86 protein-coding genes and 2 pseudogenes (1 of these 88 cut by a window edge) are annotated in these 115,343 nt (G+C 61.5%); 68 read left to right on the top strand and 20 right to left on the bottom strand.

Translation table 11 applies throughout. The annotated features are described in order from the left end of the window. The first annotated feature begins 14 nt into the window (after window positions 1–14). The 23 genes from ACVW1B_RS28435 (at window position 15) to ACVW1B_RS28325 (ending at window position 29,219) form a co-directional block, all read left to right on the top strand. Window positions 15–986 (top strand): AraC family transcriptional regulator, encoded by a 972-nt coding sequence (locus ACVW1B_RS28435; protein ID WP_456822559.1) that lies wholly within the window; start codon window positions 15–17, stop codon window positions 984–986. A 16-nt stretch (window positions 987–1,002) separates the two neighbouring features. After that, the gene (locus tag ACVW1B_RS28430; RefSeq protein ID WP_456822558.1) at window positions 1,003–6,909 is read left to right on the top strand and encodes an ATP-binding sensor histidine kinase; all 5,907 of its coding nucleotides are present in this window, start codon (window positions 1,003–1,005) and stop codon (window positions 6,907–6,909) included. Then, a complete protein-coding gene (locus tag ACVW1B_RS28425) occupies window positions 6,893–8,434 on the top strand; it encodes a PAS domain-containing sensor histidine kinase (RefSeq protein WP_456822557.1) in 1,542 nt (513 codons plus the stop codon). Before ACVW1B_RS28430 ends, ACVW1B_RS28425 begins: the two co-directional genes overlap by 17 nt. 1 nt (window position 8,435) lies before the next feature. Further along, window positions 8,436–9,074, top strand: a complete 639-nt coding sequence (locus tag ACVW1B_RS28420; protein ID WP_456822556.1) for a response regulator transcription factor — start codon at window positions 8,436–8,438, stop codon at window positions 9,072–9,074. A 52-nt stretch (window positions 9,075–9,126) separates the two neighbouring features. Then, complete coding sequence (locus tag ACVW1B_RS28415) at window positions 9,127–9,516, top strand: response regulator (protein WP_456822555.1); 390 nt, start codon at window positions 9,127–9,129, stop codon at window positions 9,514–9,516. Window positions 9,517–9,662: 146 nt separating this feature from the next. Further along, a complete protein-coding gene (locus ACVW1B_RS28410) occupies window positions 9,663–10,262 on the top strand; it encodes a helix-turn-helix domain-containing protein (RefSeq protein ID WP_456822554.1) in 600 nt (199 codons plus the stop codon). 131 nt (window positions 10,263–10,393) lie between these two features. Next, window positions 10,394–12,112 carry a thiamine pyrophosphate-dependent enzyme gene (locus ACVW1B_RS28405; RefSeq protein ID WP_456822553.1) on the top strand — a complete coding sequence of 573 codons (1,719 nt, stop codon included), beginning with the start codon at window positions 10,394–10,396 and terminating at the stop codon, window positions 12,110–12,112. Window positions 12,113–12,153: 41 nt separating this feature from the next. Next, the gene (locus ACVW1B_RS28400) at window positions 12,154–12,954 is read left to right on the top strand and encodes an acetoacetate decarboxylase family protein (protein WP_456822552.1); all 801 of its coding nucleotides are present in this window, start codon (window positions 12,154–12,156) and stop codon (window positions 12,952–12,954) included. A gap of 48 nt (window positions 12,955–13,002) precedes the next feature. Further along, window positions 13,003–13,377 carry a tautomerase family protein gene (locus ACVW1B_RS28395; protein WP_456822551.1) on the top strand — a complete coding sequence of 125 codons (375 nt, stop codon included), beginning with the start codon at window positions 13,003–13,005 and terminating at the stop codon, window positions 13,375–13,377. A 78-nt stretch (window positions 13,378–13,455) separates the two neighbouring features. Then, complete coding sequence (gene poxB, locus ACVW1B_RS28390) at window positions 13,456–15,177, top strand: ubiquinone-dependent pyruvate dehydrogenase (protein WP_456822550.1); 1,722 nt, start codon at window positions 13,456–13,458, stop codon at window positions 15,175–15,177. A gap of 27 nt (window positions 15,178–15,204) precedes the next feature. Continuing rightward, a complete protein-coding gene (locus tag ACVW1B_RS28385) occupies window positions 15,205–16,608 on the top strand; it encodes a cytochrome ubiquinol oxidase subunit I (RefSeq protein WP_456822549.1) in 1,404 nt (467 codons plus the stop codon). Next, window positions 16,605–17,588, top strand: coding sequence for a cytochrome d ubiquinol oxidase subunit II (cydB, locus tag ACVW1B_RS28380; protein ID WP_456822548.1), 984 nt, complete (start codon window positions 16,605–16,607; stop codon window positions 17,586–17,588). Before ACVW1B_RS28385 ends, cydB begins: the two co-directional genes overlap by 4 nt. Window positions 17,589–17,600: 12 nt before the next feature. Beyond that, window positions 17,601–19,562 carry an FUSC family protein gene (locus tag ACVW1B_RS28375; protein WP_456822547.1) on the top strand — a complete coding sequence of 654 codons (1,962 nt, stop codon included), beginning with the start codon at window positions 17,601–17,603 and terminating at the stop codon, window positions 19,560–19,562. After that, window positions 19,559–19,762 (top strand): DUF1656 domain-containing protein, encoded by a 204-nt coding sequence (locus ACVW1B_RS28370; RefSeq protein ID WP_456822546.1) that lies wholly within the window; start codon window positions 19,559–19,561, stop codon window positions 19,760–19,762. The genes ACVW1B_RS28375 and ACVW1B_RS28370 overlap by 4 nt, the downstream gene beginning before the upstream one ends. A 10-nt stretch (window positions 19,763–19,772) precedes the next feature. Beyond that, a complete protein-coding gene (locus ACVW1B_RS28365) occupies window positions 19,773–21,059 on the top strand; it encodes an efflux RND transporter periplasmic adaptor subunit (protein ID WP_456822545.1) in 1,287 nt (428 codons plus the stop codon). An 82-nt stretch (window positions 21,060–21,141) separates the two neighbouring features. After that, entirely contained in the window at window positions 21,142–21,591 is a 450-nt protein-coding gene (locus tag ACVW1B_RS28360) for a hypothetical protein (protein WP_456822544.1), read from the top strand. A gap of 230 nt (window positions 21,592–21,821) precedes the next feature. Next, window positions 21,822–23,702: an adenylate/guanylate cyclase domain-containing protein gene (locus ACVW1B_RS28355; RefSeq protein WP_456822543.1), complete on the top strand. Its 1,881-nt coding sequence runs from the start codon at window positions 21,822–21,824 to the stop codon at window positions 23,700–23,702. Window positions 23,703–23,711: 9 nt separating this feature from the next. After that, window positions 23,712–23,960 carry a hypothetical protein gene (locus ACVW1B_RS28350; RefSeq protein WP_456822542.1) on the top strand — a complete coding sequence of 83 codons (249 nt, stop codon included), beginning with the start codon at window positions 23,712–23,714 and terminating at the stop codon, window positions 23,958–23,960. Between the two features lie 359 nt (window positions 23,961–24,319). Next, entirely contained in the window at window positions 24,320–25,225 is a 906-nt protein-coding gene (locus tag ACVW1B_RS28345; protein ID WP_456822541.1) for a LysR family transcriptional regulator, read from the top strand. Window positions 25,226–25,357: 132 nt separating this feature from the next. Next, on the top strand, window positions 25,358–26,053 hold the full coding sequence (locus ACVW1B_RS28340; RefSeq protein WP_456823073.1) for a pirin family protein: 696 nt from the start codon (window positions 25,358–25,360) through the stop codon (window positions 26,051–26,053). Between the two features lie 25 nt (window positions 26,054–26,078). Next, entirely contained in the window at window positions 26,079–26,504 is a 426-nt protein-coding gene (locus tag ACVW1B_RS28335; protein WP_456822540.1) for a DoxX family protein, read from the top strand. Between the two features lie 163 nt (window positions 26,505–26,667). Continuing rightward, on the top strand, window positions 26,668–28,434 hold the full coding sequence (locus ACVW1B_RS28330) for a CocE/NonD family hydrolase (protein ID WP_456822539.1): 1,767 nt from the start codon (window positions 26,668–26,670) through the stop codon (window positions 28,432–28,434). Further along, the gene (locus ACVW1B_RS28325; protein WP_456822538.1) at window positions 28,431–29,219 is read left to right on the top strand and encodes an enoyl-CoA hydratase/isomerase family protein; all 789 of its coding nucleotides are present in this window, start codon (window positions 28,431–28,433) and stop codon (window positions 29,217–29,219) included. Before ACVW1B_RS28330 ends, ACVW1B_RS28325 begins: the two co-directional genes overlap by 4 nt. 49 nt (window positions 29,220–29,268) lie before the next feature. Here ACVW1B_RS28325 and ACVW1B_RS28320 read toward each other — a convergent pair whose 3' ends face one another. Then, window positions 29,269–30,168 (bottom strand): LysR family transcriptional regulator, encoded by a 900-nt coding sequence (locus tag ACVW1B_RS28320; protein WP_456822537.1) that lies wholly within the window; start codon window positions 30,166–30,168, stop codon window positions 29,269–29,271. Between the two features lie 81 nt (window positions 30,169–30,249). On the opposite strand from ACVW1B_RS28320, the gene ACVW1B_RS28315 reads away from it, so the two are divergent. The 3 genes from ACVW1B_RS28315 to ACVW1B_RS28305 are packed head-to-tail and all read left to right on the top strand — an operon-like array spanning window position 30,250 to window position 35,158. Next, on the top strand, window positions 30,250–30,846 hold the full coding sequence (locus ACVW1B_RS28315) for a hypothetical protein (RefSeq protein WP_456822536.1): 597 nt from the start codon (window positions 30,250–30,252) through the stop codon (window positions 30,844–30,846). Then, the gene (locus tag ACVW1B_RS28310; RefSeq protein ID WP_456822535.1) at window positions 30,843–32,042 is read left to right on the top strand and encodes an efflux RND transporter periplasmic adaptor subunit; all 1,200 of its coding nucleotides are present in this window, start codon (window positions 30,843–30,845) and stop codon (window positions 32,040–32,042) included. Before ACVW1B_RS28315 ends, ACVW1B_RS28310 begins: the two co-directional genes overlap by 4 nt. After that, on the top strand, window positions 32,039–35,158 hold the full coding sequence (locus ACVW1B_RS28305; protein ID WP_456822534.1) for an efflux RND transporter permease subunit: 3,120 nt from the start codon (window positions 32,039–32,041) through the stop codon (window positions 35,156–35,158). The genes ACVW1B_RS28310 and ACVW1B_RS28305 overlap by 4 nt, the downstream gene beginning before the upstream one ends. 712 nt (window positions 35,159–35,870) lie before the next feature. On the opposite strand, the gene ACVW1B_RS28300 is transcribed toward ACVW1B_RS28305, so the two are convergent. The 3 genes from ACVW1B_RS28300 to ACVW1B_RS28290 all read right to left on the bottom strand — a co-directional run bounded on the left by ACVW1B_RS28300 (window position 35,871) and on the right by ACVW1B_RS28290 (window position 37,362). Next, on the bottom strand, window positions 35,871–36,185 hold the full coding sequence (locus ACVW1B_RS28300) for a hypothetical protein (RefSeq protein WP_456822533.1): 315 nt from the start codon (window positions 36,183–36,185) through the stop codon (window positions 35,871–35,873). After that, a complete protein-coding gene (locus ACVW1B_RS28295; protein ID WP_310881066.1) occupies window positions 36,149–36,322 on the bottom strand; it encodes a hypothetical protein in 174 nt (57 codons plus the stop codon). Before ACVW1B_RS28295 ends, ACVW1B_RS28300 begins: the two co-directional genes overlap by 37 nt. A 194-nt stretch (window positions 36,323–36,516) precedes the next feature. Then, window positions 36,517–37,362 (bottom strand): hypothetical protein, encoded by an 846-nt coding sequence (locus tag ACVW1B_RS28290; RefSeq protein ID WP_456778954.1) that lies wholly within the window; start codon window positions 37,360–37,362, stop codon window positions 36,517–36,519. Between the two features lie 356 nt (window positions 37,363–37,718). Between ACVW1B_RS28290 and ACVW1B_RS28285 the strand changes: the two genes are divergently transcribed. From ACVW1B_RS28285 to ACVW1B_RS28265, 5 genes and pseudogenes are all read left to right on the top strand, one after another. After that, a complete protein-coding gene (locus tag ACVW1B_RS28285; protein ID WP_456778955.1) occupies window positions 37,719–38,054 on the top strand; it encodes a hypothetical protein in 336 nt (111 codons plus the stop codon). Between the two features lie 807 nt (window positions 38,055–38,861). After that, a pseudogene (locus ACVW1B_RS28280) lies at window positions 38,862–39,181 on the top strand (SOS response-associated peptidase family protein); the annotation flags it as partial. A 190-nt stretch (window positions 39,182–39,371) separates the two neighbouring features. After that, a pseudogene (locus ACVW1B_RS28275) lies at window positions 39,372–39,716 on the top strand (Y-family DNA polymerase); the annotation flags it as partial. A 1,386-nt stretch (window positions 39,717–41,102) separates the two neighbouring features. Next, complete coding sequence (locus ACVW1B_RS28270) at window positions 41,103–41,546, top strand: hypothetical protein (RefSeq protein ID WP_310881063.1); 444 nt, start codon at window positions 41,103–41,105, stop codon at window positions 41,544–41,546. Window positions 41,547–41,566: 20 nt separating this feature from the next. Further along, a complete protein-coding gene (locus ACVW1B_RS28265) occupies window positions 41,567–51,097 on the top strand; it encodes a calcium-binding protein (protein ID WP_456822532.1) in 9,531 nt (3,176 codons plus the stop codon). A gap of 153 nt (window positions 51,098–51,250) precedes the next feature. Here ACVW1B_RS28265 and ACVW1B_RS28260 read toward each other — a convergent pair whose 3' ends face one another. Further along, window positions 51,251–51,451 carry a hypothetical protein gene (locus ACVW1B_RS28260; RefSeq protein ID WP_310883511.1) on the bottom strand — a complete coding sequence of 67 codons (201 nt, stop codon included), beginning with the start codon at window positions 51,449–51,451 and terminating at the stop codon, window positions 51,251–51,253. Window positions 51,452–51,486: 35 nt separating this feature from the next. Here ACVW1B_RS28260 and ACVW1B_RS28255 point away from each other — a divergent pair, with 35 nt between their 5' ends. Next, complete coding sequence (locus tag ACVW1B_RS28255) at window positions 51,487–52,056, top strand: AAA family ATPase (RefSeq protein ID WP_456778957.1); 570 nt, start codon at window positions 51,487–51,489, stop codon at window positions 52,054–52,056. A 218-nt stretch (window positions 52,057–52,274) separates the two neighbouring features. Here the strand turns inward: ACVW1B_RS28255 and ACVW1B_RS28250 are convergent, their stop codons facing one another. Further along, entirely contained in the window at window positions 52,275–52,538 is a 264-nt protein-coding gene (locus ACVW1B_RS28250) for a conjugal transfer protein TraD (RefSeq protein WP_310883510.1), read from the bottom strand. A gap of 1 nt (window position 52,539) precedes the next feature. Beyond that, on the bottom strand, window positions 52,540–52,866 hold the full coding sequence (locus ACVW1B_RS28245) for a conjugal transfer protein TraD (protein WP_310883509.1): 327 nt from the start codon (window positions 52,864–52,866) through the stop codon (window positions 52,540–52,542). 171 nt (window positions 52,867–53,037) lie between these two features. Between ACVW1B_RS28245 and traA the strand changes: the two genes are divergently transcribed. The 3 genes from traA (at window position 53,038) to ACVW1B_RS28230 (ending at window position 56,616) form a co-directional block, all read left to right on the top strand. Next, complete coding sequence (traA, locus tag ACVW1B_RS28240; RefSeq protein ID WP_456778958.1) at window positions 53,038–56,049, top strand: Ti-type conjugative transfer relaxase TraA; 3,012 nt, start codon at window positions 53,038–53,040, stop codon at window positions 56,047–56,049. 116 nt (window positions 56,050–56,165) lie between these two features. Continuing rightward, entirely contained in the window at window positions 56,166–56,390 is a 225-nt protein-coding gene (locus ACVW1B_RS28235) for a helix-turn-helix transcriptional regulator (protein WP_310883506.1), read from the top strand. Window position 56,391: 1 nt separating this feature from the next. Then, window positions 56,392–56,616 carry a hypothetical protein gene (locus ACVW1B_RS28230; protein ID WP_456778959.1) on the top strand — a complete coding sequence of 75 codons (225 nt, stop codon included), beginning with the start codon at window positions 56,392–56,394 and terminating at the stop codon, window positions 56,614–56,616. Here the strand turns inward: ACVW1B_RS28230 and ACVW1B_RS28225 are convergent. Next, window positions 56,613–57,345 (bottom strand): IS5 family transposase gene (locus ACVW1B_RS28225; RefSeq protein ID WP_375166802.1). Its coding sequence is split into 2 segments (ribosomal slippage): window positions 56,613–57,065 and window positions 57,067–57,345, totalling 732 coding nucleotides; the frame shifts between segments, so codons are not numbered across the junction. The genes ACVW1B_RS28230 and ACVW1B_RS28225 overlap by 4 nt on opposite strands. Window positions 57,346–57,700: 355 nt before the next feature. Between ACVW1B_RS28225 and ACVW1B_RS28220 the strand changes: the two genes are divergently transcribed. From ACVW1B_RS28220 to ACVW1B_RS28190, 7 genes are all read left to right on the top strand, one after another. After that, the gene (locus tag ACVW1B_RS28220) at window positions 57,701–59,233 is read left to right on the top strand and encodes a DUF1254 domain-containing protein (protein WP_456778960.1); all 1,533 of its coding nucleotides are present in this window, start codon (window positions 57,701–57,703) and stop codon (window positions 59,231–59,233) included. Between the two features lie 117 nt (window positions 59,234–59,350). Then, complete coding sequence (locus ACVW1B_RS28215; protein WP_456778961.1) at window positions 59,351–61,042, top strand: hypothetical protein; 1,692 nt, start codon at window positions 59,351–59,353, stop codon at window positions 61,040–61,042. A gap of 68 nt (window positions 61,043–61,110) precedes the next feature. Beyond that, window positions 61,111–62,541: a DUF1254 domain-containing protein gene (locus tag ACVW1B_RS28210; RefSeq protein WP_456778962.1), complete on the top strand. Its 1,431-nt coding sequence runs from the start codon at window positions 61,111–61,113 to the stop codon at window positions 62,539–62,541. Between the two features lie 267 nt (window positions 62,542–62,808). Beyond that, window positions 62,809–63,354 carry a hypothetical protein gene (locus ACVW1B_RS28205; protein ID WP_456778963.1) on the top strand — a complete coding sequence of 182 codons (546 nt, stop codon included), beginning with the start codon at window positions 62,809–62,811 and terminating at the stop codon, window positions 63,352–63,354. Window positions 63,355–63,536: 182 nt separating this feature from the next. After that, window positions 63,537–63,797 carry a helix-turn-helix domain-containing protein gene (locus ACVW1B_RS28200; RefSeq protein ID WP_456778964.1) on the top strand — a complete coding sequence of 87 codons (261 nt, stop codon included), beginning with the start codon at window positions 63,537–63,539 and terminating at the stop codon, window positions 63,795–63,797. A 36-nt stretch (window positions 63,798–63,833) separates the two neighbouring features. Then, window positions 63,834–64,076, top strand: coding sequence for a hypothetical protein (locus ACVW1B_RS28195; RefSeq protein WP_456778965.1), 243 nt, complete (start codon window positions 63,834–63,836; stop codon window positions 64,074–64,076). Window positions 64,077–64,093: 17 nt separating this feature from the next. Then, window positions 64,094–65,863: a recombinase family protein gene (locus ACVW1B_RS28190; RefSeq protein WP_456822531.1), complete on the top strand. Its 1,770-nt coding sequence runs from the start codon at window positions 64,094–64,096 to the stop codon at window positions 65,861–65,863. A gap of 312 nt (window positions 65,864–66,175) precedes the next feature. On the opposite strand, the gene ACVW1B_RS28185 is transcribed toward ACVW1B_RS28190, so the two are convergent. Genes ACVW1B_RS28185 through ACVW1B_RS28175 form a run of 3 tightly spaced genes read right to left on the bottom strand, consistent with a single transcriptional unit; the run spans window position 66,176 to window position 75,341 of the window. Continuing rightward, window positions 66,176–69,235 (bottom strand): NAD(P)-binding protein, encoded by a 3,060-nt coding sequence (locus ACVW1B_RS28185; protein ID WP_253606934.1) that lies wholly within the window; start codon window positions 69,233–69,235, stop codon window positions 66,176–66,178. 11 nt (window positions 69,236–69,246) lie between these two features. Next, window positions 69,247–71,457: an NAD(P)-binding protein gene (locus ACVW1B_RS28180; RefSeq protein ID WP_456822530.1), complete on the bottom strand. Its 2,211-nt coding sequence runs from the start codon at window positions 71,455–71,457 to the stop codon at window positions 69,247–69,249. Continuing rightward, window positions 71,454–75,341 (bottom strand): AAA family ATPase, encoded by a 3,888-nt coding sequence (locus ACVW1B_RS28175; RefSeq protein WP_253606936.1) that lies wholly within the window; start codon window positions 75,339–75,341, stop codon window positions 71,454–71,456. Before ACVW1B_RS28175 ends, ACVW1B_RS28180 begins: the two co-directional genes overlap by 4 nt. Before the next feature lie 1,576 nt (window positions 75,342–76,917). Here ACVW1B_RS28175 and ACVW1B_RS28170 point away from each other — a divergent pair. The 5 genes from ACVW1B_RS28170 (at window position 76,918) to ACVW1B_RS28150 (ending at window position 82,684) form a co-directional block, all read left to right on the top strand. After that, the gene (locus tag ACVW1B_RS28170) at window positions 76,918–77,982 is read left to right on the top strand and encodes a transporter substrate-binding domain-containing protein (RefSeq protein WP_253606937.1); all 1,065 of its coding nucleotides are present in this window, start codon (window positions 76,918–76,920) and stop codon (window positions 77,980–77,982) included. Between the two features lie 787 nt (window positions 77,983–78,769). Next, on the top strand, window positions 78,770–79,708 hold the full coding sequence (locus tag ACVW1B_RS28165; protein ID WP_253606938.1) for a class I SAM-dependent methyltransferase: 939 nt from the start codon (window positions 78,770–78,772) through the stop codon (window positions 79,706–79,708). Between the two features lie 124 nt (window positions 79,709–79,832). Continuing rightward, window positions 79,833–80,660, top strand: coding sequence for an ATP-binding cassette domain-containing protein (locus ACVW1B_RS28160; protein ID WP_253606939.1), 828 nt, complete (start codon window positions 79,833–79,835; stop codon window positions 80,658–80,660). 40 nt (window positions 80,661–80,700) lie between these two features. Continuing rightward, window positions 80,701–82,245 (top strand): ABC transporter permease/substrate-binding protein, encoded by a 1,545-nt coding sequence (locus ACVW1B_RS28155; protein ID WP_253609885.1) that lies wholly within the window; start codon window positions 80,701–80,703, stop codon window positions 82,243–82,245. Window positions 82,246–82,369: 124 nt separating this feature from the next. Further along, window positions 82,370–82,684 (top strand): hypothetical protein, encoded by a 315-nt coding sequence (locus ACVW1B_RS28150; RefSeq protein WP_456822529.1) that lies wholly within the window; start codon window positions 82,370–82,372, stop codon window positions 82,682–82,684. Between the two features lie 505 nt (window positions 82,685–83,189). Here the strand turns inward: ACVW1B_RS28150 and ACVW1B_RS28145 are convergent. Then, window positions 83,190–83,453: a hypothetical protein gene (locus ACVW1B_RS28145; protein WP_225642640.1), complete on the bottom strand. Its 264-nt coding sequence runs from the start codon at window positions 83,451–83,453 to the stop codon at window positions 83,190–83,192. Between the two features lie 461 nt (window positions 83,454–83,914). Between ACVW1B_RS28145 and ACVW1B_RS28140 the strand changes: the two genes are divergently transcribed. Continuing rightward, window positions 83,915–84,127, top strand: a complete 213-nt coding sequence (locus ACVW1B_RS28140; RefSeq protein WP_253636018.1) for a hypothetical protein — start codon at window positions 83,915–83,917, stop codon at window positions 84,125–84,127. A 315-nt stretch (window positions 84,128–84,442) separates the two neighbouring features. On the opposite strand, the gene ACVW1B_RS28135 is transcribed toward ACVW1B_RS28140, so the two are convergent. The 5 genes from ACVW1B_RS28135 to dctP all read right to left on the bottom strand — a co-directional run bounded on the left by ACVW1B_RS28135 (window position 84,443) and on the right by dctP (window position 90,299). Further along, entirely contained in the window at window positions 84,443–85,111 is a 669-nt protein-coding gene (locus tag ACVW1B_RS28135; RefSeq protein WP_057017476.1) for an outer membrane protein, read from the bottom strand. Between the two features lie 702 nt (window positions 85,112–85,813). Beyond that, window positions 85,814–87,337, bottom strand: coding sequence for a class I adenylate-forming enzyme family protein (locus ACVW1B_RS28130; RefSeq protein WP_253606942.1), 1,524 nt, complete (start codon window positions 87,335–87,337; stop codon window positions 85,814–85,816). Window positions 87,338–87,369: 32 nt separating this feature from the next. Beyond that, window positions 87,370–88,653 carry a TRAP transporter large permease gene (locus tag ACVW1B_RS28125; RefSeq protein WP_253589162.1) on the bottom strand — a complete coding sequence of 428 codons (1,284 nt, stop codon included), beginning with the start codon at window positions 88,651–88,653 and terminating at the stop codon, window positions 87,370–87,372. A 110-nt stretch (window positions 88,654–88,763) separates the two neighbouring features. After that, window positions 88,764–89,267: a TRAP transporter small permease gene (locus ACVW1B_RS28120; protein WP_057017373.1), complete on the bottom strand. Its 504-nt coding sequence runs from the start codon at window positions 89,265–89,267 to the stop codon at window positions 88,764–88,766. A 9-nt stretch (window positions 89,268–89,276) separates the two neighbouring features. Next, a complete protein-coding gene (dctP, locus tag ACVW1B_RS28115) occupies window positions 89,277–90,299 on the bottom strand; it encodes a TRAP transporter substrate-binding protein DctP (RefSeq protein WP_253606943.1) in 1,023 nt (340 codons plus the stop codon). A 377-nt stretch (window positions 90,300–90,676) separates the two neighbouring features. Here dctP and ACVW1B_RS28110 point away from each other — a divergent pair, with 377 nt between their 5' ends. From ACVW1B_RS28110 to ACVW1B_RS28025, 18 genes are all read left to right on the top strand, one after another. Continuing rightward, window positions 90,677–91,864 (top strand): ABC transporter substrate-binding protein, encoded by a 1,188-nt coding sequence (locus ACVW1B_RS28110; RefSeq protein ID WP_253606944.1) that lies wholly within the window; start codon window positions 90,677–90,679, stop codon window positions 91,862–91,864. A gap of 10 nt (window positions 91,865–91,874) precedes the next feature. Continuing rightward, window positions 91,875–92,741 carry a branched-chain amino acid ABC transporter permease gene (locus ACVW1B_RS28105; protein ID WP_225642650.1) on the top strand — a complete coding sequence of 289 codons (867 nt, stop codon included), beginning with the start codon at window positions 91,875–91,877 and terminating at the stop codon, window positions 92,739–92,741. Between the two features lie 4 nt (window positions 92,742–92,745). Further along, on the top strand, window positions 92,746–93,783 hold the full coding sequence (locus tag ACVW1B_RS28100) for a branched-chain amino acid ABC transporter permease (RefSeq protein WP_253606945.1): 1,038 nt from the start codon (window positions 92,746–92,748) through the stop codon (window positions 93,781–93,783). Then, window positions 93,780–94,538: an ABC transporter ATP-binding protein gene (locus ACVW1B_RS28095; protein ID WP_253606946.1), complete on the top strand. Its 759-nt coding sequence runs from the start codon at window positions 93,780–93,782 to the stop codon at window positions 94,536–94,538. The genes ACVW1B_RS28100 and ACVW1B_RS28095 overlap by 4 nt, the downstream gene beginning before the upstream one ends. Then, window positions 94,538–95,230: an ABC transporter ATP-binding protein gene (locus ACVW1B_RS28090; RefSeq protein ID WP_050387518.1), complete on the top strand. Its 693-nt coding sequence runs from the start codon at window positions 94,538–94,540 to the stop codon at window positions 95,228–95,230. The genes ACVW1B_RS28095 and ACVW1B_RS28090 overlap by 1 nt, the downstream gene beginning before the upstream one ends. Next, window positions 95,230–96,624 (top strand): MmgE/PrpD family protein, encoded by a 1,395-nt coding sequence (locus ACVW1B_RS28085; protein ID WP_253606947.1) that lies wholly within the window; start codon window positions 95,230–95,232, stop codon window positions 96,622–96,624. The genes ACVW1B_RS28090 and ACVW1B_RS28085 overlap by 1 nt, the downstream gene beginning before the upstream one ends. Beyond that, window positions 96,621–97,430, top strand: coding sequence for an SDR family NAD(P)-dependent oxidoreductase (locus tag ACVW1B_RS28080; RefSeq protein ID WP_253606948.1), 810 nt, complete (start codon window positions 96,621–96,623; stop codon window positions 97,428–97,430). The genes ACVW1B_RS28085 and ACVW1B_RS28080 overlap by 4 nt, the downstream gene beginning before the upstream one ends. Before the next feature lie 79 nt (window positions 97,431–97,509). After that, window positions 97,510–98,673, top strand: coding sequence for a CaiB/BaiF CoA transferase family protein (locus ACVW1B_RS28075; RefSeq protein ID WP_253606949.1), 1,164 nt, complete (start codon window positions 97,510–97,512; stop codon window positions 98,671–98,673). Next, window positions 98,663–99,457: an enoyl-CoA hydratase/isomerase family protein gene (locus ACVW1B_RS28070; RefSeq protein ID WP_253606950.1), complete on the top strand. Its 795-nt coding sequence runs from the start codon at window positions 98,663–98,665 to the stop codon at window positions 99,455–99,457. Before ACVW1B_RS28075 ends, ACVW1B_RS28070 begins: the two co-directional genes overlap by 11 nt. 13 nt (window positions 99,458–99,470) lie before the next feature. Next, the gene (locus ACVW1B_RS28065) at window positions 99,471–100,406 is read left to right on the top strand and encodes a hydroxymethylglutaryl-CoA lyase (protein WP_253606951.1); all 936 of its coding nucleotides are present in this window, start codon (window positions 99,471–99,473) and stop codon (window positions 100,404–100,406) included. Between the two features lie 11 nt (window positions 100,407–100,417). Then, window positions 100,418–101,620 carry an acyl-CoA dehydrogenase family protein gene (locus ACVW1B_RS28060; protein ID WP_375167053.1) on the top strand — a complete coding sequence of 401 codons (1,203 nt, stop codon included), beginning with the start codon at window positions 100,418–100,420 and terminating at the stop codon, window positions 101,618–101,620. Window positions 101,621–101,631: 11 nt separating this feature from the next. Further along, window positions 101,632–103,005: an MmgE/PrpD family protein gene (locus ACVW1B_RS28055; protein ID WP_253606952.1), complete on the top strand. Its 1,374-nt coding sequence runs from the start codon at window positions 101,632–101,634 to the stop codon at window positions 103,003–103,005. A gap of 8 nt (window positions 103,006–103,013) precedes the next feature. Beyond that, entirely contained in the window at window positions 103,014–103,826 is an 813-nt protein-coding gene (locus ACVW1B_RS28050) for an aspartate/glutamate racemase family protein (RefSeq protein ID WP_225158767.1), read from the top strand. Then, window positions 103,823–104,710 carry an MBL fold metallo-hydrolase gene (locus tag ACVW1B_RS28045; protein ID WP_225158766.1) on the top strand — a complete coding sequence of 296 codons (888 nt, stop codon included), beginning with the start codon at window positions 103,823–103,825 and terminating at the stop codon, window positions 104,708–104,710. Before ACVW1B_RS28050 ends, ACVW1B_RS28045 begins: the two co-directional genes overlap by 4 nt. A gap of 220 nt (window positions 104,711–104,930) precedes the next feature. After that, window positions 104,931–105,938, top strand: coding sequence for a LacI family DNA-binding transcriptional regulator (locus ACVW1B_RS28040; RefSeq protein WP_456792910.1), 1,008 nt, complete (start codon window positions 104,931–104,933; stop codon window positions 105,936–105,938). A 55-nt stretch (window positions 105,939–105,993) separates the two neighbouring features. Continuing rightward, the gene (locus tag ACVW1B_RS28035; RefSeq protein ID WP_456822528.1) at window positions 105,994–107,190 is read left to right on the top strand and encodes an NADH:flavin oxidoreductase/NADH oxidase; all 1,197 of its coding nucleotides are present in this window, start codon (window positions 105,994–105,996) and stop codon (window positions 107,188–107,190) included. A gap of 422 nt (window positions 107,191–107,612) precedes the next feature. Continuing rightward, window positions 107,613–107,831 carry a hypothetical protein gene (locus ACVW1B_RS28030; protein WP_253606955.1) on the top strand — a complete coding sequence of 73 codons (219 nt, stop codon included), beginning with the start codon at window positions 107,613–107,615 and terminating at the stop codon, window positions 107,829–107,831. Further along, window positions 107,828–108,106: a hypothetical protein gene (locus ACVW1B_RS28025; RefSeq protein ID WP_253606956.1), complete on the top strand. Its 279-nt coding sequence runs from the start codon at window positions 107,828–107,830 to the stop codon at window positions 108,104–108,106. Before ACVW1B_RS28030 ends, ACVW1B_RS28025 begins: the two co-directional genes overlap by 4 nt. Window positions 108,107–108,119: 13 nt before the next feature. On the opposite strand, the gene asnB is transcribed toward ACVW1B_RS28025, so the two are convergent. Then, complete coding sequence (gene asnB, locus ACVW1B_RS28020) at window positions 108,120–110,060, bottom strand: asparagine synthase (glutamine-hydrolyzing) (RefSeq protein WP_253606957.1); 1,941 nt, start codon at window positions 110,058–110,060, stop codon at window positions 108,120–108,122. A gap of 270 nt (window positions 110,061–110,330) precedes the next feature. On the opposite strand from asnB, the gene ACVW1B_RS28015 reads away from it, so the two are divergent. Beyond that, entirely contained in the window at window positions 110,331–111,626 is a 1,296-nt protein-coding gene (locus ACVW1B_RS28015; protein WP_253606958.1) for a glycosyltransferase family 4 protein, read from the top strand. On the opposite strand, the gene ACVW1B_RS28010 is transcribed toward ACVW1B_RS28015, so the two are convergent. Both ACVW1B_RS28010 and ACVW1B_RS28005 read right to left on the bottom strand, forming a co-directional pair. Further along, the gene (locus tag ACVW1B_RS28010; protein WP_253606959.1) at window positions 111,562–112,839 is read right to left on the bottom strand and encodes an acyltransferase family protein; all 1,278 of its coding nucleotides are present in this window, start codon (window positions 112,837–112,839) and stop codon (window positions 111,562–111,564) included. The genes ACVW1B_RS28015 and ACVW1B_RS28010 overlap by 65 nt on opposite strands. After that, window positions 112,836–113,984, bottom strand: coding sequence for a polysaccharide biosynthesis/export family protein (locus tag ACVW1B_RS28005; protein WP_309145012.1), 1,149 nt, complete (start codon window positions 113,982–113,984; stop codon window positions 112,836–112,838). The genes ACVW1B_RS28010 and ACVW1B_RS28005 overlap by 4 nt, the downstream gene beginning before the upstream one ends. Window positions 113,985–114,584: 600 nt before the next feature. Here ACVW1B_RS28005 and ACVW1B_RS28000 point away from each other — a divergent pair. Then, window positions 114,585–115,343, top strand: the 5' portion of a protein-coding gene (locus ACVW1B_RS28000) for an O-antigen ligase family protein (protein ID WP_253606961.1). It continues 618 nt past the right edge of the window; 759 of the gene's 1,377 nt are visible here — the first part of the coding sequence; it begins with the start codon at window positions 114,585–114,587; its stop codon lies beyond the right edge, outside the window.

The raw sequence follows: 115,343 nt of genomic DNA, 5'->3' as shown, positions 1-115,343 counted from the left end.
GCGCGGTGTTCGACATGCTGCGCAGCCAGGGCGCCGCCGCCGATGCCATCTTGCGCGACACGAACATTGCGCTCGCCGATGTTCATTCGCCGCAGGCGCGGATCTCGCTGACGCAGCTGATGACGGTCTGTCAGAACGCTTTGCGATTGTCGACCGATCGTCACTTGCCTTATCGAATCGGCGGCTCGATCCATATTTCCACCTACGGCATGTACGGCTATGCGCTGCTCTGCTGTCCCGACTTCCGCAAGGCGATGGAATTCGCGATGCGTTACCACGCGCTCGCTGCGCCGCTGGTGGCGATCGAATTTCGCGAGGACAAGGCATCCGCCAGGTGGGCCATTGAGCCGAATCTGTATGCGCTCACCGATTCCGCGCTCTACCGATTTGTCACCGAGATGCAGATCGGCATCCACATATCGCTGATGCGCGACATCATGGGACCGGGTTTTGTACCCGCGGAGATCAGGCTCGCGTATTCGGAGGCATCCGATTTCGAACTTCCGTTCGATCAAGTTCGGTGCCCGGTCCGCTTCGATCAGCCGGTCAACGAGATCGTTTTCACCGCACAATGGCTGGATCGCAGCGCGGATCTTGGCAACAAGACCACATATCCGACCATCGTCGCTTTATGCGACGACCTGCTCGGGGATCTGAAGTTGCGCGTAGGCGTCGCCGGGAAGATTCGCGCGGTCCTGCTTCGTGATATTGCCAACCCGCCGAGTTTCGAGGCTATCGCAAAGCTGCTTGGCATGAACGACCGCTCACTGCGGCGCCAGCTTCGTCAGCAGGGTTTCTCCTTTCGTGGGTTGCGGGACGAGTTGCGCACCCAGATTGCCCTGAAATATCTCCGCAATACGACGCTGTCCAATGAGGACATCGCGCTGGCGCTCGGTTTCAGCGACGCGGCCAACTTCAGGCGCGCCTTCCATCGATGGACGAACAAGGCGCCGAGCGATATCCGCAGTGATTCCGAGGCTTTGTGAAGGTGGAGTGCGGCAGTTGAATTCTCCCACGGCACCCGGCTCTATCGATCATTCAAACCTCGAGGTCCTGTGGGAAGACGGTGAACGCATCTTCTACAGGGGAGTTCAGCGCGGCAATTCAGGTCGCGGGAACGTGCTGATCGTCCTGCCAGCCGCGGAGTATCCGACCGCTGCCGCCCTCGAGCGGTTCACCCACGAATTCCGACTGAGGGACGAACTGGATCCCGCGTGGTCGGTGCGCCCGCTTGGACTCATCCGCGACGGCAGCCGGACCGGGCTCATGATCGAGGATTCCGGCGGTGAACCTCTTGACTGCCTGCTGGACGCACCGATGGAAATCGAAAGCTTCCTGCATTTGGCTGCCCGGATCACGCTGGCATTGGGCAAGCTCCATCAGCGTGGGCTCGTCCACAAGGACATCAAGCCTGCGAATATCATCGTGAACCGCGCGACTGGAGATGTCAGGTTCACCGGATTCGGACTTGCCTCCCGCCTCCCGCGCGAACGACAGCCGCCGGAAACGATTGCCGGGACGCTCGCCTACATGGCGCCCGAACAGACCGGGCGGATGAATCGCTCGATCGATTCCCGTAGCGACCTGTATGCGCTCGGGATCACGCTGTACAGAATGCTCACCGGGGCGCTGCCTTTCTCCGCATCTGACCCGATGGAGTGGGTTCACTGCCATGTCGCGAAGAATCCCGTGCCTCCGGGCGCGCGACTGAACAATGTGCCTGCGCCGGTCTCTGCGATCATCATGAGGCTGCTCGCCAAGGCGCCTGAGGATCGTTATCAGACCGCGGCGGGGCTCGAGCATGATCTTCGGTACTGTCTCGCTGGCGCGCAAGGCAGGCTTGATTCATTCCCGCTCGGCGAGCGGGATATTCCCGACCGGCTGCAGATGCCGGAGAAGCTCTACGGACGAGCCCGCGAGATCGAGATACTGCTGTCGTCGTTCGGTCGGGTCGTGAAGACCGGCGCGCCGGAACTGGTGCTGGTCTCCGGATATTCCGGAGTCGGGAAATCCTCGGTCGTCAATGAACTGCACAGTGTTCTAGTGTCGCCGCGCGGGCTTTTCGCATCGGGCAAGTTCGATCAATACAAGCGCGATATCCCCTATTCGACGCTGGCTCAGGCCTTTCAAGGCTTGACCCGATCAGTGCTCGGGAAGAGCGAGCCGGAGCTGGATAAATGGCGCGCGTCGCTGCGCGATGCATTGGGCCCGAACGGGCAGCTCGTCCTGGACTTGGTTCCGGAACTGAAGCTGATCGTTGGTAGTCAACCACCCGTCGTTGAGCTCCCGCCCCACGACGCGCAACGGCGTTTTCAGCTGGTGTTTCGGCGATTTCTCTCCGTCTTCGCGCGGCCAGAGCATCCGCTTGTGCTGTTCCTCGACGACCTGCAGTGGATCGATTCGGCAACGTTGGACTTGCTGGAGGATCTGTTGACCCAGCGTGACGTCCAGCACCTAATGTTGATCGGGGCTTACCGCGACAACGAGGTTGGCTCCGGCCATCCTCTGATCCGGAAGCTCGAAGCGATCGACGCGGTCGTACACAAGATCATCCTTGGGCCACTTACCCGTGGCGACCTCGGACAGCTGATCAGCGATGCCCTTCACTGCGACACCGAACGCGCCATGGCGCTGGCGCAGCTGATTCATGACAAGACCGGGGGAAATCCGTTCTTTGCCAATCAACTGATCTCCGTATTGGTCGAGGAGAGCTTGCTCGTCTTCGACGGGGAAGGGCGATGGTCGTGGGATATCGGTCGGATTCACGCCAAGCGCTATAGCGATAATGTCGTGGACCTCATGATCGGCAAGTTGAGCCGCCTGCCGGTTGAGACGCAGCAGGCCCTGCAGCTGCTTGCGTGCATAGGCAACAGCGCCGACGTCGATCGGCTCCAGATGGTTTCCCAGCAATCCAACGACAAAATGCATCACGCGCTTGGCGATGCGGTTCGCGCGGGTCTGATATTCCACTCGGAACAGGCCTACACATTCCTCCACGATCGCATCCAGGAAGCGGCGTACTCGTTGATCCCGCCGGATGCGCGCAGGGCGGCCCATCTCAGGATCGGCAGGCTGCTTGCAGAGGGCATCCCATCTGACGAGCAGGAGGAAGCAATCTTCGAGATCGTCAACCAGCTCAACCGCGGTTCGTCTCTCATCACATCGCACGAGGACCGCGAGCAGCTCGCGGAATTGAACCTGATCGCCGGCAAGCGCGCGAAGGCGTCGTCCGCCTACGTCTCCGCCTTGGCTTATCTCAGTGCAGGCGCGATGCTGCTGCCCGAGGATGCGTGGAGCCGTCGGCAGGCCCTGGCCTTCGCGCTGGAGCTATCCCAGACCGATTGCGAGCTCTGGACGGGCGAGCTGTCGTCGGCGGAGCAGCGTCTGGCCGCTCTTGCAGCGCGCGCCGTGGACACCGTCCAACGGGCGGCTGTCGCAAGCCGGCGGGTGGACCTCTACACAATGCTCGGGGTGATCGACCGGGCCGTCGCGGTGGGACTGGAGTTCCTCCAGTCCGTGGGTATCAATTGGCCGGCCGATCCCACCGAGGCCGACGCGCACCGTGAGTACGAGCGGATCTGGTCCGCACTAGGAGGTCGCGCCATCGAGGAGCTCGTCGAGCTGCCGCTGATGCACGATCCGGAGTCGCTTGCGACGCTCGACTTGCTGACCATTCTTGCCACGCCGGCGATGTACACGGACCTCAATCTGTTCGCGCTCATCACCTGCAGGGCGGTAAATCTCAGTGTGGAACGCGGCAACAGCGATGCCGCGCCGGCCCATTTCTCCGCCGTCGGTTGGCAAGCCGGCGATCGCTTCGGGGACTACGAGGCCGGCTACCGATTCGGCAAGATCGGGTGCGACTTGACCGAGCGTAGCGGATTGACGCGCTTCGGAGGAAAGACCTATTCGAATTTCGCACTCACCGTCCCTTATACTCGTCCCGTCCGCGAAAGGATCGGTCCGGCGCGCCGTGCCTTTCAGCTGGCGACCGAGCAGGCAGATCCGTCCAGCGGTGCCTATGCTTGCAGCAGTCTCATTTCGACATTTCTCACCTCCGGTGATCCGCTCGATCAGGTCGAGGGCGAGGCCGAGCACGGCTTGGAGTTTGCGCGCACGATCAAGTTCGGCTCCATCGCCGATCGTATTTCGGCGCCGCTGGCGCTCGTTCGAACGCTCCGCGGCAAGGCAGAACGATTTGGTTCGCTCGATACCGGCGGATTCACGGAGCAGGCATTCGAGGAGCGCCTGACCGATCAAGCGACCCGTGCCTTGCCGGAATGCTTCTACTGGATCCGAAAGCTGCAGGCGCGCTTCTTCGCGGGCGACCATCCGGGAGCCGTCGAGGCTGCCAGGAACGCCGAAAAGTGGTTCTCAACGTCAGCGTCGGTATCGATCTTTGTGCTGGAAAGCGCCGATTACCATTTCTATGCGGCGCTCTCGCGTGCCGCATATTGCGAGCCCGCGGGCCCCGATCCGTACGTAAGACAGCAGGAAGCGCTCGCGAGACACCATGCCCAGCTCAAGTCCTGGGCGGCCAACTGTCCGGCGAATTTCGAGAGCCGCGTTGCGCTGGTAGGAGCGGAGATTGCCCGCATCGAAGGCCGCGTGCTCGACGCCGAACATCTTTACGAACAGGCCATCCGCTCGGCAGGTGCAAACGGCTTTGTACACAATGAGGCGCTTGCCTACGAACTGGCCGCCCGCTTCTACGCGGCGCGCGAGTTCAACCAGATCGCAGATCTGTATCTGCGGAGCGCTCGCCATGGCTATCTGCGCTGGGGAGCGGTTGGGAAGGTCCGCCAACTCGACGAGACGTATCCGAACCTGAGACAAGACGAGCGGCTCATCGGCCCGACAGGCACCATTGGCACGCCGGTCGAGTACCTCGATCTCGCAACGGTGATCAAGGTATCGCAAGCCATTTCGAGTGAGATCGTACTCGAAAAGCTGATCGACACGCTGATGCACACCGCCATGATGCAGGCCGGCGCCGAGCGCGCGCTGCTGATCGTGCCACATGCGCAAGAACCGCGGATTGAAGCGGAAGCCACGACCGATCACGACAGGGTCACCGTACGTCTGGTCGACGACGCCTTGACCGAGCGCGCGTTGCCTCAGTCGGTGGTGAACTACGTGCTGCGCACCGGCGAGATCGTGATTCTGGACGATGCCCCGTCGCAGTCGCCGTTCAGCGAGGATCCCTATGTCCGGCAGCGCCTGGCCCGATCCATTCTTTGCCTGCCGTTGCTCAATCAGGCCAAGCTCATCGGTGCGCTGTACCTCGAAAACGGCCTGGCGCCTGGGGTCTTCGCGCCCGCTCGCGTCATGGTGCTGAAACTGCTCGCCTCGCAGGCGGCGATCGCGCTCGAGAATGCCCATCTTTATCGCGACGTCGCCGAGCGTGAGACGAAAATTCGTCGTCTGGTTGATTCCAACATCATCGGAATCTTCATCTGGGATTTTGACGGTCGCATCCTCGAGGCAAATGACGCGTTTCTTCGGATGGTGGATTACGATCGCGATGACCTCACGAAAGGCCGTATCAAGTGGACGGACCTCACGCCGGTCGATTGGCGCGACTGGAACAGCGCGAGGATTGAGCGGCAAAAACTGAGCGGCAGGTTTGAGCCGTCCGAAAAGGAGTATGTGCGTAAGGACGGCAGCCGCGTGCCCGTCCTGGTCGGCGGGGCGACATTCGATGCGGACGGTAGTCAAGGCGTCGCCTTCGTGCTCGATCTGACGGAGCGCAAGCGCGCCGAGGAGGCGTTGCGGGAGAGCGAAGCGAAGTTCAGTGACTATGCCGCCGGGGCCTCCGACTGGCTGTGGGAAACCGGTCCGGACTACCGGTTCACGTTGTTGACCGAGAACGCGTTTCGGTCGAATCCGGCGGATCGGATCGGCTCGCTTTGCTGGGACCACGCACTCGACCTCGAGGCCGAGCCGGAAAAGTGGCGGGCTGTCTGGCTTACCCTCGACGAACGCAGGTCATTCGTTGATTTTGTCTATTGCTCCACCGACGGCGGCGGCTATCCGATGTATGTAAAGGCCAGCGGCAAACCGGTGTTCGGCATCGATGGGGAATTCCGCGGTTATCGCGGCACGGGCACGGATGTTACGGCGATCATGCGCGCGCAGCAGGCAGAAGCTTCGTTGCTGGATGCGGAGAAGGAACTGCGGGACACGCAGGCCAAGCTCGCACGCGCTTCACAGGCCGCGACCGTCGCCGAACTCTCGGCATCGATCGCCCACGAAATCAACCAGCCGCTGACCGGGATTGTCGCGAGCGCGCAGACCTGCCGGACCTGGCTCGCCGGCGAGAGCCCCAACCTTCCGCGGGCTCGGGCCGCGATCGACAGGATTGTCCGGGACAGTAACGCGGCGGCGGACATCATACGGAACATCCGCGCCCTCTTTAAGCAGACCGCGCCAACGAAGAGCCCTCTGCACATTAACGAAGTGATCGATGAGGTCAGCCGCCTGGCGCGCGACGACCTCAATCGCAGGGGGGTCTCGCTGGAGCTGCACCTCGCGGAAGTCCTGCCTCCCGTACCGGCGGACCGGATTCAAATTCAACAGGCATTGATGAACCTCATTCGCAACGGCGCGGAGGCGATGGAAGAGGCCGGCAGCCAAGGGAAGCGGCTGGTCGTGCGTTCATATTGCCGGGATGGGCGCATCGTCGTCGAGGTCTACGACGTCGGCCCGGGATTGGCACACCCGGACAGGGCATTTGATCCGTTCTACAGTACGAAGCAGAATGGTCTTGGTGTGGGCCTCACGATCAGTCGATCGATCGTTCAAGCTCATGGCGGCGCGCTCGGCGTGCGTGACAACCGGCCGCAAGGAGCGGTATTCTGGTTCACGCTACCGCTCTGGTCGGAAGTCGAGCATGACGAACGAATCTAGCAGAGCAGATTCAAACAATGACAGGGGCGCGAGAGCGCTCGCCGATCGGGCGCAGCTGCAAAGCACGCTGGATGTCATTCCGGCCTATACCTGGTACGCGTCGTCGTCTGGCGGGCTTACCTACGTGAACAGACGGATTGCGGACTACCTCGGTCTTGCGAACGATCATCCGCTGCGCTTCGGCATCAATACGGGCGCGCGCTGGGACTCCCATATCCCGCTTCTGCACCCGGACGATCACGAGGAAACGCGCAAGGTCTGGTCGACCTGTTTGCGCACTGGCGGGGCGGGTGAGGTCAGTTTTCGCGTGCGAAATGCTAAGGGCGACTACCGCTGGTTCCTCAGTCGTGCTGAACCACACCGAGCTGACGACGGAACTCTGCTGGGCTGGGTCGGAGTGAATCTGGATATTGAAGAACTCAAGCTCGCGGAGCAGGCATTGCGGGAGAGCGAGTTCAAGCTCCGCGAGATCATCGATACCGTGCCGTCGATGTTATGGTCGGCCGCGCCGGACGGTGAGCCGACCCATCTCAATCAAAAGGTGCTCGACTACAGCGGCATGGTGCTTGAGAACTTTTTGAACGTTGGCTGGGAAGCATTCATTCACCCTGACGATTTTCCGGCGACGGCCAAGGCATTCTTTCACGCGATCGAGACCGGTGGGTCCTACGACGTCGTGCATCGCCTGCGTCGAGCGGATGGTCAGTATCGCTGGCACCACGCACGGGGAGAACCACTTCGTGACAAGGAACGGCGGATTGTCCAATGGTATGGTCTGACTGTTGATATCGAGGAAGCCAAGAATGCGGAGCATGAGCTGAGAGCGACGCAAGCCCGCCTGGCCCGCGCTTCTCAGGCGGCGATGGTCTCTGAGCTATCGGCTTCTATTGCTCACGAGGTCAACCAACCGTTGGCAGGGATTGTTGCGAGCGCGCAGACGTGCCGATCCTGGTTGTCCGACGACATCCCCAATCTTCCGCGCGCGCTGGCGGCTATCGAACGTATCATCAGGGACGGCAATGCAGCAGCGGACATCATCCGGCGTATTCGCGCGCTCTTCAAGCAAACTTCGTCGACGAAAGTTCCTTTGGATATCAATGAGGTGATCGAGGAGGTTTGGCGTCTTGCTCAGCATGAATTCATTCGCAAGGGCATTACGATAGAGTTGGAGTTAACGCAGGCCCTGCCTCCCATCCTTGCCGACCGGATCCAGATTCAGCAGGTCCTCATCAATCTCATTCGCAACGGCGCCGAGGCGATGGAGGGGGTGTTGGTCAAGCGAATGGTCGTTCGATCGCAGCACGTGGACGGCTGCATCGTCGTAGAAGTCTGCGACCACGGTACCGGATTGGCTCACCCGGACCGAATATTCGAGCCGTTTTTCAGCACCAAGCGGGAAGGTCTCGGGATCGGCCTTACAATCAGCCGTTCCATCGTCCAGGCTCACGATGGCGCACTTAGCGCCCGCGATAACCAGCCGTGCGGAACAGTATTCTCGCTCTCCCTGCCATTAGGGGAATCTTGAGATGAAACGAGAAGCTGAGTTGATCGTCATTGTGGACGATGATTTCAGGGTCCGGGAGTCGCTTTCCGACTTGTTTGACTCTCGCAATCTCGCCTGGGTCGCGTTCGGATCCGCGGCCGAATACCTTCGGTTTGTCAGCCCAAATGTACCAAGCTGCCTGGTGCTGGATGTGTTGCTACCAGATATCGACGGACTTGCGCTGCAGACCGCACTCGCGCCGACGCAGCACCCTCCGATCGTGTTCATTAGCGGTCATGGAGATGTTCCCTTGTCGGTCAAGGCAATGAAGGCCGGAGCAATCGACTTTCTTACGAAACCGGTGGACGAAGCTCAGCTCTTGCAGGCCGTCAATGCGGCCCTGGACCGCGATCGTGAAGCGCGACGCCATCGAGCCGAGCGGGCCTTGCTTGACGAATACTACGCCACGCTGACGCCACGCGAGCGTGATGTCCTGCCGCTCGTCGTCAGCGGGTTATTGAACAAACAGGCGGCTGCGGAATTGGGCATCAGTGAGGTGACGCTGCAAATCCATCGCAGCAGGATCTTGCAAAAAATGAAGGCCCGCTCGATCGCCGACCTGGTGCGGATGACCGAGCGGCTCAAGATCGCGCCCGCGAACGTACATAATACAAAACCCTGATGGCCGTCGAACTCCCGAACCGCTATGTCACGGCAACAGAAAGGCAAACGGCGTGTCCCCGCCCGTGAAGGCCGTCATAGCTGTCATTGATGATGACCATCGGCTCCTTGAATCTCTTGAAGATTTGCTGGAGTCGGCGGGCTACGGCGTTCGACTGTTCGCATCAGCGGAACAATTCCTGGGTACGCGATTCGCCGATGTCGATTGCGTCATATCCGATATCGGCATGAAGGGTGTCAGCGGATTTGCGCTCCAACAGATGATCCGGCGGCTGCAACCCGATCTTCCGGTCATACTGATCACCGGCCGTCACGAGTTCGCGGCGGTCGAGTACGAGGCGTCACGCGACGGACGCCAGCTCTTTGAAAAGCCGTTCGACAGACAGGAATTGCTCGCTGCGATCGCCTCCGAATTGCGCACAACGACTGGCAGCCCGCGATAACGGGTCGATCTGCCGCACTAATAGATAAACGCTATATACCATGCCTTTCGCGCTCCCCTACCGTTGCATCGCTGGAAGAGTTTACGGCGCGATATCGCTCCTGGTCGGGCGAATCCGTTGCCAGATCAAGTCGCGAGCGGAAGGCTATGCAAACGAAGGCAAAAGTCGCACTGCAATATGGGACATTGCATTCGTCGGTCCAGCCTCAATGGTCGGCCTCACTTGCTGATCTGGGCGCCAGCTTTGACGATGGAACGTTCGATCCCGTCGCCCCCAAGGCCAGCATTGCGATCGTGCTTGGCAATTCAAGCGTGGGCGGCGCAGCTTGCGTTGACGCGGCGAGCTCGCCGAGCCGGTCACGGCGCCCCCTCGATGGTCGCCGACTGGGGCGCGTTCTCGACTACATCGAACAGCATCTCACCGAGGACATCGCGGTCGCTGACCTAGCCGGCGTCGCGTGCCTCAGCATCTTTTACTTTTCGCGCGCGTTCTCCGCGGCAACAGGGATGCCCCCGCATCGCTACCTCACTCAAAGGCGTCTCAACCGCGCGAAGCAGATGATCGAGGCGGGTAGTGCGTCGATCGCGGAAACGGCCTTCATCTACCGATTCTCCTCACAATCGAGCTTCACCCGCGCGTTCCGCCGGGCCACGGGCACGACGCCGGCGATGTATCGACGAGTTCGCGATTCGCAAGCGTCAATCCCGTCTCTTGCGAGTACCGAGGACAGAGCAAGCGAGGTCTAAATGAGGGCAAGCGTGGTGCATACGCCGCTGCTGCCCGCCACTAACTTGTCTAACAGCCGACCCGGACAGCGCATGTCGCGGCCATGTGGGGCGCAATTGAAGCCGTTACTCAGCAAGATGAGGAGAGGGCCGTGAGCAAGCGAGTGGCCGAAGTATTGGTCGAGACGTTGCAGGCGGCCGGCGTCAAGCGGTGCTACGGGATCATCGGCGATACTGTCAATCGCATTGCCCACGCCATCGATGCCAGCGAGATCGAATGGGTCCATATGCGCCACGAGGAGGCGGGCGCCTTCGCAGCGAGCGCGGAAGCTCTGTTCACCGGCGAACTCACCGCCTGTGCCGGCAGCTGCGGCCCCGGCAGCCTCCATTTCATCAACGGGCTCTATGAGGCCAATCGCAACCGCGCGCCGGTCGTTCTCATCGCGACCCAGGTGGTGCGCGAAGACATCGGCTTCGATGCTATCCAGGAGATCGACTTCGCGGATGTCTACAAGGGCTGCACTGTCTTCTGCGAGATGATCATCACGCCCGAGCAGGCCCGGCGCAAGACGGTTGCGGCCTGCCAGGCAGCGTTGACCAGGCGTGGCGTCGCCGTGTTGGTGGTCCCGGCGGATGTCTCCAATGCAGCAGCGCACGAAGAGCGGCCGTACGTGGTCCACAATCGGCCGCCGCTGGTTCGGCCGAGTGATGCGGACCTCGATGGGATCGCGGCGATCCTAAACAAGAGCAGCGCCATCACCATCTACGCCGGTGCTGGCTGCGCCGGGGCCCATGACGAGGTCGTCGCCACCGCCGCGCGGCTGAAGTCGCCGGTGGCCCACACCTCCCGGGGCAAGGACTTCATCGAATACGATAATCCCTACAATGTCGGGATGACCGGCATTATCGGCGCGGCCGCCGGCTATCGTGCGGTCCTCGACTGCGACGTCCTGCTGTTGCTTGGCGCGGACTTCGCCTGGAGCCAGTTCTATCCGGACAAGGCGACGATCATTCAGATCGATCACGATCCGACGCATATCGGCCGCCGCCATCCCGTAGCCTTTGGCGTCGTCGGCGACATCAAGGCCAGCCTGGAGGCTCTGCTGCCGCGTCTCGAGCAGCACAGAGATGCAACCTTCTTGGCGTCGCACGTGAAGCGTCAAGAAAAGGAGCGGCAGTCGGCACAGTCGGAAACCGTGGCCAGTCCCGACTCGACCATTTCCGGCACTTACTTGACCAAAATCATTAATCAACGCGCCGCCAAGGACGCGCTGTTCGCCGCTGACGACGGTACGGCGGCGGTGTGGATGCTACGCCACATCGACACCGGTGGCAGGCGGCGAACCTTCGCCAGCCTGCTGCATGGCACGATGGCGTCGGGAATGCCGTCGGCGATCGGCTTGCAGAAGTGCCAGCCTGGCAGGCAGGTCGTTTGCCTGGCGGGCGATGGCGGGTTTGCGATGCTGCTCGGCGATCTCCTGACCATCGTGCAGGAGAAGCTGCCGATCAAGATCGTCGTCTACGACAACGGCAAGCTCGGCTTTGTCGACATCGAGCAGAAGGCTTCGGGCTTTGTACCGATCTATACCGACCTCAAGAACCCCGATTTCGGCGAAGTCGCGAAGGCGATCGGACTCTGGGGACGCAGCCTCAGCAAGGCGGGCGATCTCGACGAGGCCATCACGAGCTGGCTCGCGCAGCCAGGTCCCGCGCTGCTGCACGTGAAGGTGAATCCGATGCAACTGGTCATGCCGCCTTCGCCATTGATGGCGCCGGAGGCCGTGATCGGGATGGCGGTCTATTCGGCGAGGGCCGTGCTCGAAGGCAAAGGCCACGATGTCTGGGAGATGATGGTGGAGAACGTGCGCTGATTGCGGTGCGCGAGTGACGTCACAAACAAGGAGACATGACTATGCTGAAGGGTTTCTCAGTCCCTCTAAGTCCCACCGGTGCGTCCGCCCTGGTGAACCTGCCGCCGTGGCATTATTCCAGCGATTGCATCGCCATCGAATACTGGACCGATCCGGCCGCCATCGCGGCGGTGCTTCCACCCGGTCTCAAGCTGGACGAGAAATCCGGTGGGCGCGCGTTCTTCTGGTTCCTCGACTGGCAGTTCACCGGCTCCAATGACGAGCTCACCGATCCGGCGCGCTATCAGTATCGCGAGGCCTTCGTTCTGGTCGAAGCCGTGTTCGACGGGACCCCGGTCAACTACTGCCCCTACATCTTCGTGGACAACGATGCGGCGTTCGCGCGCGGCTGGGCGCAAGGATATCCGAAGAAACTCGGCAGCATCTTCCAGACGCGAACCTTCGCGGCGCCCAGCGCTGCCGCGGCACCGCTCGCCAAGGGAAGTCGCTTCGGCGCGAGTGTGACAGCGCACGGCGAACGGCTGGCCACCGCGCGAATCCAGCTCGAGGAGCGCATTGCCGATCCCACAACGGTCTTCAATCGCCCGACGACGATGCGCCGCTACTTTCCGCAACTTGTCGCGGCTCATCAGAAAACACCCGCGGTTGATGAACTGACGCTCTCGCTCACGGACGATCTCGCCATCGTGGATGTGTGGGCCGGGTCGGCCGAACTGCGCATCCCGGAAGTGCAAGGCGAGGAGATGCATCGCATCGCTCCGCTTCGCGTCGGTCGCGGCTATCGCCTGGGCATGGCCTACTCCGTCACCGATCTCCGCATCCTGAAGCACAACGCTGCCTAGCTGCAGCATCGTTAGTCGGGTGAGATCAAGGTCAGCGAGAGCAATGCGATGCCGCTCTACACCATCATGACGCAGGCCGGCGCGCTAACCGGCAAGGCCAAGGCGGAGCTGGCCGGCAAGCTGACCGCTTTCCACGCCGAATACGCCGGCGTCCCGAAGGACTGGGTTCACATCGTCTTTCTGGACTACGCCGCGGATAGCGGCTTCACGGCCGGCGAGGTCGCCTCGTGTGTGGGCCTTACGCTGCTGGTTCGAACCGGGCGGTCAGCAGACTACAAGCGCGAAATGCTGAAGCGCATCTGGAGCATGGTCCAGGACACAACCGGCGCGCCTGACGATCAGATCGTTCTCGGCATTCAGGAAGTGCCGGCCAGTCAGGCGATGGAGATGAGAAAAGTCATGCCCGATGTCGCGGAGCAATGACGCCTGCCGAGTGCGGAGCGCCTGCTCCGACCCGGCGGGCCATGATGACAGTGAAACGACGATCAAGGATATCTCAACATGAGCAGAACAGCGGCGGACTATATGGCGGAAGTCCTTACCAAGGCGGGTGTCCAACGCATCTATGGCGTCGTCGGAGATTCGCTGAACGGTTTCACCGATTCTCTGCGCCGCCGGAAATCCATCGACTGGATTCACATGCGCCACGAGGAAGCCGCGGCGTTCGCGGCAGGGGCCGAAGCTCATCTCACCGGCAACCTTGCGGTCTGCGCCGGCAGCTGCGGACCCGGCAATCTGCATCTCATCAACGGCTTGTTCGACTGCCAGCGCAACGGCGCGCCGGTGCTGGCGATCGCCGCCCATATTCCGAGCAGCGAGATCGGGATCGATTACTTCCAGGCGACGCATCCGGAAAGCCTGTTCAAGGATTGCAGTCATTATGTCGAGCTCGTCTCCAATCCGAAGCTGCTCCCTCAGATCCTCAAGCGCGCCATTCGCGTTGCGATCGCCAAGCGCGGCGTGGCTGTCGTCGTCATTCCCGGTGATGTCGCCTTGATGAATATCGACGCCGACGTGCCGGAATGGATCGTGCCGACAGCGCCGGTCCTGCGGCCGACCGCGGCCGACATCGCACAGCTGGCGAGCTTCCTGAACGAGACTTCCCGGGTGACTCTGTTCTGCGGCGCCGGATGTGCAGGCGCACATGCGCAGATCGTAGAGCTGGCCCGCAAGCTGAAGGCGCCGATCGTGCATGCTTTCCGCGGCAAGGAGTTCGTCGAGTACGACAATCCCTATGATGTCGGCATGACCGGGCTCGTCGGTTTTGCGTCTGGCTATGCGGCGATGAAGAACTGCGATGCGCTGTTGCTGCTCGGGACCGACTTTCCGTATCGAGCATTCTATCCGGAGCATGCCAAAATCGCTCAGATCGATGTGCGGCCCGAAGCGCTCGGCAATCGCTGCTCCCTGCACCTTGGTCTTCTGGGAACCGTCAAGGATACGCTGGATGCCGTGCTGCCCGCGGTCAGCGAAAAGTTGGACGGCAGCCATCTGGACGACGCCCGAGCCGACTACGCGAAGGCACGGAAGGACCTCGATGCCCTGGCCGAGAGTGACCCGGGCAGCAAGACAATTCATCCGCAGTATGTCATGCGGCTCGTCAGCGAATTGGCCGACGACGATGCGATCTTCACCTGTGACGTAGGAACGCCGATCATCTGGACCGCGCGCTACCTGAAGGTCAACGGCAAGCGCCGCATCATCGGCTCGTTCAATCACGGGTCGATGGCCAACGGAATGCTGCAGGCGATCGGGGCGCAGGCGACCTACCCGAGGCGCCAGGTTATCTCAATGTCGGGAGATGGCGGGTTCAGCATGATGATGGGCGATTTCTTCACGCTGTCGCAAGCCGGCTTACCGATCAAGATCATCCTCCTCAACAACGGAACGCTCGGCTTCGTCGAAATGGAGATGAAGGCCAGCGGCTTCCTCGACGCCTACTGCGATCTCAAGAATCCGAACTTCGCATTGATGGCGGAAGCCGTCGGGATCCGGGGCATCCGGGTTGAAAAGCCGCAGGAACTGCCGGCCGCGATTTCCGCTGCTTTGGCTCACAACGGACCGGCTCTGGTCGACGTCGTGAGCGCGCGGCAGGAGCTCGCGATGCCGCCCAAGACAACCATCGATCAGGCCTATCACTTCGGAATGTTCATGATGAAGGCGGTGCTCGACGGCCGGGCCAGCCAACTCATCGATCTCGCGAAGGTCAATCTGACGCGCTGAATGGTTTGAAGAAGAGGGAATGAGGCGATGGAATGGACCGCACTTTTCCTGTCCCGGGTGCAGTTTGCCTTTACGGTGTCCTTTCACATCATCTTTCCCTCGTTCACGATCGGGCTCGCCGCGTGGCTCACGGTGCTCGAAATCCTTCATCTGGGCACCGGCAAGCCGGTTTATCGTCGCCTGTTCGAGTTCTGGCTCAAGATTTTCGGTGTGACGTTCGGCCTCGGCGTCGTGTCGGGCATCGTGCTGGCGTTCGAGTTCGGGATGAACTGGAGCCGGCTGTCGGTAGTGACGGGACCGATCCAGGGACCGCTGCTGACGTATGAAAGCTTCACGGCGTTCGCGCTGGAAGCATCATTCTTCGGCGTGCTCATCTTCGGACGTAACCGGGTCCCGCCGCTGGTCTATTTGTTCTCCACCATGATGGTGGCGCTCGGCACGACCTTCAGCGCGTTCTGGATCATGGTCAACAACAGCTGGATGCAGGCGCCGGTCGGCTACGCCGTCGAGAACGGCATTTTCGTGCCGACGGATTGGAAGGCGATCATCTTCAGTCCGGTCGTATGGGTGCGCTTTCCCCATATGCTGGTCGCTGCCTATCTGACCGGCGCCTTTTGCGTCGCGGCCACCGGCGCTTGGTATCGGCTGAACGGCAAGTTTGCGGCCGAAGGCATGCTGATGCTGCGAACGGGGCTGTTCTTTGCAGCCATTCTTATTCCGATCCAGCTGTTCTTGGGGCACCTCAACGGCGACTACGTCCACGACCGGCAGCCGGCGAAGTTCGCGGCAATCGAGGGCCGCTGGCATGACGAACAGCCCGCAGGCGAGGTTCTGTTCGCGGTTCCCGACGAGGCGAACGAAATCAACCATTTCGAGCTGAAGATCCCGTACCTCGGCAGCCTGATCGCATCGATGCGGCTCGATTCCAAGGAGATCGGGTTGACCAGTTTTGCAAAGCAGGACAGGCCACCCGTCCTGATCCCATTCTTCGCCTTCCGCTTGATGGTCGGCTGCGGTCTCCTGATGATGGCGCTGGCGTGGTTGGGCTCGTTCCACCTGCTGATCCAGCGCAAAACGGGAGAGCGGTTGCTGCTCTGGGCGACGTTCCTCAGCTTTCCGCTTCCCTTCATCGCGACGTTGACCGGCTGGTTTACGGCTGAAGTCGGACGCCAGCCCTGGAGCGTCTATGGCGCGCTGCGGACCGCGGATGCCGTCACGCCAACCCTGACGGTCGAGGCGGTCATGGTGTCGCTGGCAATTTTCGTCGTCGTCTATCTCGTCATCTTCAGCTTCGGGACTCTCTACGTGTATCGCTTGCTGCGAGCGGGGCCAGTCAAATCCGAAGACGTCGTCGCGTCCAATCCGAAGCGTCCGCTCGCAGCCGCCCCCGCCGATCTTGGTCACGACATCGTGGAAGGAAGCTCGACATGATCGAGTTCTGGGCATGCCTGCTGGCGGTGACGATATTGCTCTATGTGCTGCTGGATGGGTTCGACCTCGGCGTCGGCATCCTGTTTGCCTTCGCAGAAGAACCCGATCGGCGCAGGATGATGGCCGCTATCTCTCCGGTCTGGGACGGCAACGAAACCTGGTTGGTGATCACGGGCACCGTCCTGTTCGGCGCCTTTCCCGCGGTCTACGCAGCGCTGCTGTCGGCATTCTATCTGCCGCTTGTCGTCATGCTGTGCGCACTGATTCTCCGCGGCGTCGCATTCGAGTTTCGGCAAAAGGCGCTGGTTGGCTTCCGCTGGATCTGGGATCTTGCCTTTACGGGGGGATCGCTCGTCGCGACCTTTGTTCAGGGGATGACGGTCGGCGCGCTGGTTGAAGGCTTGCCCATGAAGGACGGTCACTATGTCGGCGGGACATTCGGCTGGTTCAGTCCGTTCGCCGCGCTGTGCGGCTTCGGGCTCGTGCTTGGCTATAGCCTGCTCGGCGCGAGCTGGCTGGTCCGCAAGTGCGAAGGGTCAATCAGGGAGCGCGCCTACCAGTTGCTTCCCCTGCTGACCGTCGGCGTCCTGGCGTTCCTCGCCACAGCATTGATTCTGGCACTCACTATGCATTTCAGCCTGATGGAGCGCTGGCTCGAGCGTCCTTACCTCCTGATATTCCCGGCGATCGGAGCGATCTCCGCGATCGGTCTGCTCAGGAGCGTACAGCGGCGGGATGATCCGGGCCCGTTCAGATTCTCGACACTGATCTTCATGGCGGCATTCGGCACCCTGGCCTGCTCGTTCTGGCCCTACATGATCCCGTTTGCGTTGACCGTGGAGCAGGCGGCGTCGCCGAGCTCGAGCCTGACGTTCATGTTCTGGGGCGCAGGGCTGTTCGTGATGCCTCTCACGTTGATCTACACACTGGTGGTCTATCGGCTCTTTCGCGGAAGAGTGGCAGACCGTGGCTACGAATAGCTCGTGGGTGCCATGAACACTGCTGTCGCCCGTCGTCAATTGACCTTTGTGGGGTTGCCGGCGAGTTCATGGGCGCTCGCGATCCGAATCTGGCTTGCGATCATCCTCGCGCTCTATGTGGCATTCTGGCTTGAACTGGAGGCACCGTCGACAGCAGCGCTGACGGTTACCGTCCTCGCGTTGCCGACACGCGGTCAGGTCCTCGAGAAGGCGCTCTTTCGGCTTTTTGCGACGACCCTCGGAATCGCGGCATCGATTGCCATCGTCGGCATCTTTGCCCAGACGGAAATTCTCCTCCTGATCGCATTCGCCGTCTGGTTGGGCATTTGCGTCTATGCCGCAGGTCTCCTGGACGGCAATCGTGCCTACGCGGCTGCCCTGAGCGGCTATACGGTGGCCATCGTCGCCATTCAGCAGATCGACAATCCACAGCACACATTCGAGTCAGGCATGGCGCGCGGTGCGGCGATCGCCGTCGGAGTTCTTGCCGTCACCCTTGTAAACGATCTCCTGTCCGCGCCGGATCAACATCCCCGATTGGCGGCCAAACTCGAAGCGATTCGCCTTCAGGTCGTTGGCAGAGTTCGGAGTGCGCTGCGTGGAGACGCCCTGTCGGCGATCTCGGCGGCCGCGTTGTTGCGCGATGTCGTCGCGTTGCGGCCCGAGATCAACGGTCTCGCCGCCGAGTTGAGCAGTGGCCCGGTCCGAAGTTCGGCCGCACGAAATGCGATGGTCAGTATCGTCGCAGAATTGGTTGCGGTTCGCGCCGTGGAGAAGTTGGCGGCGCACCTTCCGCCAAGCGCTCGCGATCTGCTCACCTCCGCACTGGATCGAAACGTCACAGCCTTTGACGCCCCCGCGGTCGCTGTGTTTGATGAGCGAAACCAGGCCGGCGATTTGTCCGATCCCAACGTGGCCTCTCTCCTCTGGATGACGGACCACCTGCTTCGAACCGACGGGGAGACACAGAGCCATCTCGATGCATTGAGAGCGGGTCAGCGGCCGGCGCGGCCATGGCGTGCGCCGTTGTACCGCTCGCACCGCATCGCGGCTGAATCCAGCATCCGGGCGGGAGGCCGCTTCTTGCTCGTGGCTGGGCTGTTCGCGATGAGCGGCTGGCCGTCCGTCGACATCTCATTGTCGTTTGTCGCGATCATCGTTGCACTTGGTGCAACCACGCCGGATCCGCGCGCCTTCACGCTGATGGCGGCCATCGCCGCTCCCATCGCGGCATTGTTCGCCGGAATCCTCGAGTTCGCCGTGCTCGACGGCGCTACGGCATTTCCTCTGCTTGCGGTCGGTCTTGCGCCATTCACCATAGGATCAGCACTTCTCATGACCGTGCCGAACCGGATCCTGTCGGCGCTGGGCCGCATCAACCTAGTGTGGGTTTTGCTGCTGTTCTCGCCGAGCAATCCGCAGACCTACAATCCGCAGAGTTTCTTGTTCTCGGTCCTCTTCCTCGTGCTTGCGACAATCGTGTTGTTGGCAGTGGAGATTGTCATTCCTTCCGTGTCGCGAGACCGATGCATGACGTGGCTCCTCGAATCGATACGCCGGGACCTTGCCTGCCTGCCATCCAGGACGGAGCGGAAATTACTCCCAGGTGAGGCGGTATTTCGTGATGCCAGCCGAATCGCTCAGATCCTGGGTTCTGGCGACAATGGGAGCGTTCATCAGGCAGCGGTGAATGAGGCAATGGGGGGCTTTGACAAGGCAGCAGCTCTTCGGCTCTGCGAGGTAGAACTGGATGGCCTGCCGCCGGGACAACTGAGTGCGGAGGTCGCTGCTGCGTACGCAGCCCTCGCGACGAGGCATCCCGACGCGATGATCGCAAGTGCGTCTGCACTGCGGGAGGCCGGATCTCTCCGCAACACGAGTGTGGCCGGCGCCAGCGCAGCGCTTTTGCTCGCGAGCATCGCATTCGCTGAGCCGCGTTCCATCGCGGAAGCCAGCGGGGAGGCCACGTCGTGACGCGAGCCTACCAGGAAATGATCATCGGCGGAGTGTTGATCGCGCCCATCGTTTTCTACGCGCTGGTAACCGTCGCCGCCATCGTGATGCTGCGCCCGATCCTGCATTTCATCGGATTTGCCAACCTGTTCAGCAATCCGCCAATTGCTGAGCTCAGCCTCTATGTCGTGATCTTCGGGCTGCTGGCATTGTCGTATTAGGGAGAGCGCCGTGGAGCCACTGGTTTCCGAAAATCAAGCCGCCGCGGGTGAGGCCCAACCTGCAAATGCGGATGGAGCCGAGAGAAATAGCCAGAATCGATCGCCGGCGCCGGCCGTAGCTGCGCGCAGTGAGTCCGTGCTCGATGGTGGCCTGGCGCGTGATGCATTTGCACCTGCGCGAGTCAAGGCTCCTTCAAAGGCCACAGCCTTTCTTGCGACATTTGGAAAGCACGTCGCAACCCTTGCCATCGCACTGGCGGCGATTCTCGTGTCGTGTCTCACGTGGCAACGATATGTGATGGCTCCCTGGACGCGGGATGGCACGGTGCGCGTGCAGGTCGCCAATATCGCGCCGCAGATATCGGGGCAGATCAATCATATCGCGGTCGTCGACAACCAGTTCGTCCATAAGGGCGACATACTCTACACTGTCGACCCGTTTGACTTTGAAGTTGCCCGGATCACCGGAACTGCAACCGTGCAGCAGCGCGCTGCCGACCTCCAGGTCAAGCAGCTCCAGGCCGAGCGCCGTCAGCGCCTGACCGATCTGGCTACCACGCCTGAAGAACAGCAAATTTATGCCGGCAATGCCATTCAGGCCAAGGCTGCGCTCGACGCCGCGCAACAACAGCTCGCACAGGCCGAGATCAATCTGCGAAGAACCAAGGTCGTCAGCCCGGTCAACGGCTATGTCACCAATCTGCTGATGCGGGTCGGCGATTTTGCCCGCGCGGGAACGAGCAATATTTCGATCATCGATACCGACAGCTTCTGGATCGACGGCTATTTCGAAGAGACGAAGATGGCGCGGGTTTGCATCGGCGATCATGCCGAGGCGAAGCTGATGGGTTACGCTCAGCCGATCATCGGGCATGTGAGCACCGTCACTCGAGGCATCAGCGCGTCGAACGCGGTGTCCGGGGCGCAAGGATTACCCAACGTCGACCCGGTCTATACCTGGGTGCGGCTCGCTCAGCGCGTTCCGGTTCGGATCGCGATCGACCGGATTCCGCCAGGCGTACCACTGGTTTCCGGAATGACCGCGACCATCACGGTTCGGCAAGAAGCAGGGGCCGATGACCCCAACTGGCTCGGCCGTTTGCTGCGCAACGTTGGGGATCAACTCTCCGATCTCATCACCGGACCGCAGCCGCGCGCGGATTGCCTGTCCGTCATGCCTCCGCAACCGGTGCCGATGGAAACAATTCCGACTGAGGTCGCGCCCGCGGCCAAGTCGCTCGATCAGATCAATCCAGGGCTCGCACCTGGCGTTGATCGGGCGCCAAGGGGCCGGTGATGCAGCCCGCGCTGATCTACATCGTCTCGGGCGTCCTCGCTTATGTAGGGTGCCGGTCTCGTCGGTATTTCAGGGGCGGGCTATGAATGCCTCCGTTATCTCCGCACTGGCTGCTTTGGCCGGCACAGCCGTTGGCAGCTTGACGAGCGTTCTTGCGAACTGGCTTAGCCATCGAATACAGGTTCGCGCCCAGTGGTTGCAGCACGAGAAAAACCGTCGGCAGATCCTTTATCGGGATTTTATCGAAGAGGCGAGCAAGTGCTATATAGACGCGCTTCAGCACGGTGAAGCAGATGTTCCTGGGTTGGTTGGGCTCTATGCGAAGCTCAGCAGGATGCGTGTCTTGTCTTCCAAGCCGGTTGTGGATCATGCGGAAGCGATTACCCGAAGGATTCTGGACGCCTATCTAGAGCCGGACAAGAGCTTCATCGAACTGCGCAACATGGCAAAGGACGGAACTATTGACCTGCTGCGCGACTTTGGCGTCGCCTGCCGGCAAGAGTTCGAGGAAATGCAAGCTCGGCAGTTTTGAGGATTCGCAAGGCGGTCGAAGATCCTTCGTTTTGCAGGCGCTGACGCTGTCCACCACGTTAATCAGGTACGCTCGTCGCTTGATGCCGCGCGAACGCCGCTCTTCAGACATCCGACGTCGCGGCGAGTGCCGGGATGATCCGGAAGCGCCAGGAGTAGAGCAAAGAATGAGGAATAGCTATTCGAGAATGCGCGCACAGATAGCGTTGGATCGCGACCGGTTCTTATCACATGACCGACACTCGTAAACTTGCCGCTATTCTTGCTGCCGATGTCGTGGGATATAGCCGCCTCGCAGGAGCCGACGAGGAGCGAACCCTTGCACGGCTGCGTGCCCTGCGCAGCGATCTTATTGATCCCACTATCGCTATACATCACGGCCGGGTCGTGAAGCGCACGGGAGATGGAATACTGGTGGAGTTCCGCAGTGTGGTCGACGCCGTGCGCTGTGCCATCGAAATTCAGAACGGTATGGTCGAGCGAAATGCTGGTGTCCCCTCAGGCAGGCGGATAGAATTTCGGTGCGGCGTCCATCTCGGCGACATCGTCGAAGAGGCCGATGGCGATCTGATGGGCGATGGTGTCAACATCGCCGCGCGCCTGGAAGGGATCGCTCCCCCGGGCGCGATTTGTCTTTCGGAAGATGCCTATCGACAGGTGAAGACGCGGCTCGAACTCGCTGTGAGCGATCTCGGCGCCAAGCGGCTCAAGAACATCATTGGGCCGGTCCGCGTATATGCGCTGCAGGTCGGGAAGTCGTCACGCCGGTCGACCGGGTATTGGTTGACCCTGCGGGTGCTCAAGTGGCCGTTGGCTGCCGCTGGGCTCGCTCTACTCGCGGGAGGTGCCGGAGGAGCCTGGTATCTTCTCCACCGTCCTCCCTCGGCAATTGCTGTCGGAAAAGGGCATCTCTCCATCGTAGTGTTGCCCTTTGCCAGTTTGTCGGGCGATCCAGGTCAGGATTACTTCGCCGACGGCATGACTGAACAGATCGCCACGGCGCTATCGCGACTACGTGGGAGTATCGTCATCGCCCAAAGCACGGCAATGACCTATAAGGGGAAGCACGTCGACTTCAAGGAGATTGGTCAATCGCTGGGCGTGCGTTACGTGCTCCGAGGCGCAGTGCAGCGGGACGGCCAGGAAGTGCGCGTCAATGCGCAACTGATCGGTACGGAGAGAGGCCGGCAGCTCTGGGCCGATCGATTCGATGGAAATATGGTTAGCCTTTTCAAGCTTCAGGACGATATTGTGGTGCGCCTCTCACGCGCGTTGCAGATTGAACTGGTTCGGGTCGAAAGCCGGCGAGCCGAAACGCGCCAGAACCCGGACGCGATCAATTTGGCGATGCGCGGTTGGTCGACGATGCAGCGAACCCCTTCGAGGGAAAATAATGTCGTCGCACGGGCGCTGTTCCAGCGGGCAATCGACATCGATTCGTCCAACCCCGACGCGACGGCGGGCCTCGCATATGTCGGCCTTCGCGACCATATCAATGGCTGGACGCAGCCCGGCCAAGGTGACGACATCCAGGATGCAATGCGGAAGGCAGAGCAGGCGATCAAGCTCGATCCCAATTATGCCTATCCTTACTACATCAAGGCTGATTTGCTGGCATACACCATGACGCCGATGGATCAGCAGACGGCCAATGAGGCGCTGGCTACGCTCAAGACTGCACTCTACTTGAACCCGAGCCTCGCGCCTTCGTACTATGTGATGGCCGTCGTCGAGGAGATGATGGGTGAGTACGAGCGAGCCATCTCGCATATCCAGCAAGCGATGCAACTCAGTCCGCGCGATTTTCTGCTTGGCCCGTGGCTCGCCCGCAGGGGGCGGAACCACTTCGGCCTGCGCCAATACGATGCCGCCATCCAGGATGAACTAGCATCACTTAACGCCGGCTATCACACGTTCCAGCCGCTGCTTGCGTTGGCTGGAGCTTATGCCGCGAGCGGAGATGATGAGAAGGCAAAGAACGTGATGACCGGGTTGCTTCACGCTAGTCCTCACCTTTCCGTAGCTTGGTTTCAGAGCCACTTGCCCTCCCTGATTGAATGGCCGCCGGGTATGCTCGAATCATTGCGTAAAGCCGGGTTGCCCGAGCATTAAGGGAACCGTTTGCTCAAGCTTGGCGGGGCCGAACCCTCAGGGCAGCTGTGGGACGAAAGCGGTCGTTCCAAGTACGCCGCTCTCAGCTTCTTGCTCGGCCCGCGCTCTCTAATTGATCACGCCGAAGCCGTTACCGGAAGGATTCTTGATACCTATCTTGAGTCCGACAATGGCTTTGTCGAACTGCACAACATGGCGAAGGATGGTACTATTGACTTGCTGCGCGAACTCGGTACCTGCTTGCCGGCGGGAGTTTGAGGATATGCAAGCTCGACAATTCTGAGCAAGAATGTTCGAGGCAACCTGCTTAGCTCTATCCACCTCATGGCGCGCCGCAGCTCTGCATAATTCGGCACGGCTGGCGCGGGGTTCTGGGTGAGAGGGAAAAGCAGCGGGAAGATCGCAGCTGTCTATCTATATCTTGAGTTAGGCCACAAAGCGGCCTGGCGGCCCGGTAACGCAGTATCAGACCAGGCAGCTCGGCCGCACGCGTACGATTCTACATCGGGCCGCGCTGGTGTCGGGCGGGAGGGCAACACAGGGCAAGAAATCGTCGACCACTACCGTAACTCTTGGGCTACCATGATGAGGCTGGCCGAGAGGAGCTTCGCAAGGACATGTTGCGCGATTTCAACGATCTCCAGTTTTTTGCCGCGGTCGTTCTTAACAGTGGTTTCTCGGCTGCCGCTCGCGCGATGAAGGTTCCGAAGTCGCGCATCAGTCGCCGTGTCGCGCTGCTGGAGGAGCGGCTCGGTGTACGGCTGCTCGACCGAACGACGCGCGGCCTCGGTCTGACCCAGGTCGGGCAGCAGGTCTTCGAGCATGCGCACGCCGCGGTCATCGAGGCCGAGGCCGCCGAGGAAGCTGCGTTTCGCATGCAAGCGGAGCCGCGTGGACTGGTTCGGATCAGTTGCCCGCTCGGACTTCAGAGTGCGATTGCCGGACCGCTTCCGGACTTCCTCGCCGCACATCCGCTGCTGCGTGTGCAGGTGATCACCACCAATCGGCGCGTCGATCTGGTTCATGACGGCATTGACGTCGCGATCCGAGTTCGCCGCCGGCTCGACACGGACGCCGATCTGCAGATGAAGCGCATCGGTCTCAGCAAGCGGATCCTCGTCACGAGCCCAAGCCTCCTGGCGAAGCACGATGATCTGACGACACCGGCGGCGCTGTCCAGCGTTCCCATCCTGCACCAGGAAGAGGAAGGCGGCAGCAACACTTGGTTGCTGACGGCCGAGACCGGCGGCAGCGAGACGGTGGCGTTCGAGCCTCGACTTGCAACCGGCAGCTTCGACATTCTGATCGCCGCGGCTTGCCAGGGCACCGGCATCGCCTTGCTGCCGGCCGCGAATTGCCATGAGGCGCTCGCGTCGGGCGCGCTGGTCCGGGTGCTGCCGCAATGGAGCGGCACCGACGGCATCCTGCATCTGGTTTTTGCGTCCCGGCGAGGGATGCTGCCGGGCGTCCGGGCTGTGATCGATTTCGCCTCCGCCGCCCTCAAATCGTCGGTCGTTGCCTAGCTGGGGCCGACAATCGATCGTTCACCTGGTAGAACGGCCAGTTCCCTTTTTGCTGACTAACCCTCCGATCGTTCCAGCGCCATAACCATTCCCGCAACGGATACCCATCGTATCCGCAAATCGGGGATGGACATGTTGCAGCTTCGACCCAAGGAGACGCTCGATCACCGTGACCGGGGCTGGCTGAAGGCGCGCCACCACTTCATCGTGTCGGCCGACGGGAATCCGGCGAATGGCCGGCTTGGGCCCCTCGTGGTCTGGAATGACGACGAGATCGCCCCTGGCACCGGCTTCGGGCGCCACTCCCACGCCGACATGGAAATCGTCACCTATGTTCGCCAGGGCGCCGTCACTCACGAAGACAGCACCGGCAATCGCGGCCGGACCGTCGCCGGTGACGTACAGGTAATGAGTGCCGGGACCGGCATCAGCCATTCCGAGCACAATCGCGACAAGGACACCCTCAAGCTGTTCCAGATCTGGCTGCTGCCGCGTCTTAAGGGCGGAGCGCCGCGCTGGGACACCCGCAAGTTTCCGAAAGCGGATCGCGCCGGCCGGCTGGTCGAACTGGCGAGCGGAAATCCAGAGAACGCCCTGTTGATCCGTGCCGATGCGCGGATCCTGGGTGCCACGCTGCTGGCCGGCACCACGCTGACCCACGCGCTGTCGACGCGCAAGCGACACACCTATCTCGCCCCAGCCCTGGGCGCGATCCTCGTCAACGGGCAACGGGTTGCGGTCGGCGACGGCATCGCCGCCATCGACGAGCCCGGACTCACCATCACGGCGCTGGAGGATGCGGAGTTCATCCTCGTCGAAGCGGCCTGAATTCTCACCAGAAGGAGCGACTACCATGAATGCCACCCGTTATCTTCCCCTGATTGGCCGCGTGCTGATCGGCCTGCCGTTCGCCATGAGCGGCCTCGGCAAGCTTGCCGCCTACGGCAAGACGACCGCGATGATCGCGGCCGTCGGCCTCCCCGTCCCGCCGCTGGCCTATGCGGTCGCCGTCATTCTCGAACTCGGCGGCGGACTGCTGCTGATCGCCGGCTACCAGGCGCGCTCGGTTGCGCTGGCGCTCGCATTGTTCACGCTCGCGACCGCCATCTCGTTCCACAGCAACTTCGCCGACCAGAACCAGATGATCCACTTCCTCAAGAACGTGATGATGGCAGGCGGCCTGCTTCAGATCACGGCCTTCGGTGCCGGTTGGTTCAGCCTCGACAACCGGTTCTCCAAGGGCCTCGCGGTCGGCGCGAACACGGCGCTGGCGCGCTGATCCGCCGCGCGATGTGGCCAGGTTTCGGGTCACGGCCAGACGGCTTTGCTCAGTCAACGTCCGGCCAGCCCCGAACCGCAGACAAACGCGATAGTCAGGTCGGGCTGCCCCCGACATCAGAAATCGCGACTGCAAGCGTCGCGGAACAACGGGAGCTGAGACGATGATCGAGGAGCGTGACATCAGTGTTGCCATGCGGGACGGCACGCGGCTCGCCGTCGACGTCTACCGGCCCGACGGGCCCGGCCCATATCCGGTGCTTTACGCTTCGGCCCTGCACAACAAGGACATCCAGGGGCCCGACATCGCGGACATCCTGCCGCCGCAGCCGGCGCATGCTCCGCTGTGGTTCGGACCGATCGAGGCAGGCGACACCCGCCGCTTCATCGCCAACGGCTACGTTCACGTGATTGCGCAGCCGAGGGGCTCTGCCAAATCCGAAGGGCACTATGGCCACGAAGACACCGACCACTACGACCTGATCGAATGGATCACGCAACAGCCGTGGTCAAGCGGCAAGGTCGGCATGGTCGGCATCTCCGGATTTGCCGGTGAACAATGGCGCGCCGCCGCTCAGGGGCATCCCGCGCTGAAGGCGATCTTTCCCTACGACGCATGCAGCGCCTATGGCGGCATGTTCGGCTTCCGCGACTTCAATCCTGGCGGCGTGCTGCACAGCTTCCCTTATCTGCTCGACGTCTTCAGCACGGTTCACGAGTCACGCGACCGCCCCGGCGAGCTTCTGCCCGCCGAGGAAGCGCTGTTTCGCCGCGCCGTAAAAAATCCGGACTACAGGCAGTACATCAATCTCTACAACATCCTGACCCAGAAGGGGCAGCGCACCTTCATCATGTATCTCATGATGACGCACCCCTGGGAGCCCGACGGCACCGTCGAGCGCGCGGAAGAGATCTTCAAGAAGATCAAGATTCCGTTCTACACCGGCTCGGGCGCTTACGCTTACACCTACAAGCTCCACTGGCTCGGCGCGCAGCACTATTTCCAGAACGTCGATGCGCCGAAGAAGCTGCTGTTCACGGGACCCGGGCACCTCGAGCGTCCGTTCCATCAGCACCATGACGAGATCATCCGCTGGTACAACCACTGGCTGAAGGGGCACGACACCGGCATCATGGACGAGCCGCCGGTGCGCTACTGGTTGATGGGCGCCAACGAGTGGCGGAGCGGTGCAAACTGGCCGCTGCCGGAGACGCAGTGGACCAAATACTATCTCTCGCATTGGGAGACGTTGTCGACCGAGCCGCCGCGGCCGGCCTCCGAGCTCGGGGCATCGGCGCGCGAGCCGGATGTGTTCACGCAGATGCCGCTGACGCGGACGACGAAGGTCGAGCGGCTGCGCTACATGACCGATCCGTTGCCGCATGACGTCACCGTCGCAGGCCCGATCACGCTGACCTTACATGCCGCGATCGATCAGGACGACACCAACTGGATCGTCGTACTGAAAGATGTCGGGCCCGACGTGTCGGTGCGGACCGCTCGCGAGGGCGAACGCGATGTTCCTTCGACGCTGCCCGAGCGCGAGCTGACGCGCGGCTGGCTGAAGGCCTCCTATCGGGCGCTCGACGAGCAGCGCTCGAAGCCATGGGAGCCGTTCCACACGCTGACCCAGGATGCGGTTACGCCTGTCACGCCGGGAGACGTGGTCGAGTACCAGATCCAGATCCTCGCCACGGCGAACCAGTTCAAGGCGGGGCACCGCATCTGCCTCGACATCACCTGCATGGACGTCCCGACCGGTACCGGGGCGATGACCAACGTCGAATACATTCCGTACCACGTCTGCAGCAGCAAGACCGTTACGCACAAGGTTTACCGGAACGCGGAGCGTCCGTCCCATCTGCTGTTGCCGATTATTCCCGACTGCCGACAACCGCCACCCAGCCTGACAGAGGAGCGCGTGCCATGACGACCATCCGATTTGAGCGAGACGGTGCCATCGGGACCATTGTGCTGGTCAATCCGCCATTCAACCGCCTGGACCTGCGCTTTGCGGAGGCGCTGCGAACCGCTGTTCGTCAGGCTAGCGAAAGCGACATCCGTGTGCTGGTGGTTCGCGCCGAAGGGCCGCATTTCAGCTTCGGCGGCGAGGTGCGTGAATGGCCGGGCAAGGACGTCAACTGGTTCAGGACGTTCGTCGCTGATATCAACGCGTCCTATCGCGCCATCGAGATGCTGAAGGTCCCGACGGTTGCGGTGGTGCAGGGGATTGCTTTCGGTGGCGGCTTCGAGCTGGCGCTTGCCTGTGATTTCCTGGTCGCGGCCGAGACCGCGACGCTTCGCTGCGTCGAAGTCACGACGGCGATGCTGCCGATCGCCGGAGCGCTGCAGCGGGTCGCCGAACGCGCCGGCCGTGCCCGTGCATCGCGGTTGGCCATGCTCGGTGAGCCACTCTCCGGTCGCGATGCCGGGGCGCTTGGAATTGCCACGCATGTGGTGCCCGAGAGCGAGCTGGCCGCGACTGCAACTGCACTGGTCGGGCAGCTCGCGACCGGACCGACCAGGTCGTACGCGGCGACGCGGACGTTGCTGAAGGCCTGGTCGAGCGGAGGGATCGCCGCAGCGGATCTCGTGATGTTGGACGTTGCGATGGAGCTCTATGACGGCGCGGATGCGCAGCGCGGATTTGTCAATACGGCAACTGCGTTCGACAAGGAAATCGAACCGCCGACTTTGATATTCGAAGGGAAATAGTCAGCGGCGGTGCCACGATAGCGCCAAATGACGGCGCATCCTCGCAGGTTCAAATGCCGACCGTTGCGGAAACGATCGTATCCCTCAGCCAGCGGTGCGCCGGCAGATCGTCGAAGCGGCGGTGCCAGCTCATCACGCTCTGCAGCTTCGATGCGTCGAATGGCAGGTCCCGCATCTCGATCGGATAGGCGCGGCGGAATTCGAGCGCGAGCTTGCGCCCGAGGATCGCGACCATGTTTGACTGCACCAGAACGGCGCCGGCGGACAGATACGGCACGTCGGAGGCAATGGTGCGCTCGGCCTTGCGCGCCCGCAGCCAGGCATCGATGAAATCCAGATCCTCGCCACTGGAAGTAATTGCAAGGTGCGGCAACTCGACCAGCGTCTCGCCGGTCAGCTTCTTGCGCAGGGCCGGATGACCGGCGCGCAGGACCGCGACGAAGCGATCCTCGATCAACCGGCGGGATGCAAAGCGCTCGCCATCCAGCGCGCGCGCCGAGATCGCAAGATCGAGCTCGCCACGGTCGAGCCGGTCGGCGAGATTCAGCGTCCCGCTCGGCACCAGCGTCAGCCGCACCTTGGGCGCCTGCGCGCGCACCGCCGCGATGATCGCGCCGGCCACGACCACCGCGGCATAATTGTTGACCGCAATGCTGAAGCGCCGCTCCGCATGCGCCGGTTCAAAGCGATCGCCCTCGACCGCGAGCTGCAGATCGTTCAGTGCCTTGCGGACCGGCAGTGCGAGCGCTTCCGCCCGCGGCGTCGGCTGCATGCCGGACGGCGTGCGGACGAACAGCTGGTCTTTCAGCGCATGACGCAGCCGGTTCAGTGCGTGGCTCACGGCGGGCTGGCTGATCGCGAGCGCGCCAGCCGCGCGCACCACGCTGCGCTCGCGCATGACGGCGTCGAACACCAGCAGCAGATTGAGGTCGAGATTGCGCATCCGCATGCCGTTCATCATGCACGATGTGAATTGAGTGATAAAGACAATTCATTTGAATAATATCTGGCCTAAGCCCAGCTTCCCGGCATGCCCGAGAGCCCGCACAGCGCCATCGCAGCCCCGCCCCTCCGCGCCTCCACAGGCGTGCTGGTCGGCGTCCTCGTCGCCCCCGATGCCGCTGAGATCGCCATGCCGGAAACCTTCGCACGCTGGCGGCGGCTAACGCCGCTCGCGACATGGCTGCCGATCGCGCTTGGCGAGACCAGCTATGCCGGCATCCTGACCGGCGTTGCGGCGGCGCTCGACCGCACCGGCATGAGCCCGCGGCAGCTGATCCTGCTCGGCGAAGGACCGGTCGCGCGGCGCATGCTCGAACTGGCGCTGCGAGGCGAATTGCCCTGCGGCGGCATTGTCGCGATCGACGTCGGCTCCGACGCATTGCCGTTTCCCGTGGTGCCGACCGTGACCGCGATCCGGCTCGTCATTCATCACGACGACGAGGGGCCGCAAGGCGGCCTGATCGGTGCGTTGCGCGCCGCCGATCTCGACGCGCGCATCATCAATCTCGACCTGACTGCCGGCCGCGGAGCTGAAGCGGCCGCAGCGAGCGCAACTGAAACCTTTGTCCTGGAGCTGGTTGCAACAATCAGCCGCCGGACAACCGATGGAGCTGGTGACCCATGACATCGAAAACTTTCAAGATCGCGTGCGCGGGCCTGGTGGCCGCCGCTGCAATCGGCGGCGGCGGCTATGCCGTGTATCGGCCGGACCGCGCGACGCATGCGGCTCCGCAGGTGGCCGAAGCGAAGACCATCCCGTCCGCCGTCCCGGTGACGGCGGCGAAGGTCCTGCAACATGATGTGCCGATCGTGCTCGAAGGCCTCGGCACAGTGACGCCGATCAACACCGCAACCATCCGTACCCAGGTGCAGGGCACGCTCGACAGCGTCGATTTCGTCGAGGGCAAGCAAGTGAAGCGCGGCGATGTGCTCGCCAGGATCGACCCGCGGGTCTACGAGGCTCAGGTCGATCAGGCCGAGGCTGCGCTGGCGCGCGACGAAGCTAGCCTGAAGAACGCCAGGACCAATCTGGCGCGAACCCAGCCGCTCGCCAATCGCGGCTTTGCGACCCAGCAATTGCTCGATACCCAGGATTCGCAGGTCGCGCAGGGCGAAGGCACCGTCGCACTCGACAAGGCGGCACTGGAAGCGGCGCAAACCCAGCTGGGCTACGCCACGATCACGGCGCCGTTCGACGGCGTCACCGGTATCCGCCGCATCGATCCCGGCAACATCGTGCACCCGACCGACACCAACGGGCTCGTGGTGCTCACCCAGCTGCAACCGATCGCGGTGATCTTCACGCTGCCGTCCGGCGAGATCCCCGGCGCGCAGCAGGCGCTGGCATCCGGCGACGCATCGGTCGACGTCTACGATGCGCAGAACAAGCGCAAGCTCGACCACGGCAGCCTGATGCTGATCAATAACCAGGTCGACAGCTCGACCGGCACCGTGCAGTTGAAGGCATCGTTTCCCAATGCCGGCAACACGCTGTGGCCCGGCACCTTTGTCAACGTCCATCTGACGATCGCTGTTCGCCACAACGCGCTTACGGTGCCGCTGACGGCGGTGCGCCAGGGTCCTGACGGGGCATTCGTCTATACGGTCGGCCCGAACAACGTCGTCAGCATCCGCAATGTCACGGCCGGCCAATCGCGCGACGGGCAGGTCCTGATCGAGCAGGGCCTCGCGCCCAACGAGACCGTGGTCACCGCGGGTCAGTACCGGCTCAATCCGGGGACCACGGTCGAGATCGTGCCCGACGACAAGAAAGACCAGGTCCAGGACGCAACCACCGCAAGCGCAGGGATGCTGCCATGAACGTCTCCGCAGGTTTCATCCGCAAGCCCGTCGCCACCGCGTTTCTGGCCGTCGCCATCGTGCTGGTCGGCATGATCGCCTTCGTGCGGCTGCCGGTCTCGGCGCTGCCGACGGTGGACACCCCGACCATCCAGGTCACCGCGCAATTGCCCGGCGCCGACCCGCAGACCATGGCCTCCTCGGTCGCAACGCCGCTGGAGCGGCAGTTCGGCCAGATCGCCGGCCTGACCGGCATGAGCTCGAGCAGCGGGCTCGGCAACACCCAGATTACGCTGCAATTCGCGCTGAACCGCAGCGTCGATGCGGCCGCGCAGGACGTGCAGACCGCGATCGATGCGGCATCGGGGCAATTGCCCAAGACCATGCCGTCGCCGCCGACCTTCCACAAGGTCAATCCGGCCGACGTGCCGGTGCTGCTGATTGCGCTGATGTCGGACACCGAGCCGCTGACCAAGGTCGACGACTATGCCGACAGCATCCTGGCGCAGAAATTGTCGCAGGTGCCGGGCGTCTCGCTCGTCACCATCGGCGGCATGCAGAAGCCGTCGATCCGGGTGCAGGTCAATCCGGCCAAGCTCGCCGCCGCAGGGATCGATCTCGAGCAATTGCGCAGCACGCTCGGCAACATCACGGTGAACCAGCCCAAGGGCGTGCTCTACGGCAGCCAGCAGGCCTATACGCTCGCCACCAACGACCAGGTGCTGACCGCGAGCAAGTATGACGATCTGATCATCGCCTATCGCAACGGCGCGCCGGTGCGCCTGCGCGACATCGGGCATGCCATGGTCGCGGCCGAGGACGTCACGCTGCATGGCTGGTATAACGACAAGCCCGCCGTCATCCTCGCGATCCAGCGCCAGCCCGGCGCCAACGTGATCAGCACGGTCGACGGCATCAAGAAGCTGCTGCCGCAGCTGGTGTCGAGCCTGCCGTCCGACATCAAGGTTCAGATCGCCTCCGACCGCACGCAGACCATCCGCGCCAGCGTCGCCGACGTTCAGCTCACTCTGGTGCTGACCATTGCGCTGGTGGTCGGGGTGATTTTCCTGTTCCTGCGCAATCTGTGGGCGACCATCATCCCGGCGGTCTCGGTCCCGATCTCGCTGATCGGCACCTTCGGCGTGATGTATCTGCTCAACTACAGCCTCGACAATTTGTCGCTGATGGGCCTGTCGATCGCGGTCGGCTTCGTCGTCGACGATGCGATCGTGATGATCGAGAACATCTCCCGGCACATCGAGGAAGGCCTCTCTCCGATGCAGGCCGCGCTGAAGGGCGCCGGCGAGATCGGCTTCACTATCATCTCGATCTCTGTCTCCCTGATCGCGGTGTTCATTCCGCTGCTGTTGATGGGCGGGGTGATCGGCCGCATGTTCCAGGAATTCGCCGTCACAGTGTGCGTTTCCATCGTGGTGTCGGTGATCGTCTCGGTGACGCTGACGCCGATGATGTGCGCCTATCTGCTGTCGCCGCACCAGGGCGCCGGGGCCGGAATCATCTCGCGCACGCTGGAGCGCGGCTTCGTCGCGATCCAGAACGCCTACGAGGCCGTGCTTGCCGCGGCGCTGCGCCACAAGGCCACGACGCTGTCGATCATGCTGGCAAGCGTCGCGGTGACCGGCCTGCTGTTCGTGGGCATCCCCAAGGGCTTCTTTCCCCAGCAGGATACCGGCATGATCACCGGCATCACGGAAGCCTCAGCCGACATCTCGCCGGCGCAGATGGCGACGCTGCAACGCAGTGTCATCGACGTCATCTCGAAGAATCCCGCCGTCGCCAATGCGACCGGCTATATCGGACCGGGCGGCCCGACCGTGACCGAGAACAACGGCCGCCTGTTCGTGCTATTGAAGCCACGAGCCGAGCGCAATGCGTCCGCCGACCAGGTGATCCGGCAGCTCGACACTGCGTTGCAGAAGATCAAGGGCATGTCGGTGTTCATGCAGGCGACGCAAGACATCAATCTCGCCAGCCGCCTGTCCAAGACACAGTATCAGTTCACCCTCACCGACGTGAACCAGGACGAGCTCAATCTGTGGGCCGGCAAGCTGTATCAGAAGCTGAAGACGTTGCCGGAACTGGCCGACGTCGCCACCGACCAGGCCAACGCCGCGCGTCAGCTCAAGCTGCAGATCGACCGCGACGCCGCCTCGCGGCTCGGCATCGATCCGGCCGCGGTCGACAACACGCTCTATGATTCATTCGGCCAGCGTCACGTCGCTCAGCTGTTCACGACGCTCAACACCTATTACGTGATCCTGGAGGTCGACCCGTCGTTCCAGCTCGGCCCCTACGCGCTCAACCGCATCTATGTCCGCTCATCCGCGGGGACCATGGTGCCCCTGAGCCAGATCGCGAACATCGACTACGGCACCGCGCCGCTCTCCGTGAACCACCAGAGCCAGTTTCCGTCGGTGACGCTGAGCTTCAATCTGGCGCCGGGCACGGCGGTGGGGACCGCGGTCGCGGCGGTCCAGAAGGCGACCGCCGATCTGCGCGTGCCGTCGACTGTGGTCACCAGCTTCCAGGGTAACGCGCAAGCGTTCCAGGCAGCGCTGGCGTCGACGCCGATCCTGATCCTGGCCGCGGTGGTCGCCGTCTATCTGATCCTCGGCATGCTCTACGAGAGCACGGTCCATCCGGTCACGATCCTCTCGACCCTGCCGTCCGCCGGGCTCGGCGCGCTGCTCGCGCTGTGGGCGTTCGGCTTCGGGCTCGACGTGATCGGGCTGATCGGCATCATCCTGCTGATCGGCATCGTGCAGAAGAACGGCATCATGCTGATCGATTTCGCGCTGCAGGCCGAGCGGCACCAGCATCTCTCCGCCGAGCAATCGATCTATCAGGCCTGCCGGGCGCGATTCCGCCCGATCCTGATGACGACGATGTGCGCGATGCTCGGCGGCGTTCCGCTGATGATCGGCACCGGCACCGGATCGGAATTGCGCCAGCCGCTTGGCTTCGCCATCGTCGGCGGGCTGATCGTCTCGCAGCTGATGACGCTATTCACGACACCGGTCGTGTACATCTATCTCGGTAGAATCAGTCGATGGTCGGCTTGCGCAAAGACGAGCGGATGGTTGCGTCTTACGGAGGTGCAACGGCCTCGTAACTGAAGCACTCGCGTCTAGTAGGCCTCGCAGCGGGATGTGGCCAAGCTTGGCCTCAGTCCGATGCCCGTCGCGACGCACAGTCTGGCAATGGTCGCTCGCTCGGTAGAGATGAGAATCCTCGGCAACGGCCAGTGTACCCCAGTTATTTCTGGGCCTGCTCTAGGGGATCTAAGTCCGTAACGCAACCTTGGACCTCTACCGCGCGAAACCCGTACCTTCTCAGGTCCGCGCTGGAATTAGGCCCTTGATCAGCCCGGTTCGGTTCTCGCCAGGTCATGGTTTCAAAAGCCGCGAGCCGCAGCTCCAAACAGATAGCAATCGCCTGCCGCCGCTGAGGCGCCAACTGATCGTGCGCGTTGGCTGGATGATTCCTTCGACGACGCTTCCATGAAGGATGCCGCCCGCGCTCATTCGAGGGGATTTGCGAGCAGGAACGCGATGATGGGTGAAACTGTGATATCCGATGGGCGGCGTTTCCAAAGCGATAGCGCCGGACGTTGAATCCGCCAGCGACCGATATTGACCACCAGTTGCCCCCGGAAACCCCGTGAACAAGCAGCGGCACAGGGGGCATCGCGAGAAAACTTGATTGTTTTTATTGATCTTTTTGCTCTTCGCCCACTTTCGAGACGCATGGGCGGCCCGGTCAGATCGCAACTCGAACCGAATGTCGGTATCGGTGGTTGCGCCTCCCCGCAACCACTTCTGTCATAACTCACTCACCGTCCCGGTCTAACCGCCGGGGCGGATTCCGGGAATTAGGGATCGCGACGGTCCAGGTTCGGCTGCGCGCAACGCTATCGTTGGGGTTCATCGAGAGTGAAGGATATGCGTGGCTGGCGACGACATTTGACGCCCGCACGCTGCGGAACATCGTTAGATACATCAGGACGCAGGTGGCATAGTTCTGCTCCGCCTGTGGCCAGCCTATCTTGTTGTTGAGTTCGATTTGCTCCAGCAGCGTCTGTCCGAAGAAATCGAGAAAGCACTCCGTCAGGATGCGCGCGCCGTAGTAGGTGTCATTGAACACCCCCCGATCTTTTTCTCCGCTTCAAAGACCGGGCCGAAGGTTCGTCCGCCGTAGATCCCGTCATGACCGAAAGCTTCGAAGAGCAGCGTCTGGCGTTGCTTAATTTCTTCCGCTTTGACCTTGTCCGGTTCTGCCATCCTATCCTCCCTATCTCCCGTTCCGTGGCACGCTATGCCCTTTCCGAGCTGCTCCAAAAATCGCGTGATCGCGCCATGCTCACGCAAAAGAAGGTAAGGGAGGCACCTATTAAGTGTGCTGTCGCGTTGGCGGAACGTTCCCGCCCTAGCGCGCGAGGACAATCATTGAAATCGCTTAGTCGGGGAAACTATGGCTACTTCTTCGCCTTCGTCTTGACCTCGGCGTGAACCTTGTTGAATGCAGCGTCCAATCGCTCCAAAGCTAGGCGCTTGCTTCGTGCGGCCAAGTGTTCGTCCAGAATGACCATAATGATTTCCTGCAGGACTGGAAAATATCGTTTGCAAGTCTTTTCATCGAGCGTGTGAACGCCCGCGCTCAGCACGCCATAGGCAAGTTTGTATTTCACCAATGCAGGCGGCAACCGATGTTGAAGGGCTTCAATTTTTTGATCGAGCGGCATTCCATCGAAGCCGGCAAGAGCTTCCCCGGCGGCACGAGCTGCGTCGGCTTCATCATGGATGAGCTTTTCGAATACCCGCCGCAAGTAGACGAAAGAACCGGCGCCAACATCGTGCGAGAACAGGCCCAATGCGATCTTCAGTTCCTTCAGGTAAGCCCGATCCAGAATGGGTTCGTAGGCATCAAGCTGCGGGAAAGCCAGCTCGGCAACGGATGGTGATTGCCCGATCTTTTGGAGGGTCTGCCTTTTGACCTCGAAGATGTAGAAGTACGAATGCTTCTCATTACGCTGGCAATAAAACGTCAGCGAAAACATCCGATCATTGAGGTACGTTTTATCGTCGGGCGGGCTTCTGCCAGATCCTGCGCCTCTCGTCACACGCTCTTTGAACGTGCTTCTCTCTTTGCAATAGACGCAGTGCGCGTCGAATTGCAGATCAGGACCGCCGATTAGCCGCTTTACGTACGACCAATCACCTTCCAGATGCCGTTCGCGATACAATCCGTCTTCGGTAAACAGGGTTTGGACCGGCGGTAGTTGCCCGGAATCATCGTCGTCTTCGACTTCAGTGTCGGCCATGCATTCTCCTGCCGGATTCGGTATCGATATAGCATGCGAGCGTCCCTTGCGCACTGCAACCTGTGAGTAATACAGCATCAGTGTTGGGAAAATCTCCCGCCGAAGAACGCAGGAAGCCCGCCTTAAGCCATGCGAGTAAGGACGTGCGCGTTGAGCTCCTTAGTGGAGGCGCCCTAAGGGACTTCCGGATTATCTGCTGGCGGTGTGAAAGTGTAGATCGTCCTACCGCCCATGTGGGGGGTCGCATCGAGCTCGCTTGTCTCGTGCGGCGAGAATCCGGCGCTATCATTCTGTTGCTGCTTGTTGAGTCTCGGCCGGACCTCGTTCTCTCCGTCCTGGAGCCGCTCGTCTCTCCCGTGTCGCAAAAGCTCTCAAACTCGCATCCGAGTTCCTGGCGTGACGCCCATCTCTTTTTCCATGCGATTCGCCAGTTCGAGCCGGGCTTCCTCGAACGGATGCTCGATGGTGTCGATCCTGCCACGGCGGAGCCGAATTGGATCACGGGTATCAAGTCTCCTTCGGACATCCGACGTGCGACGGCTCTTCTGATCGACGCCGCCGTGTCGCGCGAGGATAGGATCGGTGAGATGGCCCGACGCATCCGCAAGAAGTATCCTTCGAAATCCAAGCCGACCGCCGAGGACGTCGAAGAGATCAGGCTCAGCAGCAGCAACGCTGGAAACAATCGCTGACAGGACCCGCCTTTCTCGGAGACCGCGTGGCCCGGGACGAGAAAGCTTGCGTTATTGGCGGCCGCCGGAGGTGCCCACGTTGTCTGCCGGAACACCTATGGTGTCATCGGCGGCCTTAACGCGGCAGCGCCAGAATGAGCGGTCTCGCCACCGCGTCTCCGAGCCGTACCAGAAGGCAAGCCGCTCGGTGTAAGCGTGTCGAATATCGGCGATCGTTCGCTCGTAGTCCGACAATACGTTGGGTACGTTCGATAGGTAGTGTTCCGCAGTCTCCGCGGCAGCAAGCACCGTATATAATGCGTTGAGTAACCCTGGCGATGACAGTGGATCGAAGCTGAGAGCGGCGTCGCGGGCTGCGAGCCACCACTCGCCAGTGCAGCGAGTGAGGTGCGCGCTATGCGCTGCTGTGAAACCGGAGTGCTTATACGGTGCGAACTTCACTGAGGCCAGCAGTTCACGAAGATGCCTGGTGGATGTCATGTAACGAAACATTGCGTCGCGATTGCGCGCGATTCCAGTGCTCGTCAGGTTCGCATCGGTGTGGAACGCGATAACGCGGCGGTTCTCGGGCAGCGGCGCGCTGTACCACCATCCGTCTTCGACGGCCTCTATGGTTAGGCCGTTGCCGCCGAACGACTGCCCGTGGATTCAACCGCAGGAGAGATGGTCATGCCTGATGTGCTGTGCACCGAGGCGTCGCGCAATCGGGGCCGCGCGTCCGCCGGCATCGATCAGAATGCGCGCATGTATGCCAACCTGTCCCGCCGCCGTCGACACGGACACGCACCAGGCGTCTCCAATCCATTCAAGAAAGTGCCGGTGTGGTTTGCGCCCGACGTGAGCCGGCCGCTGGCGTTTGGCGGCTTGTCGACGAACTGGACCAGCGTGCGCAAGGCGAAGGAGCGCGAAGTCACCGCGGATCTCTTCGGCTTCCTAACCTGCGATCCGAACGCCGAGGTGAAGCGCGTCCACCCGCAGGCGATGCCGGTGATCCTGACGACGACCGAGGAATATGACACCTGGATGCGCGCGCCGTGGGAGGAGGCGAAGGCGCTGCAGCGCTTCCTGACGGCGCTCTGAAGATCGTAGCAACCGGCGAAAAGAAAGACCCGCGAGCGGACTCCTAGCACTTTTCCTCGCAGCGGGTTGACCGGGGATCGCTGTCGTCGACGGAATCGGGTCCTGAAGCGGCGCCACGTCCTTAGATGGCCGGCAAATCGCCAGGAACCCCTCGCTGCCGCGGCGCGCGTTTATGCCCACGCGACATTCATGCTTCGACCTGCAGACTTGTGGATCCGGATTTCGTATCCTGCGGCGATGCCACCATCCGATCCGGATCATGACGCCACTGCGGCTTGCCAGCGCAAAATCATCCATATCGATATGGACGCCTTCTATGCGTCCGTCGAGCAGCGGGACAATCCGGAACTGCGCGGAAGGCCGGTTGCGGTCGGAGGCTCGGCCGAGCGCGGCGTGGTAGCCGCCGCGAGCTATGAAGCCCGCAAGTTCGGGGTGCGGTCGGCGATGCCTTCCGAGACAGCCAGGCGGCAATGTCCAGACCTCGTTTTCGTGAAGCCGCGCTTCGAGGTGTACAAGGCGATAAGTCTTCAAATCCGCGGGATATTCGGCGAGCATACCGCGATCATCGAGCCGCTATCACTCCCGCTGTCAGAAAATATCGATAAATCAGCAGGTGACTTCAGAGCGCGCGCAGTGATGCCAATCCCGTAGGAGATCAGCGGCGCTTTCTCTTATCGTCGCGCGGCGGTAACGGCTGTCAGCAATACGCACAATCGCGTCGTAACCGGCTGCCGGGACCGATGCGAAGTGAATACGCGTTCGCCAAGTGCGCACGCCATAGGTATAAAGGACGATGGCGATTAGACCGGAGTCGCCAATCGGCGCGTCAAAAGAGTTACAATGAAAGTCAAATTGCACGGCTTAGCTGCGCCAAGGCCGTCTGAGATACCCCGAGATACGTGATACCGCTGTAACTCAGCGAAGCAGCCCACACACGGCTAGTTGGGTCTGCCCCGGAGGCTTCTCAGAATCTTGTTGATCCCTTGCTTCATGGAAACCGTCACCATCATGGCGATAATGCCATTATGAGATGTTTTCTTTCCTTGCGTAGGAGGCTGCGTCTACGTCGTACGGTGTTGCGCTGAGCGGCAGTCCATACTTTCTAACAATACGCCAGCCGAGCGCATACCCTATGAGTCCTCCCAAGAGAGCCGATAGAAATGTGGGTAACAGGGAGCCAGAAATGAACTGACTGAAAAGCCTTTCAGTCAGTAGATCGAGCAGTCCAAAAACGACAAAGCCAATGGTCGCAAGCAAAATCGAGACCGGAACCTTCGCTCTTATGAATGTCAACGGCATTACCTCTATGTACGGAGAAGCGCCGGCTCTTATAGCGCAAAGCCTTTAAAGCTTGATCACCGTTCCGGTTCAATTCGAGTCGACGACTCGAAAAAATAGCGTCCTTCCCTCAACGGATCGAAATGTGACCCAGCGGCTGGGAGATGTCGGCATGCGCTGAACTGTCGCAGTGCTGGGCTGGTTTGAAATTTCCGGTGAGAGAGCTTGATCATACCCGTGCACCATCTGCCTCGAATCAGTAGCGTTTTTTGAGCTGCGATGCTCAGCAGTCTCTACCGAGACTTGCCGCAAACGAGTCGCATGCGTCATCTCGCGGCTTGAGGAGTGGCTTGCAACGTATGGACGCGTCTTTTATCAACTACATTGTGGAGTTGATTTCGCATTTGAGCGAGAGAGGGGCGGATGGAGAATCGCGCGGACACAGAAGTGCATCGCAGCGCTGCACCTCGTGCCGGGCATCTCTGCTGAGCGCACTCGAATCATCGATGCGAAACGAAGCTGCCGATCAATCGTGCCGAGCGTCGACTCGCCCAACTCGTCCGTTCTTCGTTGGACGCCAACGGGGGGCTGCTTGGCTGGCGAGCCTGCACTCTAAGGCTACAAGCAGCTGACTTCAGCGTGCTCGGGTCGGAAGAATGAAGAATATCGAGTGTACCAAGTGGAGTAACTATGGGCGTGAAGGCAATGTACGTCTTTCGGGAGCTTAACGAGAAGTACCGCTCGGAAATGCGATCGTTACTGTTGATATACTTGATCGCCGCTGCCGGATCTTGGACTGCGCTGTCGTTCCTCGTTGGTGATGCAACCACGGCTCTCTCGGGAGCGCTGGCGGTAATGCTGGTCTTTCATGTTGCCGCTCTGAGATACTTTGTGCCGACATTGAACCTGACGCTAACGGTGGGGCAGCGCATTGCTTTGATAGCTATGAGCTTAGGCATCTTCCTGCTCGTTATTTTCGCCTTCTCTATAACGACGGCGTCTACGCCAACAGCGTTTTGGCAGGCTTACAAATCGGTTCTGATCTCGGTCTCGATGGCGAGCTATCTTGCTGTCTACGTCGAGCTGGGGATCGTGTCGTTGTTGTTCAACACGTCACGTAAACGAATCAAATAATTAAGAAGCAGGCCCAGCAAATGCCCAGCTCTACAGTGTTTCTAAACTTCGAAAATACCGCTTTCCAACTATTTGACAACCTGAAGCAGGCTGTTGAGTTGGGCAATAAGGGGGACATTCTCAGCAGCACCGTAGCTCTCGGTAACTTTCTCAATGCTGGATTGACAGGTACGGGGGCTATTACTGAATTTGGTGCATGGGCCGCCGGTGGCGCCACTGCTGCGGAGATTGAAGTGTTCATGCCGCGTTTTGCGGCAGCCGGCTTAGCCCTCGATTTCGGTCTTTCGATACTAAATATTGGTCGCCTCTATAACGCTTACGACGCAAATCCGAATTTCGATACTCATAAGGCTCTTACCGACGCCTGTGCGAAGCTGTTCATGCAAGTGTTGATTGCCGGCTGTTTCTTTGCTGCAGGCGGCATAGTGCCTGCGGCGCTCGCTTTTGGCATTGCCGGACAGTTGTTCGATCCAGAGAGCCTTAAGGACTTCTTTAACGCTATCGGGTCTGGCTGGGATCGCTTTGTAGCGAACCCGTTTCACCGTGCGTTGCATGATCCGATTGTGCTTGATCTCGATGGCGACGGCATCCAGCTGTCGACCCTCGCCGGCTCTGCGGTCCATTTCGATTTTGGTGGTGACGGCTTTTCGGAAAGGACAGGGTGGGTCTCTGCAAACGACGGCATACTCGCGATCGATGCCAATGACAATGGAACGATCGACAATGGCTTGGAGCTATTCGGCTCTACAATCCAAGACGGATTTGCGATCCTCGAGAAGCTGGATACAAATCAGGACGGAAAGATCGACGCGCAGGATGCGGATTTTGGCAAGCTCCGAGTGTGGCGGGATCTGAACCAGGACGGAGTGTCGGATGCCGGCGAACTGCAATCCCTATCGAGCGCCGGCATAACGTCGATTTCCCTGCAGCGAGATAAGCTCACCGGCACGAACGCTGGGCATGGGCTCGGATATGAAGCTGTGTTTGTCCGCGACGACGGGACAACAGGTCCCGCGCAGTCCGTTTATTTTCAAACAGACCCAAAAGACTCCGCACCAGACAACACGCCGGACTTCGTTCCGGCAGATGGTGTCCTTAATCTGCCACAGCTTCCCGGCTCCGGGTTGATCAACAATACCGCATATAAGCTAACCAACGATGGGGAGTTTTTCTCAGATTGGACTGCTCTTACGGACGGCGCGGCGAATATGAGCAGCGCCGAGATGCGTGTCGCATTCGAAGCGATACTACTGCGCTGGGCTGGAGTGGATAATGTTGACTCAAGCAGTCGCGGGCCATACGTCGATGCCCGTCATTTGGCCTTCCTGGAGAAATTCTACGGCGAAGGTTATCGTTGGCTGGAGTTCGGAGAAGAGGCAACGACGTCGCCGCCGTCAGGTCGCGTAGGCGACATACTTGAGGGCGCGTATCAAGCGCTGTTCGAGGTCTACGAGACTCTTTTCCTTGGGCAGGTAGCTGCCAGCACGTATGTGCGTGGTACCAGCGACTTGTCCGCCGCGCTCGATAACCCCTACTTTTACTATAGCCTTCTTGATATGGGCGTTCATGCGCCAGGGGATCCGTTGCCGGATACACCTGGTAACGTCGGAATGGTCGTTGATCTCATTGTGCGTCTTTCCTCCTTTGATGCCGGCCAGGAGACCTCGTATCTCACCAAGGCTCTCAGCGGCCTAAACGGGATGGTCTACTTCGCATTTGAAGGCGACCGGGGGGCGTATGCAGCGGCGGTGACGCCATACTTGGCGAACATAACTGACGACACCATTCGGAGCATTGCGACCCATATCGTGGACGGCACTGCCCTGTTTGGAACGCTGGAGGCGGAAGGCATTAATGGTGCTACTGGCCAGGACGTCTTTATCGGAGGCGGAGGTGGCGACGTCCTCGACGGTCGCGACGGCAGTGACATTTACGTCTACGCAAAACACGACGGAAATTTGTGGATCAAGGACTACGGGTCTGCGGCAGACAGCGACAAGCTGGTGCTAACCGATCTCAACTCTGCTGACCTCAGCTTCGTACGCATCGGCGACAACCTCCTGATCAAGGTGACCGAGACGGGCAAGTCGATGACTGTCGAGGGCTTCTTTTCGGGGTGGGGCATCGAAGTTCTGCGCTTCGCCGACGGCACGGAGTGGAGCCGAGAGCAGATCAAGGGTGCCAGCACGTATCAGGGCGATGGTCACGACAATCAGATCAACGATTCGCCATCCGACGATGTCATCTACGGCGGGCGCGGCGACGATTCCATCCAGATCAGCGGCGGCAATGATACGATCCTTTACGGCAAGGGCGATGGGTATGATGTCGTCACGGATTCATTCAACTCGCTCACTGAGCATGACAGGCTGGTTCTGACCGACCTCAATTCGAACGACATCCAGCTTGCGCGGGTTGGCTGGCATCTCGTTCTAACCGTGAAGGCGACGGGCGAGTATATCGATTTCACCAATTTCTTTCCGTTCGACAGCGACTGGAACAGGTACGCGCCCAGTATCGACGAGATCAAGTTCGCCAATGGCGAGTCCTGGAACAGGGCGCAGATCCAGCAGAACGCCTGGTATCGCGGGACCGATCGTTCCGACAGCATCACCGCGTCCAACCTGAATGACACGATCGAGGGCGGCAAGGGCGACGATTTTCTTGATGGTTGGGCCGGTAGCGACACCTATGTCTGGAACAAGGGAGACGGTAATGACCAGATAACTGATTCAATGTCGAGCTCGACCGACGTCGATACGCTGTGGTTACAGAACGTCACGTCGGATGACGTTTCCTATTCCTATCAGGGCAAGACGCTGCTCCTGACCATCAAATCGACCGGCGAGATAATTACGGTTCAGAGCTTCTTCGCCGGTGTGTCCGATCTGCTCACCGGCGCCGGTGACTACGGATATGGCATCGACGTCATCAAGTTCGCTGATGGCAGTTCCATCGACCGGCTGCAGATCATGCACAACGCCGGTGCCGAGTATCTCGGCATGAAGCCCGAAGTGTCGAGTTTCTCGATCCAGTATCTGGGCTTGGTGTGGTCGATGTTCGTCGACGAGTTCGGCCACAGCGGCAACATCGCCGGACAGCACGCAACCGGGATTAACGATATCTGGACTGCGTATGCCTATGGCGGTCCAGGTGGCATGATCGGCATTCCGGGCCAGTATCAGCCGAATCCCTTCAACGGTGGTGGCAAGAACTTCCTCAACGGCGGAGACGGCAATGACATCTTCGTTGCTGGTGGCGATCAGGACGTCCTGAGCGGAGGTGGCGGCGACGACATCCTGTTCGGCGACTTCATGGACGAGAATGTCGGCTACGGCAACGACGTCATCGATGGCGGCAACGGCAACGACGCGATCTATGGCGGTCCCGGGATGGACTTCATCGATGGCGGCAGCGGCGACGATTACCTGTCCGGCGGCAGCGGCAAGGACTACATTTTCGGCAACCTTGGCAACAACACGTTCGTCGGCGGAACCGGCGACGACGTCCTCTACGCCACCCAGGCGGGTGCCTCCGGCAACGACACCTACATTTATGCCGTCGGCGACGGCAACGACATCATCTTTGAAACGAGCAACGTCAATGCGCCCGACACCAACGACGTTCTGGTTCTGACCGATATCGCCTCGTCGGATGTCGAGCTCTCCCGCTCCGGCTCCGATCTTCTGGTTCGCATCAAGGCGACCGGCGACATCATCACGGTCGCCTCCCACTTCGTAGGCCGAAGCGCCGACAGCGACATCGCCGGTGCCGGACTGGAGTTTATCCGTTTCGCCGACGGGGAGTGGGATCGAAAGCAGATCCGCGAAGCCGCCTGGATTCGCGGAACCGATGGCCGCGATATCCTCAGCGACTCAAGCGTCGACGCCAACACCTTTGACGGTGGCAAGGGCAACGATGTCCTGTTGGGCGGGCAGAACAACACTACCTTTATCTACAGGAGCGGCGACGGCAGCGATGTCATCGACGATGGCACCACCAATGCGTTCAGGCCGTTGTCGGTCGACACGTTGAAATTCACCGACCTCGGCGTTGCGGATCTCGAATTCTCCCGCTCCGGAGACGATGTGCTGGTGAAGGTTCTTGCGACTGGCGATGTCATCACGCTGGTTGGCCAGTTTCGCGACGGCGTCACCGCCACCGGTGTCGGCATGGAACGGGTCCAGTTTGCCGACGGGACCGTCTGGGACCGGCAGCAAATCCGCCAGCAGGCCTGGTTCAGGGGTACCGATGGCAAGGATGTCATCCAACTCTCCAGCGGGTCTGACGACACCGTCGAGGCAGGCAAGGGCGACGACGTGATCTATTCCGGAGACTATGTCGGCAGCGGAAGTGACACGTTCGTCTACTCGCGGGGCGACGGCAACGACGTCATCAGCGAGCAGTCGAAGAACGTGTTTGCGTCGCAGGAAACGGACATCCTTCTGTTCAGGGATATCGACGCCTCCGACGTGCTTTTGACCCGCTCGGGCAACGATCTGCTCGTCAAGATCCTGTCGACCAACGAAACCATCACGGTGCTCGGCCAGTTCATCGACGGCCTCAGCGAGGCCGCCGGCAGCGGGCTTGAAGCCATCAAGTTCGCCAATGGTGATCAGTGGGGACGCCAGACGATCTTCAGCGTCGCCTTGAGCATGAGCCCGTTTATCGCCGGCACCAACGGCAACGACACGCTGATTGGCGCTTCGACTTCGCAAAACGTTTATGGCGAGGCTGGCAATGACACCCTGGACGGTCGCGGCGGCAGCGACCTGCTCTATGGTGGCCTCGGCGACGACCGGCTCATCATCAGCATCAGCGCGCCCGGCGACCTCGTAACAGCGGATGGCGGCGTCGGAACGGATACGCTGGATCTATCAGGGTTTGGCGCTGCCGCCTGGGTCGATCTCGTGACCAATGGCGCGGAGGTCCGAACCAGGGACCAGGGCGACCTGTCGAGCGGGACGTGGCGCGATGTCGCCGAGGTGGCCCGGGTCGAAAACATCACCGGCACCGCGTTCTCCGATCAGATCTCGGGTGACGCCGGCGACAACGTTATCATCGGTGGCGGCGGAAACGATACCCTCGATGGCCGCTCCGGCAACGACATCCTGCTCGGCGGAAGCGGCGATGACAATCTGACCGGCGGCATGGGGGCGGACCTCCTCGACGGTGGCGACGGCGCGGATGTGCTGAGCGGCGGTCTCGGAACCGACATGCTGATCGGCGGTGCGGGTAACGACGTGCTGACGGGCGGAACCGAGGCCGACGTGTTTGTCTTCGGCGCCGGCTCGGGCTCCGACACGATCACCGATTTCGTGGCCGGGAGTGGGACGGACCACGACCTGATCAGGTTCGATCGCGTGGTGTTTTCAAGCTACACCTCGGTTCTCGCCGCGGCGAGCCAGGTTGGTTCGGACGTCGTCATTGCGCTGGCAGGCGGCGACAGTATTACGTTGCAGAACGTTTTCCTGAGCGACCTGACGGCCGACAATTTCGAATTCCGGCGGCTGGATAACGTGGCGCCCACGGCGGTCTCGGTGACGGGCGGATCGGTGAGCGAAAATGCCACCCCAGGTACGGTGGTTGCGACGCTGTCGGCGGTCGATGGCGGCGATATCGGGGCGCACAGCTTCAGCATTGTCGGTAACGACGACTTCTTCGAGATCGTCGGCAACGAAATCCGCGTCAAGAGCGGCGCTGTCATCGACTACGAGCGGGGTGCCCAGCATCAGCTCGCCATCAAGGTCACGGACGATGACGGGCTGTCGCTGACCACGACAATCGCAGTCAACATCCTCGACGAGGTCAAGGTCTACACCGGCACCGCCGGGGACGACGTGCTGTCCGGCGGTTCGGGGGCGGATATCCTGATCGGCGGGGCGGGCAATGACCGGCTCGTTGGCGCCGGCGGCTCCGACGAATACCATTATAGCAGCGGCGATGGACGCGACCGCATCATCGACACTGGCGGGGCGGCCGACACCGACCGGCTCGTGCTCGGTGCCGGGATCACTCCGTCGCAGGTGGTCGTCGCGCGCTCGTCGCTCGGCAATTCCGATGTGGTGCTGCTGCTCGCGAGCGGCGCGACCATCGTTCTCCAGGATCAACTGTCGAGCGCGCCCGGCGCCGGGCTTGAGGAGATCAAGTTCGCCGACAATACGACATGGACCCGCGCGGACATTTTGGGTCGGTTGGACAATCATCTGATCGTCGGCAGCGTCGGCGTCGAAGCGCTCACCGGAGGCCAGGGCGCCGATATCTTCATCGCCGGTGCCGGCAACGAGACGTTGAGCGGCTATGGCGGCAGCGATACCTATCGCATCGGTCAGGGCATCGGTGACGACGTCATCGTCGAGGGCAGCGAGGAAGGCACCGACAGGATCGAACTTGTCGGCCTCGACATCGACGATGTCCAAGTCCTGCGCAGCGGCACGGACCTCGTCATCAGGATTCTTGCAACCGGCCACACCACGACCGTGTGCGGCCAGTTTGGGGTGTCATCCGCGGGCGTGGAGCAGATCGCCTTCGCCGACGGGACCGTGTGGGACCGGACGCAGATCATCCATAACGCCGTGACGTTCGGATCGGCTGGCAACGACACGGTGGTGGGCACGCCGGGCGACGATGTCCTGCAGCCCGGCGGTGGCGACGACGTGATCAACGCCAGCGCCGGCAACGACACGATCATCTATTCGCGCGGCGATGGCAACGACACGATCAACACAGGCGCCAATGCGCCGGATCAAATCGACGTTCTGCGCTTCACCGATCTCAATGTCGATGACCTGTCGTTCATGCGCAGAGACAACGACCTTGTGATCAAGGTTCGGAGCTCGGGCGAGACGATCACCGCCAAGCAGCAGTTTACGACCGCAACCGACGATTGGGGGATCGGCCGCATCCAGTTCGCGAACGGCATCATCTGGGACAAGGCGGCGATCGTCGCGGCGGCGGTGATCACCGGCACGGCCTTCGGTGAGACCGTCAGAGGCACGGACGCAGCTGACGTCATCGATGGCCTCGCCGGCAACGACGATTTGCGTGGCGGCAATGGCGGCGACACCTATCTCTACCGCGCCGGGTCGGGCAACGACACGATTTACGAAACGTCGACCGATAGCGGGATCGACGTCGTCAATCTGATTGGATTGACGTCCACAGACGTGACTTTCCGGCGCAGCGGCGGTGACCTGTTGATCACCGTCGTTGCAACCAGCGAAGTGCTCAAGATCGTCGACCAGTTCAACGGAACTGGCGGCGTTGAGCAGGTCGTGTTCGCGAACGGAGCGAGCTGGGACCGCAACCAGATTCTGGAGGCGGCCTCGTTCGTTCCCGGCACCAACGGCGATGACACATTGCGTGGCACCACCGGCAACGAAATCTTTCTCGGCGGATTTGGTAACGACTATCTCAACGGCATCGCCGGCAGCGACACGTACATCTATCGGCTCGGCGACGGCAACGACACCATCTACGACGGATCGTGGTCGACGCCGGATATCGATGTGCTTCGCTTCACCGATCTGAACGCGTCGGATCTCAGCTTTACACATTCTGGCACGTACCTGATTGTCACGGTCAATGCCAACGGCCAGACCGTGACGGTTCAGGATGAGTTCAACTCAGGTGGCGGTGTCGAGCGTATCGAATTTGCCGATGGCACAGCCTGGGATTTCGCTGCGATCACCGCCAATGCCTGGTTCCGAGGCACATCCGGCGATGACACGCTGCGCGGGACCGGGGGCAACGAAATCTTCTTCGGTCTTCTGGGCAACGACTATCTGAATGGCGCCGCCGGCAGCGACACCTACCTCTATCGGCTCGGCGACGGCAACGACACCATCTACGATGGATCGTGGTCAACGCCGGATGTCGATGTGCTTCGCTTCGCCGACCTCAAAGCGTCGGATCTCAGCTTCTCGCGTTCAGGTACGTACCTGATCGCCACGGTCAATGCCAACGGCCAGACCGTGACGGTTCAGGATGAGTTCAACGCAAGTGGCGGCGTCGAGCGCATTGAATTTGCGGACGGCACGTCGTGGGATTTCGCGGCGATCACCGCCAATGCCTGGTTCCGCGGCACGTCGTCCGGCGACACCTTGAATGGAACGAGTGGCAACGATACCTTCGTCGGCGGCCTCGGCAACGATACCCTCAAGGGCACCGCCGGCAGCGACACCTACATCTACCGGCGCGGAGACGGGAGCGACACCATCAACGATGACTCCGGTTCGACGGTGGATATTGATGTACTCCGATTGACCGATCTCAACGCCTCGGATCTGACGCTGAACCGCTCCGGTACGAGCCTGATCATGGCCATCAATGGAACGGGACAGGCCATCACGGTTCAGTACCAGTTTTATTCGCAAACCGCGAACTGGGGGATTGAAAGGGTTGAGTTCGCCGACGGCACGGTCTGGGACCTCGCGGCAATCATCGCCAATGCCTGGATCCGAGGGACGGCCGGAAACGATCAATTGACCGGATCGAGCGGGAACGACATCTTCTTCGGTGACCTAGGCAACGACAATTTCAGCAGCGGTCCGGGCAGCGACACCTACATCTATCGCCTCGGAGATGGCAACGATTACATCAACGACGAGTCGGGCTCAACGACCGACGTCGACGTCGTCCACTTCTCTGACCTCAACGCCTCGGATCTAACGTTCAGCCGCGTTGGCGTGAATCTAGTCATGACCGTCAATTCGAATGGTCAGACAGTCACGATCGATGAGCAGTATTACTCGACCTCCGCGAACTGGGGCATCGAGAAGATCGAGTTCGCAAATGGCGAGACCTGGGGCCTGGCGGCAATCAACTCCGCCGGGTGGATCCGCGGCACGGCCGGCAACGAAACGCTGAACGGTACTGGCTGGAACGATACGTTCCAGGGTGGGCTCGGTGATGACACCTTCAACAGTGGTGCCGGAAGCGACACCTATGCGTACGCGCGAGGCGACGGAAACGACTATATCAACGATGAGTCCGGCTCAACCGCCGATGTCGACGTTCTTCGCTTCACGGACATCAATCCGGACGACCTGACATTGAGCCGTGTTGGCGTCAATCTGGTTGCGACCGCGAATTCAAATGGTCAGACGATCACCATCGATGAGCAGTTCTATTCTCAAAGCGCGAATTGGGGCATCGAGAAGTTCGAGTTTGCAAACGGCAGTTCGTGGGACTTGCAGACCATCAATGCGAACGCTTGGTATCGCGGCACAGCCGGCGATGACGAGATCTCCGGCTCGTCGTGGAACGACACCATTGCCGGCGGTGCTGGCAACGACGTGATGTCCGGCGGAGCCGGAAACGACACGTTCGTGTTCCGCGCAGGGTTGGGACAGGACACCGTGACCGATTTCACGCCGGGTCAGGATGCGTTGCAGTTTCGCGACGGTCTCTTCGCCGATGCTGCGTCGGCTCTGGCTTCCGCGACCGCGTCGGGTAGTGACACCTTGATCACGATCGATCCCGACGACAGCGTACTCCTCAAGAATGTGAACGTCGCAAGCCTGAGCCAAGGTGATTTCCACATCGTCTAGCCAATGGCTTGTGCGCCGTAACCGATGTCAAGGGGCGAGGGGGGCGCCCCGAACGGAATAGTGAATTTGACGTAAGGTCATGTGAGTAGGGAGAAGTACCTGGACTGCCGTTATGGCTAATGTTGACCTAGTTCGCCCTGCCGAAAATCGCTTTCATTGCGACGGTAGCCTTGAAATCGAATGAACGTGGTTATCGAAATAGCCTTCGAGCTCGGCCACCGCTTGTCGCTCCCAATCCTCCGCTTGAGTCAGCAACGAGAACTTTTGAACCGGTCGGAATGCTGCTGTCTGGCGGCACAGTGATGCTATAGCTCGGTAGCGGCGCACATTTTCCATAACGGCCAAGCCGGTCATGTTTGTATCTCCCAATTCCATTCCCGGGCGCGAAGGTGTGGCAGAACGATTTGCGATTGGTTAGCAGCCAGAGCCGAAGGCCCGCATGGTTGGCAAATGCTTTCAATCGGATCATCCATTCCGAATCATGGAAGGTTATCGGATCGCTGCGCGGTGCGAATCCTTGGGTTTCCCCCGCTGACATCTCCTTCTTCCTGAAGGCGTTCGGAGTCTCCGAGTTCGCGGAACCGGTCGCGCCCGAAGCCTTCGCGCTGCCTGGTCGTCCGGCTCTCGAAGCCTTCTTTCGCGAATATGTCATAGAGCCGAGCGCAGACCCTGACAGGTACCAAGCACTAAGGGGGCAACTGCCAAACGGAATCCTGCTCTATGGATCGCCGGGGTCGGGCAAGACCCATGCGGTCGACACGCTTGTCGCCGCGCTCAGGCGACCGACGTTCAGGCTGGATCTCGGAGAGGTCGGAAGCCCTTCAACCATCAGACGGCGGTCGCGATGCGGCAGGCGTTCGAACAAGCCAAGCGCAGCGCCCCGAGTCATTCCTGCAAGAAGCGTTGAGCCGCCTGCATCCTGCGCCGCCAAATCTCGTATAGGATGCTGCCGGCAGTGAACAGAGTTCGTTCTGCAGGGTGGCGTAGATCGCGAAAGAAGACGTAGAAGTTGAACTGCCACTTCGTGTTGACGGGGCTTGCGGAACTGGGCGCGCTCTTGTCGCGGAGGGCGCCGCACGAGCACGGCCCGAACCCACCATTTGAGCTACAGCGAGAAATGGCGTTTCGCTTGCGACTATCAGGCCCGATGGCGAGACATCAAGCGGTAAGCGCGCGGTTACGCGCCATTGTCGTGCGTTAACGATCTTATCTCGTGTGTTGCGGTGTCCGCCTCGAATGCCTGCTTCCCTTTTGCGGCCCACAGCGCTCGCGCATGTTCGCCCTGATCGCTTTTGAGCCTGTCGGCCATCCACAGTAGTGCGCCGAAAAAGGTAGCCCGGTCGTCGCCAGTCAGGTCCACGATACCGGCCTTGACGACCAGGCCGCCCAGTTCGATGAGGTGCCGCGTACGCTTGCGACGCTCGGCTTGCCACGCGCGCATATCATCCCGCGCCCTTGCCGCCTGATGACGGTCGTGGGCCGCCCGGTTGCGCCGGAGCGCCGCTAGCGTCACGGTCAGGTGCCGGAGTAGGTCGACGCGACCTTCCTTGAAAGAAAGCGGCCCCGCGTTTGGCCCATGCCTCCCTCTTTCCGGTTTCTTTTGTCTCGGCCAGCACGATCAGTGCGCCCGCCAGCTCCGCGACGCTTAACGCATCGGCGCCGGTGGCGATTACCAGTTCGCCAAGCTGCTGCACCTTGCGGCTCTTGAGGTCGCGCGCCTTGTCCCCAAGCGCCTTTAGTTCGGCATCGAAGTCCCGTGGCTTGCGCATCATCATCTCCCGGAGCGTTGATGAAGAAATGATAGTTCAACATCCCGCGTAATGCTGTAGGATCACCGGGACTGGCCGGGACGGGCTGGTCCCTTCCGAGATTTTTTCGAGGGAGGGCGCGCTTATACGTCGTGCCGACGTACGCTTCGCCGTGTAGATGATCTGGTCGCGATGGCGATCTATCATCTTCACGTCAAGGTCATTGGCCGCAAATCCGGCTCAAGCGCGGTGGCGTCAGCCGCCTACCGTTCGGGCTCGCGGCTGCGCGACGAGCGCTTGGACCGCAGCCACGACTTTTCCGGCAAGCGCGGCGTCGTCCATTCCGAGGTGATGCTGCCGGAGAACGCGCCAGAGGCATGGAGCGACCGCGAACGGCTCTGGAACGATGTCGAGGCCTTCGAAATCCGCAAGGACGCTCAGCTTGCCCGCGAGGTGGAGTTCGCCATCCCGCGCGAGATGACACAGGCTCAGGGGATCGAGCTTGCCCGCGACTTCGCTCGGGCCGAATTCGTCGAGCGGGGCATGATCGCCGATCTCAACGTGCATTGGGACGTGACCGAGGACGGCATGCCCAAACCGCACGCCCATGTCATGCTCACCATGCGCGCGGTGGACGAGAACGGCTTTGGCCAAAAGGTGCGGGATTGGAACTGCACGGAGATGGTCGAGCGCTGGCGCGAACGCTGGGCGGAGATCGCCAATGAGCGTCTCGCCGAACTCGACATCGACGCGCGGATCGACCATCGCAGTCTGGAAGCGCAGGGTATCGCACTGGAGCCGCAAAGCCAGATCGGCGCACCCGCCAAACGCATTGAGAACCGCGGCATCGAGGGCGAAGGCAGCGAGGCCGATCGCGCCGAGATGCACCGCGAGATCGCGCGCAGCAATGGCGCGCAGATCATCGCCGATCCCTCCATTGGGTTGGGCGCTATCACCCGGCAACAATCGACCTTCACACGCCGCGACATTGCGAAATTCGCGCACCGGCACAGCGACGGGATCGACCAGTTCAACGAGGTCATGAGTGCGATGCGTAGCGCACCTGGTCTGGTCGAACTCGGCAACGACGGTCGCGGCGAGGATCGCTTCACCACCCGCGAGATGATTGAGGCCGAACAGCGCCTGCACCGCGCGGCCGAACTCATGGCGGAACGGGAATGCCATGCGACGCGGGACGCGGACCGCGAGGCCGTTTTGGCACGCGCGGAAGCGCGCGGCCTTGTCCTTTCCGGCGAACAAGCCGAGGCGCTGGCGCATATCACCGATGGGCGCGATCTCGGCGTTGTCGTCGGCCACGCCGGCACCGGCAAGAGCGCGATGCTGGGCGTGGCGCGGGAGGCCTGGGAAGCGGTGGGCTATGAGGTCCGGGGCGTGGCGCTGTCCGGCATTGCGGCGGAAAATCTCGAAAGCGGATCGGGCATTGTGTCACGCACCATCGCCAGCATGGAGCATGGCTGGGCACAGGGCCGCGACCTGCTCACGTCGCGCGATGTGCTGGTGATCGACGAGGCGGGTATGGTCGGGACGCGCCAGTTGGAGCGCGTGCTGTCCCATGCTGCCGAGGCTGGCGCAAAGGTCGTGCTGGTCGGCGATCCGCAACAACTGCAGGCCATCGAGGCCGGCGCGGCGTTCCGCTCGATCCATGAGCGTCACGGCGGGGCGGAAATCGGCGAAGTGCGCCGTCAGCGAGAGGACTGGCAGCGCGACGCCACGCGCGATCTCGCCAGTGGCAAAACCGGTCATGCGCTTGAGGTCTATCGCTCCCATGGCATGGTGCATGAGGCCCAGACCCGCGGGCAGGCGCGCGGCGATCTGATCGAGCGCTGGAACCACGACCGGCAGGCGTCGCCCGATAGGAGCCGGATCATCCTCACCCACACCAACGATGAAGTCCGCGCACTCAATGAGGCAGCCCGCGAGCGGATGCGGACCGCCGGCGATCTAGGAGATGACGTCCGCCTGACCGTCGAACGCGGCGCGAGAAATTTCGCCAGCGGGGATCGCGTCATGTTCCTGCAGAATGAGCGTGGTCTTGGCGTGAAGAACGGCACGCTCGGAACTATCGAACAGGTCGGCAGGCAATCGATATCCGTGCAGACAGACGATGGCCGATCCGTGAAGTTCGACCTGAAAGACTACAACAAGATCGACCACGGCTATGCCGCGACCATCCACAAGGCGCAGGGCATGACGGTAGACCGCGCCCACGTGCTGGCGACGCCCGGCATGGACGCCCATGGCAGCTATGTCGCCTTGTCACGGCACCGCGACGGCGTGGACCTGCATTATGGCCGCGATGACTTTACGGGTCGGGACCGGCTTGTCCGCACCCTGTCGCGCGACCGGTCCAAGGACATGGCCTCGGACTACGACCGTGCCGATCCGGTCCAGAGCTATGCCGAGCTGCGCGGAATCACCTTCCGCGAGCGCGTGGCCGAGATCGTGCGCAGCGTCGTACCCGAGAAGGTACGCAACATGTTCGACGGCCTTCGCTCTCCTTCAGATATGCCCCACCCGGATGGTGGGCAGAGGCCAGAGCGGGAAACGCCGGAAAGGGACAGGAGCGGTACGGGAGCCGCGCGGCGCGAGACCGAAGCGCCGGACAGGAAGGTGGCGGAAGAGGCAGAAAAGGAATTGCGTCGCGTGCGTACCCGCGCGCTCGTGCGTCATGCCGGCGCCGTGGATGCGATCTTCGAGGCGCAGGAGATGGGCGGCGAGGCCAGTCCCGAGCAAGTGAAAGAACTACAAAAGGCCCGCCGGGTCTTCGAGGAGGTGCGGCCTCACGGCTCACACGATGCTGAAGCCGCCTACAAGAAGAACCCGGAGCTTGCCCGCGAGGCGGCTGGCGGTCGGGTCAACCGCGCCATCCGCGCGCTCCAGCTCGAGACCGAACTGCGCATCGCCCCTAGCCGCCGCGCCGACCGCTTCGTGGAGGACTGGCAGAGGCTTGACCAAGCCAGCCTGCGCCAGTATCAGGCGGGCGATTTCTCCGGCTACAGGGCCACGCGTGCGGCGATGGGCGACATGGCAAGAAGCCTCGAACGCGATCCGCAACTGGAATCGCTCCTCGACAATCGCAAGCGGGAGCTCGGCATCGCGTTCGAGTCAGGCCGCCGGCTCGGCCTCGAACTCGCCTTCGTCCACGGCATCGACCTTGGTAGAGGCCGCGGCATCGGAATCTGATCCATCCTATTTTCCGCCGGCTCTACGCCACAGTACGACGCCGTGAAAAACGCTGTTGCGCGCGCAACTGCTTGCTCTGTGTAGATCAGGAGCAGTCAGCAGGAGGCAGCGCAGCCATGCGCGAACCAGACCGGATCGTCCGCCTGAAAACCGTTCTTGCCCGTACCGGCCTGTCCCGATCCACCATCTACCGCAAGATCGGCGAAGGCACATTCCCGGCCCAACTCAGGATCAGCGTCAACGGCGCAGGCTGGCGGGAATCCGACATCAACCGATGGATCGCCGATCCCGCGGCGTGGCGTCCGACATGCCTGTCCGGCTCTCACCCAAACGGAGACTGACATGATGGACCAGCAACTCGTTGCGCGCATCAAGCGACGCAGCAAATACTGGGGCCAGACTGCACCTAATCAATGGTTCGCTGTACGTGTCGTAGAGGACACAGGCTACCGCCTTAGAGGCAACAACAATAACTACCGATTGGACGACGTAATTATCGGCGTGCGTCTAGCCAATGGCTGCATCGTCGATCTCGCCAACGGCAAGACTAGGACGCGGACTTATTAAGGCGCAGCCATAGCCTGATTGACGCGAACAAATGCGAGGTAGTTCGCGGCGAGCCTCTCGTAGCGCGTCGCCACCCGACGGCATTGTTTGATCTTGTTGAAGAACCGCTTGACCTGGTTGCGAGCACGATAGGGGCTAAAGCAGATTGGATCGCTGCGATTGCTTTTCGGCGGGATGTTGGCCCACGCGCCCGTCTTCATGGCAAGCTCCCTGATCCAATCCGCGTCATAGCCACGGTCGGCAAGCAGCATTGACCCGGATTTCAGAAGAGACAGCAGTTTTCCGGCGAGCCGAACGTCATGAGCCTCACCGGGGCTCAGCGCCAGCCGTACCGGCAGACCATTGCCATCGACCACCGCATGGATTTTGCTCGTCAAGCCGCCGCGGGACCGTCCCATCGATTGGCGCTGATTCCTTGTGATGCAGGCTCCATGCTGATGCACGCGAACCAATGGAGGTGTCGATCATCTGGACAGCGGCATCATGGGCAGTCGCAAGCGCTTCTATGATGCGGACCCAAACACCGGCCCGCCGCCACCTGACGAAGCGGTTGTAGCAAGTGGTGTATGGGTCAAACGCCGTCGGCAGATCACGCCAGGGTGCTCCTGATCGGAGGACCCAGAAGATGCCATTCAGGACCCGTCTGTCGTTGACCCGAGGGCCACGCGGCTTGTTCGGCAGCATCGGCTTGATGGCGATCCGTTCATGGTCGGCGAGTTCGTAGCGCATGAATCGAGCCCCCAGTTCGGGAGTTTGAATCACGGCAGTCCGGCCAAACGCAACGCTCCTGGCCCGCTCCTGGTACGGCGCTTACGGACAGGAGCGGACATCAACCAGCCCTCAATCTCTGCCAAATGCGTCGAAAATGACCCTAACCGGAAGTCTATTGATCTAAATCAACGGTACGTAGTGGGGGTGGATTTTTTATCGGATGTCGCTTGCGCGCGAATGAGCCAGATCACTCTGAGCCCACTCGCAAGCGCCAGCTAATTTTGCAGCCCGGTCGTTCGCCTTATGCGCCGCGCGGCATTGACTGTCATCTGTGCCGCTGTCCGCGCGCTCCTCGCGAACCAAGGAGGATGGCATGAATAATCAAGCCACTCTGACGCGCCGCGATACATTGCTCGCAGCCACCGCACTCGCGGCTTTATCAACGCTGGTATCCGAACCACCGGCAAATGCCCAACAAGCGACGCCATCAACTGGCGGAGCTTCTTACACATTCGAACATGGCTTCCCTACCAAGAACGCTGCGCAACGCGCCCGTGACGACGCGGACTTCCAGCGCGCCATGACAGCCTACCGCTTCTGGTACCCCACAGTTTCAGCGGAGGGCATTTTCAACGGTATTCGAGAGGTGGGCATAAAAGACAATGAGGACATGATAATACAAGTAACTGAACCGCATCATGTGATGTTCACTCCCAACTCCGACACACCTTACGGTCTTGCCGTCATCGACGTAAAGGAAGAGCCTTACGTCATCGAAGTGCCGCCCGGCCCGTTCATAGGATTGGCCGACAATCACCATCAGGGCTGGATACTCGATATGGGGTTGCCTGGCCCTGCGGGCGACAAAGGCGGCAAACATCTCATCGTTCCGCCAGACTACAAAGGACAGGTGCCTGCCGGGTATTTCACCGGCACCTCGACCTCGTTCAAGGTCATAGCGGCTTTTCGATCTCTGCCGATAGGAGGCGACGTTAGAGCAGCGACGGACGGTCTGCGACGCTTGAAGATTTACCCGCTCTCGACCGCCGCCGATCCGAAGCCGCTCAGGATTGTCGATGTCACCGACAAGGCGGTTGATGGCACCTGTCTCCGATGGGAGGACAACATCCAATACTGGCAGAAGCTGCATGAAGTGATCGATGCCGAACCTCTGGTGCCGATCTTTCTTCCGATGTACGGCGAGCTTGCCGCGCTCGGCATCGAAAAGGGAAAGCCGTTCGCACCGGACGCCCGAATGAAGGTGATCCTCGAAAACGCTGCGAAAGCGGGTCGCGACCAGTTGCTGGTGTCTGCGTTCGACAGTGACCGTCCAGATCGGCTGGCTTGGCCAGACCGCAAGTGGGAATGGGCAGGACTTGTACCGGGGAGCGCGCAGTTCGAGACCAAGAGCGGAGTAGATCTAGAAGCACGTGACCGCTGGTTCGCGCAGGCGATTGTGACTTCGCCCGCGATGTTCCGCCGTACGGTTGGAGCAGGCTCGCTTTACTGGCTTGGTAATCGCGACGCGAGCGGTGCCTTTGTAGAGGGCGGCAAGACATACAAGCTGACGGTGCCACTTCCGGTGCCCGGCAATCTTTTTTGGTCAGTCACGATTTACGACGCAACCACCCGCTCCGAAGTTCAAACCGCACAAAAGAAAGCCGCACTAAGATCACTGTTCGAACTGAAGGAAACCGGCAACGCGAAATCCGTTGATCTGTACTTCGGCCCGCAAGCGCCCGCCGGTCAGGAGGGGCGATGGATACAGACGACGCCCGGCAAAGGCTGGTTCGCGTATTTCCGCATCTACGGCCCACAAGGACCTGCGTTCGACGGCAGTTGGAAGCCGGGGGATTTCGAAGAGGCGCAAGTTAGCAGTGGCAGCGGTACCGTTGGCCGTCAGTGAACTCGGATAAGCCTATTCGCGAAAACGGAGTTGACTGATCCGCCCGATTTTGATGGCGGCGCTTGCAAGCGACATGATGGCAAGCCCGATCGCTGGGTCAACCGAACGGAGGACGTTATGATCAATCATGATGCAATCACCCGACGCGATACCCTGCTCGGCGCAACAACACTCGTAGCTCTCGGCCTCACGAGCATCGTCAGGAGCGCCCCGGCACGCGCACAGGCACCGACTGTCGGTGTCGGCATCGCACCGTCGGCAAGCGCACTTCCAAACATGCCGAAACGCAATCCCTGGCTCGCCGATAGCGTTTACCCGCAATCCCACTTTAATCCTGGCGCAACCGATTCCGTTCTGCATGCCGGCCCAGCCAGGGGGCGCCCGTTGGCGGCTGCCGACGTGAAGACGATTCCGCTCGTCTTTGTCTCCAATCCGACGGTGAAAAAGGTGGGCAATGAGACGATCATCATCGCCGCAACCGATACCGAGATCAAAAAGATCAACGCGACCGGCACCTCACTGCAGTTGGTGTCGTCTATTCCGGTCCCGGGTCTCGAAGCGGTGGCCGCAAAGGGCACGCCGGCGGCCATCGCCGCGGTGCTGGCCGAAGCCGACGCCGCAGCGCGTGCCAAGGACGAGTCGAAGATTGTCGCCTTGGCCAAAACGATGGCCGGGTTGGGATTCAGCTACGAAACGATCCCCTACGGCGTTTACAACCTGATCGACAGGGACGGTTTCAACTACGCGGCTTACGATCTCAAGATTGTCAAGACGACAGACGACAACGATCCGAAGGCACCGCTGCGCGTCGCGAAGGTGAAGGACTTTACGGCGGATATTCCGGCGGAGCTGAAACAGAGCATCACGTCGTTCACGGCTCTGAATATGACGTACGACGGCTACATCGCCGCCGCAGCGCGAGGCGGCATGCTGCTGGTTGACCGTGACCTGAACACCAAAGGGATTATCCCGTTTGCCGGAGAGGCGGTGGAGAACGGGATCTGCGTCGATGAGACCGGTGTCTATGTCGTCACCTCCAGGCGCATGCTCAAGATCGTGTGGACCGGCTCCAAGCTGTCTTACGACGAAGCCGACGGAGGATGGCAGTCCGAGTACAACACTATGACGCACGAAGAGGCGGTCGCGGCAGGCGCCTTGACCCAATCCGGTGGCTCCGGGACGACGCCGACGCTAATGGGCTTCGGTGACGACCCCGACAAGCTCGTGATCATTGCCGACGGAGATCGCGACGGCACCCACGTCGTCGCCTTCTGGCGCGACAAGATTCCGGATGGCTTCCAGCAGAAGCCCGGCACGAAGTCGCGGCGCATAGCGGATCAGATTCGCACCGACATTTCGAAGGTCACCATCGAGCCTTCGCCTAACGTGCTCGGCTACGGGACCATGGTGCTCAACTGCCGCTACCCGCAGCCCGTCCCCGGCACAATCTACGAAAACGCCATGACCGCCGGTCTGACGCGCCCAGCCCCGATGGGCGCCCAGAAGTTCACCTGGAACACGCGAACGAAGTCGTTCGAGAAGGCCTGGATCAACGGGGAGGTCGACAACTCGGACGTCATGGTGCCGGTCGTCTCCGCGGCCACTAACATGGTCTACGCCGCAACAAAAACGAACGGCCGCTACGAATACGTGGGTCTCGACTGGGATACGGGCGAAATCAAAGCACGCTGGCCGTTCCCGGACGACAGCCGACAATGGAACGCCTATGGCGGCATCACAACCATACTCGAAAACGGCGATCTTCTGATCGGAGGGCTCTTCGCCTTGAAGCGGGTCACGGTGGGATAAGCGTGCATGGTGGCTCCTTAACCCCGTATGCGGGGCTGTTCAGCGCTCCCGCGAACCATGAGGACGTCATGATCGATCATACGGGGATTACCCGACGCGACGCCCTGCTTGGCGCCACGACGCTCGCAGCAATGGGCGCCGGCATCGTCGGGACTGCGCCGGCACACGCACAGTCGCCAAGCCCGGCCGAAACGCAAGCCATCGCAAAAGACGCCTATATCTTCGGCTTTCCGCTCGTCGACAACTACCGCATCCAGCATTCCTACTTCGTGGATCGCAGCGGGCATGAATACAAGGCGCCGTGGAATCAACTGTTCAACAATGCCCGAGTCTACACGCCGGAAGACAAGGCCATTCAGACCCCCAATTCGGACACGCCGTATTCCTATGTTGGCGCTGACCTCAGAGCCGAGCCGCTGGTGTTCACGGTGCCGGCTGTCGAAAAGGGCCGCTACTATTCGCTTCAATTCATCGACATGTACACCTTCAACTTCGCCTATGTCGGCAGCCGCGCGACCGGTAACGATGCAGGATCGTACTTGCTGGCGGGGCCGAGTTGGAAGGGAGAGAAGCCGGCGGGCGTGAAGGACGTTCTGCGCTCCGAAACCGAGTTTGCGTTCATTCTCTACCGGACGCAGCTTTTCAATCCGGCCGACATCGAGAACGTGAAGAAGATCCAAGCTGGCTACCGGGTGCAGCCGCTCTCCAGCTTCCTCGGCCGACCGGCTGCGTCTGCGCCGAATGTGGACTTCGTGAAACCATTGACGCCAGATCAGCAGCGAACTTCATTGGAGTTTTTTAGAGTTCTCAACTTCGTTCTGCAGTTCTGTGCGATCCATCCGACCGAACAAGAGTTGATGGCCCGGTTTGCAAAGATTGGCATCGAGGCCGGCAAACCGTTCGAACCGAACGCGATGTCACCCGAGCAGAGGAAAGCATTCGAAGACGGGATAGTGGACGCCTGGCAGACGTTCAACAGCTTCAAAATGAACGAGATCGATACCGGCAAACTGACCAGTGGCGACCTGACCGGATCGCGCGAAGCCCTGGGAAACAACTACCTCCGTCGCATGGGCGGAACTGTGGTCGGCATCTACGGCAACTCCAAAGAAGAAGCGATTTATCCGCTCTATTTTGTCGATGCGGAGGGCAACACGCCGAACGGCGCGAAGCACTACACCCTTCGTTTTGCGAAGGATCAATTGCCGCCGGTCAACTCCTTCTGGTCGGTCACGATGTACGAGATGCCGGCGAGCCTCCTGGTCGCGAATCCGCTCAACCGCTATCTGATCAACTCGCCGATGTTGCCCGACCTGAAGCGCGATAGCGACGGCGGCCTCACGATCTACGTCCAACAGGAACCGCCGGGCAAAGACAAGGAATCAAACTGGCTGCCCGCGCCAAAGGGTCCGTTCTTCATGGCGATGCGTCTCTATTGGCCAAAGCCGGAAGCGTTGGATGGCCGATGGAAGGCCCCACCTCTGACGAGAGCGAGCTGATATGCGATTTCCGTTATTGCCCATCGCGACATATTGCGCTGCCGCACGAAGTCGGTCGCTATAGGGGCAAAGCAGACATTGCTTTAGTCGCATCACGCCGCCGGGTTTATGGGTACACGGCCTGGCCGTGGGTGAAAACCGGATATCCGTTGACGTAACGAATCGGCCGTGATTCGATTCGCGGCACTGGCCGCGACAGGCCAGGCAAGCGGCCCGCACAGATGCAGCAACACCTGCGCGAGCCTAACCCTCAACATGGAGCAAGCCATGTCTCAGGCTGATTCTGCCTATACCACGAGTCGTTCAATCTTTCCTGCCGGCCCGGCCATTCGGCGCCGGCAGTTCGTCACCGGCAGCGCCGCCATCCTGGCCGGGGTCATCACTCCCTCATGGGCTGAAAGTGTTGGCGTTTCGACCGCGCCCGACCCGGTCCTTGATGCCATCGAGGGCCACCGCCGAGTCTTTGAGGAACTGGGGCGCCTGCTCGCCGAGCAGGATGCTGCCGAGCGCGAGCTGCGCCGTGCGCCCTGCGGCAGGCGGGCCGAGCTGGAGGCCAAGTTAAGTGGCCTCTGCGAGGCTGAAGGCGCACTCGGTCGGGCTGAGATGAAGGCCTCGCGTCAGCTCGCCGGCATCGTGCCGGGAGGCCTCAAAGGAGCGGCCGCGGCGTTAAAGTATGTGCGCGAGTGTTACGAAGTTGGCCAGTACCCCCTTTACGATGAGGATGGCTACCGGCTGCTGCTGCTCTCGACTGAACGCGCGATTTGTGCGGCCGTTGGTCTCGCTATTCCGCATCGCGGTGTTGATCCTCGATAACGATTGCGCGCCTTCTTACGAGCGGGATGTGGAAACGAAGTCCTGGTCGAACCACTAAGGCACCGCCAGACGAAAGCGGTGGGAACGGATATCTCCGACCTACGACCATCGTTCCACATCTCGGCTCCACAAAGGGCCGAAGAACAAGATCGACGTGAAGGCGATCCGGGGTGGGCCTAGACATGACGCAGGAAGAGTTCGCAGGTCGCTTCGGATTCAGCGTCAATACGCTGTGCCATTGGGAACAAGGCTCGCGACAGCCGGAAGGGCCGACACGCGCTTATCTTCTCGCGATCGAGCGCGCCCGAAGGCAGTGCGGAAGGCTTTGCAGGCCGTGTGATGCGTTCGACATCTACGACAAAACCGCTGTTCGCAAGTATTTGCGCGCTCCCGTACGATGGCAGGATTTTTGGTCTTCTCTTCCTGATCCTGAGGCTGCTTGATGCCCGTTTGACTCCGCAAATCGAGCGAGCGACGGTATGGCAGAGGACACAGAACCGAAGCCGGACGACATCAGACCGGCTAACGACAATCAAGGTCCGGATGGCGGACGGAATGAGGCGGATCACAAGACGCGGCAACAGTTGGAGCAGGTGACCCTGACCATTGCCCGGCTGATCGGATGCCGGATTGCACGGAAACAGTTCGCGGCGCTCAGCGCCGCCAATGATAACAGGCCTCAAGCCACGAACGATGCGGAGGACGAGGCCGGCAAGGATTAGACAGAACGGAGACCGCCATGCCCCGCGTTGCGCTTTACGCCCGCTACTCGTCCGACAATCAGAGCGAAAGCTCGATCGAGGATCAGTTCCGACTCTGCCGAGAGCACGCAAAGCGCGAGCGATGGAAGGTCACGAGCACCTATCACGACGCCGCCATTTCGGGCGCGAGCATGATCCTGCGGCCCGGCATCCAGTTGTTGTTGCAGGATGCGCAGCGCGGTCTGTTCGATGTCGTGTTGGGCGAGGCGCTGGACCGGATTTCTCGAGACCAGGCGGATGTCGCCACTCTGTTCAAGCATCTGCGCTTCGCGGGCGTCTCCATCGTCACCCTCGCCGAAGGCGAGATCACGGAGCTTCACGTTGGCCTCAAGGGCACCATGAATGCCCTGTTCCTCAAGGATCTTGCCCTGAAGACCCATCGCGGTTTGCGCGGCCGGGTGGAGAAGGGCAAAGCCGGCGGCGGCCTCTGCTACGGCTATAACGTCGTGAAGAAGCTCGACGCCAACGGTGAGCCGATCCGGGGCGATCGCGAAATCATCGTGGAGGAGGCCAGGATCGTTCGGCGCATTTTCCGCGCCTTTGCCGCCGGCAAGAGCCCGAAGGCCATCGCGGTCGAACTAAACAAGGACGGCATTCGCGGTCCGCTCGGCCGGGCCTGGGGCGACACCAGTATCCGAGGCCACGTCTCGCGCGGCACCGGCATCCTCAACAACGAACTCTATGCTGGGGTCCTGGTCTGGAATAGGCAGCGTTTCGTCAAGGACCCGGCGACCGGCAAGCGCGTGTCACGGCCGAACCCGGAAAGCCAGTGGATCAGGAAGGAAGTGCCGCATCTCAAGATCGTCGACGATGAACTGTGGCAGGCCGCGCGGGCGCGGCAACAGCAAATCTCGGCCCTCTTCGGTCCCAGCCCGGCCAATACGCGGGAGGGCAGGGCCAAGCGGCTGCACCTCGCCAATCGGCCCGTTTCCCTCCTTTCCGGCCTTCTCACCTGCGGCTGCTGCGGCGGCAAGATCGGCATCCTGACGCCGAACCGCTACGGCTGCCTCAACCACCATCGTCGCGCGACTTGTGCGAATAACCGCACCATCACGCGCGACAAGATCGAGGCGCGGGTGCTGGCGGGTTTGAAGGATTGCCTCGTCTCTTCTCAGGCGGTCGCAGAAGCCGTGCGCGCCTATGCCGCGGAGATGAACCGCTTGAACCACGACCGGCGGGCACAGGCGGAAACAGATCACCGTGCGCTCCAGAAGATCGAGCGGGCGGTTGCCGGCATAATGGCGGCGATCGAGGACGGCCTCTACCAGCCGTCGATGAGGGCGCGGATGGACGAGCTTGAACGGCAGAAGGCGGAGATCACAGCGCGCCAGTCACAGGCTCCCGCCAACATTACCGATGTGCATCCCAACATTGCCAACGTCTATCGCAGGAACGTGGCCCGGTTCACCGAGGCGCTCGCCGAACCGGATGGCGGGCGCGAGGCAGTCGAGGCGCTGCGCTCGCTCATCGGCGAAATCGTGCTCAATCCTGGCAAGAAGCGTGGCGAGGTCCTCGCCGAGCTACGCGGCGAATTGATGGGTATCCTTGAATTCTCGAATACCCAAGAAAATCAACGGACTAATCGTCTTATGCCGGCAGTGGCAGCACGTCCAGGATTTGAACCTACTAGCGGACCATTTCTAAGCCGGCGACGGATTGCGCACGGACGGCGGCTTTTGACGGGCTACCAAGGGTCCACGTCGCGAGTTAGGCTGCCCTCCGATAGCAAAACAGGGCTTCGGAAATAGTGGGTCTAGCAATGTAGCGATCCCCCGCTACCATGCGGCATTCGTCATACCGTCGCGGTTCACCGCCTTATCCAGCCTCCAAAGGGATGGTGCTTTCCACGCGGTCCGCCAGCTCGGGGGCCGGCGCGCTCTGCGGCCAAGGCACGAGTAGCGAGTGAAAGGCTGCCTGGTGTTCAGCTGTCGGGTCGGAGCCGCTGCATCCTCATGCTCGACTCTCGCCGTTTTGATGGCGGTCGTCATTCTAAGAGCTTCGTACGAGTGCGGTGCCTTGGCGACCATTGAGCGAATTAGTGGCGCCAAGCCTCCAGGCCGTCAGCGTCGTACCAAGATACGGCCCAGCAATGCCGTGCTGTACTCGCCGGTGGCCCTCGCCAGATTTCTTGCGCTCGAACTCGGCTGCCCCGCCGGAAAGTTGAAGGGCAGGCTGAGCGTCCAAGGCGCGATGAACCGGAATCCCCAAGAGTCGTCCTTTTGCGGCGGCTTTGAGATCGGTGCGAGTTCGATCTCCTCTGCCTTATGGGCGAAAGGCGAGGATAGCGCGATCTTGCCTTTGATGGGTTGAACGACCGCACCGCCAAGACCGTATTTCAGCATCGAGTAGATGAAATTGCCATCCGGCTGGACGCCCACCAGAGGTTGATCCAGTTTGTCGCGGAGTTGCTTGATGGCGAGATAGCTGTCGATGCCACCGGGCACGCCGTCGCGCTCGAACCAGGTTCTTATGGTGCCGGATGAGCTTCGCATGGAGAAGGAGTCATTATCATCCTGGATTCGTGCGACCTGTTTGTTGAAGCCGTAAAAATTCTGGCCGATCAACGTGGCTGCCAGCGAGCTCACGAACAATTGCGGCATGTAGCTGAACAGGACGTTCTGCAATGAAGGTGCGTTCTTATGGATAACGTCGGGAATCAGCTGGGCGATTTCGAGGTAGTGCGCGCCGCCGAAGGGTAGTGGTCCTGGACGCACGTTGCGTTGCCGGGCAAAGATCAGGACGACATGATGCGGTGGCTCGGGAATAATCTCCGGTGTCTTTTCCGTCTTGCCCTCTGCATCGGACGCCGCGCCGTGATGCGCTGTCTTGATCGTGCTGTGGGGCGCTGGAGGTTCGAGGAGTGTCAGCCCATCGGGTAGCATCTTCTCGAGTTCGCAGCGCGGCCGTTGTTGGACGACGCAAAACGCCTCGATTTCGCCGGTACCGGCGACGGCGTTAGTGGCAAGCTTGCGCAACAGGTCCAATGCCGGCAACAAGGCGGTTGGCAGCGAAACGTCGTCGAAGTCGTTGGCGTTTGGCATGGCAATATCTACTCCTGCAATTGCGGCTGCCGCGGCGCGGCCCGCCATGACCGATGCTTCAATACAACCCGCATTAATACCGGTACGAACCCAGTCGCCGGCGAGAAAGAGATTGTCGACCCCCGACTTGCCGGCCTCCATGCGTTTGAACACGCTGCCGGGAACCGATAGCACATATCGGTCCGAGGGATTGATGTTCACCCTCGGATATTGCGCGAAGAACCGCCTTCGAGTCGGGGGGGAATAAGCACGATAGTCGAAGAATCGCTCCCACCGAATGGCATGGCCGGGGCCTTCAATTCCGGGCCATAGGAAGTGAAGGTTGCTCTCGACCCAGTGCAGCATCCTTCGCCTTTGCCGCGCGAGCATCCTGGCCGGATAACTGTGTTTGCAGAACGGGGGCGGCGGATTCAGGGGATCGTCGACCAGGGAGCCAACGAAATATGCCAACCCCTTGGGAGGCGGGTGAGGCCATTTTTCCAGTGGCAACATCAGGCTGAGGTCGGCCCAGGTATCGAGCGGCAATACGAATCCCGAAAGAGCCGTTCGATCCTGCTTGCAACCGAGCTCTCGCATGCCGACGTTTGTCCATGCCTGAAAGGCTACCGTCGCCGTCGTCTTGATGGCATCGACCATCTCTCGCCAGCCGGGCGTGTGGCAGATCAGGTCGCTGCATATCGTGCAAAATGCGCCGATGCCGATGCCGAGCACGACATCGTCGAAATCCCTCCCTCGCAGCAGCTTTCGGGGAGGGGCGACGCCGGGCCACTTCGTCCACGCCGATTCCAGGTCTATTCTTTGGTCCCGCAGATCCTGTCCTTGGACCAGCTGACAGTAGTCTGGATGGGAAGGCCAGCTCGGGATTGTGCCATCTGCGCCGATCCAGATCAGCGGATCGTAAGAATTGCCGGAGTGGGTGGTCGCCTGCACGGTGGTGTCGATGAACTCGATCGAAGCTTTGTCTTGAGACAGTCCGATGTGCTCGACCTTGGTAAAGAATTCGAATTTGACATGGCGTTTCGTGAGGACCTGGTAGAGCGGAGCGAACAGCAGCTCGCCCATGGTCGCCTTGAGAAGGTAGAAGAACGACCCGCGATATGTGAAGAGCAGTTTCAACAGGATGCGGGTGCCGGTGCCTGCCGCCACATTCCTGCAGGGAATGACATTCCCGTATCTATCCGTGTGGCGGCTACCGAAGAACCCGAACACATAATCATAGCAGCCACGGATAATGGCGGAATCCAGCGTCGAATCCGAGCAACCGTTCGACCTCATCCAATCGGTCCACTCCTGATGGTCGATGCAGTCGAAGCCCTGCCACAGCACGCCGTCGCTCAACATGCCGATCGCGATCGTCAGAGCGACCTCCGCCACGATCTCGCGCGGGTCGCGAGACATGACGGCTGACGCCGGCTTGTCGCAGAGCCGAGTCCGCGCATGCCTTAGTATCGTCTGTAGTTCGGCGGCGTCACTCGGGCTGACCGCCCTGGGATCCTGCGGCAGGATATCGATCTTCGCCCGCGCCGTTCTGAACGGACCGTCGGTTGTTCCGGCCGCCACGGCGGAGTGCTGGGTCCCCGCCGGCCATTGGTCGGTGAAACCAGCGATCGACTGGCTCTGCTGCACCGAGCATTCGAGCAGGGAGCGCAGAAAATCGACGAGCGAGACTGCGGGACGCGGCGTGCCCGGAATTCCTTCATGGGGTGGAATGTCGATAGTCCATGAAGTCCAACCGGAATTGAACGGCTCCATGAGCACGGATCGATCGAGGCCCTCGAAGGCGTTCTCGCGTGATCCGAACGGCGGGCTGAGATCGAGATCGTTCATCGCGGCATAAAGCCGGTCGACCAGTTCGAATGCGTTATCGTAGAAACCGGTCCAGACATGAAGTCCGTGTTCTTCGGCGCGATATCCTTTCTCCTTGTCGCGGCCGACCGCTCCCTTGCCGCCAAGCCGCCAGCCGATCGTGTAGACGGTGATGTCGAACAGCTGATGCTGCGGATCCTGTTCCGTCAGCTCGAACGCCGCGCTGAGCGCCGCGACACCGCCTCCCAGGATTGCAATCTTTCTGAGCGCCATGCGGCCGATCCTCATTCAGCGGGAGCGGGCGCGCAGCTGCGCATAACATCACAGAGAGACACAAATTGTCGGGTAGCGTGAAGGAAACGCTCGCCGGGAATTTCGAGCTCTGCGCCGGTGATCGCGCGCGCCGCCTGCATTCCCGAGATCACGGCTGTTTCAACGCATTCGGTGTTGAAGCCGGTGTCGATCCAGGTTCCGGCGAGGTACAGGTGCTTGAAGCCGGACTCGTCGGTCTTCAGGCGCCAGGCGCTGGTGCCGGCCGCGGTCGCGACACAGCAGTCCCAGGGACTGATATTGGCTTTGACGTGCTGAGCCCTGATCCGGCGATAGCCGTGGCGATCCTGATCGTCGTAAAGCACGGTCCAGTCAAACGCACCATTCGTCATCACCTTCGGCCAGATGAATTTGGCCTTGTGCTCGAGCCAATCCAACGTCTTGAGATAGGCGAGCAGATTTGCCACCTCCTGGGCATGCCGGCTTGTCTGCGGCGCTGCGTACAATTTCGAAGGGAAGACGTCACAGAGGTAGTGAAGCGAGTAGGGAGGGTCGCGGCGCTCATACCGCAGGAGCTGGAACATGTCCGCCCAGATGTCGAGAGGATTGGGGCCTGACACCAGCGCGGGCTTTTGTCCGGACCAGCCGAGGCCGGCAAGCGAGCGCGTGCTCCAGAGCTGAACTGCGATGCTGGGCACCAGGCGAAGCTTTGCCGCCATATTCCAGAAGCCGGTGCTGTAGTTGTAAAGGTCGTCGAACGGCTCGTGCTTTGCTTCAATGCCAGATAGGCCTGGTCCGGGCGGTCGCTCGACACTCTTGTTGCCCGTGAACTTCTTGAAAGCGCCGAGCGGTATCGCCAGGACGACATCGTCGAAATCGTCGACGCGTGTCTTTACGTCGGTGCCGACCCGCTCGTTGCACCAGAACGATTCAAAATCAACGCAGCCGTTCGGGGGCACGTCGAGGTGAAGCCAGTCGGGTTGGCTGCTCCAGCCGGACAGTCCATCGCCAATCGGCACGGTCCATTCATAGCCGGACTTCGGTATCGCCTGCACGTCAAAGTGCAGTGAATCGACGGATCGCCCATCCGACGAGACCCTGATATCGGTCAGTTTGTGAAAGAACCGAAACTCGACGTCTCGCTGCTTGAGTATCTCGAACAGGGGAGCGACAATCACTTCGCCCGCACCGGCCTGCAGCTCCCACGCCACGGCTCCCTGATAGGTTCCGAGTGCTCGAAGCAGGACCTGGACCGCGGTTCCTGCGCCGTAGCTCGCGTTGGCGATGTCTCCGTCCGGATACTGAAACATCGTGTCGTAGAGCGCTCTCACCATTGGCGACTGCTTGACCAGTAAGGGCTCGGCGCCATGACGAACCAACCAGCGGCGAAAGTCCTCGCCGTCCATCTGCTGGATGGATCGTTGCTCAATCACGATGTCGTCGAAAATGCCGTCCACCAGCGGCCACGCTAGTCGCAAGGCCTGGTCGAACAAGTGACCGGCTACGGTATTCGCAAAGGTCATATGACAACTGGCGCCAGCAGCGCCCTGAAGCACCCGGCGGACTAATTCCATGTCCGCGGGGCCAAACGAGATCATGTCTTCGTCGAGATGCAACAGCCATGCCGAGGCAATCTCCAGACAGGTCCTTGCCGTCACCACACCGAGTAGTCTTGAGGGGGGAAACCGCGGGTCGTCGCGCATTTTTATCGTTTCGATCGAAACTTCGTCGAGCTTGACGATCGGCGAGTCTGACCCGAGCGCATAGTCGTGGAAGTCGATCAACAGCCCTATCGCGTGCGACAGACAATTGGCGATGCTGAGGTCAGCCGGTTCTCTGCCGGGTATACCGACTTTCTTCGATGTCGGGAAGTTGACGTCATACACGGTCGGCTTGGCCCCATCGGGATCGCCGATCGGCGTGTAAGCCTGTGGGAGAATCAAGGTGTTCAAATCGACTCTCGCTCCCTTCCGCGGCAAGTTTCGGTAAACCTCAGCCAACATCTGGAAAGCGTTCAGGTAGTGGCCGAACCAGATATGCAGGCCATGCTCGATGTTGCGGCCCTGCGCATCGCGCCCGCTGGCGCACTTGCCTCCGAGCCGCCATCCCAGCTGATAGACCGTGACGTGATATTGCTTGCGCAATTCCGATGTAAGGCTGAGCTGATAGGCGGCGGAAAGTCCCGCCATTCCGCCGCCCACGATGATGATGCGGCGCTGGCTCAAGCCTGTCTCCATTGCGACGACGGCGATGGATGGACACGTTTCAGTTCGGCGAGCTCCTTGGCGGCGCCGAGGCGTTCAAAGATGTCGGCCGCCTGCCGCAGGCGAGACTCACGCTCAGGATCGCTCGCGCTGGTCGCAAGGCCGGTTCGATAGATCGCCTGCGCCTGCTCGCGGGGGGTTTGCAGCAGCTCGGCCACTTCGGCGGCGCGCTTCCAACTCTCGAGCGCCCGCGCCGGTTGACCGGTCAGGAAGCACAATCGGCCGTTCATTAACAGACTGTAGAGACGGCAGATCGGCGATGTTCGAGCCAGCCGGGAAAGCTCCCGGCACGCCAGCTTCGCCTGGCTTTGAATGTTCGAAGAGACTGCGCCGGAAGCTTGCTCCCAATGGCTCAGTAAGACATCGGCGATTCCTGCCGGCCCGAAGGCATATCCGCCCCACACAACGCCGCATTCGCGCAAGATCGGAAGTCCCCGTTCCGCAAGCTCCAGGGCGACCGCGGCCTCGCCGCGCTCGAGGTAGCCGGCCGCGGCCACGCCGGTGCAAAGCAATTGTTCCGTGCGGATCAACCGCTGGCCCGCCAGCGCTTTCAGTTTGTCGAGGCATCCGGTATCGGCCCCGCCCCGGGTGATGTCGATCAATGCCCGTAAGGAAAGACTCCAAGCGCGGATCTGCGGCGGGGAATCGTCGGAGAGTTCCGCGAACAGCCTGGCAAGCCGCTCGTCGGCGAGCGAAATATATCCCCGCAACAGCGCGATGAAGATCAACATCGTCTCGCTGTTCTGCGCACGCTTTCGGTCTCCCAGGCGCTCGTAACAACGTCTTGCATGTTCGCCATGCGCCTCGGCATTGTCCCATTCGGCGAGGCCATAAGAGAGAACGCCGAGCACGAGTCGGACCCGCGCGATCTCGGGCAGCGAGCCGTAACCTTCCGCAAGTTGGATCGCGCGCGCTGCGTAGCTGCGACCGATCCCCACCATGCCGGACATCCCCATTCCGAGCGCCAGCGCGCTGTATCCTCGAATCGTCTCCGGGGTCGCGCCGCATTTTTCGGCCAGGTTCAACGAGGCCAGGGTTCCGTTGAGCACGGCCAGCGAGTCATTCTGGTAGAAATACTGCTCCGACAGAAATTCGTGCATATGAGCGACGCGCTGCATGTCGGACCTGTCCTGCTCAGCCAGGGCCACTTGTTTCGACGAAGTGTACCGTAACCTCAACTGGGTTGCGGCGTTGCGAACAAGCGCGCCGATTCGTTCGGTCTTGCTCACCGGGAGACGATGACCAAGCAACTCCATCGCGCGGTGGTAGTGGTTGGCGGAGCTCTCGTAGTCCGACAATTCGTGACAAGCGTCACCGAGGATGACCTCCCAAGCCGCCTTGCGGCTGCGTCCGATCTGGATTGCTTCGCGCTGCGTGAGATCGAATAGCTTCTCCACGTAACGGATCGCTTCGCGATTTGCCGAGTTGTTGCGCGACTGTTGCGCCGCAAGCTCGAGGTAAGTGATCGCCCGCAACGGCTCGCCGCCAAGCTCGAGATGCCTTGCCAGGCGCGCATAATTCGGTTGCAGCTCCTCGGCGTGATGCTGCTCGATGAAGCCGGCAATCCGCCGATGGAGGGTTTTTCGCTGCGCAAAAGACAAGACATGATAGGCAACCTCCATCGTTATGGAGTGCCTGAACACAAAGGAAAGTGGCCGCGTATCGCGATCGAGTTGCAGGAAGTCAAATTCGATCAATCGGCGGATGCATTCCGCCTTGGTGGCAGCGGACAACTCCGGGACGATTTGATCCAGCAGCTCGGAGGAGAAGGCGTCGCCGACTGCGCTGGCGGCCTTGAGCACCAGCTGGTCGTCGAGCGATAGCAGGTCGATCCGGCTGACGATTGCGCGTTCAACGCTGGTCGAGAGCGAGATACTGGAATCGGCGAGGCTCTGTTCATCGAACGAACATATCCCCCGCGTAACCTGAATCTTTCCAGTGTCCCTGAGCGCGAGCGCGAGCTCCTCGCTGAAGAACGGATTTCCACTGGCATGACCGTAGACATATCGCACCAGTTCCGGCGGAACCTCGGACGATCTCAGGCGCCGCTTCACCAGCAGCCGCACGTCGTCGCGCGACAGCCGGTCGAGCCGCAGCTGCAGCGATGAGGCGAGTTCGACGGCAAGACGCTGCTCTGCGATCGCTGTCGTCTGGGTCCGCTGAGTAACCACGATCAGGAAGTCCGAAAGCCGGCGCGCGACGGCGCCAAGCAGTTCGATCGAGGGGCCGTCGAACCAGTGGACGTCCTCCATCAGGAGGATGCGAACGCTCGATCGGCGAAGGATGAAGATCACGAGTTCTTCGATCGCGCTCGCGCGAGCCGAGCCGACGATCTGTTCAGTGAAGGCGAATTCGGAAAATCCCAGTGGAATGACTTCTTCGAGCAGCGGAAGCCAATTCAGCAGCGACTCGTTTTCGAGCAGCGCTTCCGACAATTCGCGTCGAACCCGCGGTCCGTCGCCCGGTCCTTCAAACTGCAAGATCTGCCGCAATACGGCGCGCCACACGAAATAGGGCGTCGATCTTTCGATCGCCGTGGCATTTGCAACCAGGACGGCGTGATTGTCGGCCTGCGCCGATCCGATGAAGTCTTCGAGTAGGCGCGATTTTCCGATGCCGGCTTCGCCTGCAATGAGGACGAGCTTACCGGTTCCCGTCTTCAGACCGTCGAGACAGCTCCTGAGCATCGCGGTTTCGCTGATGCGGTCGATGATGGTGCGCCGGGGTGGAGCATGGAAATCGTCGGTCACTGCCGCCGGACTGAACGCCAGCATCGATGCGCCCGTCCCCTTGACCTGGAGATGTGGCAGCAGATTGAACACGATCCTGCGCCCGACGGCCTGGGCCGTCGTGGCGTCGCAGACGATGTCGCCCTGTGCGGCCTCGGCGAAATGCGCGGCCACATTGATCGCCTGCCCAAAAATCCCGAATGTCCTTTGATGGAGGCCGCCATAATTGCTGCAGAACAGGCGGCCGGTCGCCAGGCCGACAGAAATCGGAATGGCCTTCGCTTCCAGCTGGCGACGGAGGCGCAGACACGCCTCGACTGCCCTGAAGGGATCGTCTTCGTGGGCAAGCGGAGCCAATCCGAAGACGAGCGTGAGAGTCAGGCCCTTGTCGTCCATCAGGACCTGATGAACGGTTCCCTCGAGCCGTTCGGCGATTTGCTGGACGTCAACGACGAAGGCCTGCAGTCTCGTCAAGAAATCATCATCGAAATTGAAATCGGGGAGGCCGACCCGCGCCACTGTGAGCGTGCGAAACTCGCCGACCCAGTCGCTGGCATCGGCCTTGCCCGTGTGGCTTCCGAAGATGGTGCGGTCTATCGGTGCGACGGCATCAGGCGAGTTCATTCCAAGGAGCCGTGCTCCATAGGGCATGGGCTCGAGTTCGCACGAGCCCGTCAACAGCCGCGCGGCGTTTGCACACAACGCGATGTCGCCGATCGCGGCTTTCTGATAAGCGAGGCCGATGCGATAAAAGGGTTCTCCGGCTGCAACATAGTGCCATTTGTCCTGCCAGCCGCCGAGCCTGCAGAAGAACACTTCGCCGGTTTCCACCGCCGTGCGCGCACTGATCGCTTCTCGGCCCGGCCCGGCGGTCATGGCCTGTCGCAGCGCAAGGCCGCAGCGCACGGCCTGCGCGGTAGCGACGGCAGCGTCCGGATCGACCCAAATCGCGAGAATGGCGTCACCGGCGAAAGCGACGATGTCGCCTCCCTCTGAATCAATCACGTCGGCCAGTATCGCAAAGCAATCGTTGATGAAGTAGGTAAGGCTTTCAGCGCCGTCGCCGGCAGCGCGGTCGGTCTTCGCTGTGAAGCCGGCAATGTCGATAAGCAGCACTGCCGCGGTCCGGGCGTCCGCGCGAGGGTTGTTGGACCACTCCTGAGACCGGAGGCGTGCATTCACCCATTTTGGCGTGTGGGCGGCTTGCTCCCTCGCGACAGCTCCGGCAGGCATTGCACGACCTCGGCTCAATGGAGCCGGAATGGAACCCTGTCTTGGAGAGAAAATCAACAAACCTGCGGTTCTCGGACCGCCGGAGACCGTCAGCGGTCTTGTCCAATGTCTAAAATGCCTTTTATCACTTCGGCTGCATGCGGGCTGTGGGGTGGTTCACAATGATCGTCAAACTTCGGGTCCGTTCGTGATCCGGAAAAAAAGCGACCACAGGCGATGACCTTGTCACTCACACGCATGTCGACGTGCAGATGAAGGGCTGGCCGAGCCGTGCGCATGACGCGACGCGAACGCGCGCCAAAGGACGGTGACTGGCTCTCTTGGCTTTCCAATCTTCATGAGGCTGCGCCTTCTGAACAAGCTCGACTTCCAAATTGAGGCTCAACCCATTGAAAACACTGGAGCGGGAAATGACGTGGCGATCCCGGCAGGAGGGATATCCCAAGCAAATTCAATGGCATGGACTGGATAACCTCGCGAATGCCGCCATTGCCTAGCGTTTTCGTTGCGGTGGCCACCGTGTTCGTCGCTGAAAGGGATATCAGCGCGAACAAAACGGACTAGCCGTTCTGCCCGTCGCGGGGTGCTGCCCGGCTGCAGGGATTGGATGGCTTTCAGTGCTGTGGGTTGACCAGGATCGGCTTACTGGTCGGGGCTGCCAGCCCGTCTCCGTGGGCCGTTCGCACGTCTCGATGCTTGCCGAAATTTGCGGAAATCTCCCTTGCGACGGGCGACCCGTGAAGGTCACCGACGCTCCCCGACCTCTCCCGACTGGCGGGTCGCAGGCGATACATTCTCGAACCGGTGCGCTTGCCAGCCTATGCTCAAGCCGAGCTGTCCTGCCGCCATCACCGCAGCCCGGGCCAAGATCCCTCCGTAGGTGGGGTAGGCTAGCCGCGACGTTCAGCCGCTTCGTGTCTGCGACCCAACCCACCGCCACAACCGCAAGCGAGGCTTCAGCATCCAACCGGGCTCCATTCTTCGTAAAGACCATGCGCACGCCAGCGGGTGTCTTCGCGAACGCCTCGATGGTGCCGAAACTCTCGTATCCTGAGCGTTATGGTGTCATTTGTCACTGCCTCGCAGCTCATGCCGATGCTTGCGATTTTGTTGAATCGAGAGAAGCGATGCCGTCACCCGCAACGTCGACAATCGAGCGTCTGCGTTGTGAAATTCAACCTGAGGTTAGTTAGCCCTCCGGACATGGCCGAAGACTCCTTCGCCTTTGTTTTGACGGACAGGAGTGTGACGAATGCTGCCAAGAGAGTAGCGAAGCTCCGGCCGGCAATCCCGGTATGCATCGAGGTGAGCAATGAGTTCATTCGAGGCTTTCCCGACAGCTCTGCACGACCGCCACTTGGGAGGGGTGTCGTGTGAGATGGCTGCCCACAGCGCCAGGCCGGGAGATCCAATCTCGCAACGCAAGCGGACGTCGATTCGACCGGTCTGGTTATGCATCTTGGCGCTGGCGGTGGCCGCGTTCGGCTGCGGCGCCCTTCACGCCCAAGCGGCCGCGGCGCCCGACAAGGAATTAGTCGTGGCGACCAAGCAGGCCCCTCCATTTGCCATCAAGCAGCCGGATGGGAGTTGGAGCGGTATGAGCATCGCGCTCTGGAAAAGGATCGCCGATCAGGCACACCTGCGTTTTCGCCTGGTCGAAACCCAGAGCGTGCCGGATTTGCTGGACGGCGTCGCAAACGGCAGATTCGATGTTGGCGTCGCGGCGGTCACAGTGACTGCCGAGCGTGCGCGCAAAGTCGATTTTACGCAGCCGTTCTACAACACCGGGCTCGGCGTTGCGGTACCGGTCAACGAAAACCCCTGGCTCGCGATCGGGCGGGCGCTTCTCTCTTTCGGATTCTTCCAGGCCGTCGCGGTGCTGCTTGGTTTCGCAATGGCGGTCGGATTCCTGATCTGGATGCTGGAACGGCGCAAAACGGAGCACTTCGGTGGCGGCGCCAAGGGACTCGGCTCCAGCTTCTGGTGGTCGACCATCGCCATGACGCAAGCCGGGGCCGCTCAGAATGCGCCGACAACCCTCCCCGGCAGGATCGTCGCAATGGGATGGATGATCGCTTCCGTGATCGCGATTGCGGTGTTCACCGCCGGTATCACCTCCACCCTGACGCGCAGAGGGCTCGAGGGCGCCGTTCACGGCTTCAACGACTTGCGGTCCGTGCGCGTCGGCGCGGTCGCGAACTCCGCGACGACCGACTACCTCGCTCGTCAGCGGCTTTCGTTTAGAACGTTTCCGGACATCCAAGGCGGCCTCTCCGCGCTGGGGCGTGGGACAATCGATGCCTTTGTTCATGACAAGCCGTTGCTGACCTGGATGGTTCGCAGCGACTTCCCGGCCTCGGCTCGCGTCGTCGATACCAGCTTCAGCAGCGAGAGCTATGCGATCGTGCTGCCCAAAGACAGCGCCTTGCGGCCGATGCTCGATCTCGCCGTACTCGATCAAATCGAAGGTGATTGGTGGCAGCAGACGGTGTTCGAGACGCTTGGAAACGCTCAATCTCGCTGACGATACCTGCGAGGAGCCCGGTCCGTTCAGCGCTGTCAGAGTCTCATCGTTGCAGCGGAACCGACAAAGTTCCGAACATCGGCCTCGCGAGCGATGCAAACCGTCAATAGCCCTGTGCGTATGCGCGAGTTGCTGTTCCACCAAATCAGCTTCAAGCTTGGTTCATCCTCGGCGTGGCAGCTTGGCGCATTTTCTAACATGGCCCCCAAACCACGTGCGTGAGTTGCCGTTGCCGAGGAACTGCTCCAGCGCGCCTTGTCCGTAGGCCGAGTTCGATCCATCGGCCAACTACGCGGGCCAATCATTCCCATCTGAGCGGCCTTCCTATTGGCGCGGTCTCAACCTGTTGTCGGCAACTGTGCTGGCGCGAGTGCGTTCCATGCTTCTGCGAAATGTTCTTCGGTGCCGCGACTGGCGCCACCGGGCACGCAACGTGAGCGTGATTTCCCAACCGTCGCGTCCGTGCCTGACCAGCATTGTCGACTATCGGGGCCGGCTGCCCGCACGCTTTGATTCGTGCAGCACTAGAGTTGATCCTTTTCTCTGCCGGAGCGACTGGCATTTTCGACATCATCCTGACCGCACATCAAGCCGCCCCAACAGGCGATGGTCTCGAAAAGGAGGCCGCGTTACACGCGCGTGCACATCAGTGCGCAGCGCAGTTCCACGAAGCGAGGTTGAAAAAAAGCGCAATGGGTTTGTGCGTCGATCAATCTCTGCAATAGGGCATCAAGCACTTGAACGCAGCAGCCGTCGAGTGGCTTGCAAGTTGAAATAGGAGACCGGGTTGCAAACACATTTTTCGCGCATCAATCAGTCCAAGGCCGTCTTCGATGATATTTATGCCCTGGATGATCCCAGGGCATATTTCTCTGTCCTGGGAGATTTGGATTACATGATCCCGGACGTGGCCGAGCCGGTTGTGCGCCAAATTCTGGCAGCGAAGGTTTCGGAAACCGGCGTCAAGCCGACCGTGCTTGATGTTGGCTGTTCATACGGAATCAACGCAGCGGTGCATCGGTTTCCACTGACTTTCGGGGGCTTGCGCCATCGCTACGCCCGACGCGAGATGAGGGCGATCGGTTCTGAGACATTGGTGCGTCTCGATCGCAATTTTTATGCGGCTTGGCCGGATGTCGGTCTCGCGCGATTTATCGGTCTCGATGTATCGGCGCCGGCGATAAGGTATGCGACGGGTGTTGGTCTGCTTGAGCAGGGCATTGTCGCAGATCTTGAAACGGAGGCGCTCTCGACCGACAGCGCGCATCTTGTCCGATCCGCGGATGTCATCATGTCGACTGGGTGCATCGGCTACGTCACCGAGAAGACGTTCAGCAAGATTCTCGATGCGACGGAGAAGCGTCCATGGATCATTTCGTTCGTGCTACGAATGTTCCCGTTCGATTCTCTAGCCGCGACGTTCGCGAAGCGTGGCCTTGTGACGGAGCGTCTTGCCGGCGCGACTTTCATCCAGCGTCGTTTTCGCGATGCTGAGGAGTTTGAAAGTTGCTTGGCCAGCCTGGCGGCTCTTGGCATCGATGCTACCGGTCTTGAGTCGGAAGGGCTGTTTCACGCCGATCTGATGTTGTCCCGCCCTGAGGCGGATGCGCGCGCCGCTCCCCTGGAAGACATTGTCACTGTTGCCAGCGGCAGGGGGCGTCCGATCGGACCCCGTTATGTCCATGTTGAGGGCGACGACGGCTTGCAGGTCGCGTTGGAGCCGTGACGGACTCGCTTTCCGAAGATGGGCGTGGGTGTGACCCAGGGACCTGTGCCTCCAAGTGAATCATGCCCTGACGCCTGCTTGGTCATTTTCTGCCAGTTCTGCAGTCTACAGGGAGGCCCTGTCCATGACAGCTTCGCCGATTTCGAATCCGTCCAATTCCGTGCCGTATATCGAGATCGATGCTGTATCGAAATCCTACGATGGGGGGCGGAGTGTTGCTGTTTCCAACGTATCGCTCGACGTGCAGCAGGGTTCACTGGTCGCGCTCGTGGGCGGCTCGGGATCCGGCAAGACCACGCTACTGAAGACGATCAATCGACTGGTCGATCCTGACGTTGGAGAAGTCAGGATCGACGGAGTGCCTGTAAGCGAAGCCGAACCGCCGATGCTGCGGCGGAGCATCGGCTACGTCTTTCAGGGGATCGGTTTGTTTCCGCACATGCGCGTTGCCGACAACATTGCCGTAACACTCAGGTTGCGTGGCTGGCAGGCGAGCGAGATCAAAGCGCGGGTGGCCGAAATGCTGGATATGGTGGACTTGCCGCAGGATTACGCCGGCCGCTTTCCGCACATGTTGTCCGGAGGTCAGCGCCAACGGGTTGGCGTCGCGCGTGCAATCGCCGCCCGACCGCGCATTGTTCTGATGGACGAGCCGCTGGGTGCGCTCGATCCTGTCACCCGCGACAGCCTGGGTTCTTCCTACCGCGAGCTGCACGACCGGTTCGGCATGACGACCCTGATGGTCACCCATGACATCCAGGAAGCTGCGCTGATGGCTGATCGAATCGTCGTCATGAAGAACGGCCGCGTACTCGCGGACGATACGCCGCACACGTTGATGATGGGCTCTGGTTCTGACGATCCGGACGTGACCGCCTTGATGGAAGTCCCGCGACGTCAAGCGGAACGCATCGCCGCGCTTGCGACCAAGAACGGACCTGCTCGTGCCTGATGCCGGCGCAGAGCTGCTTTCCAGTGCCCGATTAGACGCGTTGTTCGACGCCTGGCGCCTGCTTCCCACCTATCTCACACCACATATTGTACTTTGCGCCACGGCGCTGGCGCTTGGACTGCTCGTCAGCCTGCCGCTGGCTGCCCTCGCAGCGGAACGACCATGGCTACGCAGGCTGGTGCTTGCCATCGCCAGCTTGATCCAGACCATACCGGGACTTGCGTTGCTCGCACTGTTCTATCCATTGCTCCTTGCGCTCTCGACATTGACGGCACGGCTCTTCGGCTTCGGTATCCCCGCACTGGGATTCCTGCCGACGCTGATCGCATTGACGCTCTATGCGATGCTTCCGATCTTGCGCAACAGTGTGGTTGGTTTGAATGGCGTCAGTCCAGCTATCGTCGAAGCGGCAGAAGGCGTTGGTATGACGCCTCAGCAGATTCTGACGCGCGTCAAGGCGCCGCTCGCCACGCCCGTCATCATGGCCGGGGTGCGGACTGCAGCCGTATGGACGATTGGAGCAGCCACGCTTTCCACGCCCGTCGGCCAAACCAGCCTTGGCAATTACATTTTTACGGGGTTGCAAACCGAGAACTGGGTTTCCGTGCTGTTCGGCTGCATCGCCGCGGCCGGGCTTGCTCTGATCACCGACTTCTGTCTCGGTCTCGTGGAGACAGGGGCGTCTGAACGCAGCAGGAAGCGTGTGGTGTTCGGCATCGCCGGGCTTGCTCTCGGCACGCTCGCCGGTTTCGCGCCGCTGCTCTCGAACGAAGCAGAAACCTATGTCATCGGCGCGAAGAGCTTCTCCGAACAGTTCATTCTGGCGGACCTGATGGGTGACCGGCTGAAGGCCGAAGGGGTCGGCGTAACGCGTAAGGACGGGCTCGGTTCGGCTATCGCCTTTCGCGCGCTGGCTCACAATGACATTGATGCTTACGTCGATTACTCCGGCACGCTCTGGCGCAACGTTATCGGTCGCACCGATATGCCACGGCGCGAGGAGATGCAGGCGGAGATCGTCCGCTGGATGAAAGCGGAGCAGGGTGTCACGGTACTCGGTGCGCTTGGTTTCGAAAATGCCTACGTTCTCGCGATGAAACGGGAGAGAGCGCAGGAATTAAACGTCACCTCGATTGCCGATCTTGCTCGTGTTGCACCTCAACTCACCATCGGCGATGACCTTGAGTTTTTGGGCCGACCGGAATGGCGCTCGCTTAAGGATGCCTATGGTCTGTCGTTCAGAACGCGACGCTCGTACAATCCAACGATCATGTATCATGCTCTCGAGGCCGGCGAGGCCGATGTCATCTCCGCGTTCTCCAGCGACGGGCGTATCGCGGCGCTTGATCTGCTCGTGCTGGCTGACCCGAAGCATGCGATACCTTCCTATGATGCGCTGATCCTCATCGCGCCAAAGCGCGCCGCCGATGCGCGGCTGAAGCGAGCACTTGTTCCGCTTGTCGGCTCGGTGCCCGTTGAGGCGATGCGCGCCGCTAACCTCATGGTCGACGGCGATACGGACAAGGCTTCTCCGGAAGAGGCGGCGCGAGCCTTGGCAAAGGCCGTGCATTTGCAGTCGCGATAAGTACGAGAACACGATCAGGGGCGTTCTCGTTCGGGGTTCGACCATCGCCGATGGGGCGCGCTCGAGGTCGCGAACGAAATGGCGCGTCACGCAATGAACGATCACTTCGGCAGCGTGATTCATAATGAAGCCACGAATCGTTGTCACGAATGTACAACCGTATTTGGGGATGACAATGCGGGCAAAAAGAGTGGAAAGGGCGGTTGGTTCCAACCAATCGCTGCTTGAACTGCTCCAGGCAGAACTTGCAGCCCTCAACTCGCAAATCGAAGCGGTTGAAAAGACGCGGGCAGAAACGCAATCGATCGATGAGTTGAGAGAGTGTGCGATCCGCGCGTGTCGACGGATCGACGAGATTCGTTCCGTCGTTGCCGCCGAACAGTCGAATGACGCGCCCAACAGCGCAACTCCTGAATCTCCGTCTACGGTCGCTCGTTGAAGTTCGAGACGCTGTTTTAAGTCCCGGGGTCCTGGGCGGTAGACGCGATCAAGGCGCTGGCCGAGGGGGCGGCGATGCTCCGCTCGCTCGTCTGCGGCGGTCGTCCTGAAGGCGACGACGAATCTCGACCTGCGTCATGCGCTTGGGCATCGGCCCTAACCAAAATCGTCCCTTAGATCCCGACAGCGGTGCGTGTCGCAATCAGCCAACTTCCGGGTGTAGCGCGATCAGCAAGATCGCCACCGCGACCACTGCGAGCCAGCATTCAGCGGCGATGATGGCCCATTCGGTGCCTGTTCGATTTTTCATTGGCGCCACCTTTTTCGACGGCTCCGACGTGAGTCTGAGGGGCTTCAACGTCGAAGCTGTCTTCGCCAGTGCTTCGGCCTATCCGAGTTTGATGCGCTGTGGGGCTCGGCTGATCCGAATGACGATCAGATCACACTCGGCCTTGGATGGAAGTGCACTTTGTGCCAACGCAACTGGTTCCGCTGTCCTGCTTGTATCATGGTTCATGCACAACGCAGGTCGTCCTTCGTGCGGCACCCAATTGTGTTGCCGCCAGTGCATTCCAAGCCAGGCCGAAGCTCAGTCCGATGGACGACACTTGATCCGCGTTAAGCGCAAGCCTGATTTCCCATCCGCGTCCATGCTGGCGTGAAATCAAAACCTCGGACGACCCAAATCCGCGCACGTCGCGTTTCCATTCGCGCAGCATTAGAATCAATTCCTTCTCTTCCGCGCTCACTTCTATTCTCGACATCGCCATCACCGCGCATCAAGCCACCCCAACCGGCAAAGCTATTGAGCGCCGCAACGCCGCGTCAACACGCGCGCGTGCATATCCGACAATGGCACTTCACGGCTGTCGCCCATCTCGCAAGCTCCGCTGACGCAAGCGACGGCCCCGACGTGCTGTCTGAGGGCCGCGCCGGAGCCGTCTTTGCCAGTATTTCGGATTGGCCGAGCCGATGCGCGTGCTCGGTCGATCCGATGTACGCAATGAGATCACAACCGCCTCGTGATGGGATGTGCAGTCCGTGCCAACAGCACGAGTTCCATGGTCACGATTGCATCATAATCAATCAACAACCAAAACGCCCACGCGTGTTGCTGTTCCATCGAATGCGTTTCACTTTGCATTTTCCTCGGCGGTGGTGGGCGACTCATGATCCAGCACTGGACTCGCAAAGTGTGTCGGCTAGCACTCGCCGGGGAACGGAGGCCATGATGAAACGCTGCGACCGCAAGCGCTCCGACATGACGCCGTGCGTGATTACCGACGGCGCGGATGCCTATAGCTTCGAGAGCGATCAGGACACCCACCCGATCTGCGTTGGCTGCGGTCGCAGCCCGCAAGTTACAGGCGTGGCGCCACCCGCCGATTGGGCTGAGCAAGTTGCCGACTATCTGAAGGCCGTGCAGATCAGGCAGCGGCGCTGAAGCCTCGCAGCGCGCGGCGCCCATGCAGCAGATCCGACCGGCCTGCCCAATCCACCAGCCCGGCCGAACCGCTCGCAACGGGCCTCCTGTTCGCGCTCGATCAGCCCGATGAGCGCTAGCTGCCATCGTCCCTTGCAGGTCAGTTCCATGACGCATTGATCGTCGTGCGTCATGTCGTCACGGATCAGTCCGTCAACGTGCGTCAATCGACCGCGCTAGAGGCTTCCAATCCGGGAGGAACCACCGTTCCAACGAAAAAGCTCCGGGCCTTTGTTTGGCCCGGAGCTCTCATGTCGCTTGGAGTTAAGCGAGCGATCAGTACCTGGCGACGGCCGGGCCGCCCAGGTTGAACCTGTAGTTCAAGCCCGCCTTGATGGTGTGCTGGTCGTTGCGGAAGCTGCCGATAAAGCCGAGAGAATCGGACACGTTGACGGTGCCGAAGTCATAGTACTGGTATTCGAGCTTGCCCGACCAGTTCTGGGTAAACATGTATTCGAGACCGGCACCGACGGTGTAGCCGTCACGGCCGCCGTCGCCGCCGAAGCCGTTCGAGAAGCGCGTGTCAGCCCAGGCATAGCCGCCCTTGACGTAAAGCAGCGCCGGACCCCAAGTGTAGCCGAGGCGGCCGGTTACCGAACCGAGGCCACGATTGGCGAAGCTCGAACTGGTATCCAGAAAACTATAGTTGGCTTCAAGACCCAGCACCCAGCTCGGCGCGAACTGGTAATCATAGCCAGCCTGCACGCCGCCCATGAACACACCGTCGTTGCCACCGCCGAAGCCGGGGGCGAGGACGTTGTCGTTGCCACCGAACGCACCACCGACGTGACCACCGATGTAGAAGCCGGTCCAGTTGTAGATCGGGGTCGGAGCAACATAGGGCGGAGCCTTGGTGTAGGGCTGAGGCGCGAGATCAGCCGCGGAAGCGGGCGCGACCGCGCCGAGCGCGATCATGCTGGCGGTGACAAGCAGAATTTTCTTCATCTTTTTCATTCCAACTTTCTTGTACTAGCCCAGCCCCAAGTTCATCGCCTATCAGACACGTGCGGAATTGCTGTAACTTGGCTGCAACAGGCGGCGCCAAACGCGGGCCGCTAACGACAAAGGCGAGGGACGCTTGGCGTTAGGAGAGCTTGGAACTTTCGTGACGCGGATTATGCATTGCAGATCACATCCCGGCGCAACGTGTCGGTGGATAGATGATTATCTTCGCATGGAACTGGGGCGAGCCCGAAGACGACTGAGTGCGAAGCGCGGGTCTGCAGTGCTTGTCGACCCAAAAGGGAGAGTCACTGTCGGGCTTCTGTCCCGTAGCGGAACGAAATGGGAGGCCCCGACGCATACCAGCCCCGCGCCGCAGTCTTTTTGCGTGCATCCCGCGATAATGCAGGGCAGCGTCCCGATGATGGGAGTCCTGAACCAGGCTGCGTCAATTACCGGAGAGGATGTAGCGGCGGACTCGGCCGATGAGCCACGAGCTAAGGCCAAGGGTGGCGATGACGACTCCAACTATTGGGGCAAACGCCACGTAATGGCGACAGGTCATCGATTGGAGCGTTATCGTCAGCCTTCTCGCTCGCTGGACGGCGCCGTTCTCGTGAAAACGGCGTGCTGTGCGTTCGGCCCGTAATGCGGCCACACTCTCTGCGCTTGCAACGCGAACTCGGCTTCGTCGCTCGCGCTGAACTAGGAGCGCTTCTCGAGCCGCGGCCGCGGCCCTTCGGTGATGCGGAACCGGGACAGCACGTCGGTGCGAATGGCGCCGCGGAGGATTTTGCCGATCCCATTGCGCGGCAATTCGTCGAGGGCAATCAGCAGGCGCGGGCGCTTGTAATCGGTCATGGTCGGCACCACGCGATTGATGCGCTCCTCCCAGCCTGGCGCAGGATTTTCCACCGCTGCCAGAATGATCTCGCCCCAATAGTCCGAGGGAATGCCGACCACCGCGACTTCCGATGGCTGCAGCGCCGGCGCAAGCAATCGTTCGACCTCTTCCGGCGCTACTTTGTAGCCGCCCGACTTGATGACGTCGGCGCTACGGCCGGTGAGGTGCAGCCGGCCGCGTGCATCGAGATAGCCGAGATCGCCGGTTTCGTGGAATTCATTCGGTGCGAGCGCGCTAAAACCCTCGGTGGTGAGATACCCGGTCATCAGGTGTTGTGCACGGATCAGAACCTCGCCGCCCGCCGCGGCCGGCCGGCCGTCCTCGCCGCGGATGACGATCTCAACACCGGGAGCGGGCCAGCCGACGCAGGCGTCCTCGCCTCCGGATGCATACCAGGACTCGGTCTCCTCGGCTTCAAGCACTGTGATCGGATTGAATACCTCGCTCTTGCCATAGGTCACCCGCACCACGGGGCCGAACATCTCCTTGACGCGCGCGTAGAGCGTGGGCTTCAGCACGGCCGTGCCGCAGAAGATCGTGCACAGCGACGAGAACTGGCGCGTGCCCGCGGCAGCCACGATCTTTGCCAGCACGGTCGGCGGCGCAAACATCGCATCGCATGCGCCGCGTGCAAGGATATCAAGTACGCGCGGCGGGTCGACGCCGTCGAGCAGTGTCACGGCCGCACCCGACGACAGATAGGCATGCGTCATCAACGAGGAGCCGTGCGAGAACGGCGTCATCAGCAGGACATTGCTGGCGGCATCCGGGCGGAACGGCAGGTTCGCCCGCAGCAATATGTTGGCCGTCCAGCGGCCGATCTGGCTGTGAACCGCGCCTTTCGGGCGTCCGGTGGTGCCAGAGGTGAAGACGATACGCGCCGGCGCGTCGCCGTCGACCTGCGGAAAGGCGGCCGGATCCAACGCGGTCCGTTCGATGCTTTCGACCTCGATGATGTTCGGACCGCCGGCAGCCTTTTCGGTCGCGAGGGCCGCGCCGGTGATCAACAGGCGAACGTTGGAGACCGCGAGGCAGTAAGCGCGCTCGTCGCTGCTCAGCGCAGGGTTGATCGGGACTTCGACGGCGCCCGCCAGCATGACGCCGAAAGTGGCCGCAGCGGCGTCGGCGCTGTTGCGGTACAATGTAGCCACGGCATCTGTCGGGCCGATCCCGGCCTGGATCAGGGCATACGCAACGCCGGCAGCTTTGGCGAACAACTCCGCATAGGACGTTGTGCCGGCGGCGTCGACGACAGCCGGCCTGTTGCCGTAGCGGAGCGCGAGCGCGGAGAATTCGCCGGCCCAATGGATTGATTTCGATGACATGCTCGAGCTCTCCGTCGAGACGATCCGCGTTGCTAGCCCGCGCCGTAGACCAGATTGGGCAGCCAAAGCGAAAGCTGTGGGACATAGGTGATGATCGCAAGGCACAGCAGCAGCAGGCCGAGGAACGGCAGAACGCCGCGCACCACTTCGGTGACCGGCGCCGTGGAAATCGTGGCCAGCACGTAGAGGTTCAGTCCGACCGGGGGATGAACCAGCGCGATCTCCATGTTGTGGGTGAAGACGATCGCGAAATGGACGGGATCGATTCCGAGCGGCTTCAGCGCAGGCGCAAGGATCGGCATTACCACCAGCAGCGTGGCGGCGACCTCGAGAAAGCATCCGAGCACGAGCAGCAGCACGTTGATCGCGAGCAGGAATTGCCAGGGATGAAGCTGGTTGTCGAGCGTGAACTTCACCAGCGAGGCCGGGATGCCCGAGTCCGTCATCCAGTGGCCGAATGCCAAAGCGGTCGCGACGATGATCATGATCGTCGCGGCACTCTTGATTGCCTCGGCGATCACCTCGAGTGTCTGGCTGACCTTAAAGCCGCGATAGAAGAACAGGCTGACGAGAAGAGCCACCGTGGCCGAGACCGCGGCTGCTTCGGTGACCGTCATCAGGCCGCCGTAGATTCCGACCATCACGATGAAAGGTACGCAAAGCGCGGGCAGGGCATTGAGACTCATCCGCACCAGTTCGGCGCGAGGCACGGACGGTTCGCGCGGCAACTCGTATTTGTGCGAGTAGTAGAACACCCAGCCGAAGAACATCGCTGCCTGCAGCAGCCCGGGCATGATGCCGGCCAGGAACAGGCGCGGCACGGACTGCTCTGCGATCAGCCCGTAAAGAATCAGCGACAGGCTGGGTGGAATCACGATGCCGATCGTGCCGGAAGCGCCAACTACGCCAAGCGCAAAATGACGCGGATAGCCGCGCTCGATCATCGCCGGCACCAGAATGGTGCCCATGGCGAGCGCAGTCGCAACTGAGGAGCCGCAGATCGCGGCAAACAAAGTACATGACACCACCGTCACGAGACCGAGTGCGCCCCGCAATCGTCCGAACCAGGCGATCGCGACATCGACCAGTGCCTTGGCGACGCCGCCGCGCCGCATGAATGCGGCGGCCATCACGAACAGGGGCAAGGCCATCAGTGTGCTGGAATTCATTTCATCGGCTATCTTCTGCGCGATCGCCACCAGAGGCTGGTCGCTGAAGCCGAACAGGACCGCCGCGCAGAGACCCAACACCAGAAAGATCGGCATTCCCGCGCAGAGCAGCCCGAAGAACATCAGCAGGAAAAGCATCGTCCACATCGTGTCGGTCTCGTTGCTGCTGGACCTGAAGCATCCCGATGCGGGACCACGACGGTCAGTTTGCCGATGGCAGATCGGTCATCAAGACGGCTGACGTCGCCGCCGATCGCTCAGTGATCGTGAACGGCGATGACCATGGTGGCGGGATCGAAGCGGAAGACGAGCAAATAAAGCTTGATGACGTAGCGCAACAGCATCAGTACGGCGCCGGTCAGGATGGCCGAGTAGTAGATCCACATCGGGAATTCGAGGCCCGTGATGCTGCGCTCGTCGAGGCTGCGGGCGACATCCGCAACCTGGAAGCCGCAATAGGCCAGGCCGCCACAAAACAAGATCGCGACACAGCAGTTGAATGCCTCGACCCATCTTTGCCCTTGCGGCGGCAACAGTCGCAGGACGACGTCGGGCCTGACATGCCCATCGGTCCGGACCAACTGGCTCGACGCCAGAAACACCGCCCAGACCGTCAGATAGACCACGACCTCCTCGCCATTGATGAAAGCGAAGTTCTTGTTCACGTAGCGGCCGATGACCTGAGCGGTCCCGACCGTCAGTGCGGCGGCACCAAGAACTCCAATCAACAGGAGTTCAAGCCTGTTCCAGATCTTCATCATGGGTGGCAATCAATGGCCGATGGTCGTTACATCCGCTTGCACCTGCTGCAGCAAGGCGGGCGAAATCCGCAACTCCTTCGCGATGCCGTCCTGCAAAGGCAGCATCTTGGCGCGGACCTCAGCGAGCGCGCTCTCGGACGGCGAAACGAACACGATGCCGTTCTTCTCCAGCGTGTGGCGTGCCTCGGTCTGAGCCTCTTCCATGCTCTTGCGGTAGGCCTGGATGTTCTCCTGCCAGAGATCGACGACCAGCTTCTGGAGATCCGGCGGCAGCTTCTTGTAGAAGCTCTCGCTGATCATCGGCACGTAGAACCCGACGAATTCGCGATCCGCAAATCCATATTTCACGCCGGATTCCCAGAGCTTTGCGCTGGCAAGGCTTTCATCGGTCGAGCTCAGCCCGTCGAACGTGCCTTGCGAGAGCGCCAACGGTACGTCCGGCCAGGCTGTGACGTTCGGCGTTGCATTGAAGAACTTGGCCCGCGCCGATTGTCCCGCTCCGCCGGAGTTGCGGATCTTCATGCCGGCCTGATCGGCGAAGTCGCGGATCGCCTTGTTGGTGCTGTAGGTGTTTTGATATCCGAGCTGCAGCCAGGGGCCGAGCAATTTGACATCAAGCTTGCTCTCGAATTGCTTGTTGATGATCTCGCCGATCTTGCCGTCGGCAGCAGCATAGACCACCGGGTAGGGCTGCCCGAAAAATGCCGGCAGCTGGAAGACGTCTGCATCGGGGACGAAGCCGGTCAGCACCCAGGTGCCGGGGATCGCCATCTCGACGGCGCCCTGACGCAGCGCCTTCACCACGTCGCGGTCGCGAAACAACTGGCCGCTGTGGAACAGCTCGGTCGTGATCCGGCCGCCGGATTTTTCCTGCAGCTTCTTCAGGTAGTCGGCGGCAGACAATGTCCGTCCGTGTGTCGCCGACGTGTCCACCGAAGCCCGCAGCTTGAACTGAGGTTCGGCTGCTAGCGCTCCCTGGCTGCACTGAATCGCAAGCACGGCAAGCACGGCCGTCACGGCGCCCCGCATCATCGAGTTTCTCCCCTTGGCCGTCGTCTTCTGTCCGCGACGGGTCACGGAAGCTAACGGGCAGGCCAGGTTGATTCAAGTGGAACGTTTCATCGCATAGGTGTGTCAGTAGCGGTGCGTCGTTTGGAGTTCTGATGGATCGTTCGATCGATATATTAAGCTACTGTTATTATTAATATTTATCTCACGGGCGGAACGGTGGCTCATCTCAAGCATAGCTGATCTGCCCTATTTTTCATGAAACGTTTCATTGACAAGGCGGCCTCCGCGCGCCTAGCGTCCCGGCGCCGAGCGATACGCGCGGCCCCGGAGCGGAACGCTTCGGGTTTCCACGCAACAAGTGGACGGCGCATGAGCCGCAACAAATTACGGGGGGAGTAATGAGCACTACGCGGAGAAATCTGCTGTTGTCCGGCATCGCCATCGGCGCTGCGCTGGCCAGTTCGAATGTTTCGGTGATGGCGGCGGGACAGGAATTGACGCTCGGCGTCGTCGGCGTTCTGTCGGGTCCCGCTGCGCAATGGGGCCTCGCGCTGCGCGGCGCGGTCGAACTCGTCGCTGCCGAGGCCAACCGGGACGGCCTGATCAAGGTCGACGGGGCGCCATGCAAGGTCAACGTCGTTGCCATCGACAGCAAATACACGGCCGAAGGCGCCGCCGCTGCGGCCAACACGTTGGCAGGGCAGGGCGTTAAATTCATCATCGGTCCGATCGGCTCGCCCGAGCTCACCGGCGTGAAGCCGATCGCCAAGCGCAATTCGATGCTGGTGATGGGCAACGGCTACGCCAAGGATGCGCTATCGCCGCAGTTGCCGCTGGTCTTCCACATGGGGCCGGGTCCGTCGGGCTGGGCCGAGCCGATCATCAAGATCGCCAAGCAGAAGTTCGGCATGAAGAGCGTGGTGCTGGTCGCGCCGAACGACCAGGGTGGCACGGATATCGCGAGCGTCGACGCCGACGCATACAAGAGAACCGGCATCACAGCTTCCGAAGAATACTATCAGCGTGGCACCACCAATTTCGCGCCGATCGTGACCCGGATCATGAACGCGAAGCCCGACGCCGTCGATCTCGCTTCATCGCCCCCTGGCGACGCCGGCATCATCGTGAAGCAATTGCGTCAGGCTGGCTTTGAGGGACCGATCGGACGTCTCGGCGGTCCGGGATACACCGAAATCTCCCGCGTCGCCGGTGGCGACGAGGTGCTGAAGGACTTCTATTGGTACGAGCCGGTTCTCATCGACGAGAAAGTGCAAATGATCGCCGACGAGTACAAGAAGCTGCTCGGTGCCGAACGGCCGGAAAACAATCTGTTCTTTCAGTGGGTCTCCGCCGCCCGCATGGTAACCAAAGCCATCGCCAAGGCCGGTACCATCTCGGACACGGCCAAGGTTGCCGAGGCCCTGCGATCGTTGCCGGTTGAGGATCCCAATATCGGTCCCGGACACTGGATCGGGCAGGATTTCTTCGGCATCAACCAGGAACTGTCGTTCCCGTTCGGCGTCGGACTCGTGGAAAAAGGCAAGCTGCAACCGACCATCAGGGTCGAAGCGGCCGGCGGCAAGTAGCGGGTACTCCGTGCAAGGTTTTGTCGCCACCTGCCTCATCGGCATCAGCCTGGGTGCGCAGTACGCGCTGCTCGCCCTCGGCTTCACCCTGATCTTCGGCATTCTCGGAGTCGTCAATTTCGCGCATGGCGGCTTCTACGTTCTCGGAGGATATCTCGCCTATTCCGCGGTGACGTATCTCGGCATGCCCTACGCGCTGGCGGTGATCTGCGCGGCGCTGGGCACCATGCTGCTCGGATTCCTGTTCGAACGCTTCGTGCTGGATCGCGTGATTGACGATCATCTGGCGACGCTGATGCTGACGCTCGGCCTCTATTTGATGATGTCGAGCGGCATATTGGTGGTGTTCGGACCGCAGTCTCCGGCCTTCGCCTTTCCATTGACCGGTGTCATTCATGGCCATGGCTTCTTTGTGCCGATCGAGAATCTCGTGGTGCTGGGCGTCTGCATCGTCGGGATCCTGTCGATCTACGGCCTGATCTATTACACCGATTTCGGTCGCGCGCTGCGTGCGCTGGCCGATGACCGCGCGGTGGCGACGGCGCAGGGACTGCGTCCGGCGATTCTGTTTCCGGCCGCCTTTGCCCTGGCGACGGGGCTCGCCGGCCTCACCGGCGCGCTGGTCACACCGATCCTGTCGCTCGCGCCGCATATCGGCGATCCCGTGCTGGCGACGTCCTTCCTGATCGTCATTCTCGGCGGTCTCGGTAGCGTCGGTGGTGCGACAGTCGCGGCTTTCATCGTCGGCATGGCGGAGGCGTTCTCTGCGGTCTATCTCGGTGGGTCGAAGGGCGCACTCGCGCTGTTCGTGCTCGTCCTGGTCATGCTGGTCGTCAAGCCATCGGGTCTGTTCGGTCACCGGGTTCGGGGAGCTTGAGCACATGACAGCCCGCACCCTTTCCAAGCGCGGCGACCTGGCCGAGGCAGCAAGCGTCGTGGTCATCGCGGCCGCTTTCGTAGTTCCCTGGCTCAGCCAGAACCCGATGGTCTATTCGCTGGCCAACCAGATGCTGATCGCGATTACGGCCGCGTTCAGCGTCTACATCATGCTGCGCATGAATCTGATGACCTTCGCGGTGCCGACCTTCATGGCGATCGGCGGTTACACCGTCGCGATCCTGGGGCTTCGTCACGGCGTGACCGATGTGCTGCTGCTGGGGCTTGCGAGCTTCGTGGTGCCGGCGCTGTTTGCGCTGCCGCTCGGCGCGCTGGTGCTCCGTCTGACCGGCGTCTATTTCGTGCTGGTCACGTTCGTCCTCACCGAGATCACGCAACTGTTGCTGTTTGAAACGCCGGGGTGGACCGGCGGGTCCAATGGACTGGTCGGGATGCCGGCCGTGACGCTGTTCGGGCTGGAGCTCGCCGACAACCGCGCGGTGCTGCAGGTCACGATCGGGCTGGCGCTCGCCGGTGCTATCGTCACCGCTGCGGTGACCCGCACGCTGCGCCAGCATTTCGCGGCGATCGAGGAGAACGAACTGCTCGCCCAGAGTCTCGGCCTTGTCGTCTGGCACTACAAGGCGTTCGGCTTCGCCATCGCGGCGGGCGTATCCGGGCTCGCCGGCTTCGCCCTCGTCAACATGCTGCTCACCGCTCATCCGACCTCGTTCAGCGCGCTGTCATCGGTCAACTACATTGCCTATGCGATCATCGGTGGGAAGAGCAGCATGCTTGGCCCGGTTGTCGGTGGCGCTCTGCTGATCTGGGCGGGAGACGTCTTCGCGTTGCGCGGGGAGTATTCCCAGTTCCTGTTCGGCTTCCTGATCGTGGTGGTGGTGCTGGTCGCGCGCGAGGGCGTCGTCGGGACGATCCATCGCCTCAGCGTCCGCATGCTTTCGCCATCGTCGCCGTCGCGGTCCTCCACCGTCGCCTCGTCGCCGACGCTGAGCGTGCCCAATGCGATGGAGCCCCTGCAATGACGACTGAACGCACCGGACGGACCGACGGCGGCGCGCTGCTCGAGGTCGCAGCCATCTCCAAGCGTTTCGGCGGGCTGCATGTCTTCGACAATGTCAGCTTCGCCATCCCGCCAGGCGATGTCCTTGGCGTCATCGGGCCGAACGGCGCCGGCAAGACCACGCTCATCAATGTCATTTGCGGCATGTTGCCGCCGACCACCGGCCGGGTGCGGCTCGACGGCAAGGATATGACCGGCAAGCCGCTGCATGCCGTCAGTCGCATGGGAATTATCCGCAGCTTCCAGCAGACCAACACCTTCCGCATGGCATCGGTCCGCGAGAATATTTCGCGGGCCCTTCGCTTCAGCGGCAGTGGGCCCGGATGGGACAGCGTCGCGCCGCTGATCGACGAGTTCGAGCTTGAACCGCAGCTCGACGAGCAGAGCGACAAGCTGCCGTACGGGCTCCAGAAGATGCTCGGTCTCATTCTGGCCTGCGCCGCCCGGCCGAAAGTCCTGCTGCTCGACGAGCCGGCGGCCGGCCTCGAGCGGCGGGAGCGCCTGCGGGTCGATGCTTTCGTGCGCCACGTGAGGACGGAGCTCGGTTGCGGGGTCCTGATCGTCGAGCATGACATGGATCTCGTGCGCCGCCTCTGTCCGAGAATACTGGTGCTCGATTCCGGTCGTGTCCTGGCCGAAGGCGCTCCGGCCGACGTCCTGGCACGCAAGGACGTCATCGACGCCTATCTCGGGACAGTGGACGAGGAGGCGGCCTGATGCTGGCGGTGAAAGACCTCGAAGTCCGCTATGGCGGCATCACGGCAATCAGCGGCGTCTCGATCGACGTCGCCGAGGGCGAGACGGTCCTGCTGATCGGCGCCAATGGCGCCGGCAAGTCGAGCCTGATCAACGCCATCATCGGTCTGGTCCAGGCCTCGCATGGCAGCGTGCGCTTCGCGGGCCGTGATCTCAGTGCCGTATCCTGCGATGGGCGCGCGCGGGCCGGAATTGGGTATTCGCCCGAAGGCCGCCGCGTATTCCCGACCATGTCGGTCGCCGACAACGTCCTGAGCGGCGCCTGCTGGCACGGCGGGGCGAGCCAGCGCCAAGCCTGGGCCTGGCTCTGTGGCATCTTTCCGATCCTGAAGGAGCGCGCCAGCCAGCCGGCCGGACAATTGTCGGGGGGACAACAGCAGATCGTCGCCTTGGCGCGCGCCATGAGTTCGTTTCCCAAGCTGCTGCTGCTGGATGAACCCTTCCTCGGGCTCGCGCCGGTGTGGATCGCGCAGATCAGCGAGGCGATCCGCCATATGCAACAGCGCGGCACGACCATTCTCATGACCGAGCAGATGGCGCGTCCGGCGCTCAAGCTTGCCACACGCGGCTACGTGATGCGCGGTGGCGAGGTCAGGCGGAGCGGCACCGTCGCCGAAATTCGCGACGTTGCGCTTGCCGAGGAGTATTTGTGATGTCCGCTACTTTGAACGCCACTGCGCTGCTCGGGACCTTCGCCGCAACGACGTCGGCGAGCGAACTGTCCCCGGATGTCGCCACGAAGGCAGCCATTTGCCTGCTGGACTCGCTGGGGCTCGCGCTCGCGGCGCGACACGAGCCGACGGCCGCGGCCGCGCGCGCGATGTCCGCGGAGGTGCTGCCTGGACCGCGCACCGCGCGCATCTGGGCGAGCGGCAAACATGCCGCGCTGTCCGAGGCGGTTCTCGCCAACGGCATTGCCGTTCACGCCCATTTTCAGGACGACACCGACCACGATTCATGGACGCACCCGGGATCCCTGATTGCGCCGGTCGCGGTGTCGCTTGGCGAATCGCTGGATGCGCCGCTGCGCACCGTACTGACCGCTCTCACGGTCGGCTATACCACGCTTAAATGGCTTGGTGCGGGTGAAGTCGTTGCCCGCGGCCTGATCGGCCGGGGCGTGCGGACCAGCCCGACCTTCGGCACGATCGGCGCCGCGGCGGCGGCCGCAGCCGAACTTGGGCTCGATGCACCGAGGTCCACCAGCGCGGTTGCAATCGCGGCCTGCACGACCGGCGGCACGCTGGAGCCGGTGCGCTGCGGCTCCGACGAATGGCGCGTACAGAACGGGCGCGCCGCCCAGGGCGGGCTGGTGGCCGCGGAGCTTGCGGCGCGCGGCGTCCAGGGGGCGCCTGATGCGCTGGAAGGACCGAAGGGGTTGTTGCGCTCGCTTGCCGGCCTCGATCGCACGCCAGAACAATGGCAGCGAGGCCCCGATGTCGCGACGATGATCGGCATCATGGCAAAGCCGTTCGCAACCCTGGGCGACAACATGTCGGCGGTGCTGGCGGCGCAGGTGCTCTACCGCGACGGCATCGATCTGTCGCAGGTGAAGCGGATCACCGTGACGATCTGGGAGCCCTATACGCAATATCCGGGAACGTCCTTCAAGGGACCGTTCACGCGGACGGTGCAGACCCAGGCCAGCACCGCCTTTGCGGTCGCCGCCATGCTGCGTTACGGCCGCCTCGACTACGAGATGGGCGTCGAGCACCGCCAGGACCGGGAGATCATGGCACTCGTCGGAAAGACGATCGTCGAGCCGGACGCGGTCGGCACCCATCTCGACGCGACCGTCGAGTTGGAGATGGAAAATGGTGCGCGTCTTCGCCGGACCGCGCGCGAGGCGCCCAAGGTTCTGGTGTTCCAGGACGAAGCCCGCGCCACCGAGGTTTTTGATAGCCGCCTGGCCGGCACCGGAATTCCGGCCGGCGAAGGCGCCAGCCTTGCGGCCGAGGTTTTCGCCTCGGCACGTAGTGGCGGATCGATGCCTGTGCGCAGGCTGCTCGACCGCCTGACCCGATCTCAAAGGGATGCGATCAAATGAAACTTGGACTTGAAGGCAAGACTGCGATCGTCACTGGCGGCAGCAAGGGCATTGGTCTCGAGACCGTACGCTTGCTGGCGGAGGAGGGTGTCAAGGTTCTGGTCTGCGCGCGCCGCGAGGACGCGCTGGCCGAATGTCGTTCTGACGTCGAGCGGAGCACCGGCGTCAAGGTCGAAACGCTGTCGCTTGATGTGACGGATCTGAAGCAGATCGAGCGGCTGCCGGCGGTCGCCCGCGACCGTCTCGGCCGCGTCGACATCCTGGTCAACAATGCCGGCACCGGCACCTACAAGCCGTTCCTCGAAGTCACCGACGAGGAACTGCAATACGGCATGGCGATCAATTTCTTCGCTCAGTTCCGTATCTGTCAGCGCATCATTCCGATCATGATCGAGCAGAACGGCGGCAGCATCGTCAACGTGTCGGGCGAAACCGGGATCATGGTGACGATGCCGCCGTTCCTGTCGTCATGCACCGGTCCGGCCAAGTCGGCAGAAATCCGCTTCTCCAAGATTCTCGCCAACGAATTCGGGCCGCACAACATTCGCGTCAACTGCGTCGTTCCCGGTTTCGTCAATACTCCGGAACGTTTTGCAAAATGGGAGCGCGAACTCGCCAAGCGCGATCTGGGCGAAGAGGAGGCGGAAGCCGAACGCAAGCGCTGGTCGGAAAACAATTCGATGCGAAACACGCGCTGGGGCACGCCGGAGGAACTCGCGAATTTGATCGTCTTCGCGCTGTCCGACCGCGCGAGCTTCGTCAACGGCGCGGTGCTGGTTGCCGACAATGCGCAGGACAAGTCGTGAAAGCGACGCCGCTCGACATGATGAATCGATTGATGGCAACAGGAACGGCGGCGGCCCTTGCGGCAGCCGGGAGGATTTGATGGACGTTGACAAGCCGCTCGCTGGTATCACCGTGGTTGAACTCGGACACAGCGTGGCCGCCCCCTATGCCGGACTGATTCTGGCCGATCTCGGCGCGCGTGTGATCAAGGTCGAGAATCCCAAGAGCGGCGATTATGCGCGTGGCTGGGGGCCGCCGTTCTGGAATGGAACGGCAAGTGTGTTCCATAGTCTCAATCGCGGCAAGGAAGGCATCACCGTCGATTTCGGCGCAGCGGAGGATTGCGAGAGGCTGAAGTCGCTGATCCTGAACGAGGCCGATGCCGTCATCCAGAATCTGCGGCCTGGCATTCTGGACAAGTTTGGTCTCACCGCGGATGCGCTCAGCGCCGCGAAGCCATCGCTGATCTGGTGCGACATCGGCGCGTTCGGCGCCAAGGGGCCGCTCGCCAGCAAGCCCGGCTACGATCCGCTCGCCCAGGCCAGCACCGGCATCATGAGCGTCACCGGCGAGGGCGGCCGGCCGCCGGTGCGTGTCGGCGTCTCGCTGGTCGACATGGGCTCCGGCATGTGGGCAGTGATCGGCATGCTCGCTGCGTTGGTGGCGCGCAACAAGGGCGGTCAGGGTCGCAGCGTTGCGACCTCGCTTTACGAGACCGGGCTCGCGTGGATGACCGTTCCGCTGGCCGGCTATGCGGCGTCAGGTGAGGTGCGCAAGCCCTATGGATCGGGCACCGCGGAAATCGCGCCCTATCAGGCATTCGAGGCGTCCGACGGATGGCTGATGATTGCCGCCGGCAACGACAATCTGTTCCGCAAGCTGTGCGTGGCGTTGAGCCTCGAGGCGCTTGCGCATGATCCTGACTTCGCGACCAACGCGGCAAGGGTCGTCAACCGCGAACGACTGATCCGGCAAATCGCGGCCGCGGTGCGTAAGTATACGGTCGATGCGCTTGGCGGCATTCTCGACGGCGCCGGGGTTCCCAATGCACCGCTGCTGACCACCGATCAGGTTGCGGAGCATCCGCAAACCCGCGCCCTCGACATGATGGTGCGATGTGCTGGCGACGATATCGATCTTGTCGGCGTTCCGCTTGCCTTCGACGGTACGCGACCGCGCGCACGCACCGCTGCGCCGGCGCTCGGCCAGCACAATGCCATTCTTCGAAAGCCTGCGAGCAAGGGAGCCATCAATGCGAACTGATTTCCAGGCCATCAAGGTCGAACGGCGTGATGGCGATATCCTGCTGGTGACGTTGCACCGGCCGGAAGCGTCCAATGCGATGAACACCCAGATGGGCCTCGATCTGGTGGAATTGTTCGAGGGCTTCTCGACCGACATCGAAGGGTTGCGCGCGGTGATCCTGACTGGACACGGCGACAAGGCGTTCTGCGCCGGGGGCGATCTGAAGCAGCGCAACGGCATGACGGACGAGGCCTGGCAGGCACAGCATCTGGTCTTCGAGCGCATGCTGCGCGCTCTGCTGGGCTGTCCAATTCCCGTGATCGGCGCGATCAATGGTGCGGCTTATGGCGGCGGCTGTGAGATCGCGGCTGCGCTCGACTTCGTCTACGCCTCGACCAATGCACGCTTCGCGCTGACCGAAGTGACGCTCGGCATCATGCCAGGTGGCGGCGGCACGCAGAATCTGCCGCGCGCCGTCGGCGAGCGCCGCGCCAAGGAATTGATCCTGTCCGGCCAGCCGTTCTCGGCTGCCGAGGCCGAGCAGTGGGGGCTGGTCAATCGGGTGCTGCCGCCAGGGGAATTGCTGGAGGCGACCTTCGCCATCGCCCATCGCATCGCTGCCAATGGCCCGATCTCGGTGCGCCAGGCCAAGCAGGCGATCCATCGCGGTTTGCAGATGTCGCTCGCCGATGGCCTCGCCTTCGAGATCGAGGCCTACAACCGTCTGGTCCCGACCGCGGACCGGCGCGAGGGCGTGCTGGCGTTCAACGAGCGCCGCAAACCCAACTTTCAAGGCAAGTAGGAGGAGGCGCGAAATGCGTGAGAAAGCTCATGTTCGCGAGGTCGGACCCCGCGACGGCATTCAGATGGTCAAGACCATCTTGCCGAGCGCGCGCAAGCTGGCCTGGTGCCGTGGCGCGGTGGAGGCCGGAATCCGCGAGATCGAGGTGACCTCATTCGTGCCGGCCAAGGTGATCCCGCAATTTGCCGACGCGGAGGAGGTGGCCCGCGGCGCGCTGACAATGCCGGGCTTGCGGCCGTCGGTTCTGGTTCCGAATCTGAAGGGGGCCGAGCGCGCCTTCGCGCTCGGTGTGCCAATCGTCAACTATGTGCTGTCGGCGAGCGAGGAGCACAACCAGGCCAATGTTCGCCGCAGCACCGAGGAGTCGTTGCAGGATTTCGCGCGCATCGCCGCGGCGCGCGATAAGCGCGCCGGAGCACGAATCGGACTTGGTGCGGGCATCGCGACCGCGTTCGGCTGCACCATCTCGGGGGCGGTATCGGAGGCACGAGTGGTCGAGATCGCGGTGCGGCTCGCCGGGATGGGCGCCGACGAGATCATCGTCGCCGATACGGTCGGCTATGGCGATCCAGGTCAGGTCCGCCGCCTGATGGGCGCGGTGATCGCAGCGGTGCGTCCACTGCCGGTCGCCTGCCACTTCCACGACACGCGCGGTCTCGGTCTCGCCAATGTGACGGCGGCACTGGATGCGGGTGTACGCGCCTTCGACGCATCCCTCGCCGGACTCGGCGGCTGTCCGTTCGCACCCGGCGCCACCGGCAACATCGACACCGAGGATACCGTCTTCCTGCTCGAGCAACTTGGTTTCGATACCGGCGCCGATGTCGAGCGGCTGGTTGCCTTGCGACGCGAGGTCGAGAGCTGGCTGCCCGGCGAACGGTTCTCTGGCGCGATCGCCCGCGCCGGCCTGCCCAAAACGTTCCGCGTGTCGGCCAGCGCCGCCGCCTGAAAGGATATGACATGAACTATCACGACGCCGCCCAAACCGCCGACATGGAGGTCACCGTCACGTTGGGCGAGGATTTCTCCGACCTGCGCAACACGGTGCGGCAGATCTGCAAGGGCTTTCCGGGCGAATACTGGCGCAAGCTCGACGATCAAAGCGCCTATCCGACCGAATTCGTCGCGGCGTTGACGGAGGCGGGATTCCTCGGCGCGCTGATCCCGGAGGAATACGGCGGTTCGGGCCTGCCGCTGCGTGCGGCGGCAGTGATCCTCGAAGAGATCAATGCGAACGGCTGCAGCGCCAGTCCCGCGCATGCCCAGATGTACATCATGGGTACGTTGCTCCGTCACGGCAACGAGACCCAGAAGCGGACCTACCTGCCGGAAATCGCGGCGGGACGGCTGCGGCTGCAGGCCTTTGGCGTAACCGAGCCCAATACCGGCTCCGATACCACCCAGCTCAAGACCCGCGCCGAGCGTCAGGGGGACGTCTATGTCGTCAACGGCCAGAAGGTCTGGACGTCGCGGGCGCTGCACTCCGACCTGATGCTGCTGCTGGCGCGCACCAGTCCGGTCGATCAGGTGAAGCGGCGCACCGACGGACTTTCGGTGTTCCTCGTCGACTTGCGTGAGGCCAAGGGCAACGGCGTCGAAATCTGCCCGATCAAGGCGATGGTCAATCACAATACGACAGAGGTGTTCATCGAGAACCTGAAAGTGCCGGTCGCCAATCTCATCGGGGAGGAAGGCAAGGGCTTTCGCTACATCCTCGACGGCATGAACGCCGAACGAATCCTGGTTGCCTCCGAATGTGTGGGCGACGGACGCTGGCTTCTCGGCAAGGGCGTCGCCTATGCCAATGAGCGGCGCGTCTTCGGACGATCGATCGGCCAGAATCAGGGCATCCAGTTTCCACTGGCGCGCGCCTACGCCGAACTCGAAGCCGCCGACATGATGTGCCGCCGTGCCGCCGCGCTGTTCCAGGCCGGGCAGCCCTGCGGAGCAGACGCCAACATCGCCAAGCTGCTGGCGTCGGAGGCCACCTGGAAAGCGGCCGATACGACATTCCAGACCCATGGCGGCTTCGCCTTTGCGCAGGAATACGACGTCGAGCGCAAATGGCGTGAGGTCCGTCTTTACCAGACAGCCCCGATCTCGACCAACATGGTGCTGGCCTATGTGGCGCAGCACGTGCTCGGTCTTCCGCGTTCCTACTGAGGAGACGACCCATGCTGGATATCACGCGTCAGACGGCCAATTTTGTAGCCGGCCTCAAGCTGTCCGATCTGTCCGGCCGCTGCCGCGAGGCGGCGCGGATCGGCATCATCGACTGCGTCGGCGTCATGATCGCTGGTGCCGCCGAGCAGCCGGTGCGGATCGTGTCGGCGATGGTGGCCGCGTCCACCCAGAACGACGGCGCACCCGAGGTTCCGTCGGGCCGCAATCTCGCGGCGCCGGATGCTGCGCTCGTCAACGGTGTCGCAGCGCACGTGCTCGACTATGACGACGTGGCGCTCGCCGGACATCCGAGCACCGTGCTGGTGCCGGCCATCCTGGCCGAAGGCTGGTCGCTCGACTCCAGCGGTGCCGACGCGCTCGCCGCCTATGCCGCGGGCTACGAAGTCTGGGCGCAGGTCATTGCGCTGGAGCCCGGTCACCTCCATGAGCGCGGCTTTCATCCGACGGCCGTGATGGGCGCGCTCGCCACCGCGGCCGCCTGTGCGCGGCTGCGCAATCTCGACTCCACGAAGACCGCGCATGCCATCGCGATCGCCGCCTCGCTCGCCTCCGGACTGGTCGCCAATTTCGGCACCATGACCAAATCGCTGCATGCCGGCCGCACCGCCCAATCCGGCGTGCTTGCCGCGCGCCTCGCCGATCAGGGATTTACCGCATCGCTGGATGTGCTCGAACACCAAACCGGCTTCCTGCGCGCCCATTCGCCATCGGGCACGCCGGATATCGAAAACGGCACGATCGATATCGGCCGCAACTGGCGGCTTGCCGATCTCGGCATCAATGTGAAGCGCTATCCGACCTGCTATGCGACCCATCGTTCGATCGACGCGATGATTGGCCTGGTGAATGCGCACAAGCTCAAGCCCGACGACGTGAAGGAAATTCGGGTCCACACCGGCGTCACCCAAAGGCTGATGTTGCGCAACACCAATCCGCAGACCGGTCTCGAGGCCAAGTTCAGCATGGAATTCGCGATGACCGCCGCGCTGATCGCCGGCCGCGTCGGGCTGTCCGAGCTCACCGATGAGTTCGTCTCGCGGCCGGATGTCGGCGCTACCTTCGCCAAGGTCCGCTGCACGACGACGGACGAGATCATGCCGGGCGACCAGCCGTTCGCGCCGGCCGACCGCGTCAGCGTCGTGTTGACGTCGGGCGAAGTGCTTGAGCACGCGCCGGTGGTTCATGCCAAGGGCAGCTGGCAGCGCCCGCTCTCGCGCGATGAACTGCAGGATAAGTTCATGGAATGCGCGACCCGGGTGTTCAAGCAAGGCCAGGCCGCAGCGCTGTTCGAGCAGCTCTGGAATATCGAGGACCTCGGGTCGATCCGCTCGCTTCGCCTGACCAACGACCGGGGCGACGCATGAGCGCGGCAATGCCTGGGAAGGGATCGACGCCGCGCATCTGGCACCAGTCGGTCAACGAGCTCGATCATCTCGAAGTCTACAAGCGCGCGCTCGAGGCCCATGCGGCGGAAATCCTTGGCGACGACGCCGAGGTCGTCGTCCACGGGCTTCCGTCCGGATCATACGCCGGCGCTTCGGCCACTGCGGTGCTCGGCAATGCATTCGCCTATCACCGCATTCTCAGCCGGGTGATCGACAATGCGATCACCGCCGAGCGGCAGGGTTATGATGCCTTCGTGATCGGTTCGTTCAGCGAGCCGTTTCTGCGCGAGATCCGCTCCGCGGTGGATATTCCCGTCGCCTCGCTGACCGAGAGTGGTCTTCTGGTCGGCTGCTCGCTCGGCAGCTATGTGGCGTTGATCTCCAATGCGCCGGCGGTGCAGTGGATGACGAAGGTTGCGGTCGATAAGCACAAGCTCGCCGCCCGTGTGCTGGAGGTTGCGGCGATGGATCCGCCGCTCGACGAGCCGCAACTGGCGCGCGCTTACGTCGATCCGGCTCCGGTCATCGCAAATTTCACCGCCGCGGCCGAGCGCCTGGTGGCGCGCGGCGCTGACGTCATCATTCCGGCGGAAGGTGTGCTGGCGGAACTCCTGGTTCGTCACGGCGTCCACCGCATCGCCGGTGCTCCCGTGATGGACGTGTTTGCCGTCACCTGGGCCTACGCGCTGATGCAGATCAGGCTCTGGTCGAAGGCACAACTTGGCGTGGGCCGGAGCTGGCACCACAGGCGCGACGATCCAGCGATCGTTGCAAGATTTTGGCAAGGGGACGCACAATGAGCACTTCACCCTCAACGCAAGTCGCAGGAGTCTATCACCGCAGGCTTGGCGACGCGCTGGTCACCGGCCTCAGCGACGGTTACGTCGACATGGGATACACGATCTTTCGCAATATCCCCGAGGAGGAAACCAAGGCCATCCTGGCGCGCGATCATCGCACCTCGCCGCCGCGCATCTCGGTCAACGCCTTTGCCGTGCGCATGGACAACCGGACCTACCTGATCGACTGCGGATCGGCGGATCTGATGGGGCCGACCTGCGGCCGTCTGCCGGCAAATCTCGCTGCCGCCGGCATCGATCCGGCCTCGGTCGACGCGGTGCTGCTGACTCACGTCCATCCCGACCATTCCAACGGGCTGACAGATGCCGCAACCGGAACGCGGCTGTTTCCCAACGCGGAAGTCATCGTCCATGAGAACGAGATCAATCACTGGTTCAACGACGAGGCGATGGCCAAGGCGGCCGAGCGGCCCCGGCGCCGCTATTTCGAGGCCGGCCGCACCCAGCTGAAGCCCTATATGGCTGCCGATCGCGTCAAGACTTTCCGGAAGGGCGAGGTGCTCCCGGGCGTCACGGCGATCCCGATCCACGGTCATACCCCCGGCCACGCCGCCTATGTCGTATCGCGCGGCGGCGAATCAATGGTGGTTTGGGGGGACACGGTCCATGTGCCGGAGATCCAGGTTGCACGTCCGGAAGTGACGATGGAATTCGACACCGACCCCGAGGCCGCCGCAGCCGCTCGTCAGATGATGTTCGACATGGTGGTCACAGACGACATGCTGGTCGGCGGCATGCATCTGCATTTCCCCGGGTTCGGACATATGCGGCGCGAGGCAGGGCGATACAGCCTGGTGGCGGAGCAGTGGGCGTTCGAAGTATGAGCCGCAGTATCGTCGAAGCCGACGCCATCTGATCGTTTCCGGAACAAGGACGGGAGGCCAGGCCGTTTGGATCACGTTGGAGAAATGCACAAATCATTTGCCTTCGGCCGGCGGATAGCACCTGCGGCCGAATTGGCTTCCGCGTATTGTGCAGGGGATTGAGGTCTCAGCCCCGGTGATGGTGATGGCAGAACAGCAAACGGCAGGTCGCGGAAGCAAATTGACGATCCGCGACGTGGCGACCGCAGCGGGCGTATCGACCGGCACGGTGTCGCGGGTGCTCAATGCCAATGCCACCGTCCATCCCGACATCCGCCGGAAGGTCCAGCGCGCAATCGATGATCTGGGCTATACGCCGAATGCGGTGGCGCAGAGCATGCGCATCCGGTCGACCCACACGATCGGCTGCATCTTGCGTGAGATCAACATTCCGCAACTCGCTGGCTTCGTCAAAGCCGCGCACGACGTGCTGGACGAGGTCGGCTTCTCGCTGCTCATCTCCAACTCGGAAGGCCGCAAGGAGCGTGAGCGAGAGCTGCTCAGCCGGCTGTCGCGGCGGCAGGCCGACGGCGTAATGATGGGGCCATACACGCCGGTCGCCGGTGAGTTCGAGGCCTTCCTGCGCGATCTCGATATTCCGATCGTGCTGATCGATCGTGATCAGCCGGATTGGACTGATGCCGTTATGGCCGATCACGCCGAAGGGATGCGTGTCGCGGTCAGTCATCTGCTGGATCTCGGTCACCGGCGCGTGGCGCTGATCACCGGCGACGCCGGGCTCTATCCGGCGCGCGAACGCGTTCGCGGCTATCAGGAGGCTTTTGCCGCGCGAAATCTCGAGCCTGATCCTTCGCTCATTCACGCCGGGAGCTTCCTGCCCGGCGCGGGATTTCGTATCACCTCGGCATTGCTCGGCCAGCGCAACCCTCCGACCGCGATCATTTCCGGCGGCATCGACATGTTGTCGGGCGTGCTGCGCGCGGTGCGCGGGCGAGGCCTGCGGATACCGGAGGACGTGTCGCTGATCGCGTCAGGCCATTCCGAGCTCGCCGAGCTCGTCTCGCCGGCAGTCGCCATCATCGGCTGGGATCAGGCGGAGGTCGGCCGGATTGCGGCCGGCATGCTGCTCGATCGCATCCGAAACGACGGTCCGCACGAGCCGAGGCGCGTGCTCGTGCCCAACGAGTTCATTCCGCGCGCGTCGCTGGGGCCCCCAAGACGTACCTGAAGACTTGCCGTCCATGGCACGACCGGACGGCCATAGCATGCAAGGAGACAGTTCCATGAGTGGTGAGATGATCAACGGCAAGGATGACGAGCGGCCGATGCTGTTCCAGCCACTCACGATTCGAGGCCTTACGCTGAAGAACCGCCTCGTCGTGCCACCGATGGTCCATTACAGCTGCGAACCGGGAAATACCTGCGGAGCGTTTCATCTCGTGCATCTTGGTCGCTATGCGCTGGGCGGCTTCGGGCTCGTCTTCGTCGAAGTGACGGCGGTGGAGGAAGTCGGACTCACCAACGAAAACGACCTCGGCATCTGGAATGACGAGCAGGCCGAGAGCTTCAAGCCGCTGGTCGCCTTCATGAAGCGTCAGGGGACGGCGATCGGCATTCAGATCGGCCATGGCGGCCGCAAGTCGTCGGCACAGTCCGCCATGCAAGGCATGGGGCCGCTGACCGAGGAGAATCTGAAAGCCGGCGCCAGGATCTGGCAGCCGGTGGGCCCGACCGCCGAGCCGGTCGCCAAGGGCTGGCTGGCGCCACGGCAATTGACCACCGCCGAGTGCAAGGCCATGGTCGGCACCTGGGCAGCCGCTGCAAGGCGGGCGGTTGCCGCTGGGTTCGACACCATCGAGATTCACACCGCGCACGGCTATCTGCTGGCCTCGTTCCTGTCGCCGGTCTCCAACACACGCAATGACGAGTATGGCGGCGACCGCGCCGGGCGCATGCGTCTGCCGCTCGAGATCGTCGAGGCGGTGCGCCGCGAAATGCCGGTTGACATGCCGCTGTTCGTGCGCGTCTCGTCCGTCGACGGCACCGTCGAGGGCTGGAACATGGATGATACGGTCGCCTTCGCGCGCGAGCTGAAGGCGCGCGGCGTCGACGTCGTCGACTGTTCCTCCGGCGGAATCTCCGGCGCGGCTACGGCAGCGCAAGTGCCGCGCAGCCTCGGCTTCCAGGTTCCTTTCGCCGAGCGCGTGCGCAAGGAGGCGGATGTCACCACCATGGCCGTCGGCATCATTCTCGAGGCGCAGCAGGCCGAGGCCATCCTTCAGAAAGGCCAAGCCGACCTCATTGCCGTCGGGCGGCAATCGCAGTTCAATCCCAACATCGCCCACCACTGGGCGCACGATCTCGGCATCAACAGCCGTTTCGAAGATTGGTCGCCCGAGTTCGGCTGGTGGCTCGAGAAGCGGATCAAGACTCTCCACGGCTTTGCCACGCCGACGGGCGTCGTTAGGCGTCACTCCTGACCGGCGTCACACACATCGCTCGCAGCCGGTGAACGGAACGCCGTCCACGGCATCGCTGCTATCTTTGAGGATCCGCGGTGCCGCGCGACGGGTATCGCAGCGCGGGTCCAGCAGCGCGTTTCAGGTTCGCTGCTGAACCTGCGCCGAGTAGATATCGGCGAAGCGGTCGCACGACAGGTTCTTCTGCACCCTCCCCATCGTGTTGCGTGGAAGTAACTCGACAAGGACAATCGAACCGGCTTCTTCGCTTTCAGCCGGATTCCGACAAGCGGCGGAATCATTTCGTGGAAGATCCGGGTTTTTACGGACTGAGCGTTAACGCTGCCGCACGAGCACAAAGGTGGGGGTCTTGTCAGGAAGCGATTTGGCCATTTTAATCGAGAGATTGCAGTACGTTATTCTTATTGTAGAGCGCATTTCCGATGAAAGCCATCGAGCAGATTGTTGCCGGCTACGTTTCGTTGAAGGATCGCCAAGCCCTGGAAAAGCTGAGGCACCATCGTCAGCAATTGCTGGATGATGTTCAGATGCACACCATCCCAGGGTTCAAGCCGTCGATCGTGAGCGATATCCTCCGCGAGGAGATCGAGGTCATCGAAGGCGCGCTAGCGCGCGTAGATGAGGATCGATCATTGTCATGAGCAAAAACTTCGACGAGATCGAGACACTGAAACCAATGGCCTGCAGTGCCATCACCGATCCCAGTCTGAGGATGATATACGAAGCTATCCGCGGCGCGCTCGAGGCCGACGATGAATTCGAGGCAAGCGGCAAAGATCCCAAATTCCGAGTCCGGTCAACGGCCGAATGGAAGCGGCATGCCCGCGATCTTGAGGCGGAGATGTTGAAGCGAGGGCTCGAGTTCGACGTTATCGATTGGACGAATGGTCAGAGTGAGCGGCGAGAAAGCCGGTGAAGGCACCCGCTGTTCATGCGTAAACGCCGTTGCGATGGCACCAACGGACAAACGTGTAGATGGACCAGACCCGCGACCAGTACATGCCGGGCGCTCCGTCGAGAAAGGCTCGCCATAGTCGCTCAACCGCGTCGGGATTCAGGCCGGTGGGTGCGATCGCCTGCGGATCGCGCATGGTTCGATCCATGGCGTCCTTCAATCCGCGGCGAATCCACCGGTCAAAGGGCATGACGAAGCCGGTCTTTGGGCGCTCGAAGAGCGCAGGATCGAGACCGCGCAATCCGATCCGCCGAAGCATTTCTTTGCGCCCCAAGGGCTGATATCGCGCTTCGTCCGACAGGGCGTCGACGCTTTCAAACAATACGTGGTCGACCAGCGGAACGCGCTGCTCGAGCGAGCTGGCCATGCTTGCTGCATCATTGTCGCGCAGGAGGCGTTCACCCAAAAAGAGACGTTGTTCCATCACGCTAATAGCGGAAACAGGGGTACGGCCGGCCGTTTCGGCCGTCAGCCGCCGGCGCATCGCGTCGGGAAGGCCTTCCATGAGCGCGCCCGCGAAATCCGGTGCAAGCAATTCACCCTGAAATCCAGGCAGGAAGAGCGCGTAGGCCATCTGGTATAACGCCAGCAGATCCTCGCTACGATCGACCATATCCGGAAGCTTCGCCCAGCGCGTTTGAGGCGGCACGGGATGCGAGGATCGTCGCAGGGGCCAAGTCAACAAAGCTGCAGCCCTGGCTTGCCATTTTCTGGGAAATGCGCGGCCCCGATGACACCACTGCTGCAAGATCGGAAGATCGCGGTACGTCGGATACCCGCCGAACAGCTCGTCACCCCCGGTTCCTGACAGCGCGACGGTAAAGCCTGCTTCGCGAATAGCCCGGGAGATGAAATAGGCGTTCAGTCCATCGAAGGTTGGCTGGTCGAGACTATCGAGGGCGTCGTCCAGACTGTCGACGAACCGCTGCTCGGACAACACCACCTCATGATGCTGAGTGCCGATTGCCGCAGCGGTCTGCCTTGCGAACGGCGCTTCGTTGAACTGCTGGTCCTCGAACGCGAGCGTGAAAGTATGAACCGGGGCGTCAGCGGTCCGTTGCGCGAGATTTGCCATCGCGGAGGAATCGATGCCGCCCGACAGGAAAACGGCGAGCGGCACATCGCTGGCGAGGTGAAGCCTCATCCCTGCGTCGAGGATCGAGGCAAGCGTCGCTTCGTCCATTGTCGGTTTTGGCGACTCTCCGGGAATGCGCCAGAAATCGCGCTCGCTTATTCTACGGCCTGTCCCGTCAAACTCGGCGTAGTGACCCGGCGCAAGAAGTTCAACGCCCTGAACGGCGGTGCAGGGGCCGACAACAAACCCGTTCCATACGTTGCTCGCAACCGCCTGCGGATCAAGACGCGGCGTTCCGAGCAAGCCTGAGGCCAGCAATGCACGCAATTCGGATGCAAATATCAGCGACCACGTCGTGTTCGGATTGCTGGACTGCGCGATATACAGCGGCTTGATGCCGAGCTGGTCGCGTGCAAGCAGAAGTCGTCGCTGTTGCGGATCCCAGCTTGCGAATGCGAACATGCCGCGCAGCCATCCAACTGCCTCCAGGCCATGCAGGCCGAGTGCCCGCAGCATGACGGCGGTGTCGCCGCTGGACCGAAAAGACTGCCCTTCGCTCTCGAGGCGTTTGCGCAGGGCGACATAGTTGTAGATTTCGCCGTTGAACGAAATCACGTGCCCGGTTGTATCGTCCACCATCGGTTGGGCGCCGGCGGACGACAGATCGAGGATCGAGAGGCGGCGGTGATCGAGCATGACACCCCAGCCGCGGGCATCCGGCGTCGAAGCCCACGAGCCATGGCCGTCCGGCCCGCGATGGATCATGGCCTTGCTCATCCGAGCGAGCGCGGCCCGGTTGTTTTCGTCAAGCCGGCCGATGATACCCGAGATACCGCACATTCAATCGTCGCCTCCGGGGCTTGAGCTTGAGCTGGACCGCACGAGGTAACGTTGCGGAGAACCTACCAAGACTGCTTCGGCAATGCTTCTACGTCGAAAATCCAAGCGGATAAATGGATACGGCGCCTTTCTATCATTGTTTCGTTAAGAGGAACGAGGCAACTATTAACGCAAGGCTCAGGCTTAAGCATTGAGTAAGCCGAGCTGTGTGAAATGTGGGCTTAGCGAGCATCTCAGTACCTGTCGATGTCGGCAGGCAGGTTTGGATCGATGCACTCAGACCGCCTAAATATTCTCTTCGTGTCACAGATGCCTGCGAGCCCGCCGCGGATCGGCGCGCAGGCACGCATGCACGGTTTGATGACGGAATTGGCTCAGCGCCATGACCTGACGGCAGTCATGCTCGTGGATGACGAGCACGACATCGACGAATGCCGAACTGCCATGCAGGCCTATTGCCGCAAGGTGGTGCTCGTGCGTAACCCGTTCGGTCGCGATGGGATGCCGAAGCGCTTGCTTCAACTGCGCTCCCTGGTGTCGCCCCTCAGCTTCGAGCGTTTGCGAATCACGGCAGACGTAGTGCGGCAGACGCTGGACGACTTGCTTGGGTCCACGCGCTTCGACGTGGTTAATCTCGAGTTCACGTTCCTTGGTCACTACGAGTTGCGCAAGGCGCCGGCAGGAGAGAAGCTTCCGGTATTGGTCGTGGATTCTCACAACATCGACTATGACCTTGCCCGCCAGTACGCCCAAAGCGGCGACAGCCTGTTTCGTCGCCTTTATTCCGAAGTCAATTGGCGCAAGCTTCGGAAGGAGGAGCTTGGGACCTATCGTGACGCAGACGGCGTCTATCTATGCAGCGCGACTGACGAACGACGGCTGCTTGAAGAAGTGCCGGAAGCCAGGACTACTGTCATTCCCAATGCCGCGGACATCGAGTTCTATCGCCCGCGTGCCGACGATCCGAAGCCCGACGGGCGCACTGTCGTGTTCTTTGGTCTTTTGTCATATGCACCGAATGTCGACGGTGTCATCCACTTCATCAATGATATATGGCCGCGCATCGCGGCCAGCCATCCAGATGCGCGTTGCAAGATCATTGGCGGTTCGCCGCCCTCCGCCCTGTTGGCGCTGGCAGGTCCCCGAATCGAGTTCACCGGCTTCGTGCCGGATTTGAGACCGCATCTTGCCGAGGCGGCGGTCGTCGTCGTCCCTCTGCGATTGGGAGGCGGGACACGGCTCAAGATTGTCGAGGCTATGGCGATGGGCAAGGCAATCGTCTCGACAACCCTGGGCGCCGAGGGGATCGAGGCCGTGCCGGATCGTGACATCATGATCGCGGACGATGTCGAGAGCTTTGCCGCCCGTGTCAGCGGCTTGCTGGGCGATGCCGATCGTGCTGCGGATCTCGGACGTTCCGCAAGGCAATTGGCTGAAAGCAAGTATGCCTGGAGTTCAGCAGCTCGCGCTCTCGAGAGCTTCTACCGAACGAGACTCGCCATCAGTTGCGGTACGGATGAGAAGGCGCCAATGCGTCGCCAGCAGCAACGGGGCGTCGAGCGCTGAAGAACCGCTTCAGTTCCAGGAAACGCTTTTCGACGAACTCATAGCTCAGATAAGCGATTAGCAGCGAGACGAGCGCGCCCGCTGTCGCCTGTATTGCCACGGCTGCGCTGTGAGAGCCAAGCCATTCGCCGAGTGTCAGTTCGGTTCGATGAGTCACAAGGTAGTACGATATGAAGTGATGGTAGACGTACAGGCCGTAGCTATAGGTCCCGAGAAGCATCAAGGGTCGGCTGCAGAAGAGGCGCGATACCAAGGAATGCTTTCGCGCAACAAGCACCCAGATGAGGAGACAAGCCAACAGCACGGTGATGATGGAAGACCGAACCGGAAGGACGAAAGCGTTGCCTTGGTCGGTCACCAGGCGCGTCCAGATGAAAGTCAGGGACAGCAAGGCAAATGCAGTGGTCGCAGCGTACGGAAGGGCGCCCACAAGTCGCTGAAGTCCGCCCGGTTGTCGGACGACCACGGCGAGAAAGGCGCCAAGGGCCAGACCGTCCAGGCGAAACGGTGTCAACACGTAGGTTGTCCACCAGCTAAGTCCGGCCAAGGAGCCGCCCAGGCGAGCGAGCATCGCAGCGACCGATAGGCCGAGGCTGACCGCAATCAACTTTCTCGGTTGCTTCGCGACCAGATATACGACGAGCGGCCAGAAGAAATAGAAATGTTCTTCGATGCAAAGCGACCAGAGATGCTCCAGATATGAGAATGACCAGTCACCGTTCCATGCGATGTAGACGTTGACTCCGTACAGCCAGGCCCAGGCCTGACGATCTATCAGATAGTCGAGGGTCGGACCACGCAGCGGGCTCACAAGCGGAGCGACGAAGAAGACAAGTGCGAGTACGCCATAGTAGAGCGGAAAAATGCGCAGCACTCGCCGTATATAGAAATTGCGGAAGAAGTTCGGGTCCTCCCGTGAATCATAGAGGATTCCGGTGATGAGAAAGCCGGACAGGACGAAGAACAACTCGACGCCATAGGAGCCGTAGTTGGTGATTCCGACGACGATCTTCTCGACAGCGTTGGTCGGCAACGTATTGCCGACGAAGTGCAGTAGCATCACCATGACGATGGCAAGTCCCCGCACGCCGTCGAGCGCAGGAATGTGTCCGTGAAGGCGTGGCCACCGGTCGCGGACTGTTGCCTCGGCGGATTCGGTTGCCGGCAGCATACCTGCCGCGCGAGCCGATTCCGCCAGGCCAATTGTCGTCATCGGGACGACGTAACGATGGTTGTCGCGCCAGAGATGCTGCCGTTGGCGAGTCCCTTCAGCGTGTAGGCATCGATCCCGGCGACGATTGGATCGCTCACTGTGCCGACGATCATCCGAAGGTAAGTCATGAACTTTGTCGCTTCGACAGAATTTGCGTTGGACGCGAAGATGACATCTTTATTCCGCATCTCGAATTCTGTCGCGATGAAGTAGCCGCCGGGATCTCTCAAATCGAGAATATAGATAACGGGGACAAGGGGTCCGCTATAGCGAGTGCAGTCGACGCCGAGCTGCTTGGCAACTTCGCGTGGCTCTCCTCGGTAGATAAACACGGATCCAGGGTCGGCGTGATCATCCTTGAGGCCGCCCGCCTTCGCCATGGCCTCGGCCAGTGTCAGGCGCCAGGCTCCAAACGAGAACTGCCCCTGTTGCCCGGAAGCGCCCATCGCGAGGAAGGTTTGCGGCTGCGTGAATACGTAGACCGTATCTTGGGGGCGAACGAAGATGTTGTTTGCCGGTTGGCTGAGCAGCGATCCGAACGGTGCGGTACCCTGCCGGCCGTCGCGTTCGAGGGTCACCCAGGTATCGAAGCCGGGATTCTTGGGGCCGCCCGCGCGTGTGATGATGTCGAGCAGCCGCTCGCCGCTGGCGCTTGCAGGCAAGCGTGCAGGCGTTCCGACCTCGCCCAATACGCTGATCGACGTTGCCTTCTGATCCACCAGCGCAACCACTGCCTGTGGTTCGATCGCACGGTCCTGCAGGGACTTCACGATCGCATTCTGGACTTCCTCCGGCGTCCGGCCCGCAGCGCGGATCGAGCCACCATACGGAACTGTGATGTTGCCTTTGTAATTCACGGCCTGATTGGGCAACGTGACATAGTTTCCCTGACGCGTGCCGGCTTCGGTCGGAGTAAACAGGCCACCGGCCATCGATTCAAACAGCGTCACGCTGACCGTGTCGCCGATGCCAAAGCGAATCTCGGGCGGGCCGCGGCGATCCGTGAAAACGCGGTCGATCCGCCTGGAGTTGCGCACCAGGACCCTCTCGGTGTCAGCCGTCAGGCGCACCAAAGCATAGTGCACGCTTTCAGGGTCGGTCTGCCCCGCGCGGACATAGGAGCTCGCCGGTCCCGAGGTCGGCATGGTCGAGCAGCCAGCGAGCGCGATTGTCGCTGTGATGGCCAGGGCGCCCAACAGGCGGCCACTGAGACGCGAGGAATTGCCAGCCGAATGCGCCGGCGCCACTTCACGAGTGGTCAGGCGCGGCGTTCGTTGACTACTCTTGCCTGCACTTCTCGGCACGACATTGGACCCTGGTTAACGAAGATTAACGAACGCAGTCTTGGTAAACGCCGGTCTCCTCTTCGCGCTTGTTTGCGCGCCGCTTGCGGTCGTCGCCGTCCGGCATCGACTGCCGTACTGCCGGACAGAGGCTCGGAAGAAATTTGCGCGAGTAAACATGTACTTACGCGGCATCCACAATTTCCCGGAATATCAATCGACCAAGCGAAACACCCGCCCGCCCTGTGCGCCACGCTAGGGGACAAGCGTTAACGAAGCGTTCACTATAAAAATTCAGGAAAGATTGACTTATCGTTGGTGTTCGCAGCCGTGTCTGAGTACGTGTTGGCGCCAGTGCCATTGAGAGGCTGATCGTATCGCTGCGCGGCCCCACGATCGGGCAAGGCAGGCGATTAACGATCAGCGTGCTGCCTTGGCGACTGGAGTTGACGGGCACCGAGCATGCACGAAGCCGTATTGCGTTCTCAGCGACCAGGCTTGGCGGCTCCCTCCGGTCGGGTAATCGATAGATACGCGATCATCCCGCTGCTGGCTTGTGTCTACGCCACGATTGCTTTTCCCCTGATCCTCGTGACCTGTAGTCCGACGGACTCGGCTTGTCTTTTGGAAGCTCGACCAGAGAGCAAAATCTTTTGGCCGATCCTGTCCGCAGTCGCGCTCGTCGTTGCGCTGCGCAATCGGTCGCGACTCCGCTTTCCGCCGATCCTGATCATACTGTTTGCCTATCTTGCGCTGGCGGGGGCGAGCGTTGCCTGGGCATTCAAGCCGGAGGCTTCGGGGATCAGGTTTGCGCAGCAGGCCATGATCATCGCCTCGATCGCGCTCCCGGCGATCGTTGCAACTCGATCGACCGACCTGTTGCGCGGCCTGTTCTGGTGCTTCTTTATCGCTGCCGTGCTGAACATGCTGTTCGTCATGGGCAGGCCGCCGATCGACGTGAAGTTCGCCACATGGGGCTACCCCGGCTATTTCTCGGGCAAGAACTATCTAGGTGAATGCGCTGCCGTTGCATTCCTGCTTGCGCTCCATGAGCTGCTTCATCCCGGACGGCGACGGGTTCTCGGCATCGTTACCGCGCTCATGTCTGTTGCGCTGCTGCTGCTGAGCAATTCAAAGACGGCGCTTGCTCTTGCGGTGCTTGTCCCGGCGTTCGCCTGGACCTTGCTCAAGCTTTCCAGGGCTACCCGCGTTCCGGTGTGG

It is taken from the genome of Bradyrhizobium sp. USDA 4502 (genome assembly GCF_054063355.1).
Note: the sequence above shows the minus strand (reverse complement) of the source record. Positions and strands in the feature narration are given on the sequence as shown.

Excerpts from the sequence above, each read along its gene's own strand:
- ACVW1B_RS28435 (WP_456822559.1), top strand. The coding sequence starts at position 15 with ATGCTGCGCAGCCAGGGCGCCGCCGCCGATGCCATCTTGCGCGACACG.
- ACVW1B_RS28425 (WP_456822557.1), top strand. The coding sequence starts at position 6,893 with ATGACGAACGAATCTAGCAGAGCAGATTCAAACAATGACAGGGGCGCG.
- ACVW1B_RS28420 (WP_456822556.1), top strand. The coding sequence starts at position 8,436 with ATGAAACGAGAAGCTGAGTTGATCGTCATTGTGGACGATGATTTCAGG.
- ACVW1B_RS28410 (WP_456822554.1), top strand. The coding sequence starts at position 9,663 with ATGCAAACGAAGGCAAAAGTCGCACTGCAATATGGGACATTGCATTCG.
- ACVW1B_RS28400 (WP_456822552.1), top strand. The coding sequence starts at position 12,154 with ATGCTGAAGGGTTTCTCAGTCCCTCTAAGTCCCACCGGTGCGTCCGCC.
- ACVW1B_RS28395 (WP_456822551.1), top strand. The coding sequence starts at position 13,003 with ATGCCGCTCTACACCATCATGACGCAGGCCGGCGCGCTAACCGGCAAG.
- poxB (WP_456822550.1), top strand. The coding sequence starts at position 13,456 with ATGAGCAGAACAGCGGCGGACTATATGGCGGAAGTCCTTACCAAGGCG.
- ACVW1B_RS28385 (WP_456822549.1), top strand. The coding sequence starts at position 15,205 with ATGGAATGGACCGCACTTTTCCTGTCCCGGGTGCAGTTTGCCTTTACG.
- cydB (WP_456822548.1), top strand. The coding sequence starts at position 16,605 with ATGATCGAGTTCTGGGCATGCCTGCTGGCGGTGACGATATTGCTCTAT.
- ACVW1B_RS28375 (WP_456822547.1), top strand. The coding sequence starts at position 17,601 with ATGAACACTGCTGTCGCCCGTCGTCAATTGACCTTTGTGGGGTTGCCG.
- ACVW1B_RS28360 (WP_456822544.1), top strand. The coding sequence starts at position 21,142 with ATGAATGCCTCCGTTATCTCCGCACTGGCTGCTTTGGCCGGCACAGCC.
- ACVW1B_RS28355 (WP_456822543.1), top strand. The coding sequence starts at position 21,822 with ATGACCGACACTCGTAAACTTGCCGCTATTCTTGCTGCCGATGTCGTG.
- ACVW1B_RS28345 (WP_456822541.1), top strand. The coding sequence starts at position 24,320 with ATGTTGCGCGATTTCAACGATCTCCAGTTTTTTGCCGCGGTCGTTCTT.
- ACVW1B_RS28340 (WP_456823073.1), top strand. The coding sequence starts at position 25,358 with ATGTTGCAGCTTCGACCCAAGGAGACGCTCGATCACCGTGACCGGGGC.
- ACVW1B_RS28335 (WP_456822540.1), top strand. The coding sequence starts at position 26,079 with ATGAATGCCACCCGTTATCTTCCCCTGATTGGCCGCGTGCTGATCGGC.
- ACVW1B_RS28330 (WP_456822539.1), top strand. The coding sequence starts at position 26,668 with ATGATCGAGGAGCGTGACATCAGTGTTGCCATGCGGGACGGCACGCGG.
- ACVW1B_RS28325 (WP_456822538.1), top strand. The coding sequence starts at position 28,431 with ATGACGACCATCCGATTTGAGCGAGACGGTGCCATCGGGACCATTGTG.
- ACVW1B_RS28320 (WP_456822537.1), bottom strand. The coding sequence starts at position 30,168 with ATGCGGATGCGCAATCTCGACCTCAATCTGCTGCTGGTGTTCGACGCC.
- ACVW1B_RS28315 (WP_456822536.1), top strand. The coding sequence starts at position 30,250 with ATGCCCGAGAGCCCGCACAGCGCCATCGCAGCCCCGCCCCTCCGCGCC.
- ACVW1B_RS28310 (WP_456822535.1), top strand. The coding sequence starts at position 30,843 with ATGACATCGAAAACTTTCAAGATCGCGTGCGCGGGCCTGGTGGCCGCC.
- ACVW1B_RS28305 (WP_456822534.1), top strand. The coding sequence starts at position 32,039 with ATGAACGTCTCCGCAGGTTTCATCCGCAAGCCCGTCGCCACCGCGTTT.
- ACVW1B_RS28295 (WP_310881066.1), bottom strand. The coding sequence starts at position 36,322 with ATGGCAGAACCGGACAAGGTCAAAGCGGAAGAAATTAAGCAACGCCAG.
- ACVW1B_RS28290 (WP_456778954.1), bottom strand. The coding sequence starts at position 37,362 with ATGGCCGACACTGAAGTCGAAGACGACGATGATTCCGGGCAACTACCG.
- ACVW1B_RS28270 (WP_310881063.1), top strand. The coding sequence starts at position 41,103 with ATGGGCGTGAAGGCAATGTACGTCTTTCGGGAGCTTAACGAGAAGTAC.
- ACVW1B_RS28265 (WP_456822532.1), top strand. The coding sequence starts at position 41,567 with ATGCCCAGCTCTACAGTGTTTCTAAACTTCGAAAATACCGCTTTCCAA.
- ACVW1B_RS28260 (WP_310883511.1), bottom strand. The coding sequence starts at position 51,451 with ATGACCGGCTTGGCCGTTATGGAAAATGTGCGCCGCTACCGAGCTATA.
- ACVW1B_RS28250 (WP_310883510.1), bottom strand. The coding sequence starts at position 52,538 with ATGCGCGCGTGGCAAGCCGAGCGTCGCAAGCGTACGCGGCACCTCATC.
- ACVW1B_RS28245 (WP_310883509.1), bottom strand. The coding sequence starts at position 52,866 with ATGCGCAAGCCACGGGACTTCGATGCCGAACTAAAGGCGCTTGGGGAC.
- traA (WP_456778958.1), top strand. The coding sequence starts at position 53,038 with ATGGCGATCTATCATCTTCACGTCAAGGTCATTGGCCGCAAATCCGGC.
- ACVW1B_RS28235 (WP_310883506.1), top strand. The coding sequence starts at position 56,166 with ATGCGCGAACCAGACCGGATCGTCCGCCTGAAAACCGTTCTTGCCCGT.
- ACVW1B_RS28230 (WP_456778959.1), top strand. The coding sequence starts at position 56,392 with ATGATGGACCAGCAACTCGTTGCGCGCATCAAGCGACGCAGCAAATAC.
- ACVW1B_RS28220 (WP_456778960.1), top strand. The coding sequence starts at position 57,701 with ATGAATAATCAAGCCACTCTGACGCGCCGCGATACATTGCTCGCAGCC.
- ACVW1B_RS28215 (WP_456778961.1), top strand. The coding sequence starts at position 59,351 with ATGATCAATCATGATGCAATCACCCGACGCGATACCCTGCTCGGCGCA.
- ACVW1B_RS28210 (WP_456778962.1), top strand. The coding sequence starts at position 61,111 with ATGATCGATCATACGGGGATTACCCGACGCGACGCCCTGCTTGGCGCC.
- ACVW1B_RS28205 (WP_456778963.1), top strand. The coding sequence starts at position 62,809 with ATGTCTCAGGCTGATTCTGCCTATACCACGAGTCGTTCAATCTTTCCT.
- ACVW1B_RS28200 (WP_456778964.1), top strand. The coding sequence starts at position 63,537 with ATGACGCAGGAAGAGTTCGCAGGTCGCTTCGGATTCAGCGTCAATACG.
- ACVW1B_RS28195 (WP_456778965.1), top strand. The coding sequence starts at position 63,834 with ATGGCAGAGGACACAGAACCGAAGCCGGACGACATCAGACCGGCTAAC.
- ACVW1B_RS28190 (WP_456822531.1), top strand. The coding sequence starts at position 64,094 with ATGCCCCGCGTTGCGCTTTACGCCCGCTACTCGTCCGACAATCAGAGC.
- ACVW1B_RS28185 (WP_253606934.1), bottom strand. The coding sequence starts at position 69,235 with ATGGCGCTCAGAAAGATTGCAATCCTGGGAGGCGGTGTCGCGGCGCTC.
- ACVW1B_RS28160 (WP_253606939.1), top strand. The coding sequence starts at position 79,833 with ATGACAGCTTCGCCGATTTCGAATCCGTCCAATTCCGTGCCGTATATC.
- ACVW1B_RS28150 (WP_456822529.1), top strand. The coding sequence starts at position 82,370 with ATGAAGCCACGAATCGTTGTCACGAATGTACAACCGTATTTGGGGATG.
- ACVW1B_RS28145 (WP_225642640.1), bottom strand. The coding sequence starts at position 83,453 with ATGGCGATGTCGAGAATAGAAGTGAGCGCGGAAGAGAAGGAATTGATT.
- ACVW1B_RS28140 (WP_253636018.1), top strand. The coding sequence starts at position 83,915 with ATGAAACGCTGCGACCGCAAGCGCTCCGACATGACGCCGTGCGTGATT.
- ACVW1B_RS28135 (WP_057017476.1), bottom strand. The coding sequence starts at position 85,111 with ATGAAGAAAATTCTGCTTGTCACCGCCAGCATGATCGCGCTCGGCGCG.
- ACVW1B_RS28130 (WP_253606942.1), bottom strand. The coding sequence starts at position 87,337 with ATGTCATCGAAATCAATCCATTGGGCCGGCGAATTCTCCGCGCTCGCG.
- ACVW1B_RS28125 (WP_253589162.1), bottom strand. The coding sequence starts at position 88,653 with ATGTGGACGATGCTTTTCCTGCTGATGTTCTTCGGGCTGCTCTGCGCG.
- ACVW1B_RS28120 (WP_057017373.1), bottom strand. The coding sequence starts at position 89,267 with ATGATGAAGATCTGGAACAGGCTTGAACTCCTGTTGATTGGAGTTCTT.
- dctP (WP_253606943.1), bottom strand. The coding sequence starts at position 90,299 with ATGATGCGGGGCGCCGTGACGGCCGTGCTTGCCGTGCTTGCGATTCAG.
- ACVW1B_RS28110 (WP_253606944.1), top strand. The coding sequence starts at position 90,677 with ATGAGCACTACGCGGAGAAATCTGCTGTTGTCCGGCATCGCCATCGGC.
- ACVW1B_RS28100 (WP_253606945.1), top strand. The coding sequence starts at position 92,746 with ATGACAGCCCGCACCCTTTCCAAGCGCGGCGACCTGGCCGAGGCAGCA.
- ACVW1B_RS28095 (WP_253606946.1), top strand. The coding sequence starts at position 93,780 with ATGACGACTGAACGCACCGGACGGACCGACGGCGGCGCGCTGCTCGAG.
- ACVW1B_RS28090 (WP_050387518.1), top strand. The coding sequence starts at position 94,538 with ATGCTGGCGGTGAAAGACCTCGAAGTCCGCTATGGCGGCATCACGGCA.
- ACVW1B_RS28085 (WP_253606947.1), top strand. The coding sequence starts at position 95,230 with ATGTCCGCTACTTTGAACGCCACTGCGCTGCTCGGGACCTTCGCCGCA.
- ACVW1B_RS28080 (WP_253606948.1), top strand. The coding sequence starts at position 96,621 with ATGAAACTTGGACTTGAAGGCAAGACTGCGATCGTCACTGGCGGCAGC.
- ACVW1B_RS28075 (WP_253606949.1), top strand. The coding sequence starts at position 97,510 with ATGGACGTTGACAAGCCGCTCGCTGGTATCACCGTGGTTGAACTCGGA.
- ACVW1B_RS28070 (WP_253606950.1), top strand. The coding sequence starts at position 98,663 with ATGCGAACTGATTTCCAGGCCATCAAGGTCGAACGGCGTGATGGCGAT.
- ACVW1B_RS28065 (WP_253606951.1), top strand. The coding sequence starts at position 99,471 with ATGCGTGAGAAAGCTCATGTTCGCGAGGTCGGACCCCGCGACGGCATT.
- ACVW1B_RS28060 (WP_375167053.1), top strand. The coding sequence starts at position 100,418 with ATGAACTATCACGACGCCGCCCAAACCGCCGACATGGAGGTCACCGTC.
- ACVW1B_RS28055 (WP_253606952.1), top strand. The coding sequence starts at position 101,632 with ATGCTGGATATCACGCGTCAGACGGCCAATTTTGTAGCCGGCCTCAAG.
- ACVW1B_RS28050 (WP_225158767.1), top strand. The coding sequence starts at position 103,014 with ATGCCTGGGAAGGGATCGACGCCGCGCATCTGGCACCAGTCGGTCAAC.
- ACVW1B_RS28045 (WP_225158766.1), top strand. The coding sequence starts at position 103,823 with ATGAGCACTTCACCCTCAACGCAAGTCGCAGGAGTCTATCACCGCAGG.
- ACVW1B_RS28035 (WP_456822528.1), top strand. The coding sequence starts at position 105,994 with ATGAGTGGTGAGATGATCAACGGCAAGGATGACGAGCGGCCGATGCTG.
- ACVW1B_RS28030 (WP_253606955.1), top strand. The coding sequence starts at position 107,613 with ATGAAAGCCATCGAGCAGATTGTTGCCGGCTACGTTTCGTTGAAGGAT.
- ACVW1B_RS28025 (WP_253606956.1), top strand. The coding sequence starts at position 107,828 with ATGAGCAAAAACTTCGACGAGATCGAGACACTGAAACCAATGGCCTGC.
- asnB (WP_253606957.1), bottom strand. The coding sequence starts at position 110,060 with ATGTGCGGTATCTCGGGTATCATCGGCCGGCTTGACGAAAACAACCGG.
- ACVW1B_RS28015 (WP_253606958.1), top strand. The coding sequence starts at position 110,331 with ATGCACTCAGACCGCCTAAATATTCTCTTCGTGTCACAGATGCCTGCG.
- ACVW1B_RS28010 (WP_253606959.1), bottom strand. The coding sequence starts at position 112,839 with ATGACGACAATTGGCCTGGCGGAATCGGCTCGCGCGGCAGGTATGCTG.
- ACVW1B_RS28005 (WP_309145012.1), bottom strand. The coding sequence starts at position 113,984 with ATGCCGACCTCGGGACCGGCGAGCTCCTATGTCCGCGCGGGGCAGACC.